This window comes from Sphingomonas phyllosphaerae FA2 (genome assembly GCF_000427645.1).
GTDB classification, from domain to species: domain Bacteria; phylum Pseudomonadota; class Alphaproteobacteria; order Sphingomonadales; family Sphingomonadaceae; genus Sphingomonas; species Sphingomonas phyllosphaerae.
Map to the genome: position 1 here is coordinate 515,528 of NZ_KE386571.1, position 106,662 is coordinate 622,189.

Sequence of the window (106,662 nt, forward strand, 5' to 3'; positions counted from 1 at the left end):
TAAGCGAAAAGAGAGTTTCCATGCACAATCCGTTCGAGACCGGCGACTTCGCGGGCAAGCTGGCGAGCGCCGGGATCGGCCTGCAACCGACCTCGGCCGGACTGGTCCCGATCGTGATCGAGCAGTCGAACCGTGGCGAACGCTCGTTCGACATCTTCTCGCGGCTGCTGCGCGAGCGGATCATCTTCGTCACCGGCGGGGTGGAGGATGGCATGGCCAGCCTGATCTGCGCGCAGTTGCTGTTCCTCGAATCGGAAAACCCGAAGAAGGACATCTACATGTACATCAACTCGCCGGGCGGTGTCGTCACGGCGGGCATGGCGATCCATGACACGATGCAGTACATCCGGCCGCGCGTCGGTACGCTCTGCATCGGTCAGGCGGCGTCGATGGGCAGCTTCCTGCTTGCGTCGGGTGAGCCGGGGATGCGCGTGGCGACCACCAACAGCCGCATCATGATCCACCAGCCGTCGGGCGGGGCGCAGGGCATGGCCGCGGACATCGAGATCCAGGCGCGCGAAATCCTGCGGATGCGCCACTTCCTCAACACGCTCTATGCCAAGTACACCGGCAAGCCGCTTGAGGAGATCGAGCGCGCAATGGACCGCGACAAGTTCATGAGCGCCGAAGAGGCCAAGGAGTTCGGCCTGATCGATCAGGTGTTCGACAAGCGTCCGCAGCCGACCGAGGACGTCAGCGCGGCGGCCTGATCTCGTACAACCGCGACCGGTCGCTCCGCCAGACCAGGCGGGCGCCGGCCGGGAGCGGCACTGCGGTATCGCCGGCGTCGATCAACCACAGGTAATCGACCCCGCGCCACGGCAGCCCCGCCAGCGTCTCGTGCAGCGGAGTGGACGGGAAGAACCGGTCGCAGCGCTCGACCGTGCCGGTGCTCAACAATTCGGCCAGCACCGGATCGATGCGCGATGTCAGCCCCATCGCCTGCCCCGCCACCGCCGAAAACTGTCCGTTGGCGAACGCATCGCGACGGGTGGTCGCGTAGGACTGGATGTGGCTCAGCCGCGGCGGCGCCCATTCGCGCGCGCACGGCACGATCGACATCGCCGCCACCCGCGCCCCCGATGGGATCATCGGCAGCACCGCCAGTTCGCGTTCCGCCTGCGCCGATGCGGTGGCGAGCGACGCCGTCGTCAGCGCCAGCCGCAGTCCCAGGAACCCCAGCGCCACCGCCATCAGCGTCCGCGCGTCACCGCGCCGCTCGCGCACCGCCAGCAACGAGATCGACAGCGCTACCGGGATCAGCCGGACCGATGCAAATTCGGACCCGAACATGCGCCCGGGCAACAGGATGACCGCCATCCACAGGATCGCAGCGGGTACCGCGCCGCGCCATTCGATCACGAATCGCGGTCGCCCGATAATCGCCAGCGCCACCGCCAGCGCCACGGCCGCGTACAGGAGCAACGCCGAGGCAATGTCGATCGGCATCCAGCGGTCGCGCAGCACGCCGACCAGCCAGCGCGCGATCTGCGCCCACGCGAACCACTCGCTGCTGGGCGGCGCTTCGCCGGTCTGCCACAGCAGCAGGAAGGCCAGCGGCCATGCGAACGGCAGCATCGGCCGCACAACGCCGATCGTGAATCGCACCGGATGCCGCCAATCCTCGCGCCGTTCGGCCATCGCGGCACCCCCCGCCAGCAACCCGAGCACGCCGAAGCCGATGATATGTGCGGTCAGGATCACCGGCGCCGAAACCGCCGCCAGCACCAATCGCGCCCGTACACGTCCCATGTTGCCGAAATGCAGCCACAGACCGAACACCACCAGCGCCAGCGACACGGCGAGGCAGGCGTTCACGAACCCGAATGTCAGCGGGTAAGCGTAATTCAGCGTCAGCGCGAGCAACGCACCCGCGGTCAGCCGCCCGTGCAGCGCCGCGCCGATCAGCAACATTCCGAGACCGCCCAGCGCCGGAATGGTCGCCACCGCGATCCGCGCCGCGTTCTCGACCCCGATCAGGCCGGCCAGCGGCGCGACGATCAGGTCGATCCCCAGGTTCGGGATGAACCGCCACTGATAGGTGAAATTGGCCGCCAGCGCCGGGTTGTGCGCGATCGTCTCTTCGACGTGAAACCGCGCGATGTGCGAGGGCAGGTCGATCAGCAGCGGGATCGGGGTCAGCAGGATCGGCAGCGCCAGCGCCAGCATCGTCAGCACGATGACCGACAGCGACGGCAGCCCGGATGTGCCCCGACCCGGATCGATCGCGTGCCGCAAGGGCGCCGCCGGCGCAGTCGTCATGTCCTGAATTCCCCCGGAAGACGGGCGTCCCCCGCGACGCGTCTCGATGTTACGGTCGACGGCATGGCGGGCGGAGTCAAGTGGCGCGCCGCCGCCCTTGAAGGTCGCGCATGCAACAGCGATATACGCCGATGCGGACGGCGGAGCGCCGATCCGGAACGGTCTGCGGAAAAACGGCGCTTTGTACGTTGTTGCTTAAGGAGCGGTGCGTTAGCCTGCGCCGCGCACTGGCGGGTCGACGATCCGCGACGAAGGATGGACTGAATGACGAAACTTAGTGGCGGCGATAGCAAGAGCACCCTCTATTGCTCGTTCTGCGGCAAGTCGCAGCACGAGGTGCGCAAGCTGATCGCCGGACCCACCGTCTTCATCTGCGATGAATGTGTCGAGCTGTGCAACGACATCATCCGCGAGGAGACGAAGTCCGCGCTGGTCGCCAAGAAGGATGGTGGCGTGCCGACGCCGCAGGAAATCTGCGATGTGCTCGACGATTATGTCATCGGGCAGAAGCAGGCGAAGCGCGTGCTGTCGGTGGCCGTCCACAATCACTACAAGCGGCTGAATCACGGCGCCAAGGGCGCCGATGTCGAGCTGGCGAAGAGCAACATCCTGCTCGTCGGTCCCACCGGCTGCGGCAAGACGTTGCTGGCGCAGACGCTCGCGCGCATCCTCGACGTGCCGTTCACGATGGCCGATGCCACCACGCTGACCGAGGCCGGCTATGTCGGCGAGGATGTCGAGAACATCATCCTGAAGCTGCTTCAGGCATCGGATTACAACGTCGAGCGCGCGCAGCGCGGCATCGTCTATATCGACGAGATCGACAAGATCAGCCGCAAGGCCGAGAATCCTTCGATCACCCGCGACGTGTCAGGCGAGGGCGTCCAGCAGGCGCTCCTCAAGCTGATGGAAGGCACCACCGCCAGCGTGCCGCCGCAGGGCGGGCGCAAGCATCCGCAGCAGGAGTTCCTGCAGGTCGACACGACGAACATCCTGTTCATCTGTGGCGGCGCCTTCTCAGGCCTCGAGAAGATCATCGGCGACCGCTTGCAGGGCAAGTCGATCGGCTTCGGCGCCTATGTCGCGACCCCGGAGGAGCGTCGCACCGGCGAGGTGCTGCGCCAGACCGAGCCGGAGGATCTGCTCAAGTTCGGACTGATCCCCGAGTTCGTCGGCCGTCTGCCGGTGATCGCCACGCTGGAGGACCTCGACATCCCGGCGCTGGTCAAGATTCTCGCCGAGCCGAAGAACGCGTTGGTCAAACAGTATCAGAAGCTGTTCGAGATGGAGGAGGTCAAGCTCGGCTTCACCGACGACGCGCTGACCACGGTCGCCAAGAAGGCGATCGAGCGCAAGACCGGTGCGCGCGGCCTGCGCTCGATCCTCGAGGGCATCCTGCTCGATACGATGTTCGATCTGCCGGGGATGGACTCGGTCGATGAGGTCATGATCGACAAGGATGTGGTCGAGGGCCGCAAGGACCCGGTCCGCGTCTACGCCGAAAAGAGCAAGAAGGCCGGCGAGGTCGCATAACGCGGCCCGCCTCCTAACCATCGTCGTCCCGGGCTTGACCCGGGACCCCGCTTCCCCGCGACGTTGGTGAAAGCGCGGAACGTCGGATCAAGCCGGTGATCACGGGAATAGGGACGGCTTCTCTTCTCGATTTTACGTCACTCCGGACTTGATCCGGGGGCGCCGCTTCTTCGGCAACCGGGGTAGAAGCGGGATCCCGGATCAAGTCCGGGATGACGGAAGAGCGGGGTTGTTCGGCGGAAATCGTTCGGCAGAAATCGATCGCGCTTGGAAACAGCGCTTCCGCCCGGCGCAGACGCCGGGACCTACCCATCGTTACACCTGCGGATCATGTCCGCGCGTCATGCATTGGTCGGGGGAAGGGAGCCCGCCAGATCGCATGACCACCGAAGACGACGCTTTGCCACCGGCCGATGTCCGCCGTTCGCTGCTCCACCGGCTCGATCTGCCGTTGTGGACGCTGGCAATGCCGCCGCTCGGTTTGCTGACCGTGTTGCTGTCTCTCTACAAGATGGGAGCCGCGGGGACGATCGGCGCGACGATCGTGCTGTTCGGCTGCGTGCTCGCCGCGGTTCACCATGCCGAGGTCGTCGCGCACCGCGTCGGCGAGCCGTTCGGCACGTTGGTGCTCGCGATTGCAGTGACGGTGATCGAGGTGTCGCTGATCGTCTCGCTGATGCTCTCCGACGCCGGCGACGCTTCGGCGCTCGCGCGCGACACGGTTTTCGCGGCGATCATGATTATCCTCAACGGGATCATCGGGTTGTGCCTGCTGGTCGGCGGCGTCCGGCACGGCGAGCAGCGCTTCACGCTGCGCGGGGTCAGCGCCGCGCTGTGCACGCTGGCTGCGCTGGCGGTGCTGACGCTGGTGCTGCCCAATTATACCCTGACCACACCGGGGCCCTATTATGCGACCTCGCAGCTGGTGCTGGTCGCGGTGGTCAGCCTGCTGCTGTATGGCGTGTTCGTGATGGTGCAGACCTTGCGCCACCGCGAATATTTCCTTCCGGAACATGGCGATGAAGACGGTCATGCCGCGATGCCGACGCGCGCCACCACGACGGTTGCGTTCGGCACCTTGCTGGTCGCGCTGGTCGCGGTGGTGCTGCTCGCGAAGGCGCTGTCGCAGACCGTCGAGGAAGCGGTGCTCGGCGCCGGACTGCCGCTCGCGGTGGTCGGCGTCGTGATCGCGGCGCTGGTGCTCGCGCCCGAAAGCCTCGCCGCCTATCGTGCCGCGGCGCGCAATCGCATCCAGACCAGCCTCAATCTCGCGCTCGGCTCGGCGCTGGCGACGATCGGCTTGACGATCCCGGCGGTCGCGATCGTCAGCCTCGTCCTCGACCTGCCGCTCGCGCTCGGGCTCAGCGCGATGAAGATCATCCTGCTCGCGCTGTCGCTGTTCATCGCGACGATCTCGCTCGGCACCGGGCGGACCACCGTGCTGCAAGGCGCGGTGCATCTGGTGATCTTCGCGGTGTATCTGTTCACGACGGTTGTGCCCTGATCCGTCACTGCGAGCGCAGCGAAGCAATCCAGAGCCGGACCAAGACGCCCTGGATTGCTTCGCGGCGCTCGCAATGACGAGCGTTGCGGCGCTACCCCCGCTGCCGCGCCGCCAATGCTAGCCCTGCTGCGATCTGCACCACCGCATACAGCCGCCGCCGCCCCGGCCGACCGACGAACGGCCGCACCGTCCGCTCCGCGCCCAGCGCGTTCTCCTTCCACAAGTCGGTATGCCGCGCGGTCTGCGTTAGCCCGAGCAACCCGTCGCCGATCATGAACACCGCCGTCATCTCAAGCACGCGCGCGGTCAGCGGGGCTTCTGCTGCTGTTGACGCCATTGCTGGTACTCCTCCACCGCCACCGATCGCCGCAGGATGCGCGCCGCCGGATCGATCACCACATGCGCGCCGGCCGGTACGGCGACGGTCGCCGTGCCGTCCGGCATCTCGACGCGCCGCGCCACGCCATCGACGGTCAGTTCGACCGGCATCGCAAAGACACGCGCGCGCTCCGTCCGCCATGCGAGCCGCAGCGTATCGCCGTCACGTGTCGTCACCAGCTCGGGCAACGCACGATCACGCAGATAGGTGTCGAAGAACCACGACAGATCGCGCCCGCTCTCCTCGCGGACGATTGCCTCGAACTCGCGGGTCGAGCCATAGCGCGGGCTGAAATTGCCCGGCTTCGGGTCGCGCCGCCCATAAACGACGCGTCGCACCGAATCGGAGAACGCGTGGTCGCCGATCAGCCAGCGCAACGTGTGGAGCGTCCACGATCCCTTGTAATAGATGTCGGTGCCCGCGCCGCCCTTGGTGGGCTCGTACACCTCTTCCTCGGTCAGCACGCGGTCGCGGACGATCGGGGCGCGATTGGTGATCTGGTTGCGCTGCGCCTCCAGCATCACCGCATAGCGCGCGTCGCCCTCGCGCCACTGGCCATAGAGCGGCTGCATGTAGCTGCCGAAGCCTTCGTGCAGCCAGTAATCGTCCCAGTTCGTGGCGGTCAGCTGGTTGGCGAACCATTCGTGACTGAATTCGTGGTGGAACAGCCAGTCGAACCCTTCGGGCGCCTTGGCATAGCCATTGCCATAGGCGTTGATCGTCTGGTGCTCCATGCCCTTGTGCGGCGTCTCGACCACGCCCAGCTTTTCGTCGCCGAAGGGGTAGGGGCCGATCACGCTCTCGAAGAAATCGAGCGTCGGCGCAAATTCGTCGAACAGCTTGCGCGCCTGCGCGCCCTCACCGGGCAAATGCCAATAGAACAACGGGATCGTGTTGCCGAAGCGGCTCTTGTAGCTGCCCTCGATCACCTCATACGGCCCGATGTTGATCGCGATCGCATAGGTGTTCGGCTGGCGCGCGCGCCAGTGCCAGACGGTGCGTCCGTCGGCGAGCGTGTCCACGCCGAGCAGCCGACCATTCGACGGCGCCTTCAACCCCTTGGGCGCGGTGATGTGGAGCGTCGCCACCTCGGGCTCGCCGGTCGGGAAGTCGAGGCACGGCCACAGCAGGTCGCAGCCATAGCCCTCGGTCGTGCTCGCGATCCACGGGCGGCCATCGGGCGTCCGGGACCAGACCATTCCGTCGTCCCACGGCGCGTTGACCGCGACGTGCGGCGTGCCGTCATAGGCGATCGCGATCGTCACCTGCTTACCCGCCGCCAGCGCACGCGCCACGACGATCCGCCCGTCCGGCCGCTCCGCGCGCACCGGCTTGCCGTCGAGCGTCACCGATCGCACCTGATAGTTCGAATCAAGATCGAGCGTGATCGCCGCCACGTCGCGCTTCGCCGCCACTACCAGGGTCGCGCGCGCCGTCATCCGTCGCGTCGCCGGGTCGGGCGCGAACGACAGATCGGCGGACCGCAGCGTCAGATCGGCCTGCCCGGCCGGCCGCACGCCCCCTGAAAGCTGCGTCTGCTCGCTGATCGGCGGCTCGCCCTTTTCCGGCAGTTGCGCGGCAGCGACCGACGTCGGGACGGCCAGCGCGAGCAGAAGATTGATGCCGCGCGCGAACGCACCATATAAACGGTGTTGGCCGCCCCACACGGGCGGTACCGGAGTATACATGACGTCTGCTTTCCCCGTTCTGCCGCTTCGCGACATCGTCGTCTTCCCGCATATGATCGTGCCGCTGTTCGTCGGTCGCGACAAGTCGGTCGCCGCGCTGGAAGCCGCAATGGCCGCCGACAAGGAGATTTTCCTCGTCGCGCAGCTCGACCCGGCCGAGGATGATCCCGCACGTGACGATCTCTATTCGATGGGCGTCACCGCCACGGTGCTGCAATTGCTCAAGCTGCCAGACGGTACGGTGCGCGTTCTGGTTGAGGGCAAGGCGCGCGCAACGCTGGAGACGCTGGAGGAAGGCGGCGAGTTCCTGACCGCCACGGTCGCGCCGGTCGCCGATGCCGAGGCTGAGGGGCCGGAGGCGGCGGCGCTGATGCGCTCAGTCGTCGACCAGTTCGAGAATTATGCGAAGCTCAACCGCAAGCTGCCCGCTGAACTCGCCGCGCAACTCGCCGAGATCGACGCCGCCGGCCGGCTGTCGGATACGGTCGCGGGCAATATCCAGGTGAAGGTCGCGGAGAAGCAGGCGCTGCTGATGGAGGCCGATCCGCTCAAGCGGCTGGAGATGGCCTATGCGCTGATGGAAGGCGAACTAGGCGTCCTGCAGGTCGAGAAGAAGATCAAGAGCCGCGTCAAGCGTCAGATGGAGAAGACGCAGCGCGAATATTACCTCAACGAGCAGCTGAAGGCGATCCAGCGCGAGCTGGGTAACGAGGGCGAGGAAGGCGAGGGCGACGAGATCGCCGAGCTGACCCAGAAGATCGCCACGCTCAAGCTGTCGAAGGAGGCCCGCACCAAGGCGACCGCCGAGCTGAAGAAGCTGAAGACGATGGCGCCGATGAGCGCCGAGGCGACCGTCGTGCGCAACTATCTCGACGTGCTGCTCGGGCTGCCTTGGGGCAAGAAGAGCAAGATCAAGAAGGACATTCCCGCCGCCGAGGCGATCCTCAACGAGGATCATTACGCGCTGGAGAAGGTCAAGGACCGCATCGTCGAGTACCTCGCGGTGCAGGCGCGCACCAACAAGCTGAAGGGACCGATCCTGTGCCTCGTCGGCCCGCCGGGCGTCGGCAAGACCTCGCTGGGCAAGTCGATCGCCAAGGCGACCGGGCGCGAGTTCATCCGCCAGTCGCTGGGCGGCGTGCGCGACGAGGCCGAGATCCGCGGCCATCGCCGGACGTACATCGGCTCGCTGCCCGGCAAGGTGGTGACCAATCTCAAGAAGGCCGGTGCTAGCAACCCGCTGTTCCTGCTCGACGAGATCGACAAGCTCGGCCAGGATTTCCGCGGCGACCCCGCCTCGGCGCTGCTCGAGGTGCTCGACCCGGAGCAGAACGCGAAGTTCAACGACCATTACCTCGAGATCGACATCGACCTCTCGGACGTGATGTTCGTGTGCACCGCCAACTCGCTCAATCTGCCGCAGCCGTTGCTCGACCGCATGGAGATCATCCGGCTGGAGGGCTACACCGAGGACGAGAAGGTCGAGATCGCCGAGCGCCATCTGGTCGCCAAGCAGATCGAGGCGCACGGGCTCAAGCCGGGTGAGTTCACGCTCACCAACGAGGGTCTGCGCGCGCTGATCCAGCGCTACACCCGCGAGGCGGGGGTGCGTACGCTGGAGCGCGAGCTGGCGAAGCTGTGCCGCAAGGCGCTGCGCCAGATCCTCGAAGGTAAGGCGGAAAGCGTCACGATCACGCCCGACAATCTGTCCGACTTCGCAGGCGTACAGAAATTCCGTCATGGCCTGTCGGAAACCGAGGACCAGATCGGCGGCGTCACCGGACTCGCCTGGACCGAGGTCGGCGGCGAATTGTTGACGATCGAAAGCGTTACGGTTCCCGGAAAGGGACAGGCAAAGGTCACTGGCAAGCTCGGCGACGTGATGAAGGAATCGGTGCAGGCCGCCTTCTCGTTCGTTCAGGCGCGCTCGCCGTCGTTCGGGATCAAGCCCAGCCTGTTCCACCGCAAGGACATCCACATCCACTTGCCCGAGGGAGCGGTGCCCAAGGATGGTCCGTCGGCGGGCATCGGGCTGGTCACCTCGATCGTCTCGACGCTGACCGGCACGCCGGTCCGCAAGGAAGTGGCGATGACCGGCGAGGTGACGTTGCGCGGGCGCGTGCTGCCGATCGGCGGGCTCAAGGAAAAGCTGCTCGCCGCGCTGCGCGGCGGGATCGAGACGGTGCTGATCCCCAAGGAGAATGAGAAGGACCTCGCCGAGATCCCGCAGAACATTCGCGACGGGCTGAAGATCGTGCCGGTGTCGCATGTCGATGAGGTTTTGCGGCTCGCGCTCGTGCGTCCGCTGGAGGCCATCGATTGGACGGAGGCCGACGAACTGGCCGCGCTGCCACCGGCGCCGATCACGCCGGTTGGTGGCGAACTACATCACTAAATTACATAGTTTGTCAGTTTATTGTGACCGCCGTACCGATATTTCGGTGCGGCGGTTTCGTTTGACTCCGCCATGGGCACCCGCGTTAATGGGCGGATGCGGGTTTCGATCCGCGAATCCATTCCAATTACGTAATGACTTTTGAAAGTGGGGTTTTGCGGGATGAACAAGCAGGAACTGATCGCGCAGGTCGCGACGGCCGCCGGACTGGGGAAGAACGAGGCGAGCCGCGCGGTCGAGGCGGTGTTCGACACCATCTCGGCATGCCTGAAGAAGGGGGACGAAGTCCGTCTGGTCGGCTTCGGCACCTTCGCGGTCAGCAAGCGCAAGGCCTCGACGGGCCGCAACCCGCGCACCGGCGAACCGATGACGATCAAGGCGTCGAGCCAGCCGAAGTTCAAGGCCGGCAAGGTGCTGAAGGATTCGCTCAACTGACGCGGATTTGCTCTGGACAGGGCGGGGGGGCTTGCGTAATTGCGCCGCTCCGCCAACGGATGGGCGCGTAGCTCAGCGGTAGAGCACACCCTTCACACGGGTGGGGTCACAGGTTCAATCCCTGTCGCGCCCACCATCCGGTTCACGAAAAGCCCCGCCGGTCGCTCCGACCGGCGGGGCTTTTCGCGTTTGGGACGATGAAGTCGATCCGCGGTTTCTGCCACCCCAGTTCATCGTCATTCCCGCGCAGGCAGGAATCCAGACGAGCAGGTTTCCGGGTGAGCCGCCACGTCAGAGGTTCCGGGTTCCCGCTCCTATTCACAATCTTGCCGCGTAAATTTCATGCAACCGGACCCGTACGATCTTCGCAAGACGTGATCTCCCGCTTCCCGCGGATGCTCGAAAAGCCTAAGTAGTTGAAAGGACGCGGCACCGCGCACGTCTCAACTTTGCACATGTCACGCAACCGTAACGCTTGCGTCACGCAAACGTCGCTGAAATCGCATTCAGCTGTCATCCTCACCGACTAGCGGCGCTTTCGACGATCGAGCGGACAGTCAGGTCCGACTCGGATCGGGGCCTTGGCAAAGGGTCCGAATCTCGAAGGGAGTGAGTTCATGGTCAGCTTCAGCCGCCGCAGCCACATGCTGCTGGCATCCAGTGCCGCCCTGTTCCTGGCATCGTGCGGTGCGGACGATGTGGCGTCGCCAGGCGCTGGCAGCATTCCGATCACGATCAACCAGCCGGCGCCGACTCCCACGCCGACCGGTACCGCGACGCCGACCCCGCTGACCGCCGCGCAGTTCGCGCTCGCCACGACCCAGTCGGGCGTCACGATCACCGCCGACGAGCAGGTTGCGCTGGTCAACGCCGGACAGAACAACAATCTGAACGGCTTCGGCACGACGCTGAACGGCGTCTATCCGGTCAGCGGCACCTCGCTGGCCATCGCCAGCAACCCGCAGACGGTGCTGGGCAACACCGCCTTCCTTCAGAACACCAGCTTCGTCGGCGCGCTCAGCGGTCCGAACGACAACAGCTTCTCGGGCTGGACCTGCAATTCGTCGAGCGCGACCTTCCTGAACAGCGGATCGTGCACCGCGGTGCCGTCGATCGGCACCGGCACCCCGGCGGCGTCCTGCCCGACCGGTCTGACCGACGATGGCACCAACGAAATTCGCAACAGCGCGGGCACGGTCACGACCGCCGGCACGTTCCGCTATTGCCGCCTGCCGCAGCTCATCACCGCCGACCTGACGCTCGCGAAGATCCCTGGTCTGGTCTATCGTTTCCGCGGGCAGACCGAAGTGGGCGTAGACGGCACGTCGGCCACCACGCTGACGATCCAGCCCGGCGTCGTGCTGGCGGCGGATTCGACCGAGACGTCGAACGATCTGATCCTCGTCAACCGCGGCAGCAAGCTGAACGCGGTCGGCACCGCCGACGCGCCGATCATCTTCACCGCGCAGCAGAACCTCGTGAATAACGGCGTGTCGGACTCGTCGCAGGGCCTGTGGGGCGGCGTCGTGCTGCTCGGCCGCGCGCCGACCGCGGTCTGCGCCACCGGCACGGGCCCGAACGACGCTAACGGTTCGTCGACGACCTGCCAGCAGGCGATCGAGGGCGTGACCGGCCGCTTCTACGGTGGTTCGAACCAGGCCGACAGCTCGGGCACGTTGCAGTACGTGCAGATCCGCTACACCGGCATCGCGATCAGCGAAGGCAACGAACTGCAGGGCCTCACGCTCGGCGGCACCGGTTCGGGCACAACGATCGATCACGTCCAGAGCCACAATTCGGCGGATGACGGCATCGAGATCTTCGGTGGCGCGACCAACCTGAAGTATTTCGTGGTCACCGGCGCCGACGACGACGGCTTCGACGTCGACAACGGCTGGCGCGGGTTCATGCAGTTCATCATCGCGGCGCAGAAGGCCGGCGGCTCGACCGCCGACTCCTTCGCGACCGAGATCGACTCGAACGGCCAGGAAGACGCGCTGCCGCGCACCTACGGCCGCTACGCCAATTTCACCTTCGTCCAGACGAACTCGGCCCCGGCCGCGATCCGCCTGCGCGGCGGTGCGGACTTCGCCTTCGTCAACGGCATCGTGAAGACCCAGTCGGGCGCGGCCTGCCTCAACGTCATCGCGGGCAACGCGGTGAACGGGGCTGCTGCGACCGGCAACGACCGCTCCACGATCCGCTCGGCGGACAGTGCGCTGCAGGACGTCGGCCCGCCGACCTTCAACTCGATCTACTTCCAGTGCCAGGGCCGCTGAGGCGCTCTTAGCCCCTCGTGATGCTCAGCGGAGCCCGGGGAGCGCCTGATCGCGCCACCCGGGCCCGCTTTTTAGAACCAGACTGGAATTCGACATGCGCCAGCGCACCCTTGCTTCGCTTCTTCTCCTGACGACCACGCTGGTCGCCCCCGCGGCGCTTGCGCAGGTCGCTCCGGCTCCGTCGGCGCCCGCCGGTCCGCCGCAAACCAGCACGACGTCACCCGGCCAGGCCCCCGCGCCGGAGCAGCAGGCGCAGGCGACGCAGGACGCAGTGCCGGGTGCCGCTGATGATCAGGCCGAGATTTCCGCCCCCGGCGTCGACGCCAGCACCGCCGGCGACATCGTCGTCGTCGGGCGCAACATTCCGAATGCGGTTCGCGCCACCGCGCAGGTCGTCAACGTGCTGTCGACCGCCGACATCGCGCGGACGGGCGAGGGCGACATCGCCGGCGCGCTGACGCGCGTCACCGGCCTGTCGGTGGTCGGCAACGGCTATGTCTTCGTCCGTGGTCTGGGCGATCGCTATTCGTCGGCGCTGCTCAACGGCTCGCCGCTGCCCAGCCCCGAGCCGCTGCGCCGCACCGTTCCGCTCGACATCTTCCCGACGACGGTCGTCGGCTCGGCGCTCGTCCAGAAGACCTATTCGGTGAACTATCCCGGCGAGTTCGGCGGCGGCGTCATCAACCTGACGACCAAGGCGATCCCGGACGAGAATTTCTTCACCGTCGGCGCCTCGGGCGGGATCGATACCGAGACGACCGGCCGGCTCGGCTACACCTATTTCGGCTCGAAGACCGACTGGCTCGGCTATGACGGCGGCGAGCGCAACGTCCCCGATTTCATCAAGCAGGCGCCGGCCGGCAACGGCGTGATCCCGGGCGCGCAGGTGCTTCAGTTGTCGAACGCGCGCACGACGCTCCTTCAGCGCAACAGCGACATTCCGGCGAATTATTCGGGCAGCCTCGATCTCGGCGTCACCGGCGATATCGGTGGCGCGCGCGTCGGCCTGATCGGCAGCGTCGGCGTGTCGAACAACTGGCGCACCCGCGACGCGGTGCAGCAGGATACCGTCAGTGACGACGGCACGATCCGCAACGATTTCGACACCGTCATCACCGACAATCGCGCGGTGGTGAACGGCCTGCTCGGCTTCGGGCTGGAATTCGGCGAGAACAAGGTCCGCTGGACCAACGTCTACATCCACGACACGCTCAAGCAGGGGCGTGCGTCGGCGGCGACCGTCTACAACAATTCCAGCGGCAACCCGCTGTTCCAGCAGAACACGAGCTGGTTCGAGCGCAAGCTGATCGAAACGCAGCTGGTCGGCGAGTTCAAGCCGCTTGAGGATCTGTCGATCGACGTGCGCGGCGCCTATGCCAATTCGCAGCGCAACTCGCCGTACGAGCGGCAGTTCATCTATCTCTGCAACACCTCGCTCAACACCAACCTGAGCAACGCGCCGGTATCCGACACCGGGGTGAGCTGCCCGGGCGTGTGGCAGGCGACCAACGCCTTCGACCGGTTCGCGACGGTGGTGTTCAGCGAGCTGAACGAGAACCTGTATTCGGGGCAGGCGGACGTCGCCTACAAGTTCGCGGGCGATCGCCCGATGACGCTGTCCGCGGGCTATTATTATTCGGAGAACGAGCGCACCTCGACGCGTCTTCCCTTCGTCTATCAAACCGCGGTGGGCGGGGCGATCCCGTTCCCGTGCAACCTGTTCCGCCCCGATTACCTGTTGTCGCCCGATGTGGTGAACGGCTGCCCGGTGCCCGGCGCGGGCAACGCGTCCGACACCGCGGTGCAGATGCGCTTCGACGCCGGCCAGAACGGCTCCTACGCCTATGACGCGCTGCTGCGCGTCCACGCCGGCTATGTGCAGGCCGAGGCCGAGGCGTTCGATGGCGTCCGCGCGATCGTCGGCGTCCGCTACGAAACCGCGACGCAGCGCGTCACCCCGATCAACGCCACCGGCACGCGCCTGAAGAACGATTATTTCCTGCCCGGCGCGACGCTGACGTGGAACTTCGCGCAGGACATGCAGTTGCGCCTCGCCGCATCGAAGACGATTGCGCGCCCGCAGTTCCGCGAATTGGCCCCGCAGGCGTTCCGCGACTTCGAATCCGACCGCCTGTTCTTCGGCAACCCGCGCCTCAAGGACTCGGAACTCTACAATCTCGAGGCGCGCTACGAATGGTTCTTCGCGCGTGACCAGCGGATCACGCTGGCGGGCTTCTACAAGCGGATCGACAATCCGATCGAGCAGGTCGGCTTCTTCCCGACCCCCGACGCGCGGCTCCAGACCGGCTTCACCAACCTGCCGCGCGCCAGGCTGTACGGCGCGGAGATCGAGGCGCAGAAGTACATCCCGCTCGACTTCATCTCCGAGGGCATGGCGGGCAAGCGCGCGGTCGTGATCGCCAACTACACCTGGACGCATTCGGCGCTAAGCGCGGACAAGACCTGCGTTCCCGGCGTGCTGGAAGGAACGACGCTCGGCGGCTGTCAGCCGAATTTCGCCCCCGCCGCCAGCCTGTTCCGCGACGGCGCACCGCTCACCGGCCAGTCCGACCACCTCGTCAACCTTCAGCTCGGCTATGAGGACAAGGACAACGGCACGCAGGCGACATTGCTGTTCAACTACGCCAGCGAGCGCGTGACCAACCGCGGCCCGTCGCTGCTGGGCGGTGCCGGCTTCCAGCCCGACATCATCGAACGGCCCGGCATCCGCCTCGACTTCGTCGCGCGCCAGACGGTCGATTTCATGAGCAAGAAGGTCGAGATCAAGGCCGAGATGCGCAACCTGACCGGCACGCGCTATCAGGAATTCCAGACCTTCGACGGCGGCAATCGCGTCGACATCAACCGCTATCGCCTCGGCCGCCTGTTCACGCTGGGGGCGAGCGTGACGTTCTGACCGGTAGGACTGGTGCCTGCCATGCCGTCATCCCGGACTTGATCCGGGATCCCGCTTCTCCCCTCGCGAAGAAGCGTCGCCCCGGATCAGGTCCGGGGCGACGAACGGAGCGGGGGACCGCGCCGGTTCACCAGCCCCACGGACGCTCGCGATACCACTTGGTGACGATATATTTGGTGCCGGCGCGCACCTTCATCCCGTGGTGGATCGTCGCCGGGTTGAGCGTCCCGTCGGGGCGACAATTGTTCCAGCAGACCAGCTTGCCCAGTTCGGGCTGGATCGTCTTGTCGACCGCCTTGAAGCGGGTCGCGCCGCCTGCCTCGGGTTCGTTGAGATAGATCATCGCGGTCCAGGTGCGATTGCCCGCCACGCTGCAATAGCGGTCGAAGTCGGCGCCGTTCGGCTCGAAGTAATCGGTATGCGCCTTGAATTCCTGCCCGACCGCATAGCGTTGCCCCTGGATCGGCTCGCCATGCAGCGGATCAAGCCCGGTCGCCGCCGCCAGCGCCGCGTCCACCTGCGCCACCACCGGGTCGGTCGCGGGCAGGTCGCAGGTTTCGCTGGTGCGGAACGCGGTGTCGCCGTTCGCGTCGGCGATCGTCGACGGTCGCCGGCCGATATCGATCAGCTCGACCAGATAGGCGCACGTCTCGGGCGAGAGAAACGCGCGTTTGGTGAACAACGTCAGCTTGGGGCTGGGCAGGCGCTGGAAGCCGGACTGGGCGGAAAGCCGGGCGGCGATCGGATCGGTGGCCATTGCGGGTTAGTGCCACAGGTAAAGGCGCGAGCCCAAGCACAGAAATATTACACAAACTCGCAATACCCACGTAATATGGTTTACCTAGCGGCCGTTCGCGGGGAGTTGGCCAGGCCGATGCGTTTGAAGTTCGATGCCCGTGCACGGGCGATCCTGCGGCGGCTGCCCGTGGTAAATGTCTATTCCGCGGCGGAATTGGTATTGCTTGCGGCGCTGGCGGTGCAATGCGCGCGGCTGGCGTGGGTGTTGTTGACCCCGGTCGCGCCGCTCGGGGCATGGACCCCCGCCGGGCCGACCGTCCCCGCCGATGCCGCGGGCGTGCTGGCAGGCTTCGATCCTTTCTACCGTGTCAGCGGCGCGGCGCAGGCGCAGGGGCCGACCGCGGTTACCTCGCTCCAGCTCACGCTCTACGGCACGCGCATGGACAGCGCGCAGGCGCGCGGCGCGGCGATCATCGCCGGGCCGGACGGCGTCCAGAAGAGCGTCGCGGTGGGTGAGGAGGTCGCCCCCGGCGTCACGCTCAAGTCGGTCGCCTTCGATCATGTCACGCTCGATCGCGGCGGCCGCAGCGAGGATCTGTTCCTCGACCAGTCGGGCAGCAGTGGCGGCACCGTCACCGCCCCCGGCAACGATCCGGCGCAGAACCCGCCGCCCGAGGCGCCGCCCGGCGCACGCGGGCTCGCCGCCCGGCTTGAGATACCCAGCGGCGGGACGATCCCGGCCGGCACCCCGACCGTCTCGCCACAGCAATTGCGTCAGGAGATCAACGCGATCCCACGGATCGACGGCGGCAAGGTCACTGGCGTCACCGTGCGTGGGCAGGGGGGCGCGGCGTTCCGCGCCGCCGGGCTGCGCGACGGCGACGTCATCACCACGGTCGCGGGCCGCCCGATCACCGGCCCGTCCGATCTCGAAATGCTCACCCGCGCGCGCGCGTCGGGCGGCACCCTGTCCCTCACGGTGGAGCGCGCCGGACAGCCGCTGCCGCTCACCATTCCGGTAGCTCGATGAACCGCACCGCCACTTTCCTGTCGCCGCTCGTCCTCCTCGCCGCGGCGCAGCCCGCGCTCGCGCAGACCACGCTCAACGTCCGCGATGCGGACATTCGCGCGTTCATCGCCGATGCCGCTAAGGTCACCGGGCGCACCTTCATCATCGACAATCGCGTGCAGGGCAAAGTGACCGTCGTCACCGATCGCCCGCTGTCGCGCAGCGAATATCTGGAGGTGTTCCTCTCCACGCTGCGCGCCAACGCGCTCATCGCGGTGCCGACCGCCAATGGCGCGTTCCGCGTCCAGCCGATCGACAATGCCGCCAGTCAGCCGGGGCGGATCGGGCTCGCCGGGTCACAGCGCAACCAGCTCGTCACCGAGATCATCCGGTTGCGCTCGGTCGACGCCGCGCAGGCGGTCGACACCGTCCGCCCGCTGGTCAGCGCGCAAGGGTCCGTCACCGCCAATCGCGGCGGCAACAGCCTCGTCGTCGTCGATTTCGCCGACAACGTCCGCCGTGTCCGCGAAGTGGTGCGACGGATCGACGCCGACACGTCGGCGACGCGGATCATCGCGCTCAAGAACGCGCGCGCCAGCGAGGTCGCGACCGCGCTGACCGGTTTGCTCGGCGGCGGCGCACAGGGCGGCGCAGCGGCGGCGACCGGCGGCGCCTCGGCGGTCGCGATCGAGAGCAGCAACGCGGTGGCGCTGCGCGGCGACCCGCAGACCGTCGCGAGGCTCGCCGGGCTGGCGCGCGAACTCGACCAGAGCGCACGCAACGCCACCGAAATTCGCGTCGTGTTCCTCGAAAACGCCGACGCCAATCAATTGCTGCCGGTCCTCCAGCAGCTCGTCGGTCAGGCCCCCGATGCGGTGCAGGAACAGGGACTCAGCCGCACCGGGCTAAGCACGTCGAGCACCGGTTCGACCGGCGTCGGCGCGACTCCGCAGCCTGCGACGCGCAGCCAGTCGCAGCAGACCGCCACGCAAGCGTCGGGCAGCCAGCCCCAACAGGCCGCGATCCGCGGCGAGGGCGCGCGCACCGCAGCGGTCGTCACCCGCTATGCCGGCGCGAACGCGATCGTCGTCGCCGCCCCGGCCGACGTTCAGCGCCAGCTGGCGGAGGTGATCCGCAAGCTCGACCAGCGCCGCCAGCAGGTGCTGGTCGAGGCGATCGTCGCCGAAGTGTCGGACAGCACCGTCAACCGGCTCGGCGCGCAATTCCTGCTCGGCAACATCGACGGCGGCGCGTTCGCCGCCTCGACGTTCAGCAATTCCGCGCCGAACATCCTCCAGATCGCGGGCGCGGTCGGCGCGCAGTCGCTGGGGTCGACGCGCACCGTCGTCACCGCCGCTGATGGCACCCGCACCGAAACCACGACCAACAACACCGCGTCGAACACGCTGACCCAGTCGGCGATCAATTCGATCATCGGCTCGCAGGGCGGGTTCGGTGGCTTCGGCGGCAAGATCGGCAGCACGATCTTCGGCGCGATCATCAATGCGGTGAAGAGCGATACGCAGTCCAACCTGCTGCAAGTCCCGCAGATCATGACGCTCGACAATCAGGAGGCGCATACCCTGGTCGGGCAGGAAATCCCGATCACCACTGGCGAGGCGCTGTCGAACAATTTCGACAATGCCTTCCGCACCACGCAGCGCCAGAACGTCGGCATCGGGCTCGACGTCCGCCCGCAGGTCAATTCGTCGGGCACGATCAAGATGAACCTCCATCTGGAGGTCAGCTCGATCGCCGGCCCGGTCAGCAGCAACAATTCCGACCTGATCCTCAACAAGCGTGAGGTCGAGACGGTGCTGACCGTCGACGATGGCGCGATCGGCGTTATAGGCGGGCTGCTTTCCGACGAAGAGCGGCGCACGATCGAGAAGATCCCGTTCCTCGGCGACATTCCGGTGCTCGGCAATCTGTTCAAAAGCCGTGCGAAGACCCGCGCCAAGTCGAACCTGATGATCTTCATCCGCCCGACCGTGATCCGCTCGGCGGAGGAGAACCGCCGCGTCACCGAGCGTCGCTACGGCTATCTGCGGCTCCAGCAGGGGTTGCAGGACCCCGCCGCCGAGCCCTCGATCGACGAACTGGTCCGCGACTATATGGGCGCGACCCCGCCGCTCCCGCCGGCCGGCGAGCCGGGTAGCATCGAGGATCCGCGCATCGGCGTGCCGGTGCAACGCAACTCCACCACCGTCATCAGCGGAGCCAGGCGCAAATGATCCTGCGCACCGGAGCGGAGATCGACGCAGCCGCCGCGCCGCTGCCGCCCGCACCGGACGGCGCGACGGTGCTGGGCGAGGCGGTGCCGGTCGTCCCGCCGCTCGCCTTGCCCTATGCGTTCGCGCGTAAATTCGGCGTCGTCCTCGATGGGGACGGCGTCGCGCTGCGCGAGGGCAGCGACCCGCGCGCGTTGATCGAGGTGCGGCGCGTGCTCGGCCGCGCGTTCGATGTCGCGGTGGTCGCGCCCGCTGCGTTCGACCGGCTGCTCGGCGAGAATTACGCGATGGACGGGCAGGCGACCGCCGCCGCCGCCGTCGGCATGGGCGACGAACTCGACCTGCTCGCGGAGGGCTTGCCGACCGCCGAGGATCTGCTCGACACCGCCGACGACGCGCCCGCGATCCGGCTCATCAACGGCATCATCGCCGATGCCGCGCGCAACGGCGTGTCGGATATTCATATCGAGCCCTATGAAACCGGGCTGGTCGTGCGGATGCGTATCGACGGCGTGCTGCGCGAGACGCTGCGGATGCCGCCGCACGTCGCCCCGGTCGTGGTCAGCCGTATCAAGGTGATGGCGCGGCTCGACATCGCCGAGCGGCGCGTGCCGCAGGACGGGCGCATGGGGCTGACGCTCGGCGGCAAGCTGCTCGACGTCCGCGTCTCGACCTTGCCAAGCCGCGCGGGCGAGCGTGTCGTCCTGCGTATTCTCGACAAGGAGAATGCCGGCATCGACCTCGACGCGCTCGGGATGAGCGCGCCGATGTATGCGCTGCTGCGCGATGCGATCGCGGAGCCGAACGGCATCGTGCTGGTGACCGGGCCGACCGGTAGCGGCAAGACGACCACGCTCTACGCCGCGCTGCGGTTGTTGAACGACGGCAGCCGCAACATCCTGACCGTCGAGGACCCGGTCGAATATGCGGTTGAGGGTGTCGGCCAGACGCAGGTCAACGCCAAGGTCGGACTGACCTTCGCCGCGGGGCTCCGCGCCATTCTGCGGCAGGACCCCGACGTGGTGATGATCGGCGAAATCCGCGACCGTGAGACCGCCGAGATCGCGGTGCAGGCGTCGCTGACCGGCCACCTCGTGCTGTCGACCGTCCACACCAACGACGCGGTCGGCGCAATCACGCGGATGCGCGACATGAAGGTCGAATCGTTCCTGCTCGCCTCGACGCTGCGCGCGGTCATCGCCCAGCGGTTGGTGCGCCGCCTGTGCAAACATTGCGCGCGCCCGGTGCCAGCATCGGAGACGGTCGCGCCGCTGCTCGGGATCGATCCGGCGACGACCGTCTACGAGGCGGTAGGGTGCGAGAATTGCAACCGAACCGGCTTCCGCGGCCGGATCGGCGTCTACGAGGCGGTCCGCGTCGACGCGACCGTCCGCCGCCTGATCAACGAGGGCGGCGACGAAGATGCCATCGCGCGCCACACCTTCGCCAACAACGACACGCTCGCCACCGCCGCGCGGCGGCTGGTGGAAAGCGGCCAGACCACGGCGGAAGAAGCGATTCGCGTCTCCCGCAGCGAAAACGCCGACACCGCCGAAGCCGCGATCGCCGATGCGCACTGAACGCCATTTTCCGTTCGTTTCGAGCAGCATCGAGCGCAGTCGAGATGCGTCTGTCGAGAAGTGTGGGGCCACAGTCTTCTCGACCCCGGGTCTCGACTTCGCTCGACCCTCGGCTCGAAGCGAACGGCTTATTTCCAATGGCTGACTTCGACTATATCGCGATCGACACCCGCGGCAACGAGACGCGCGGCCATGTGAGCGCCACCGACATGGACGCCGCGCGCGCCGCGCTCGATCGCAAGCGTCTGTACGTCGTCCGCATCGAGCCCGGCAGCACCCCGCAGGCGCGCAGCCGCCCGCTGTTCGGCCTCGAACTCGGCCGCGCGAAGATGTCGGGCAAGCAATTGACCTTGTTTACCCGCCAGTTGGCGACGCTCAATCGCGTTTCGCCGCTGGAGGAATCGCTCCGCACGATCACCCGCCAGACCGAGCAGGAAAGCGTCCGCGCGATCGTCCAGACCGTCCATACCGCGGTCGTCGAGGGGCGCCGGCTCGCCGATGCGATGGCGCGCGAGCCGAAGAGCTTTCCGCCGCTCTACCGCGCGATGGTCGCGGCGGGCGAGAGCTCCGGCACGCTGCCGCAGATCATGGAGCGGCTGTCGACCCTGCTCGAACGACAGGCAGAAATCCGCGGCAAGTTGCTGACCGCGATGGCCTATCCCTCGGTGCTCGCCGCGGTCGCGCTCGGCGTGGTGCTCGCGCTGATGACCTTCGTCGTCCCGCAGGTGGTCGAGCAATTCGATACCGTCGGTCAGGAACTTCCGCTGCTCACCCGGCTCGTGATCGGCCTGTCGGCGGTGCTGGTCGGCTGGTGGTGGCTGATGCTGCTGGTGCTCGTCGCGCTGGGGTTCGGGGCATGGGCCGCGCTGCGTCAGCCGCCGATCCGGCTGGCTTTCGATAGCTGGCTGCTGCGCGTGCCGCTGCTTGGGCGGCTGCTCCGCGACCTCCACGCCGCGCGGATGGCGCGGACGCTGTCGACGATGGTCGCCAGCCGTCTCCCGCTTCTGGAAGGGCTTAGCCTCACTGCCGGCACGATCCACAACCGCCGGCTGAAGGCGGCATCGGACGAGATCACCGAATCGATTCGCGGCGGCGGCAGCCTTTCGGCGGCAATGCGTCGCGCCGGAGTCTTCCCGCCATTGCTCGTCTATCTCGCCGCCAGCGGCGAGGCGGCGGGGCGGCTCGACGAGATGCTGGAGCGCGCCGCCGACTATCTGGAGCGCGAGTTCGACCGCTTCACCGCCACCGCGATGTCGCTGCTCGAACCGCTCATCATCGTCATCATGGGCGCGATCGTCGCGACGATCGTGCTATCGATCCTGCTCCCCATCCTTCAGCTCAACACGCTGGCCGGACAATGAGAATGCCTATGTCGACTGAGAAGAAGCCCCGGAAGAAGCGCAACGGGTTCACGCTGGTGGAACTGATGGTGGTGATCGTCATCATCGGCCTGCTGGCGACGATCGTCGCGCTCAACGTGCTGCCCTCGGGCGACACCGCGCGGATCCAGAAGGCGAAGGCTGATATCGCGACGATCGAGCAGGGCCTCGAACTCTACCGGCTGCAGATGGGCAACTACCCGACAACGACGCAAGGGTTGCAGGCGTTGGTCACCCCGCCGGCCGGGGCGGACGCCGCGCGCTATCAGGCCGGCGGCTATATCAAGCGCTTGCCGCAGGACCCGTGGAGCCGTCCGTACCTCTACGCCTCGCCCGGTCAGCATGGCGCGGCGGATGTCTGGACGCTGGGCGCCGACGGCAAGGACGGCGGGCAGGGGATCGATGCCGATATCGGGTCCTGGCAGTAACGCGGCCCGGGGCCACCAGCGCGGTTTCACGCTGATCGAGCTGATGGTGGTCATCACCGTCATCGGGCTCGCCTCGGCGGCGGCGGTGCTGATGATGCCCGACACGCGCGGCCGGCTGATGGACGAGGCGACGCGCTTCGCGGTGCGCACTCGCGCCGCGCACGACGCCGCGATCGTCGAGGCGCGCCCGGTCAGCCTGTGGGTGACGCCCGGGGGCTATGGCTTCGACCAATGGCGCGGCGGCGCGTGGACGCCGCTCGACGGCGCATTGAAGGTCGAGCGCTGGAAACCGGGCACCGCGACCACCGGCCCGGCGCGCGACCGGCTGACCTTCGACACCACCGGGCTCGCCGATCGCGCGATGACCGTGACGCTGACGCGCGAGGGGATGCGCACCGATGTGGTGATCGACGCCGACGGGACCGTCCGTGTCGCCGGCTGACCCGCCCGCGCGCGGGTTCACCCTCGTCGAGATCATGGTCGCGCTGGTCGTGTTCAGCCTCGCCGCGCTCGCGCTGATCCGGCTGGAGGGGCAGACGATCCGCTCGACCGGCTTCGTGTCGTCGGCGCTGCTCGCGCAGATCGTGGCGCGCAACGTCGCGATCGAGGCGGTCACCGATGCACAGCCGCCGACGCGCGGGCGCGCCAGCGGCGTCGAGCAGGCCGGCGGACGCACCTGGACGTGGGTGCGCGATACGCAGCCGCTCGGCGACGGCGATGTTCAGCGGATCGACGTCGCGGTCAGCGATGCGGGCGGCGCGGTGATGGGCCGCGCGACGATGGTCCGCCCGCCGCCTGCGCCGATCGCACAGACGCGGGTCGGGCCGTGACGCGCCGGACGACGCACGACGCGGGCTTCACGCTCGTCGAGGTGATGATCGCGTTGATGATCTTCGGGATGATCGCCGCCGCGGGGGTCGCGTTGCTGGCGTTCAGCGTCCGCGCGCAGGGGGCGACCGGCGCCGCGCTCGACGACAATGCCGCGCTCAACCGGCTCGTGTCGATCATGACCGCCGACATGGCGCAGGCGCAGGATCGTCCAACCCGCGACGCCGCGGGCACGCTGTTCCCCGCCTTCTCGGGCGACCGCAGCGCGCAGCCGATCCTGCGCTTCGTCCGCGGCGGCTGGGCCAACCCCGATCAGGCCCCGCGCGCGACCGTGCAGAAGGTCGAATATCGCCTGACCGCCGATGGGATCGAGCGCGTCGCCTATCCCGCGCTCGACGGCGCCGCGCCGCTGCCCGCGGCGTTGCTGGTCGACCGCGTGCAGGAAGTGCGCGTCCGCTTCCGCTACGCCGGGGCGTGGAGCGACACATGGCAGGGCGACGAGCGCGCGTCCTTGCCGCAGGCGATGGAACTGACGCTGGTGCGCGCGGGCGGGCAGTCGTACCGGCTGCTGTTCCTCGTCGGCACCGGCGCACCGCGCACGCTCGACGACGTCAACAACGGGCAGCTGGGCCCCGGCTCGGGCGGTGCCCCGGCCGCTACTCCGACAGGCACGGCGAATGCGGCGCGCTAGGCCGGGCGAGCGCGGGGCCGCGCTGCTGACCGTGCTGCTGCTCGTAGCCGTCATCGCGGTCATGGCCGCCACCGCGCTGGAGCGCTTGCGGCTGTCGACGCGACTCGCCGCCAATGCTGTCGCGCTTGATGCTGCGCGCGGTTACGCCTATGCCGCCGAGACGCTGGCGACGCGCCGCGTCTCGACGCTTCTGCAACAGAGCCGCGACCGCGTCGCGCTGACCGGCGGGTGGAGCGGACGGCCGTTCGGCCTGCCGATCCCCGGCGGCACCGCGACCGCGCGGGTCACCGATGGCGGCAATTGCTTCAACCTCAACGGGCTGGTCACCTTCGGCTTCGGCGACGCCTATCTCGTCAACCCGCAGGCGCTGACGCGTTTCCAGCGGCTGTTGCGACTGCTGCGCGTGCCGGACGGCGATGCGATCGCGGTGGCGACCGCCGACTGGCTCGACAGCGACGACGATCCGCTGCCCGGCGGCGCGGAGAACAGCGCCTATCGCGGCTATCGCACCGCCGGCACGTTGATGGCCGATGTCAGCGAGTTGCGTGCGGTAAAGGGCGTCACGCCCGAGGCGTACAAGCTGATCCAGCCGTGGGTGTGCACCCTGCCCATCGCGCGGCAATCGGTGCTCAACGTCAATACCTTGCTCCCCGAGCAGGCGCCGCTGCTCGCGATGCTGCTGCCCGACACGATGGGGGTCGCGCAGGCGCAGGGTCTGCTGCTGCGCCGCCCGCCCGGCGGTTATGCGCAGGCCGGACAATTCTGGGCGCAACTGGCCAGCGCGGGCGGCGCGACCGACATCGGCGCGCAATCGCAGACCGGCGTGACGACCAAATGGTTCGCGCTGCGCATCGATGTGGTCAATGGCGGCGCGGAATTGCATGAGGAAGGGCTGATCGACGCGCGGACTCTTCCCGTCCGGCTCGTGACGCGGCAATGGGGGGATGTACCATGACCGCTGCGACGCTCCTCTTCCTGCCTCCCGACGATTCGCAGCCGTGGCGCTGGTGGCGGATCCGCGACGACGCGGTCGAGCGCGAGGGCGAGGGGATGCCCGAGGTGACGGCGGAGGACCGCGTCGTCGCGGTCGCGCCGGCCGATGCGGTGACGCTGCACTGGGCGACGCTGCCCGCGCGTTCACCGGCGCAGGCATTGGCGGCGGCGCGCGTCGTGGTCAGCGACGCCACCGCCGAGCCGGCGCATGACCTGCATGTCGCGGTCGGGCGCGAACGCGACGGCGAGCGCGCGATCGCGGTCGTCGCGCCGGCGCGGATGGCGGCGTGGCTCGCGGCACTGGCGCGCGGCGGGGTTGATCCGGCCGCGGTCGTCCCCGCGCCGTTGCTGCTGCCTGAGCCCGAGGAAGGCTATGTCCGCGCCGACCTGGGCGGGCAGGTGGTGGCGCGCGGTCGCACGACCGGCTGGGCCGACGAGCCGGTGCTCACCGGGCTGGTGACCCGCGGCGAAACTCCGCGGCTGCTCGACCGCGCCGCACTGCGTGCCGCCGCGATCGAGGCGGTCGCCGAGCCGGTCATCGACCTGCGGCAAGGCGCGTTCGCGCGTCGCCGCCGGCGTACCGCGATCGACTGGGCGCTGGTGCGGCGGCTGGCGGTGCTCGCCGGGCTGATCCTGCTGGCGACGCTCGCGATCGATGTCGTGCGGATCATGCGCTATTCGTTCGGCGCGGACGCGATCGAGCAGCGCGCCGCGACGATCGCGCGGCAGGGTTTGCCGCGCGGCACCGGCGAAGGTGACGAAACGCGAATGCTCGGCGAGCGGCTGTCGGCGCTGCGCGGGCCGGGGCAGGGCTTCACCCGCACCGCGGCGGCGGTCTACGCGATCGTGGAGGCGGTGCCCGATACGGAGATCACCGCGTTGCAGTTCGAGCCGAACGGCGCGTTGCGCATTTCGCTGTCGCTGGCGGGCGAGGCGCAGGCGAATACGGTCAAGTCGCGGCTCGCCGACGCGGGTTTCACGGTCGAATCAAGCGTCTTCCAGCAATCGGCCGGTCGCCTGACCGGCGACATGACGGTGCGGCCATGACGGCGTTGAAGACATGGTTCGACGGACGCTCGCTGCGCGAACGGCGTTTGTTGCTGGTGATGGTCGCGCTGGCAGCGGTGACGCTGGTGTGGGGCGCGGTGATCCGCCCGGTCCGCGACGGGCTGTCGTCATCGCGTGAGCGCTATACCGACGCCGTGATCCGCCTCGGCACCGCGCAGGCCGGGCTGCGGCAGGTCAAGGCGTTGCAGCGCCGCGCGACCCCGCTGTCCGCGCCGCTCGCCGATGTCGTCCGCGCGCGCGCCGACGCCGCGGGGTTCACGCTCGCCAGCCTCGATGTCGAGGCGCCCGACCGCGTCCGCACCGCGATCGCCACCGCGCGCGCCGGCGCGTTGATGCCATGGATCAGCGGGCTGGAATCGGAGGGGATTCTGGTCGACTCGCTCAGCGTCTCCGGCAATGGCGCGGGCAGCGTCACCGCGACCATGACGCTCCGCGCGCGAGGGGTCTGATGCGTATCCCGCTCACCACCGGGCGTCGCACGCTGTTCCTCGCGCTGTTCGCGGCGGCGATGCTTGCCTTCCTCCCGCTGCGGCTCGCGCTCGGTTGGAGCGGGCTCGACGGACAGGGATTCGCCGCGCGCGAAGTAACCGGCAGCCTGTGGTCGGGGCGGCTGGTCGAGGCGCGGTTCGGTGAAATCGCATTGGGTGATCTCGACGCCGGCCTGTCGCCGTTCGCGCTGCTGATCGGCCGCGCGCGAATTGCGCTGTCGAGCGAGTCGAACGACCCGGCGCAGCGGCTGGCCGGCGCGGTCGAGATCGGGCGCAATCGCGCGGCGATCATCGACGCCAGCGGCCCGCTCTCGCCCGGCAACGCCTTCGCGCCGTTGCCGGTTTCGGCGCTCAACCTCGACGGGGTTACGGTGCGCTTCGTCGACGGCACCTGTCAGGCGGCCGAAGGTCGCGTCCGCGCGACGCTCGCCGGGGCGTTCCTCGGTCAGCCGCTGCCCGGCGCGCTCAGCGGCAGTGCGCGTTGCGATGCGGGGGCGCTGCTGTTGCCGCTCACCAGTGGTGCGGGGGAGGGCGTCAACCTGCGGCTCTGGCCGGATGGCCGCTATCGCGCCGACCTGACGCTGATCCCGACCGACCCGACGATCGCGGCGCGGCTCGACGGCGCGGGCTTCGCGGCCAATGGCGCGGCGCGCACTTTCTCGGTCGACGGACGCTTCTGAACCGCTTGACGAACGGCCCGCGGTGCCGCTAGGGGCACGGCCTTCGCGGCGATCGTAGCTCAGTTGGTTAGAGCATCGGTTTGTGGTACCGAGGGTCGCGGGTTCAAGTCCCGTCGATCGCCCCATCCCTCCATTTCTGTTTCTTGCTGGCGTTTTTCGCGCGACAAGATTATTGCGCTTGGACGTAATTTAACGTCGTGCGCACTGGAGAGACGATGACCTCGGTCTGGGACTATCCCGATTTCGACAGCCATGAAGGGCTGCATCTGTTCACTGACCCGGCGTCGGGGCTGAAGGCGGTCATCGCGGTGCACTCGACGACGCTCGGGCCGGCGGCGGGCGGGGTACGCTTCTGGCACTATGCCGATGATTCCCGGGCGATCACCGATGCGCTGCGGCTCTCGCGCGGCATGAGCTACAAGAATGCAATGGCCGGGCTCGATCTGGGCGGCGGCAAGGGCGTCGTGCTGGCCGACCAGCCGGGCGCGACGATCAGCGAGGCGCAACTGGTGGCGTTCGGCCGCGCGGTCGAGTCGCTGGGTGGCCGCTATGTCACCGCCGAGGACGTCGGCATGTCCGAAGCGCGGATGAAGGTGATCGCGGGCGAGACGCGCTACGTCTCGGGCCTGCCGGTCGCACAGGGCGCGGCGGGCGGCGATCCCGGCCCGTACACCGCGCACGGCGTCTATCTCGGCGTGCGCGCCGCGGCGAAGCGCGGGCTCGGCAGCGATGACATGAAGGGCGTGCGTGTCGCGATCCAGGGGCTCGGCTCGGTCGGCGGCGGGCTCGCCCGCTTGCTGGCGAAGGACGGCGCGGTGCTGACGCTCGCCGACGTCGATCAGGCGCGTGCCGAGCGGATGGCCGCGGAGCTGGGCGCGACGACCGTCGCACCGGACGCGATCCTGTCGGCGGATGTCGATATCGTCAGCCCCAATGCGCTGGGGGCGATCCTCACCGAACGTTCGATCCCGACGCTCAAGGCGAAGATCGTTGCGGGCGGCGCGAACAACCAGCTCGAAACGCGCGCCGACGGGCAGCGGCTGCACGATGCCGGAATCGTCTACGCGCCCGACTATGTCATCAACGCCGGTGGCATCATCAACGTCGGGCTCGAATATCTCGGCCACGGCGATGAGGCCGAGGTGATGGCGCGGATCGCGCAGATCCCCGGCCGGCTCGATCAGGTGTGGGACGAAGCCGCCGCCTCGGGCGATCCGACTGCCGAGGTCGCCGACCGGATCGCGCGCCGTTTGATCGGCAGGGCGGCGTAACCGCGGTTTTTTGACACACTGTCGCCGCGTTCGGCGGTGACAGTACGTGAGACGAAGCAGACATGGGCCCCTGCCTCCGCAGGGGCGACGGTTGGTTGATCCCCGTCGCCCCTGCGAAGGCAGGGGCCCATGTCTGTAAATTCCGGCGCTGCGCGTGCTGCACGAGACGTTGCCATTGTGTCCCTATGCCGCCGACCCAACGCCGGGGGTGACGACCGCCCCCGGTTCGCCTATCCGGGCCGGGTGCCTGCGCTCCATGCCTTTGCCAATCCGGCGCGTTTCCTGAAGATCGCGCGTCCGCTCACCCCCATCATGTTTTGGGCGGGGGTCGTGTTGATCGCAGTCGGCTGCTGGGCGGGGCTGACCCAGACCCCGGCCGATTACCTGCAGGGCGAGACGGTCCGTATCCTCTACATCCACGTCCCCGCCGCATGGCTGGGGATGGGCGGCTGGAGCAGCATCGCCATCTCGAGCATCGTCTTCCTCGTCTGGCGGCATCCGCTCGCGATGATCGCCGCGCGCGCGATCGCCGCGCCCGGCGCGATCTTCGCCGCGCTCTGCCTCATCACCGGCGCGATTTGGGGACGGCCGACCTGGGGGACGTGGTGGCAATGGGATGGGCGGCTGACGTCGATGCTGCTGTTGTTCTTCGTCTATCTCGGCTTCATCGCGCTGGCGCAGGCCGATCGCGAGCGCGACGGCGACGGGCGTATTCCTGCGCTGTACGGCATCGCCGGAACGGTGCTGCTTCCCGTCATCCGCTATTCGGTCGTATGGTGGAACACGTTGCATCAGGGGCCGAGCATCGGGCTGACCGGGTCCAGCATCGATCGCTCGTTGCTCTGGCCGCTGCCGATCGTGCTGGCGGGCTTTTCATTTTTCTTCGGTGCGGTGGTGCTGATGCGGATGCGTACGATGCTGGCGCGCGAAAAGGCCGAGGCGCGGCTGCGGCGGCGCGCGCGCGCATGAATCCGTGGCCGTTCGTCACCGGCGCCTATGCGCTCACCCTGCTCGCTGCCGCTGCGCTCGCGTGGTGGAGCTGGCGACAGATGCGGGACGCCGAGAAGTGACGCGAAAGAACCAGCGATTGATGCTCGTGCTGCTCGGGCTCGGCGCAATCGCCGCGGCGGCGTTGCTGGCGCTGTCGGGGCTGCGCGATCAGGCGGCGTTCTTCTACGCGCCCGCCGACGTGGCGGGTAACGTGCCCCCGCCCGACAAGGCGGTGCGGCTGGGCGGGATGGTCGAACGCGGCTCGCTCAAGCGCGCGGCGGATGGCGTGTCGATCGACTTCGTCGTCACCGACGGCAAGGCGACCACGCCGGTGCGGTTCAGCGGGATCGCGCCCGACCTGTTCCGCGAAGGCTCGGGAGTCGTGGCCGAAGGGCATTTCCGTCGTGACGCCTCGTTCGTCGCCACCAACCTGCTCGCCAAGCACGACGAGAAATACATGCCGCCGCAAATGGCCGGCAAGATGCACGAAACCCGCACGCTTGAGGAGCAGCGCTGATGGGCTTCGTTGCGCTTCTGGTGCTGGCGGCGGCGGCGTTCGCGGCGATGGCGTTGTGGCTGCGCGTCGACCGGCTGTTGTGGTCGATGCTGGGCGCGGCGCTATGCCTCGGCGGGGTGGGCTATGCGTGGCAAGGCCGACCGATGCTTGGTGCCGCGGCACCGCAGCGGACGACCACGACTCCGCCGGTCGATATCGAAGAGACGCAGTTGCGCGACAGCCTGTTCGGACGCTTCAATGCCGACACCGCCTATCTGATCGCCGCGGACGCGATGACGCGCAGCGGCAATGACGATGCGGCGGCGCGGGTCGTGCTCGGCGGGCTGTCCAAACTGCCGCAGAGCTTCATTCTGTGGACCTGGGCGGGCGTCACGCTTTCCGCCGAAGCAGGGCACCGCGTGTCACCGCCCGCGCTGATTGCGTTCCGACAGGCCGCGCGACTGGCACCGGAGCATCCGGCACCGCCTTATTATCTCGGCTTTGCGTATCTAGAGGCGGGCGATATCGCCAAAACACGCGCCCTATGGGCACGCGCCGTCCAGCTTTCGCCGGACGGCACGCCCTACCGCATCGAGATCGCGCGCCGACTGGCGCTGCTCGACCGGCTGATCGCGGCCAACGACGCGCGCTGACCGGAGCGGGTTATTTGCCGCGCCCGGTCTGCTCCTGAAGCGCGTCGATCCGCTTGGAGGCATCGGCCTTGGTCAGCGATTCGTCGAAAGCTTCGCCCGCCTCTTCGCTCAGCGTTTTCAGGTAACTGGCCTGCGCGCCGGTCATCGGCTCGTCGCCGGTGGTCCAGTCGTCGGGATCCTTCTCGGCGTTCGAGAAGGGCTCGCTCTTCGGATTTTGGGTATCGCTCATGGTGGCAAGGTCCTTTCGCTGAACAGAACAATTATGTTCGCCACCTGTTCCGCGTTGCGGGCGCTTCGGCTGCGTGCTAGTCGCGCCCCAATATGGCCACGATCACGCACGTCCTTTCGATAGCGGTGGCCAGCGCATGAGCGTCAGCACCGTCGACCCTGCCGTCCGTGCACAGGCGGCCGCGGGGCATCACCAGCACAGCGGCAGCCTCGCCAAGCTCGCGCTCGGCGCGATCGGCGTCGTCTACGGCGACATCGGCACCAGCCCGCTCTACGCGATGAAGGAGGTGTTCGTCGGGCATCACCCGCTAGCGGTCGATTCGTTGCACGTGTTCGGGGTCATTAGCCTCGTCTTCTGGTCGCTGATGCTGATCGTCACGCTGAAATACGTGCTGATCGTGTTGCGCGCCGACAACAACGGCGAAGGCGGCAGCCTCGCGCTGCTCGCGCTGATCCAGCGCCGCTCCGGGGCGGGCAAGAAATGGGGATCGAGCCTCGTCATCCTCGGCGTGCTCGCTACCGCCTTGTTCTTTGGCGATTGTATGATCACCCCGGCGATCTCGGTGCTGTCGGCGGTCGAGGGGCTGGCGACGGTCGAGCAAGGGTTCGACTCGTTCGTGCTGCCGATCGCGGTGACGATCCTGATCGCGCTTTTCTATATGCAGTCGATCGGGACCGAGAAGGTCGGGCGGCTGTTCGGCCCGATCATGGCGATTTATTTCGTCGTGTTGGCGGTGATGGGCGTTTCGCACATCATCCAGCGCCCCGATATTCTGTTCGCGCTCAACCCGCTCTACGCGGTACGCTTCGCGATGAACGACGGCGGGCTGGCGTTCCTCGCGCTCGGCTCGGTGGTGCTGGCGGTGACCGGGGCCGAGGCGCTCTACGCGGATATGGGCCACTTTGGTCGTCGCCCGATCGAGCTGGCATGGCTGGCGTTCGTGCTGCCGGCGCTGATGCTCAATTATCTGGGGCAGGGGGCGCTATTGCTGCAAACCCCATCGGCCGCCGAAAACCCCTTCTTCCTGATGGCGCCCGAGAACTGGCGCCTGCCGCTCGTCATCCTCGCAACGATGGCGACCGTGATTGCCAGCCAGGCGGTCATTACCGGCGCCTATTCGGTCGTTCAGCAGGCGGTGCAGCTCGGGCTGATGCCGCGCATCCGCATCACCCACACGAGCGCGTCGGAGGCGGGGCAGATCTATATCCCGGCCGCAAACTGGGCGCTGATGGTGATGGTACTGCTGCTCGTCTTCGGCTTCGGCGAATCGTCGAACCTCGCTGCGGCCTATGGCATCGCAGTGACGGGGACGATGTTCATCTCCACCTGCATGATCGGCGTGTTGATCCGCCGCGTGTGGCACTGGCCGCTATGGGCGACCGCGTTGTTCGAGATCGTCTTTCTGTCAATCGACGGCCTGTATTTCGCGTCGAACCTCACCAAGGTGCCCGATGGCGGCTGGTTCCCGCTGCTGGTCGCGGTGATCGTCTTCGTGTTGCTCACCACCTGGTCGCAGGGGCGCAAGCTGATGATCGAGCGGATGCGTGAGGCGGCAATGCCGATCAAGATCTTCATCGATTCGGCCGCGAGCTCGGCAACGCGCGTTTCGGGCACCGCGGTGTTCATGACCTCGACACCGGAGGGCGTTCCGCATGCCTTGCTTCACAACCTCAAGCACAACCGCGTCCTGCACGAACGCGTGATCCTGCTGACGGTGCGCGTCACCGATATGCCGTATTTTCCCGAGGAGGATCGCTTCCTTCACGAGGATCTCGGACAGGGCTTCCACCGCGTTATCCTGCGCTACGGCTTCATGGAGGAGCCTGACGTCCCCGCGCATCTCAAAACCTTCGACGGGTGCGGCGCGGCGTTCCGGATGATGGACACCAGCTTCTTCCTCAGCCGTCAGACGTTGCTCGCTTCGGAGCGTCCCGGCATGGCGATCTGGCGCGAAAAGCTGTTCAGCTGGATGTTGCGCAACGCCGAAAGCGCGATGGAATTCTTCCGCCTGCCTACCAACCGCGTGGTGGAGCTGGGCAGCCAGATCGAGATTTGACCCCATCGTTCGAGCCCGCCCCGATCATCGTCACCGCGCTATTCGGGCGCGAGGATCAAGCGTTCTTTGATGCCGAACGCAGCGCGTACTTCCCACCCGAGCGCAATCAGCTCGCGGCGCATCTTACGATGTTCCACCATCTCCCGCCGTCGCTGGCGCCGGAGCTGAAGCAGCGGCTGGTATCGGAAACTCGCGGCATTCCGGCACTGCATGCGCGGATTGCAGACGTGATCTCGCTCGGGCGCGGCGTGGCCTACCGCATCGACTGTGAGGAACTGTCCACAGTCCGCGCGCGGTTGGCCGCAGCCTTCGCCGGACTGCTGACACCACAGGATGCCGGCGGCTGGCGCGCGCATGTCACGGTACAGAACAAGGTCGAACCGGCGGTCGCCAAGGCGTTGCTGACCGAACTGCGTGCCGGATTTCGCCCGCGCCCGGTCACGATCTCCGGACTGGCCGCCTATTGGTATCGGGGCGGGCCCTGGGAAATGTTGTCGAAGCATTCGTTCGCGGGTTGACCGCGTCGAACCGGCTGTTATAGCCCGCGCCTCACGAGCGCTGGTTCCCTCGGAAACGGGGCGGAGTAGCTCAGCTGGTTAGAGCAGCGGAATCATAATCCGCGTGTCGGGGGTTCAAGTCCCTCCTCCGCTACCAAGCGTTCGTGTTTCCAAGCCCCTGATTTAGCGTCTAATTTTCGGTTCTGTCGGTTGCTTGAGACTGACGCCGCTTGTTCGTTTGGGCGTTTATTTGGGAAAACCGCTATTCTGGCGGCTTGTCCTCGCCCTCCAGCTTGCGGATCGCGGCCTCGCCCAGCGCCGGGTCGCGGTTGAGGTAGTGCGCGTCCAGAATCTCGTTCACGTCCTTCAGGGAGTGACCGGTCACCGTCGCGATCTCGGGTGGCGTCGCGCCGGCGAGTGCCAGCCGGGTGACGGCGGTTCCGCGCAGGTCATGAAAGGTGACGCCCTCGACGCCGGCAAGCGCGCACGCCTTTCGCCATGAGGCGCGGAAGCCGCCTTCGGTCCAGGCGGTGCCGCGCTCCGTCAGCAGGATCGTCTCGCTGGTTGCGCGGCCTACGCGGATGGCGTCGAGTCGCGCCTTGAGGGGCGCGCCGACGCGGATGACCACGCGCTTGCCGACCGATCGCCGGACCTTGCTGACGGTCTTGCCTTGGATCAGACGCAGGTGGGTGCCGTCGTATTGCGCCCATGTCAGTGCGATCAGGTCGCCCTGTCGCTGACCGGTCCAGAGCGCCAGCGCCAGCGCAAGATGAAGGTGATCGGGCGCGCGGGCGTAGAATGCCGCTTCGTCGATCGACGTCCAGATGCGGTCGGATCGCGCCGCGCGATAGACCCGCCCGCCTGCAAGGCAGGGATTGACGGTGACAAGGCCGCGATCGAGCGACCACGACATGACCCGCGCCAGCACCGCGAAGGCGTAATCCGCCTGTCGCCGCGAGGTGCCAGCGAGCCGGTCGCGCCATGCCATGAATTCGCCGCGCGTCCGCCGGTCGGACAGCGCCGCCAAGGGGAAGTCGCCGAACTCAGCATCAATCACGCGCAGGTGCTTGCGATAGTCGGCGCGAGTCCGCTTCGCGAGATCGGTGAAGTCGGACGAATCCTGATATTGGTCGAGCACGCTGCGCAGCAGGTGCGAGGCGTCGGCGCGACGGGAGCGCACAGCGTCGGCATAGCTGGCGTGGAATTCGGGGCTTCCGAATGCACCGGACAGGCGTGGCCCGCCCTTCCATGCGTAATAATAGGTGACCTTCTCGCCGGATCTCAGGCGAGTCGTCACCTTGTTCAGCCCTTTCAGCTTAACGCGCATCGCGGCGGGCCTTCCACTCATCGAACGGTGAGGCAGGGGCGGTGCTTTCCTGTCCGTGGAACAGGATGATTCGGCCGTCCGGCGCGATCTCCGTCCGGGTCACAAGGACGTGCGCCTTCGCCGCGGCCTTCAACGCGCGTGCCAGATCATCCTGACGAAAGGTGACCCTTGCACGGTTCACGCGACCGCTCCGATCGCATCCTCAAGGTCGAGCTGGCGATCGTCGGCGACCGGGCGACCATAAGCGATCGACAGCGCAATCTCGCACCACGTCGCGTGGCCGGTCGCGTCGTGGTGACGTGCCGCGACCCCTTGTGCGTTCGGGCCGGACCAGCGAACGGCATCGCCGCACACATGACATCCCGCGCGCACGTCACGTGTGCTGGACGTATTGCGCGGCGGGCGGTGATCGGTGTTGATCCTGTGGAGCATCGGGACAGGCGGGGGCATCAGAGCATCCCCAGCGCTTGCATGTACACTTCGAGGATCGACTGCTCCTCCTGATAATCCTCGCGCTTTTTCTTGCGGATGGTCAGGATCGTGCGGATCGCCTTGGCATCGTAGCCACGGCTTTTCGCCTCGGCCATGACATCCTTGATGTCGTCGGTGATGCCTTTCTTCTCTTCCTCGAGGCGCTCGGCGCGCTCAATCAGCAGGCGCAGCTCGTCGACGGCAACAGTGCCGCCGGTGAACGGCTGATCGGTATCGTTCGACGGTGTGATCATAGGGCGGAGATCCTGATGAATGACGGGACGGTGCGGAGGGAAACGGGCCTGCCTGTGGAATGACGGTTCCACAGGTCAAAGCGGTCACCACATCGGAGGAGGGCGCCGCGGGATCGGGTGACAGTCGCGGGCAAGGCACAGGAGCGCGAGCCCGTCATCGAAGCGGACGTTGGCGAAGCCGCGGCGTGCCGCGATGACAGTGCCGTGCTTGCCGTGCCGCCGACCACGACCGAGATAGACGAAGCGGTCGCCATGACCGATCGCCGTCGAGGATACAGCCGGCATCTCACAGGCCGAACAGCACGAAGGGGCCGGGGCCACCGGTTGCCGCATCCAGCGCGATGACGATCAACTGACCCAGCGCGAGACCAGCAAGCGCGCGAGTCGCGACGCCATTGGCGGTCAGGCCGCGCGCCGCCTTCATCGCTCGCCGCCGAGGCGCACGACCAGCAGCATCAGCATGAAGGGCACGGCGACGATCACGCCCACGATGGTGACGATCATCACCGCCGATCGGCGCCAGCGGGGCGCGCGCGACGCGGGTGCGGTAGTCATGCCACATCGCCTTCGCTTTCCGTGCCGGCGCAGCGCGTGCAGGCGTTGTCATTCGCCCAGCGCAGCGGCCCGGCGCCCTCCAGCGCGGTCCAGTTCGTGGCGGCGCAGCCGCGGCACACGCGCGGATGTCGCTCGGGCGGCTCGCTCGCGAGCTGGCGGTACACATCGGGATCGAAGGGGAGTGCCGCGCGCAGGCGTTCCAGCGTCTCTTCCTTGCGCGCGACGGCGCCGGGCGTCTCCAGCAGCGCGAGCAAATCGCTCGCCGGGCTCACATCAGCGGGGCGTGGCGCGAGCCGCGCGGCCACCGCCGCGCGCGACAGGCTGGCGGAGTGACGACAAAGGCGTAGGTACGTCGCCGGCGTGAGCGGCGGCAACGCAAGGGCAGGCGGCGCGCCGCGAACGGCTCGGCTGGTCGCAAGCGCGAAGGTTCGTGGGAAAGCGTGCATCATGAAGGCGATCCTTTCGGGACAAAGCGGGGGCGTTGCCGAAAGCGGGAGTTGCGATCGGCCGGAGTGGGACGGTGATGGTGAGCGCGCGGGTGAGCGCGCGGCGATCAGGGCATCGGTTCGACGTCAGCGGCCGGCGCGCGTTCATCGTTGGCGGGGATGGGAGCGTCGTCATTCGCCGGGCGCGATCTGACAACGAGCGGAAGGGAGATGGCCGGATGCGGCGCGTAGCTCGGCTGGATCGTGCGCACCGCGACGATCTGCCCCACGAACCGGAAGCCACAGGCGTCGTTGCTGCACAGCAGCAGCAGTTCTCGAACCAGTCGCGTCTGCTGTTCGCTGGTGCGGATCGCGGCCGCGCTTTGGCAGTGCGGGCACAGCACCATCGGCGCCCGCTTCGTATAGTTCCTTCTCACCGTGTAACCCCCGTCGACCCTGCGTCCGGCCCCGCGCCGGACGGAAGGAAGCTGGCGACCCGCTGTTGAAGCGCGTCGATCGCGCCAGCGGCTTGCGTCACCTCGGCGAATGCGCGGTGCGCATCCAGCGGCGAGGCATTGGTGTTGGTGAGCGAGAGGGCGGCAGCGATCGCCTCGCCCGTCTCGCGGGAAACGTTGCCGACATCGGCGACCAGCGCGCGGGCGCAGGCGTCCTGACGCTCGATCACCAGCCCGAGCTGGAAGGCGAAGGCGTCAAGGAACGGGGCACCGACGCCGCCAGCTTCGCGCCAAGCCGCGTCGAAGGCGAGCGCCTGATCAACCGGCGGGACCGTCTTGCTGGTCGGGTGTGCCCAAGAATAGACCGTGCGCTCTGCGCGACCGGCGATCTTGGCCGCAGCTGGATAGCCGATCAGCCCGGCGACCTGCGTCATCGCACCGGGGAAGGTGAGAGGGGCGCGGAAGTGCGTCATGCCTGTGCCTGTTGCGAAACTGAGGGACGATCGCACGCGACATTCTCGTGCCCGATGGGCATCCCGGTAGCGGAGGTAGGGGGATAAATGTCGGGACGCAGATCGTGCTTCGAGATGCCAGTCTCGCGCTCAACTCGCAGAACCAGTTCGGCGGGGAGCGGGGTGTCGTTGCTCAACCACATGAAGATGGTGGACTGGCGACGACCGATCAAACGACCAAATGCAGACTGGCTGCCTGCAGCTCGAACAGCCCTCGCCAACGGCGCATCGGAATGTGTTTCTATGCCCATTCCTATGAACTACCGGTGTACCGGTAAACCGTCGACCGGAAAATGCACGGTGAGATTTACCGCTTTGCCGTTAGTGAGATCACGTGATCTACGGTGACCGCATAACGGCGCAGCTGGGCAGCCTCGGAATGAGCCAGTCGGAATTGGCCCGGCGGGTTGGTGTGAATCAGAGCACGATCAACGGATTAATCAAAGGCGAGCAGCGCTCGTCGTCGCACCTGCATAAAATTGCTCGAGAGCTGTCCACGTCAGTCGAGTACCTGACCGGCGAAACAGACAATCCGGCAAGCACCGCTCCGCCTGCGCCCTCTTCTGCGCAGATTGCGGAGATGTTCGACCTGGTCCCTGTCGCCTCGATCGACATGGCTTATGGTATGGGCGGAACCTTCGCAGACGGGCACGTCAACGTCGAGGTTATGCACTTCCCGCGACCGTGGCTGGAGGCGATGACACGAACGCCGGCTGCTTCGCTGACGTGGGCGCGCGGGCGTGGAAACTCCATGTCGCCGACGATCGAGGATGACGACATTGTCCTGATCGATCGTTCCGATCGCCGCGTGCAGGATCAGGATGCAATCTGGGCTTTCACAATCGGCGACATCGCCATGATGAAGCGCCTGCGGGTGCGAGGCGACAAAGTTACGATCCTGTCTGATAACGATCGTGTCCCTCCGGACGAGGCGCATCCGGATGAAATCAATGTGGTGGGGCGCGTTTCACATATAATCAAGCGACTGTGATACCCCCCGCCTGTGGTTCACATTGATGTGAATGCTTATGACGTTGTATGGGAAGTGGCGTTGCTTGATTAATCAGCGCCGCTAGGCTCCCCATTCCGGCCCATCATCGTCAGGCCAAAATCCATCCCCGGCTTCTGCGAGTTCTTGCGGGTCGCGTGGTTTCTCTGGGGCAAACGCGACAGGTGGCAAAGAGGGGTCCCCGCCTCCTACTCGAACGCGTAGATAGCCAGACGATCCCACAAGCCCTTGGTAGATCGCGCGAACGTCCTCGCCATTGCGTATCCGAGAACCCATCCATGGGGCGCGCTCAGCTGTAATGTAGCCGACTTGGACGCCGGCGGGGCTGAAGACGGCAATTGCTTGAGGATCGTGACGGTTACGGGGCTCGGGGCGCAGCTCCATCGGCACGCCCGGCGGCAGCATCAGCAGCTCGGATCGGCGATTGCTTTTCGCACGATCTTCGTTTGGAAAATCGATCCCAACGATAGACACTGTGAACTCGCGCATAGATTCTTCGACGCTTCCATTTAGCAAGAGCTTCATCTATCAGTTCGCTGCTCCATGGGGATGGAGCAAGCCGCGTCATAGCGCGGGATTAGAGACTAGGGGGAGGCTTATGGAAGAGGCTGGCGCATTCGCGTTTGATCTGGGCAGCGTTGATACGGGGGACGCGACCTTGTTACGGCTGCAAGCGCTCGCGCTGATTGCCGGTGTGTGCCTTCTGCTAATCTGGTAGTCGATTTCACTCGATAGTTAAATTTGTGGAGAGGGTCGGTGCACCGGCGTTGCCGCTGCTCCCGGTCCGATCCAACGATTGCCGCTCACGACGTGGGCAAGCCGGTCTTGGTGGTTCATTCCGTAACACTGCGGTATGAGGCGTGTGCCTGATACGGAGTGGGTATGGTTCTGCGCTCAATGGCGTCGCTGACGCTGGCTTTGCTGCTGTCCTCATGGGCGGGTATGCCGCAACCGGCTGCGTCGACGAAGCCGGCGTCACGATCGGCTCCGCTTATTCTTGGGATCAACACCCACTTCGGGTCCAAGGTCACCGGGTCGAACTACGTCCCCGGCCAATCCGCCACTGCCATCCGACGACTTGGTTTTGAATCTTGGCGTGACGTAGCCTCTATGGGGCGCTTTACCCGGCTGCGGGCCGGCTCGGCGCTCGAGAAATCAGTGCTGGGTCAGTTCGGCGCATTCGCGACCTCGGCCGCCACCCCACAGTCGCCGCTGCTGATCGTCAACACATGGCCGGAAGGTAGCACGCCGGCCAACCGGGTTCAGGCATTTGCGGCCGCCCTGCAGCAGGGTCTTTCGGCCTTTCCGCGCGGCAGCCTGATCGAAATCTGGAACGAGTGGGACAAGAACCCCGACAATCAGACGGGCGGGACCGTTGAGGGCTATGCCAATCTGGTCAACGCCAGCGTACCCGCGATCCGGCGAGCGCTGCCCGCTGCCAAGGTGCTGATCGGCGGAGCGGCTGATGACCAGCAGGATCTGGAGTTTCGCTGGACGAAGGCGCTGCTACGCCGTCCCGAGGCCGCTCTGGCCGATGGCGTTTCGGTACACGTCTACAATCATTGCAGTGCCCCACGTCGCAATCGAGCCGCCGCTGACATGATCGGGCGGCTTGATCGTCTGCGCGCCGACATGGTCGCGATCGGCAAGTCGAGCATGCCGATCTATGTCTCTGAATTCGGCTGGCCGACCGACGGCGGCACCTGCCATATCTCACCGGATGAGGCCGCCGCGGCCGTCGCCCAGTTCACTTTGCTGGCGAACAGCCGGCCGTGGATCGCGGGTATCTGGTATTATGAGCTAAAGGACAGCGGCACCAATCCCGACGATATTGAAAGCCATTTCGGCCTGTACGATTTCAACATGGCGCCCAAGCCGGGAGCATGTGCCGCTACCTTGGCCAACCAGCTCGTCCGGCGTGGCACTGTGCTCCAGACGTATGAGGGCGACGACCTTACCGCCGTCTTGGTTCGAACTGGATCGACCGTGCAAACCATCGCTTGGGCAACGAAGGCGAATACGCCCGCGACGTTGCAGGTAGGAAAAACTGTGATGGCGCGCCCCTTCTGTGCGCCATCACAGTCAGTCAGCGGATCTTACCGGTTGAGCGGTACGCCGGTCGTCCTACCCGGCGACATGCTTCCCCGAGTTGGCGCGGCGGGCGGGACCAGCGCGCTTCGGTAAAGCGTCGATGCCCAAGGCGCGAACTTGTAACCGCAAAACGCCATGAAGGTGACTAGGAACACCATCGACATACCTTGCGTCACGTCCTCGGCGAACATGACGACAAGCAGAAAGCAGATCATTGGCGGCAATGCGTCGATTCGACGCGTCGACGCGATCCGCCAGACAAGGCGTGCGTGCCCGATGACGATCAGGAGCAGCAAGGGCAGGCCCATGATCCGCGCGGTGAACAGATAGCCATTGTGGCTGGCGGTGAGTCCGTCCGCGAGTGTGATCCGCTTCAGGAATTGCGACCAGCCGGTGCCGAGCGGATGGTGCAGCAACAAGTCGATCGTCGCCTCGACCGTGTGCAAACGGCCCGACAGATTCTTGTCCAAACCCTTAGAGGCGATGCGTTCCGCCAAGCGATCCTGCCCGATCTCGAACTGCGATAGCTGGATGGCGAGCAGCACCATGATCCCGGCCAGCACCGCGAAGATCACGCGGAACCAGACGGCACTCTTCTCACTGCGCTTGAAGACCTGAAGCACGCCGATTGCGATCGCGATGAAAGCGCCAAGTGTCGCCGACCGGGTGAGCGTGAAGTAGAAGCCGATGACGAGCAGCACCAGCGACACGCCGACGATCCACAGCCCCTTATCGCGAGGCGCGACGAGTCGGTACGATACGGCTGCCGGAACCGACATTGCGATAAGGATCATCGCATTGTTGGCGTGTTCGGAAAGCGAGGTGATACGCGTTTCGCCGAAATAGGTGGTGTCCTTCACGCGCGGTGAAGCGAATCCGATTTGCAGCAGGAGTGGTTTGCCGCCGATCGAGGCAAACCAGATCGTAAGAACGTGCAGCGCTGCACCGGCGATGATCCCGAGCAGGAACATGCGCTGCAATCGTGGATTGCCGGGCATGATCTGCGCAAGCGGCGCCGCGAGCGCAATGGCAAGTGCCCAGCGCATGTAATAGACGTAGTCGGCGATGACGAAGCTGCCGAACGTCAGATAATGCACAACGGCGGGCACCACGATTGCCGCCTGCCAAGCTAGCATGAACGGCACAGTGCTGCTGTTTCGGATCGTCCGATTATAAAGCGCCCACGCGAACGGAATGCACAGCGCTACTGCCAAATCGGTGTAGCGAGGTGACGACGTTGCGTTAGGTATCAGCAAGCCCGGAAAAGGCAGCGAGAAGCCTAAGAAGAAGGTCAGACGCGCCAATATGGTGCCGCGATCCGCAGCTTTACCTACCACCCGCTGTTGCACGATTTCCCCGCACCTTCTTATTCCCCAGTGCTGCCCTACTCAGGCCAGATGAAATTAGCGACGAAAAAATGTGACTGCTAACGTCCTGTAAAAGCACGCGGGGCGTGGCGACTAGTGCCTTGCACGTAGAACGGATAGGGAACACGGGAGCGAAAAATCGAATCGGAGTGACTATGAGGCAGGTCAACGAAGCCGAGCTGGTTTGGCGCGTCAGATATCAGTTGAGCCGCCTCGGTGCGGGGCTGCGGAAGAATCTTGCATCGTCAAATCCCGATGTCCGACGCCCGGCCGAGCAGCTTGTCGCCGAGCAGTTGGTCCGCGGAGCGTTGGCGCGGCTGGAGATTCTGTCGTCGGCACCGCTACGTGAGGGAACGAACGTTTTCGAGCGAGCTGCCTATGGCGAGGGAGAAATCTCGATCGAGTAGCGCTTCTTGTAAGTCAAAGCTAAGAGGTTTGTGCATCCATCTGCGGATGGCTCTCGTAACTGCCCCAAGTTGCGCCAGAAAGGCGTGAGAATCGGGAAGGTGGTTCTGGATGAGCGCTGCACGGGAGCTGGATACGTTGAACGGTTACCAGCAAATTTCTTCTAATCAAGATCAGGTTGTGGCTCGGGGCACCGAGCGACGAGCTTGTGAGACTGAGGGGACGATGGCTTACGCTCAGCGGAGTGCGCTCGAAGCCGCGCTTCTTGATAATCACGGCAACATCGCATTGGCTGCCATTCAGTTGCGCATAGCTAAAATCACTGTGTACCGCCTAATAAATGCTTATGATATTTGTTATGTAGAGATAAAGGCCCGTAAGTTCGCCAGCTAAGTTCCGGTGCTTTCCAGCGTTACGGCGGTTTCAAAGCCGCGACTTGCGATCAGCTCGTGCGTGACGTCGCTGACGATCCACTTCGTCCCGTCGATCGGCGCCTTGAAGCCGCGGACGGTCACCGGCCGGTCGGGGTAGATCTCCAGCCGGCCAAGCGCGAGTCCGAGGTCCAGCTTGCGGGGCGCGCGGGCGGCGCGGCCGAGTTCTGCCTTTGCAGCGGCGCGCGCGCCGGCCTCGCTGGCGTAGGTGCGTGCCAGCCGCCTCGCCTCTCCCGTTCCGCCGCCGACCTTCACCACCTGTTTCTTCGCGCCCTTACGGTCGTGCCACGCCGCCTCTATCGCGCCGGCTTCCTCGCGCTTCTCGATTTTGAAGGTATGTCGGTCGCCATCACGCCGGGTGATCGTCAGGCCGGGAATAGCCGCGCCGCTGGCGGTCACAGCCTTGCCGATCGGCGCGAAGATCAGCGCGCCGGCTTTCACGGTGGCGGTTGCGTCATGCTCGCGGCCGAGCCGACGTAGCAGCGCCATGTCACTCTCACGGCTCTGCGCCAGCGCGGGCACTGCGATCCCCGCCAGCGCGGCCGACACGCGCGGCTTGAGCTTGTTGCGCGCAGCGACCGCCTTCACGATGGCCCCCAACGTCGTCGATCGCCAGCTATGCTCGCGGCGGGTGCGGATTGCACTGGTCAGGTCGGCGGAGCGCGCGCGGATGACGAGCTGGTCGGTGGGGCCGCTATGTTCTATCTCGTCGACCACGAAGCTGCCCTTGTCGACGAGCCCGACCGCTACGTCGTTGCCGCTCGCCCAGCCGAGCTTGACGGTGATCGTGGCGCCGGCCGGCGGGATCTCCAGCAGCCCGTCGCTGTCGTCGAGCGTCATTTCAAGCTGGTCGGCATCGCCGCCGCGCTTCTCGGACAGGCGCAGCCCGATCAGGCGCGCGCGTGGTGTGCGCCCGGCTGCGCCATCTGTACCCTTCAGACGCGGGGTCAGGTCCTTGCCGTCGACCGTGATGCGGTAATCGGCGACGTTTGCCTCGGTCATACGGCCACCGGCGCGGGCTGCGCGTCGACTTCGAGCAGTGTGAGCGTGAAGTTGATCAGCCGCGGCGTGCCGTCGGCGAAGAAGGCGGTGTGGCGTTCGCTGATCTTGGTGATGACGAAGTTGCCGTAGATCGCCCCGGTGCCGGCGACGAGCGGCCATGCGGCGCCGTCCTTCGCCATGTCGACCAGCTGGTCAATCGAGGCGCGGCCGGCCATCAGCTCGGCCGGCGCATCGCCCGACAGCGTGATCTCGTCATTGTCGCGCCCGGTGAACTGGACGGCATCGAGCGCGCCGACGCGACCCGCGCGCGCGTGGCGCCACGATCGCTCGCGCGCCAGCTCCTGATAGGCCAGTGTCGGCAACGAGAAGACGAACATGCCCAGCGCCATGAGGTTCATACGTCGGCTCCATCGGGATCATCGCGGAAGGTGGAGCGGCGCGCTGCGGCGTTCTGGCGTTCCATGCGCTGCAATTCCGCGCGGATCGCGCGCGCCAGATCCTCGGCCGACTGGCCGGGCGCCTGCGTGATGTGGAAGTGATACTCGGCCGGCCCAGCGGGTGCGGGCGCCGATCGCGACGCGTCGCGGCCTCGCTCGATCGCGCGGAACTGCGCCAGCGCACCGGCACCTCGCGACAGCGCCTGACGCGCACCAGCACCGCGCGCCTCCATGTCAAGCCCCGGTGCGGCAACCGCGGCGCCGGCCGCGAAGGTGCCGGCGAGCGCACCGGCGACGCGGCGGACGTTCGCGATCGGCCGGCGTGCGCCATCGTCCAGGCCGCGGTCGAGCCCGGCCATCATGAAGCCGCCAAGCCCAGCGAACACGCGGCTGGGCGAATGGATGCCCAGCACGCCCTTGAACGCGCCGATCGCGGCGCGGCCGAGCTGGACGATGCGCGCGACTAGTCGGTCGGGGCTCAACATCGTCAGCAGCCCGTCCATGAGGAAGCGGCCGACACGCGGCCCCCAGTCCATGATGAAGGCACCGGCGCTGGCGAACGCGCCCTTTACGCCCACCCAGAGCCTGGTGAAGAAGCCGCTGATCGCGCCCCAATGCTGGTAGATCAGGTAGGCGGCGCCGGCGAGCAGCGTCGCGACCGCGACGACGCCGGCGATCGTCGCGATGATCGGGAACAACCCGATCGAGGCCGCGCCGCCGGTGATCCCCATCGCGACCAGCCCGGCGTTGGCGAGCGCGATCGGACCGAGGATTGCCGCCGCGCCAATCGCCAGCACGCCGAACGTCACCATCAGGACGGCGAGCCCGGCCGCGGCGAGCGCGGCGCCTTTGGCGAGCAGCGGGTGGCGCTCGGCGGCGCTTGCGACCAAGCCGGTCAGCGCCGCCAGCTTTTCGGTCACGCCATTGACCGCAGGCAACAGCAGGGTGCCCATATTCACCGCCAGCACCTTGGCGTTAATCGCCAGCGCCTTGGTCTGCTGGTCGCTGTCCTTCAGGCGTTCGGCGAAGTCGGTGTCGGTGGTGCGGTTCGCCTGTGCAGCGGCAATCGCCTCGGCGCGGATCTTGCGATATTCGCCGATGTTCTGGATCAGCGGGCGCAGCCCCTGCTGCACCTGCGCATCCTCGAACAGATAGCCGAGCTTGCTGAGATCGCCCTTGAGCGCGCGGTTCGTCAGCTCGGCAAGCGCCTCGATCGGCGTTTTGCCTTCCTTATAGGCGCGCTGGAGCGCGGCGGGCAGGTCGACGCCCAGCTTGGAAAACGCCTTGTTGGTCGCTGGCGAGCTGATCTTCTGCAGGATGTTGGCGAGGTTGGTGGCAGCCGTGGCGCTGTCGCCAGCACCCTTGCGCGTGATCTGCGCCGCAGCGGCGAGATCCGCGCCGGCGTTGACACCCGTCTGCCCCAGCCCCTGATAGGCGGCGGTGAGCGTCGGGAAATACTGCGCCATGTCCTTGATCTCGAAGGCGCCCGACTTCCCGGCTTGCGCCATCGCATCGATCATCCGCCCGGTGTCGGCGATCGGCACCTTGAGATTGTCGTGGGCGGCGAACGCGGCCGACGATAGGTCAGCGATCTCGGCCTTGTAGGCGGTCGCTGCGCGCCCGATCGGCTTCATCATCGCCACCGCCTGACGCGGATCGAGGCCGAAGCCTGCCAGCACGTCGACACCGGCTTGCAGATCCTCGGGAAGCTGGTTAGCGGCGCGCGCCGCGCCGAGCAGCTCCTTGCCCATGCGCGCGGCCTGCACCCGGCTCAGATCGGCCTTTTGCGCGATATCGGTCATTACCGATTCGAAGGACTGCGCGGCCTTCACGCCTTCCCAGACGCCCGCACCGACCGCGACGCCGCCGGCAATGGCACCAGCCCCGGCACCGGCGATGTTGCCGGCCATGTCCTGCATGCGGTTGAAGCGCTCGCGCGCCGCCCCCATCCGGCGTTGTCGATCGGCGAGCTGGTCGGTGCGGCGAAGCTGCTCTTCCAGCTCGCGATTGGCGCCGGTCGCAGCGGCTCGCAGCTCGCGATCGTGGCGCGCCAGATCGTTGGTCGCGACGCCAGCCTCGCGCAGCGCGGTGCGCAGCTCGTGGAGCTGGCGTTCCTCGCCCTCGTGCTGACGCGTCAGGCTCGCCACCTCGCGGCGCGCGCGCTCCAGATCCCGCGTCATTGCCCGCGTCGGCGTCTCAGCCTGCGCCATCGCGCGCGACAGCTCGCCGACCTTCGTCTTGGCACCTTCGAGCGCGCGGCCGGTAGCGACCGAGTCGGTCTTGAGCTGGCGGAAGGCGTCGACGTTGCCCTTGGTGCGCTCGATCTCCTTCAACCGGTCGCGCGCGCCCTTCAGTGCCGCGTCGGCATTGCGCCCGCCGCTGGCGAGATCGCGCAGCGGCTTGGAGAAGCGGTCGCCGGCTTCGAGCAGCATGCGGATGCGGAGATTGCGGTCCATGCGGTCAGCGCGCCTTGGCGGGAGTGTTCATCGCCTTGAAGCGGTCGAGCGCGCGGGCGTGCCAGCGCATCAGCTCGGCCAGAGGCATCGGGTCCATGGCGGCGGGCGACCAGTGGAAGACGGTCGCCACGTCCGCCATCGCCTCGTCTACGTCGTCGGCAAGGCTGCCTTCGCCGCCTTCGGCAGCAAAAAATCCATCACCTCGCCGCCGAGCTGAGTCAGGTCGGCCGGGTCCATCGTCGCGCCCTTCGGGATGACGGGGGTGGTGATGCGCGGCGCGATCGTCAGCAGTGCGGCGACGTCGCAATTGAGCAGCGCGTTGATCGTGAGCCCGCGCAGCTCGCCCGACATGGGCTTGCGCACATGGATTTCGGTACCGGCGGCGATCACCTCGGCACCGTTGAGGGTGACGGGGCCGTCGAGCGTGAAGCTGGCGGCGGCAAGCGCGATGGTCGACGCGGCGGCAATGGTGGTCTGTTCGGTCATGGGTCAATCCAGCGAGAGAAAGCGGCCGGCGCTGGTGAGGCGCCGGCCGAGGTGGGAGCAGGCAAGGGGGCAGCCCGCGCCGGGGGTCAGAGGATGGCGGCGCGCTGCTCGGCGAGGCGGTCGACGCCGCCGACCATGAAAACCATGTTGAGGCGGTCGATCTCGATCTCTGTCACGCCGTCCCAGTCGAGCCGGTAATAGGTGAGCGCGGACTTGACCTTGAACTCGCCCGGCTCGCCCGGCTTCTGGTCGCCGAACTCCATTTCCTCGTGCCGGCCGCGCGTGGTGATCTCGATCGTTGCGGTGCGATCGCTGGAGTCGTCCTGATAGAAGCCGACAAAGCGCTGGTAGATGCCAGATGCCGACGTATGGCCGAACTGGCGCAGGATCTCGCGCATCGGTCCACCATAGGTCGCCTCCTGTTCAAGCGCCTCGCCGCCCATGTCGTACTTGATCGGGCCGTCCATCGCCCCGCCGCGATATTCCTCCAGCTTGCGGGTGAGCGTCGGGATGGTGACCGCGGCTACCTCGCCCAGCCAGCTCTGGCCTTCGTTGAAAAGGTTCATGTTCTTCAGCAGCGCGGGCAACGCCATGGTTCAGCTCCGTTGATCGAGGTGGGACGATGGTGCGCGCGTCAGCCCGCCAGCCCCTTCGCGAAATCCGCGAGGTAGCTGTCGGTGATGCGCTGGGTGAGGTTGAGGTTTTCGAGCGGCGGGACGGGCGTGTAATCATAGTCGATCGCCAGCTTGCCGGCCGACAGATAGGCGGTGTCGTTCTTGCCGGCCTTCTGCTCGAACCACGCCCGGCCATCAACGATGCGGCCCTCGGCCTTCATCTGGCGCAGCCCGCCGTTGATCGTCTCGACGATGTCCTTGACCAGCGACGGGCGCAGCGGCTTGTCGATCGCCCACAGCAGGCTGTTGACGATCGTGTCGGTCAGCACGTCGGCGGTGCGCGCCGTCGACTCAAACGCGAACAGGTCGCCGGTCGGCGCGGTGGTGCGGTTGCCCCAGAAGCGGTAGCCCGCCGGCGTGCGGACCAGCGCGGTGACTTCCTTGGCGTTCAGCAGGTTCGCCTCGCACGTTGCGTCCATGACGTCGAAGCCGATATCCTTGGTGAGCCCCAGCACGCCTTCCACCGGTACGTTGCTAAGCGTCTTGTGCCAGCCCGTCTCCTGGTCGATCTTGGCGCGCAGGCCGAGCGCGCGCGCGACCGCGAAGCTGGTGGCGTTTGCCGTCGCAACCGTGTCGAAGGCGACGAAGTCGGGATAGAGCAGCATCAGCCTGCGCGACGAGAAGGTGGCGCGGTTGGCGATGGCCGCTGCGGCGTCGGCACCGCCCGCGCCGGCATAGGCGAAACCGCGCAGCTTGTCCGCGACGGTGACCAGCGCTGCGGTGACCGCGGCGCTGTCGAGGCCGGGGCAGCCGAGGATGCGCGGGCGGACGCCAAGCTGCGCCTCCGCGGCGAGCAGCGCCTGCATCCCGGTCTTCTGGCCGTTGGTGGTGCCACCAATAACATTGGCCGTTGTGCCGGCGGCATCCGCGCCCGGCGCGACGCGCACAACGATGACCGGCGCGCGCACCTGATCGGTGATCGCCTGAAGTGCGAGGCGCAGCGTGCCGCCGTTGCCGGCGACGCCGATCGCGGCATCAAGGTCGGCGACCAGCACCGGGCGGTTGAGCGGGAAGGCGGCGTCCAGCGCGGCGGTCGGTGCGCCGGCCGGTGCGGTCGCGGTCGCGACCATGCCGATAACGGCAGTCGCGACGGTGACGAGCGAGCGGGCGCCCTGATTGAGTTCGGTGTACGTGATGCCGTGCATGGGCAGTTCCTTCAGACGGTGCGGGCGAGGGGGACGAGCAGGCGGGTGCGGGCGTTCGGCGCGGGCACGTCGAGGCGGGTGGCGTCGATCGTCATGGTGGTGACGCCGGTCGCCGCAGGCGCGACGTTGATGGCGGTGACGCGGATGCGCGGTTCCCAGCGGGCGAGCGCCAGCGCTGTCGCCGCGATCAGCCGCATGCGGCCGAGCGCGTTCATCGGCTGATCCAGCAGCTCGGGCAGCAGGGAGCCATAGTCGCGCCGTGCGATGCGGCTGCCGAGCGGGGTGGACAGGATGTCCCGCACCGACTGGCGCAGGTGATCCTCGCCGGCGAGCGGCTTGCCGGTGGTCGCGTCCATGCCGATCATTGCGGTGGACCCGAAACCGCGCCGCCTGCCTGCACCTTGGTGTGGATGTGATCCTTGAGGCTCTTGCCGCCACCAACGACGTCGGTCGCGGCGGTAATGGTGTCGGTACAGTCGAGCTTGCCGTCCACCTTGACCGGGCCGGTGAGGCTGATCCCGGCCGGCGCGACGATCGTCAGTGGGCGTCCGCCGGGAAGCGTGAGCTTCAGGCCGGCGCCGGCGGCGTCATAGGCCAGCTCGGCACCGTCACTGAAGCGGATCAGATCCAGCGCGGTGCTGGCGGGGGCGGGGTTCGCGTCGGAGAACAGGCCGGGCAGGACGATGCCGCCTTCCATGTCGCCTTCCGGGCACAGCAGCAGGCACTGCTCGCCGACGCTCGGCGCCGACCAGATGCGCGTCGTTCCGGCGCGCGCGGTGAGCCATGGCAGGTCGGCGGTCTCGATCTCGCCGACGCGCACGCGGCACGTCGCCGCGGCCAGATCAACATGGTCGATCGTGCCTAGCTGGATCAGGTTGCCGGCCAAGCGGCGGGGATCGGAAATGGCGGTCACGGTGCCGGACCATGCCGCCGAAGGCGCTATCTCGCGCGGGCCTGTTCCTGTGGAAACGGCATTCCACAGGAATGGGTGGCTCCAGACACGCTGCCTCGGGCGAGGCGCATGCGACAATGACCGGTTCCGCCCAATAGCGGACGCTTCGAGGCTGTCTTTGCGCCGCTCGATTGCGGCCGCTTATTCATCCGGCCATACGCTGCCGGTCGTATGACGATAATAGCTTCGCTCCTTCTGCTCGGTGCGACTGTGGCCGGCAATCATCCCTCAATCGATGCCGTCCGAGCCGATTTGCCGGCCTTTGTCGGATATCGGCTCACACTTTGCGGTCATGTTTCAGCGGATCGATCGATCCTCTATTCAGACACCGTGTCGAAAATTCACGGACGTGTAGGTATAAAGCTGCGCGGCTACCGTCCGAAAGGAAGACGCAAGTGCATCGTGGGCTACCTTGTCCACGAAGACGATCAGCAGCCACCACGCCGAGGTGAGCCGCGGACCATGCTTGTAACGGATGCCGCGGTTCAACCCGACTTTGTTTTTATGGCGGCTGGTCGACAAGCTAGAACCTTCCCGGCTCAACCGCTCGATGCCGAAATTCGTAAACTCAAAGCGGACCGGCCGCTGTCCACCAAAGTCGGACATCTAAGCGTCACATCCCGCCGGTGTATACGAAGAGGAAAGGCAGGATTGCGAAGCCAATGACGATCGCTGGAGCCAATGCAACAACTGGCTTTCGCCAAATGTTGCTCGCCAAACTAGCGAGCAGGATCAGTACAAGCGCCAGAAGCGGGTAGATCATGTAATAATCTACTTGCTCAGCGCTTGGAAAATTAACGTGCTCCTGTAAGTAAGCCTCGTGTATGATCCCTCGACCCATGACGAAGAGGGCAAACCACAGCGCCGAGATAAGCCCGCTAACGATATTCGCTACACGCATACGGCGAGCATATCGGCCGTGCCATGTGTCCGCAATTAGGCGTTTCGGACGTCGCGCAGGATGACCGCGGCGGAGGTATATCTTCCGCCGCAGTCACCCGGCGCGATGTCCGAAAACGCCCAGAAGCAGGTAGTCCGCTTACGCCCAATTGCCGACGTTTCGTGTGACCGATACAATCGCGTCCATGGCCGACTACGATCCCGACGACAAATGGCAGAACGAGTGGATGGGGACTGTTGACCGCGTCGGAGAGACTCTCCGCGAGCAGCACTTAAGCAATCCGTGGCCCCACATCCCGGTTCTACCAGAGGCCATGAAATACATGGCGACTGAGCTTTGGGATCGTGGCTTTAGCCAGACGGAGATTCGTGATGCTTTCGAGGCGGCAATCCGAGAACTGCCGCCATACGCAGCTGGTTATGAGACGCGGCCTTAGGTCCGCTAGCGCCCAGTAGCGGACGATCGCGAAGCCCGGTAGGTTCACGTCGTGGAACGTGTTCGGCTCAGCCTGATTGCTACCTGGTTGCTCGCTGCTTACGCTTGCGTCCTCTTGCTTTCCGTACTTGGCTTGGTTTTTCGGAAAGGCGACCTCGTAGCCGGAATCGGCTATAGCGTCTTCCTCGCGTGCTGGCTGAGCTTGCCGGCGGCCGTGGCCGCGTTGCTCGTAAAGTCATCTCAGCATGTTTGGACCTCACGATCCTATTTCGCCGCCCAATTGGTTGTGGTCGTATCATCAGCTTGGCTCTTGCCGCCTGTGTTCTTGGTCGCCGATGCCCAGAATGGAATTGTGCTTGCCTTTTTGCCCGTCCTTCAATGCGGCGCGGTGCTGCTATATGCAGGTCTGATTTGGCTGATGCAGGCATTAACGCGTCGACGTGGGCCTTAACCTCAGACAGTCGGCCATGGTCCGCTCTCCACCACGTCGCGACGTTCAGCGCGGGCATCGTAAGCGGCCCGGCCGCAAACGCCCGATAGCGGACATTTGCTCGTGGGTGTATTGCCCGCTTATGGTTCCTGCCGGCTATCTCTTGAAGCGCCTCGCGCCACCCCCGGAGTGGCTCGCTACTGGTCCCGGCCACATCAAAGACGTTTGCAGCGTGTCCGACTGCGTCAACGACAACGTAGTCGATGTACAAGGAGCATGGCAGCACAACGGCTTCGGCTTGGCAAACAATCCCGATGTTCTCGTGTCTTTGGCCGCCGATGCTGGCGCTGACGTGAGCGATGCAGCCCTGCTCTACTTCACTGCCTACGACCGCGAGCAAGAGTCCGATGGGTGGACGTTTGATCCTGCTAACTGGCGAGCGCGCTTGCCCGCAAGCTCTGCCGCTGTCGTGGACGATGTTCGCGTCCCCACCTCGGGTGCCTCGACACTGCTCGGTTACGACGTTGTGGTGTTCGGAGACTTTCTTGAGCACTCCCCGTTGTCATGCAACTCGATTGCCAAAGAGCTTCATGTAAACGAGCATTGTTTGTTCGCGAGCCTGGACGAAGCCGTTGCAGCCATAGACGCAGGGGCGTTTGGAAACGGCTGCGAGGATGGGATCTATACGATCTTCGGGGTTCACCGTGTGTGATGAACGATGGGGTGCAAAAGTCCGCTTCCCACCAAAACGCGACTTCACCTTGATCGGCTCAAGCTTGCGGTATTGTCTCGGGTTCGGTGATCGCACCGACGAGGATCTTCTGCGCCACGCCGCGGGCGACGTCGTGGACGCGCGCCGCGGTTGCAGCCTCGTCATAGCTACCTTCGGCATCAAGGCAGGCGTTTACCGCGCGCTTGTGCTCGATCGCGCCCTGCTCGAAGGTAACGTGAACGGTGCGCGTGGCGGCATCGTAGGCGCCGATGATGATCTTCATGCTGCTGCTCCTTGGGTCCAGTAGGTGTCGTCGGCGATGTCCGCCTTGGCGAGCTGACGCGCGGTCATGCCGGCGAGCTGCTGTTCCAGGCGGTTGGAGGCGGCGCGGATGGCGTTGATCGCATCGAGCCGTCCTTCGATCGCGGTGCGCTGCTCGCCGGGCGGCATGTGGCAAAGGTCACGCCAATCATTGATCTGGCGCCACAATGGGGCAACAGCGTCGATCCGGCGCGCAGCCTCGCGCTTGGTGGCCTTGATGAGACGGGCGCGCAGCTGCTCGCCATTTTCGGCGGGGCGACGCGCGGTGGGTTCGCCATCGTTGCCGGGCGTGATCACCTTGCCGGCGCTCTGCGCATCGAGCAATCGGGCATGTTCCTCGGCCGTGACCGGACGGGAGTCGTCGGGGAGCGTGGCATGCACACGATCGTCGAAGAAGGTGTTGCGGCTCGGGCTGTAGTGAAGTGACATGGATGCGACTCCCTTATTTTCCGATGGCGAAGAGGCGCGGCCAGCTCGGCTCGCGATCGGCGCCGGACGAGCTGACCAGCTGGCGCATGACGGTCGCACCCTCAGTCGTATAGCTGATGAGCTGATATACGGCGTGCGACTCGATGTTCGGATTGGCCACCTGTGTCGACGTGATGACCTGAAAGCAGGTGTTGAAAGAGATCGGGAACGCCACGTATTGCGTGCCCTCGGAACTGGCTGCCTGCTGCGCGCCGGTGACCCATTGCAGGATCAGGCCGTTGGGTAAGACGGTGTAGCCGTTGCCAGACAGTGAGCCGGTGAATGCGGCGGAAATGTCGGCGGCGACGTGCTTGTGTGAGGACAGAGCGAAGTCGCTGGCGTGATTACCGTCGAGAAGGTCAGCGTCGAGGCCCGAGCCTGCACCGTCATTGTTGGTGCGCCAGACCGTGTCGTCCTTCGTCTCCATGACGAACGATCCGATCGCGCCGGTGTCGACGGTGGCGAGCAGCTTGAAGCCTGACCACCCGATTTTTACGACGTTTGGCTTCTGGTCTACGCCAGTGCCCTGCTGGACGGGGGTAAATCCGAGCCGGGTGGCGACGTCGGTGTACCAGCTGCCATCCTTGCCATCGAGCAGATCGGCATCGAGCCCCGACCCGGCACCGTCGTTGTTGGTGCGCCAGACGGTGTCGTCCTTCGTCTCCATGACGAACGATCCGATCGCGCCGGTGTCGACGGTGGCGAGCAGCTTGAAGCCCGACCACCCGATCTTCACGACGTTGGCCTTCTGGTCGACGCCCGTGCCCTGTTGGATGGGAGTGAAGCCGAGCCGGGCGGGAACGTCGCTGTACCAGCTGCCCTGCTGGCCATCGAGCAGGTCGGCGTCGAGGCCCGAGCCGGCACCGTCATTGTTGGTGCGCCAGACGGCATCATCGCCCGCCTCCATGACAAACGATCCGATCGCGCCGGCGTCGACGGTGGCGAGCAGCTTGAAGCCCGACCAACCGATCTTCACGACGTTCGTCTTCTGATTGACGCCGGTGCCTTGCTGGACAGGGGTGAAGCCGAGCCGCTTTGCGATATCGGTGTACCAGCTGCCGTCCTGACCATCGAGCAGATCGGCGTCGAGGCCGGAGCCGGCGCCGTCATTGCTGACGCGCCATACCGTATCGCTGCCAACCTCCATGACGAAGGCGCCCATCGCGCTGGCGTCGACGGTGGCGAGCAGCTTGAAGCCGGACCACCCAATCTTGACGACATTCGGCTGCTGCCCGACGCCGGTGCCCTGCTGAACCGGCGTGTAGCCGATCCAATCCTTTATCGCTCCGCGGGCGGTCGCCGGCGTGATCGCGCGCTGCGCGTCGGTGCCAGCTTTTGCTTCGTCGATCGTCGCCAGCTCGATGACGCCTGCGCGGTCGGTCGTAGCCGCCGGGTTGGTGAAGTTGGCATTGCCAAAGGTGATGTTGGCCGCGGGGATTTCGGCAAGCGTCACGTCCAGCGCGAGCAGCAGCAGCGCCTGTGACGCCTTCTCAACGATCGGATCAGCCTGTCCGTAGATCGCGAACAATGTGCCGTCCGACAGGTACAGCGCGAAGGAGCGCATCGCGTAGACGTCGTTGCTTTCGTCGGTCACCGTGATGTGCACGACGTCGGTTGCGGTCGCTTCGCCGGCGACACTGGCAATACGTTTCACTTCGCCAAACAGGCTGGTCATGGTTGCCAGCGGAATGAAGGGCGTGGGCGATACGCCGACCGCCGCGATGCGTACGGCGCGAAAGCCGCCGCTTGCCTGATTGATGATCGCAGCGCGACCGGCGTTGGTGATGACAAGTTGCAGGGCCATGGCGGTTCCTCAGGCGGCAAGCATCAGGCGCGCATGAATCGCGGGGCGCGCAGCGGCGACGGTGCCGATCGCGCCGGCTGCGGAGAGCGCCTGGCTGAAGGTGAAGTGCGAGCGGACAGGCTTGGTTCGCGCCACCTCCGAGATCACGGCATCGGCATAGGCGGCGGTCGCCTCGGGGCGCACAATGCCGTCGAGGCTGACGACGAGCGAGAAGGTGTGCGCGGGGCCGGGCGGGTTCATCTGCCACCATTCGCGCACCGCGACCGCGCCGCCGAAGCTGGTGACGACGTCGCGCAGCGAAGCCGCGGTTCCCTTGCGGCGCTGGATGCTGATTGCCGAACGGACGCGGGCGCGCTTGATCGCTTCGGGCCAGCCGCTGTCCCATGTGTCGATCGACAGCGCCCATGCGAGGAACGGGAGCTGGTCGGGCGGGCAGGTGTCGGGATTGACGAGCTGGCGCAGCGGCACCGGCACGTCGGAGATCCGCGCGACGCTCGCCTCGATCGCGCGCTCGAACGGCGTGGCGTTGGCGGGCAGGAGCGTCATTCGCCGACGCCGCCGGGCTTGATGGTGATGCCGGTGCACCACGTTGCGGCCGTCCGGTCGACCACGACGTCCGCAGCGGGCTGGGTCAGGGTGACGTTGTGGACGCCCTCGACATGCAGCGCGCCGAAGATCCCGGAGCGGGTCACATCGAGCCCGATACGATGGCAGCGCGCGACATAGGCGTCGAGCCGCGCGCGCGCTTCCTTCAAGACGATTGCCGGGTCGGGTCCACCGTAGGTCGTGATGGTGGCGGCAATGGCATAGGGAACGATGGTGGCCGAGCGGACCTGCACCATGTCGGTGAGCGGCCGGCGGGCGTCGGCCGACAGATACGTGTCGACCGCGGCGACCAGCGCGGCCGGAGCGGCACCGTCCCCGGCGCGCGACAGGACCGTGACGACCACCTGTCCCGGCGTCGGGCTGGTGGCGCTGGCGTCCAGCACGTCCGGGTGCGCCGACAGCGAGTGGAAGATATAGGCACCCGCCGGGCCGGCGACCGAATAGCCTTCGGGGGCCAGCACCAGCCGCCGGCGGAATTCATCGTCGCTCTCATAGGTCGGCGCGATGCCGCGTGCGGCGTCGCCGGCGTCGATCAGGAGGCGGGCGATGCCGACAAGCGCGGCGAGCTGATCCAAATCCGCGCCGATCGCGAACGCCGGCATGACGGCGCGGGCGGCGTCGTTGACGCGGGCGCGCAGCAGGAACTCGCGGTAGGCGCAGACCTGTAGCAGCTTTACCGCCGGGTCGCTTTCGACCGCGGCGTCGAACGTCGGCATCAGCGCCTTCAGGCGCGCGAGCATGTCCGCATAGATCCGCTCGTAGCTCAGCGCCTCCACGACGCTGGGCGCGGGGAGGCGGGAGAGATCGACAGCGGTGAAGGTGGCAAGGTCAGCCATGGCGTGATCTGGTGACGCTTGAGGGCGTAGATGCCAGAACAGTTACCTGTGGAAATCGCTTTCCACAGGTTGACGTAGGTTCATGAAGCGTTTGGCTCTAGCTCCGCTATTCGATCTCTATTCTATAATAGAGGAAAGATGCCGCTACCTTGGTGTGCTCGTAGCTCGGAATCTAAATCTGGAGAGGAGTAGAGGCAGAAGTCAGAATGAAGCCTTCTGAAGAAATCCTTAACGTCATGATCATCGTAAATCATGCCTATCTGGCCGTTATCAACGAAAGCTCGCAAGAGAATTACAGCATCGTCGGAGGTTATGCCATCGTACACACTGTTCAAAAGTGCGATTTGGTCGTGTGTTTGAGAAAAACTTCCGGAGTTGGCTAGTGCCTTGACCGCGGCTAGCCGCTTGGCGTCAGAAGGCAGTTTGATGTCCGGGAAGTGCTCCTTTGTAAACTCGGCCAATCCTGCGTACAAAGTCATCTCCCCCCCTTTTTTTCGATGCCATTCCTGCTGGAGAAAGGAGGATCTTTGCGCTACTTTCTCACCATCGCCAAAATCGCCATCGCGCGAGATGACGTGAATGTCTTCTCCATTTGGAACGTGCTTCAATAGCATTTCCCAATTGATTTGATCGCCGATCGAGCGTTGAGCTTCCTTTCCGGGGGGATTGCCAAGTTCTTTCCTTAAGCGTGCTGCCGTAAGCACCTCTTGATCGCGAAACAGAATTCCTGATTTATCAAAGATATCGTTGGTGACCGTATCGGCGCGCAGGGTCTGATTGGCTAAATCCTCCCTTACTTTTAGAAGAAGCTTTTTCCGCGCATCTTTTATCGAGCGAGCCGCTTCCTTGTAAGCTTTCAGTTCTTCGTAACCATCCATAAAGCGCGGTGTTTGTTCGTTGATTATTCCGGTTTCAAACGCTCGTATAGAGCCGAGCAACTCGCGATCGCGTTGCCGGTAAAACTCATCCATCACCTGCTCGGTGACGAACACCCGAATCTGCTTTGTCTCAATAAGTGCCGAAAGCTTAGCCGCCTCGTCTAAATTGTCGTTTGTGAACGCAAAAAATCTGACAAGTACGTTCGTGTCAATAAATACATTTAGCAAGGCCACGGCGTAATCCTGCAATGAACCGCTATCGGGGCGTCATTAGCTATTCATAGATGAGGATCCGCGATGTGCAAGTGTCGAACATCGGTAGCGGACTGAGCAAAGCTGACGCTATGTGTCGTGTTCCGCGGTCTATCACCTAGTCAATGCGCACTAGCGGCTGCCAGATGCTCCAGCAACCGATCGACCAGCACGCCATGCTCGGCGGCGTTTAGGCCAAGCAGGACGCGTCGAGCATAGCGCACCGGCTTGCCCTTTTTTGCCGGGCGGTCGCTTCCGCCCTCTTGATGGATGCTCGCGATCGTCGCGGCGCCGCCGCTCCAGCCAACCCAAGTCTCGTCCGTTGTCGCGCCGCTCTTCAGATAGCGGGCGGTGCGCAGCCGACGGAACATCGCCTTCGACTTGATCGTGCCGCGCCGGCGCAGCTTGCCGCTACGCACCCGCTCATTGCCCTCGACAGGCAACCACTGTGCGATCTTGTCCCAGAAGAAGCTGCGGATCGCGCCTGCCTCGCTGTCGAAGCCGGTGAGCAGCGGACCTTGGCGGACCCAGCTCTTCATGATCACCAGCCGCGGCTCGGCTGCACCCTTGGGATAGAGGAACTTGACGGTGTAACCGCCGACCTGCTCGGCCTCGCGCGGCTTGCGGGGGGCGAACGCCCTGCCGTCCGGCTCACGCTGGGCGGCTATGCGATCGGATTGCGACTGGCGGATGTCACGCGCAAACCCGCGCAGGATCTGGCGACGTTCGGGTGCGGCGACGCTGCGCAGGCACGATCGCGCCAGCTGCTCGATCTCGTCGAGCCCGTCGCTCATGCTTGGGGCTGGCTCGCGGACTCGGCCGACAGCTCGTTGTTGAGGTAGAGCTGCCACAGGTTCACGCCGCACAGGCCATCGAACCGGTCGAAGGTGTCCGCGTCGTCGCTGATGTGGGTGATGCTGCGGTCGCCGTTGGGCAGAACCTCGACCTTCACGCGCTCGCTCAGCTCGATCGTCAGCGACAGGTCGCTGGTGTCGGCATCGAGCAGCTCGGCCTCGAAGGCGATCGGCTCGCCGTTTGGCTTGGCCATCAGCTCGGGCTGGTGCCGCGCGATCCACGCCAGCACCGGCACGATGATCTCGTCCGGGCTGCCCGAGAAGTCCTGCGCGACGAGGTTGGCGGTGTATCGGTACTCGAAGGAAAGGGAGGCGCCGGCGCGCGCCGCGACGCGCCCGCGGTCGACGAAGATCGACAGCGTCTCCGGGTTGGCGCGCAGTGAGGGCACGGCGCGCAGCAGGAGGTCGCGCAGGCTATCGATCTTCGTCATGGGCGTATCCTCACGAATTCGGCTGTTCGATCGCCCACGGCCACGCCGTCTGCGCAGCCGCAGCCGGGGCCGTCGTGACGGTGAAAACGCTGGTGGCAGCGTTCCACTCGATCTTCGAGACAGCGGCCATCGGCGCCAGCTTCAGGAAGCTGGCGTCCATCATCGCACCACGTTCGCAGGTGATGCCGCCGATCGAGATGGTGAAGGTCGTGGCACCCGACGCCTGATTCGCTGTGCCCCGGAGACTGTCGCTTTGCCGCGAGATGTTGCCGCGATTGACCGTCGCCGGGCCGGTGGTAGCGGGCAGCTTGAGCAACGCGCGCGCGCTCAGCTTGTCCACGTCGACATTGTCGATGTAGCGGTGCCCGCCGGCGACAGCGCCCGTCGTGCCGGCCTCGTTGATGATCATGTCGATGGGGCTGCGGCGCAGGCGAGTGCCGCGGATCTCCGAGTTCCGCGCGTTGTAGTTGAGGATCGCGCTGCCGAACGACTGATCATACACCTCAAGCCCGCGCACCACCGCGCCGTCGACGAACTTCGTGGTGTCGTTGACCGTGCCGTGCAGCTGGAGCGCGGCACCGCCGATCGGCGACTGCACCTTGGTGTCGATGATACGCGGATCACGGCTGTCCAGGACGACGATGCTGGCACCCCCGTTGCGGACCGCGCGAGCCGTTGCCGTGCCGCCGGTCTCGTCGAGCGCGGCCGACGTCCGCTTGTAGTTGCGGATATCGACATAGTTCGTGCCGACCGCCTCGACGCGGAAGCCGCCGTTATTGTCGGCGTTCGCCGCACCGGTGACCAGCAGCGACTGCGACGGAGGGCCGTCCGCCGACAGCGCAGGCACGTCAGCGGTGAACGTGACGCGCACGGTGTTGCCGGTGCGGTACGCGATCGATGCGACGGCCAGCCCGGCTGCCACCACATTGGGACCGCGCGTATGGATGATATGGCAGTCGTTCACCAAGGCATTGTCGCAGCGCGTCAACAGGATCGCGGTGTAGCCGGGGCATTTGATGGTGTGCCCGTGCAGCTCCAGATCCTGTACGTCGCTGACCACGACGCTGGAATTGCCATAGGAGGCAGACGTGGCGAGCGGGTTGATCGTCTCGCTGACACCGCCGAAGATCTTGATGCGGCGCATGATCGCACCATTCTCGCGCGGGGTCGGCGTGCCGTTCGGCTCGAAATAGATCGCGATCGGCGAACCGAAGCCGCCGACCGGGTCAGCCTCCGTGATCAGATCGCAATTGTGGTACTCGATGTCCTGAATGACCGCCGCACCGGCCTTGTTGTTCATGTACGCCTTGATGCCGGAATGGCCGACGTTGCGGAAAGAGCAGGCGGTGTATTTGATCCGCTCCATGACGATGTCTTTGCAGTCGATCGTCTCATGCGTCTGGCTGGAGCCGTCATCACCCGAGTAGGTGTGCACGCCGAAGACGTGAATGTCCGAGCAGGCGCCGCACAGGTGCACGCCATCCGAGCCGTGGCCCGGATTGAGATGCTCGAAATAGCCGCCGAGGATGACGCCGCGCCGGCTGTGATAAGGCTGGACCGCAAAATAGTCGTTGATGGTCGAGCCGGTGGTGCGGAAGCCCTCGACAAAGAACTTGTCGGTGAAGGTGATCCCGAGACCCTTGCGGCGCTTGCCCGGCGAATCACTGCCCAGCGCCGACGACAGGATGAACGAACCGCCGCGACCATAGAAGACGAAGCCGGTGTTGCGGCCGAGATTCTTGGGATATTCGGTTTCGGCGACCGTCCCCATGAGCTTGTCGCACAGCGCGAAGCCTGCGCCCCAGCCGGTGCCGCAGACGATGTCGCCGGACATTTCGATGATCTGGCCAGAATTGTAGCGCAGCGGCATCTGCTGGCACAGAAAGCGCCGGCCGAGCGGAACGCGCGCAACGACACCGTCAGCGGCTGCGCCATCGAGCCAACGCTGGAGCGCCGGCCCATCGTCCGTGCCAATGTGCATGTTGGAGGCGTTGACCGTCGTCACGGCCGAAGCGTTGAGAGTTACCTCGGTCGAGCTGACATAGGTCTTTACCGTCGAGACGAGATCACTGGCGTTGCCGGCGAACGCGATCATCACGGTCTTTCCGACGTCGTCAGCTCGGAAGTTTGCGTCCGGCGAGGTCAGGCTAGGGCTGCCCGCGGTCATGCTGCCACGGCGATTGTGTCGCACGTCCCCTCTAGCACCGAAGCCGATGCGGAACGGGGTATAGGCACCGACGCTGTCGGCCACCTCGTTGATTGCCGCAGCGGGCGTATCCCTTGCGGCGGTCTTGAGCAGGTCCATGCCCAACGCAGCAGGCAGTTGCTCGCGCACGGCGACCGCGGCGCCGGCGCTTTCGGCCAGCAGCCCGGCGCGGTACGCGGCTGCGCGCTGTTCAATCGTCGAAACGCCCATGGTCAGTCCTTCTTGGGTGCAGTGCAGGTGCCGGGCGCATTCCAGTCGATCAGGCGATCGAGCCGGCCGGCTACGGCGGCAAAGGCGCGCGCGAGGCGGATCACGCCGGCGCGCAGTCGGGTCGGCATCTGGGCGACAAGCTGTGGATCCTCGGGCAGCCCTTCGGGGCGCTCGGCACAGGTCAGCAACTCGGCGGGTGGCGTATCCTTCACCGGCACCGCGACCGGCACCGGCTTCTCGACGATCTCAGCGCGGTGGGCGCAGCCCGGCAACGCCGTTGACAGCAGCAGTCCACTCACGATCGACAAGGTTGCGGCGTTCGGCTTGAGCATCGGCGATCTCCATGCGGTGCGCGGCGTCGCGGGCCGCCGCGGCCGCGCGGCGCGCGGCATTGTTGTCGGTGAGTTGGCGGGCGTCGTGATCGGCCAGCGCCTGCGCCAGCGTCGCGGCCGTGATCTGGTCGGTGCGCGCCTTGAAGTCAGCGAGGCCGGCGATCTTCAGGCGGCATGCCTCGCCGCGCTTCAGCTTGCCCGCGGTGAAATCGCCGCCGGCGCTGGCACAGATCAGCTCGGCGCGGCGCAGCAGATCGTCGCGGTCGGCAACGGCGCTGCGCAGCTGGACGTAGAGCCATGCGCCCGCACCCGCGACGGCGAGCAGGACGATGAACGCCATCTCGGCGCGCAGCTTGGCGGTGATGCCGCCCAGCAAGGTCTTGAGCATCTTCACCCCTCTCAGTCGGGCAGGCCGGCGGCGTAGACCGGGCCGTGCGTGCCGATCGTCATCGTCAGCACCTGCCGGCGGTTGCGGCCGGCCGCGTAGGAGACGTGCACCCAGCCGCTGTTCGGATCGCCGGCGCGGTGCGCCTCGAGGATCAGCTGGTCGAACTCGATATGGGTAGCGATCCACGCGGCCAGATCCGCGTTCGACACGCCGTCGATCTCGATATCCGCCGCCTCGCCGCGGCGGTGCTGGCTGGTCGACGAAGAGCCGACCGCGGCGTTGGTCTTGGCCGAGCGATAGCCGCTGTTGACCCGCACCGGGCGGCCGAAGTGCGCGCGCACCGGCTCCAGCACCTTCAGGCAGACGAGCCGCAGCGCGTCGACGTGCGCGGCGAGCTGCGGCTGATTGCTGTCGCCGATGCGGGCAGCCGTGGCGCTGGCAGTCATCTCGGCGAGGGTAAAGTGAGGCGAGAGCTTCATGCGAAATCCCTTCCGGTGCGCATCATCGTGGCGAGGCGTATCGAGCGGCCGCCGACCTGCGTCGCCCACAGGGAGGCCAGCATTGCGATGGCGGCGCGGCCGAAGTCGCCTTCCTCCATGCGCGCGAGCGCCTGCACGAAGGTGGCGAGGCGCGCCGGCCCCATGTTGAAGCACATGTTGAGCAGCACGCGCTGACGGGGCGCGTTCATCCGGCGCCACCATGGCCAGCGGCGATCCAGCGCGCGCTCGGCCGCATCGATATCGTTGGCGAGCAGCGCGCGCGACTGCGCCGGCGTGATCCCGGTCAGGACGCAGATCCCGACCGTCAGGCCCAGCGTGCGCTGTTCGGCGGGCGTGATGCCGACCGCGTCGAGGTTGCGGCCGACGCCGATCGTGCGCTTGCCCTCGGTGCAGCGGTAGACGCGGAGCTTCTCGCCCTCGTCGCGCACCAGCTCGGCGACGAGCTTGACGCGATCGTAGGTTGCGGGGGGCAGGGCGGCGAGCTGCGCGCCGGTGCGAATGACAGGCGTGGTCACGAGCGATCCCCGCGGGGCAGGAAGCGGTCGATCAGCGCGGCCGGGATTTCGGCGACGCGCTCGACCAGCGCATGGGTCACGCGCGGGGTCGCCTTGTAGGCGATCATGCCGGTGACGAACTGGATCGCCTGAAGCACGAACGCGCTCCAATCGGTGACGCTGTGGATCGCGCCGCCGACGAAGTACGATACGCACACGCCCACCGACAGCTGGACGAAGCGTTGGCGCCACGTCAGGCCGGGTTCGTAGGCGAGGCTGACCGCAGCGCCGAGCGCGGACGGCACCAGCCCGGCGATGAAGGCGCTGGCGGCAAGGGCGGCCTCGTGGATGAGATGCTTCATGGTCAGTCCCAGAGCTGGATGAGGTCGCGGGTGGGTGTCGCCGGCGTGGTCGGCGCGGGCGGCACGATGACGATGGTGCCGGCGGGCAGCACAGGCCCGGCGTCGGCGATGCCGGGGTTGAGCGCGATCACGCCGGGCAGATCGGCCGGACCGAGCGCACAGGTGCGCCAGACCAGCTCGTCGAGCGTGTCGCCGGTGCGGGCGGTGACCGTCTCGGCCATCAGATCAGCTCGACGTCGGTGCGCGTGCGGCCGAGGATCGCGCGGATGGCGTGGATGGCGTCGCGGCGCAGCTCGCCCACGGACGGATCGAGATCCTCGACGCGGCGGTCGCCGGCGCCGGTCAGATCGGTGTCGCGGTAGCGCTCCACCGCCAGCGCCTTCGTCCAGGCGGTGACGGCTTGCCGGTAGAGGATGATCTTGCGGCTTTCGCCCATGATCGTGGTCGCGGGCACCGCGGCGAGCGTCGTGTAACCGGCGGCGATCTGCGCGGCCTGCCAGTCGGCGAGCTGATCGCCGACCCAGATCAATGCCGAGAGCACCGCCTCGCGCAGCCGTTCCGGGGTCACGGATTCGCGCAGCCGCGCCTGCGCGCGGAGTGCGGTCAAGTCGACGCCGGGAAACCAACTGTCATGGTCGACCGGCTCGGCCGCGGCCGGGGCAGGGGTGACGGGGCCGTCGCAGGCTCTGGTCGCAAAGGCCGGGATGATCAGCGGCGCGCTCACGGCAGCTGCGGGATAAAGGCGATCGTCGCCAGCACGAAGATTAGCAAACCGAGCAGGGCGATCACCGCGAAGCCGACGCGCCCCGGAACCTCAATGACAAACGGCCGCTCGGCCGCGACGGCGATCACCGTCCCGACGAAGCCGACAAACGTCAGCGCCGCACCGATCCCGAGAAAGAGAACGGTGGTGAGTAGCAGGGCGATGGCGACGAGGTCGGCGAACATGGCAGGTTCCTGTTAGTTTCGGGGGTGGGAACCGGGTTGAGGGCGGCCCTGCGACCCAAAGGTCTCCCGCCTCACGCGATTCGCCCCCGAGCGCCGGGAGGCGAGGTCAGTCCGCCGGCTTGTCGCCGGCGGTGTCGGTTGCGGACTGAAGCGCATCCACGGCACGCTCCAGCTCCTGAAGGGGGCGGGCCGGCGTCGGCGCGGGCAGGGCGGCAAGCACCTTTTCCAGCCCCCTGATCTGTGTCTTGACGCCGACGCGATCATGCAGCGCCTGCGCGGCGGCGAGGCGCTCGATCGCAGCGGTGGCGAGGCGGCGTGCATCGTCCGTGCTGGCGGCATCGACGCCGCGCGCGACTTCGGTGCCGATCGCCTTCAGGAGCTTGGCGCGCACCTCGTCGTGCATGTCGATGCCGTCGACCAGCGCCTCGACCTGTTCCAGCACGTCGATCGGGAAGGCGTTGCCGGCGGACTGCGCATTCAACGCGGCTTCGGCGATTTGCTCGACGATCAGCGTTGCGGGGTCGCGCTTGTAGCGCGCGGGCAGCGCAACGTCGTGGCGCAGGACGTGTTCGGCCAGCTCCAGCGCGTATGCCCAGAAGCCGATGTCGATCGCCCAGACCATGATGGTGGGCAGCACCTCGTCGGCGCCCGTGGGGGCGAGCGGGCCGCGCTCGGCGTTGCGGCCGGCTTCGAGCAGCCCGTCACACCATGCGCGATATTCGCCGATCATCACCTGCTTGACCGCGATCTTGTTGGCGACCGACTTGATGTCCTTCAGCCGGCGAAGGTCGACCTGCATGCGCAGGTTGATGGTATGCGCGGCGGTGCTAATGCCGCCGGCGGGGATCGGGGCGTGCCCCGCCGCGGCGTCGGACGCCGCGGCGGGAGCCAGTCCGCTTTCCATGGCAGGAGCAGACGCGGCGGTCAGGGACTGGATATATTCCCGGTGTCGACGAGCGAGGCTCATGCGCGTGTCCTGTGGAAAGCGGGCTGTTCGGGGATGGGGTTGGTTGGGCGCGAAGCCGCTTACGGCTTCTTCGTCTGGACGATGTTCTCGACGAGCGCGCAGCAGCCGTAATCCTCGACCACATAGGCTTCGTTCACCGACTGATAGTCGGCGAGCTGGTCGAACTCCGGCTCTTCCTTGAGCTGGCGGCGCTGCGTGCCCTCCTGGACGTAGATCGACAGATTATCGAGCTTGGTGACCAGCAGCGCGTTCTGCGGGAAGAACGGCACCATGATCGCGGTCTTGCCGCCGATCTGCTTGGGCAACGTCAGGATGCGGTTGCGCGCCTCCATCTCGGTCGCCTTGTCGCCGGCGGCGTTGATGACGTTCAGGAAGCGATCCTGCACGAGGTCGCGGCCGACGATCACGACGATGTCGGTATCGTCGCGGTGCCATTCGTCCATGATCTCGATCGCGTCGAAGACGAGCGCGTCGAGGTTCACGTAATCGACGTCGGTGCCGGGCGTGCCGGCGGCGACGTAGATCTTCCCGGGCGCGGTCACCACGCCTTGCGCGTTGCGGGTCGCGGCGGCGAATGCGCCGCCGGCGATGTGGCGCGCCGGCGCGAAGGTGCGGATCTTGTAGAGCCAGCCGTAATTGACGTCCTGCAACAGCGGGAAGGCGACGATGTCGGTGGTGTCGGCCTTGGCGACGCCGTTCCAGCCGATCATGATCCGGTCACGACCGCGCTGCTTGACGATCACCTCGCCGTAGAGCTTCTGGAACTCGGGCATGCCCGCCCACATGTCGAGCTTGGCGTATTTGATCGCGGTGTCCGAGTTGGTCTGCTCGCAGCGATACTTGCCCTTGTCGAGCGTGTCGGTCGGATCGATCGGGCGACGACGTACACCGGTGGCGCTGTTGGTCAGTGTGCGGCTGGCGATCGGGCGCGTGACTCCCAGCCCGACCTTGGCCCCTTCCTGCTCCTTGACCGGGATGACGTTGATCTTGGTCAGGAAGTCGCTCGACGCCTGAATTACCTCTTCCAGCTTCTGCTGGACCACGGGGGCGACGGCGAACTCGTGTTGGCCGGTGAGGACGGACACGTCCACGCCGTTGAGCTGTGCAATGCGCGACAGCATGTTGTTGAAGACGACGCGGGTTTCGTTGCGCATGGGCATGGCTGTCAGGGTTCCTGTGGGGCGGCTGGCGGGGCGGGGTGAGCGGGGCGGCGATCAGAAGTCGGTCAGGACCGCGCCGTTGCCACCGGTGGCCGGCGCGCGGCTGAAGTTGCCATCCGGCTGCTTTTCCAGCTTTGCGGCGAGCGCGTCGAAGTCGCTCCGGAACTTGGCCTGCGCATCGGCGATCGGCTGGATCGCGGCGGCGAGCTGGGTCGCCATCTGGTCGCCGATCGCGGTGGCGAACGCCGCAAAATTGTCGTTCGCGGCCTCCGGCTTCGGCTTGGGCTCTTCCTTTTTCTCGGGCTCGCTGCGCGAGAACAGCGCCGCGACGCTGGCGAAGCCCGTCTTGATCGCGTCGGCGATCCCGGCGGTGTCGGCCGGCGCGGCCTCGAACTCCAGCGCGACCGCGTCGGCGCCGTGCGCGTGGAACGAGCCGGGCGCGTTGCGCGAGAACTGGAGGCGCTGCGTCGCGATCGACGCCGGGCTGTCGGTGAAGGCGAGGCCGATCAGGCCGATCTTGTCGATGCCGGCATAGCTGGGGGTCAGCTCGACCGAGGGGAACGGCTTCTGGTCGGCCTTGGCGAGCTTCACCAGCTGGGCGTTGCCATCGACCTGCGCATAGAGCGCGCGGCGCTTCTCGGTCTTGCCGTCGATCGTGATTTCGTCGTCCTGCGCCTTGACGCCGATCACGCTGCCATAGCCGTTGAACGGCGGCTCCGGGCTGTAGCCCTTCATGTGCTCGACGTTGATGCGCGGGGTGTAGGTTTCGGCGTTGAAGGTTTCGACGATCTGGTCGATCATCTCCGGCGTGATCGTCCGGCCGTCGCTGATCGTGCTACCGGCGACGAAGCAACGGAAATACTGGCTCTTCATGGCGGCTTCCCTCGGTTCGCATGACTGCGCCGGGCGGGCGGCGCGTTCGATGACGGCGAAGAAGCGGAAAGCCGGTGCTGATTGCCAGCGCGCGTGCCTGTGGAATGGCTATTCCACAGGCAACAGGCGTCGGGTTCGGGGAACAGGCGTGGCTACGGTCCCGCGCCATGGACAAGCTGCCACCCGACACCGGAATGCCGCTCCCTGCCTCCGCGTTTCCGATCCCGGTCGACGCGAAGCGGCAGGCGCGCAGCCTGTATTGGCGCGGCTGGGGCGTCACCCAGATCGCCGACGAGCTGGGCTTGAAGCGGCCGACCGTCGAGGCGTGGAAACAGCGCGATAGGTGGGACGAAGCGCCATCGCTGTCGAAGATCGAGGACGCGCTGGAATGCCGCCTCAACACGCTGATCGCCAAGGATCAGAAGACCGGCGGCGACCATAAGGAGATCGACCTGCTGATGAGGCAGGTGGTCTCGGCCGCGCGCGTGCGGCGCTACGAGGCGCCGGGCGGGCATAGCGGCGATCTCAACGACAAGGTCGGTAACCGCAACGCCGGCGAAAAGAAGAAGTCGGGCGCGAAGAACCATTTCAAGACCGAGCAGGTCGAGCAGCTCGAAGCGATCTTCGAAAAGGAGCTGTTCGGCTATCAGGAGGACTGGTGGGCGGCGAAGGATCAGCGCACCCGCATGATCTTGAAGTCGCGCCAGATCGGTGCGACGTGGTATTTCGCACGCGAGGCGCTGCTCGATGCGCTGCGGGGCGGCGGCAACCAGATCTTCCTGTCCGCCTCCAAGGCGCAGGCGCATATCTTCCGCGGCTACATCATCCAGTTCGCCGCGCGGGTCGGGGTCAAGCTGCAGGGCGATCCGATCGTGCTGACCGCTGATACGATCCCGGACGGTGAGCCCGCGGCCGAGCTGATCTTCCTCGGTACCAACGCGCGCACCGCGCAGGGCTATCACGGTAATTTCTACTTCGACGAATTCTTCTGGACATACGGCTTCGAGGAGCTGAACAAGGTCGCCAGCGCCATGGCGATGCACAAGCGCTGGCGCCGCACGTATTTCTCGACGCCGTCGAGCGTCGCGCATCAGGCGCACCCCTATTGGACGGGCGAGCGCCGCAACCGCCGGGTGAAGAAGGCCGACCGCGTTGATATGGACGTCACGCATGCCCGGCTCGCCGCCGGCGTGCTGTGCGAGGATAAGGTGTGGCGCCAGATCGTCACGATCGAGGATGCCGCGGCGCGCGGGTGCGACCTGTTCGACGTCGACGAGCTGCGCGTGGAATATGCGCCCGACGAGTTCGCCAACCTGCTGTTGTGCCAGTTCGTCGACGACAGCCTTTCGGCGTTCAAGTTCAACGAACTGCAACGCGCCACGGTCGACACGGTGGTCGACTGGATCGATGTCGACCTGCTCGCCACCCGGCCGGTCGGCAACCGCGAGGTGTGGGCAGGCTATGATCCGCAGGAAAGCGAGGACGGCGACAATGCCGCGCTGGTGATCGCGTTGCCGCCGGGCGGGCCGGGCGGCAAGTTCCGACTGCTGGAGCGGCATCAGATCAAGGGCGACTTCCAGACGCAGGCGGATTTCGTCCTGGCCCGGCTTGCGCGCTACAATTGCACCTACCTCGGGATCGACAAGAAGGGGGTTGGTGCTGCGGTCTACCAGCTCGTGCGCGACAAGATGCGCGGCGTCGTCGCACTGGAATATTCGCTCGAATCGAAAACACAGATGGTGATGAAGGCGCAGCACACCTTCGCCCGCCAGCGTGTCGAATACGATGCCGGTTGGATCGACCTGCAATCGTCGTTCCTGTCGATCAAGAAGGCGCTGACCGGGTCGGGTCGCGCAGTGACGTTCAAGGCGCGGCGTAGCGAGGATGTCGGCCACGCCGATCTCGCATGGGCAGCGATGCACATTTTCATCAACGAGCCGCTGGACGGACAACGCCGGCCGGGCATGACTGTGGAGATTTTCAGTGGCGAAGGGGAAAGCGCGGCGGATGTCGCGGATGGAGACGGCGCCGGAGATGGCGGTGGCATCGTCTTCGGCGATCGACGCTGGCGCAAGCGTGCCGGCGACAGCCGCGGCGGGTGGCCATGTCGAGAGCTTCGCCTTCGGCGATCCCGAGCCGGTGCTGGATCGCCGCCAGTGGATCGACCTGCTCGAATGCTGGCACAACAACCGCTGGTACGAGCCACCCTTGCCGCTCGACGGGCTGGCGCGCGCGTTCCGGGTGTCGCCGCACCACAGCTCCGCGATCCTGCTCAAGGTCAACCTCGTCGCCGCATCGCTTGATCCGACATCGCTGATCGACCGCGCCACCTTCAAGAAGGCAGTGCAGGACTATGTCGTGTTTGGGAACGGCTATCTGGAGCCGGTGCGCGGGGTGTTGGGCAACACGCTGGCGCTGCGTCATGCTATGGCGCGGTACACGCGGCGCGGGCTGGTGGATGGCGAATACTGGTGGGTGCCGGGTGCGCAGGATGCCACCCAGCTCGCGCCGGGCGTGGTTCACCTTGCGATGCCGGACGTCAATCAAGAGCTGTACGGCGTGCCGGAATACCTCTCGGCGCTACAGGCGGCACTGCTCAACGAGGCTGCGACGCTGTTCCGGCGTCGCTATTACCTGAACGGCAGCCACGCCGGGTACATCCTCTACGCCACCGGCGACATCGACGTGAAGGACACCGACGCCATCAAGGCGGCGATGAAGGCGTCGAAGGGACCGGGCAACTTTCGCAACATGTTCGTGCACGCGCCGAACGGCAAGGATGGCTCGATCAAGATCATCCCGATCGCAGAGGTCGGCGCGAAGGACGAGTTCATGGGCATCAAGAACGCGACGCAGGCCGATGTCATGGCCGCGCATCGCGTGCCGCCGCAGCTGCTCGGGATTGTGCCGGCGCAGGGGTCGGCGTTCGGCAATCCGAAGGATGCCACCGCGATGTTCTTCGAGCTGGAGATCGAGCCGATACAGGCCGCGTTCCTCGAGGTGAATGACCGGCTGGGGCAGGAGGTGATCCGCTTCCGCCAGCGCACCGCGTCGGCAGCCGCATAATTTCGCGGTAGCACCAAGGCGGCCGAGCTGTTGATCTCCGACCTTCCGCTGCCCTAACTCCAATCGCCCCGGCGTCGGACGCGGCGTCGGGGCACTCAGTCGACGCGCATAAGCTGCGACGGAAACGGCTGGGCGAGCAGGATCGCCTGATCGAAGGGGGCGGTCAACCATGCCTCTTCGTCATCTTCGTGCAGCAGCACCGGCATAGCCTTGGGATGAATCGGCGCGACCAGCGGGTTGGGATCGGTGGTGAGGAAGGCGAAGACGGCACCATCTTCCGCCGGGCGCCACACGCCGGCGAAACTGACGACGGGGCGACTGGGCACGTCGAACCATTGGAGCGGTAGCTTGCCGTCGTCGCCGCGCGTCTGACCATATTCACTGAATGCCGTGAACGGCACCAAGCATCGGCGTGCCGGGTTGATCAGCGCCGATCGCCAGAACGGCGAGGTGTAATTACGGACGTTCGTCACGCTCTTGTTGAGCAGCACCGGCTTGCCGGTCGCCTTGTCGATCCGCTTGCCCGGCACCTTGTGCGGGAAGCCCCATGCCATGACGTCCAGCACGCGCGCGCCATCATCGTCGCGCACCACAAAGGCCGGCTTCTCAGGAAACAGCTCAGGCGGCGGGATCGTGTGATCGGGCGGAAAAGGGGCGGCGATGCCGTAGCGCGCGGCGAGCGCGGCCTGCGCCTCGGTCATTCGATACCTGTTGCACATCGCCTGTCTCCCTCGGGCCAATGTGGGGGACGGGTCGGCCGGGCGCCAGCGCCCCGGTGCCCGGCCCCCCGGCCTTGCGACCCCGAAACGCGCGCTTTCCTCCCCGCCGCGCCCGCCCGCTTTCTATCTCGGTTTTGATGCAGCACCGCGACGCCTTGCCCACGAGGGCAGGACAGGGGCCAATCAGTGCACCTTCCGTGATGCGGATTGATGCGCCGTGACGCGCTTTCCGCGCACGCGCGGATGCGGTGGTGCGATGCGATTTTCGCACACTCCCCCCAGGCAGCCTCGGGGCGGCGCAAGCCGCCACGCTCGACAGCCGGTTCTAGGCGATCGAGAGCGTGGGCCGAGACGGTTGAGGTGTGGGGGGATTATCAAATTCAACGTATGGCCTCGCTACAGCGAGGGCATTCCTCCTATTCTTAAACCTTCCTCCGGGTTGCGGGCATTCTATGAACTCGCGCTCGGCACGAGAACGGGGCCACGTTCGAGCCCTTCTCGCATGCGCGCGAGCGTGGCAATCATCTCGGGGTGCGTGACGGCGGCCGGCGCTGCTGCGCGAGCGGCACCCAGCTTCTTCAGGCCGATGGTCAGGAAGTTCAGGAACGTCTCCCTAGCGGCACCCACGAGCTGCTCGGCCCATGCGAAGAAATATGCATTCGAAGTTTGCTCGAGCTGGGGGCCGGCTTGCCCCTCGGCGCCTTCTTTCGTCTTCGAGCGGCGCACCCAGTCGATCAGGCCGAAGGCTCGCAGCCGCGCCATCGACGCCTTGACGAAGCCATGGCTAAGGCCGGTTTCCGCAGCGATCGTGGCGTAGGTCGGGTACAGCTCGCCGGTCATGTGATTATGGCGGTCAAGCATGAAGGTCATTACCGCACGATCATCGCCGTGCAGGCGCTCCTGAGCGGCCGGCAGCTCGACCGAATCGCCGGCTCGCCGGGCAGCGCGAGCGTCACGAAGCGCGGCGAGGTGCTTGTGGCGCATGCTGTCGAAACTCCGAAGGGCGGCGGCCTTGAAGACGTTCCAACGCGCGCGATTGCGGTCCCCGTGGACCCGCCACGGCTTCGCCTTGCGGGTATCCTCGTGGTGGCTCTTCGGGCGAACGCGATCGGTCGGCTTCTCGGTGCTGCCGAGCAGGCGGCGACTGCGCATCAGATCGCCGAATGAGACGGCGCTCACGCAGCAAATCCGTTTGGAAAAGAGCAGCTAACCCATTGAAACTTCACAGCGGGTTTTTCCCTGTATTGGGAAAATTTGTCCGCTAAATCACCGGCTTACTTGGGAATCATAATCCGCGTGTCGGGGGTTCAAGTCCCTCCTCCGCTACCAAGCGTTCGTGTTTCCATTTTGATCAGGCGCTCCACTTGAGCTGATCCGGCCCACCGCCATTGTTGATGACGGCGAGGTATGCGCCGCGAACTGGCGTGTCCGCGGTTTCAATCCTCCGTTGGCAGCTTGCTTTATGCGCTTGTCTCAATTTGAGACAAAGTGATCCGAGGGCTCTGGATCGAAAGGCGAAATTCATCATTACTGACATAGTGGTAGATGCGAAGCAGGCGCGTCAATCGCGGTAATCGAGGAGCCGGGATCGCCAGCTCGGGACAATGTCGAGTAAAGAGGGGCGGTATCGCGTGTCGGTGACTTTCTATTCCCCGGCACCGATTCCACCGAACGAGGCCGTGCGAAACGCCGCCGTTCACGCATCGGGCCTGCTCGACCGAATGAACGATCCGGCCCTGAACGCCATCGCGAAACAGGCCAAGGAACTCTTCCACGCCGACTGGGCAGGCGTTGCGTTGATCGTCGATGATGTGCAGATCGTGATTGCCTCCTCTGGAGGCCAGATCGGTCGATACGAACGGGCGCGATCGATGTCGGCGCATGCGATCATCTCGCCCGAACAGGTTTTCTGTGTGCCGGACGCGCGATCGGCGGAGGCATTCGGCTCGAACCCATTCGTGCGCGTCGGATTGATCCGCTTCTTCGTCGCCGCGCCGCTCATCAACGAGGCGGGTTTGGCGCTCGGCGTCCTGTGCGTCTCGAGCCGAACACCGCGCCCGGCCATCGACGACGGCCAAGCCGATGGCCTACGGTCACTTGCCTCCCGGGTGTTCGATACTCTGCCAAACTCCTGAAACGGGACAGTCCGCCGACTGCTGTGGCGCGATTTGCTTAACAGGTGACGCGCGCGCTGTTAGGTGAGCAAGCACGCACGACGGTGAATGGGGCAGCGACGTGCGACGGGGGATTTCGATGAAATTATGGGCTTTTGCCGCGGCAGCAGCGGCAATCGTGGCACCGGAGACCGCCAGCGCGGCCGTCACGTACACGTTCGCCACGACCGAGCCGTTCGCGGGTGGCCCGCTCGAGTTCACGGTCAACACCGATACGTTCGTCGGAGAAGAGTGGATCCAGCGGGCGGCGCTGAAGAATGCGTCCACCGCTATCCAGCGGGTGCGCTTCGAGTCGACCTGCCCGAATGGTGGCGGCACAAGTGCCTGCGATCAGGTCAGCATCGTCGCGAGCACCGGTTTCGGCTCGACGCTCGTGTATCGCTATTTCAACGACGGTGCCTTTGCGGAGGCCGGCTCCTATCAGTCGAAGAACACCTCGACCGTCGCTGCGTTGACGGTGTCGCGGTCGCTTGCGCTCGCGGTGCCCGAACCCGGCACCTGGGTGACGATGGTGCTGGGCTTCGGCCTCATCGGCTTCGGTCTACGCCGCCGAACGATCCTTCGCTTTACCTGACGGGTTCGGGCGGTGGGTCAGGCGGCCATTGCAGCCACGACGTCGGTTTCCGACGCGACGTGATCCTCGATCACGCACCGGAAGTTGAGCCCGGGAACGCCATGGTCGCTGGGCACCGACGCCTGCGCCACCACCAACTGGTCGAGCGACTGCACCCGGGCGCCGCGCATGTCGGTGGCATGCGGATGGCGCTCGTGGAAGCGCCGTGTTCCCGTGGTCGCGACCACCCGGCCTTCGGTATCGACGATCGAGATCGTCGCGCGCTGTGACGATCGGTTCATGACGTCGATCAATCGGGCGACCTGTCCCTCGAAATCATATTCGAGATAGCAGACGCCGACCGTCACCCCCTCGACAACGACCGGCGCGACGAAAATCAGCACCTTGCGATCGTGCGACCAGGGATTGGACCACACCTCGTCGGTGGCCCAGCCGCTTGGCATCGGTCCATCCATCGCGGCCCGAAACTGACCGTAATTCTCGAAACGAACGGTCCGCACCGCGGCGTTGTCATGCGCGCAAACCCCGACTTGCCCGTCGGCCGCGACGACGAAAGCGTTGAGGAAATAGGGCGAAAAACCCAGCAGCGAGCGCATCCGCTCCAGCGCCCGTGCCTCGGCGCGGGCGTCGCCGGGCAGCAAAAGGCTCTCGCGCACGGCGTGATCGCTCGCCAGCACGCGTACGTCGATCGTGCGGTCGAACAACGTGCGCGACAGCGCGTCAGCGATCGATTGCGCCAGCTCGCCCAGGCGTCCACCTTCCAGCTCGCGCACCAGATCGGCCGCGATTTCGCTACCTTGATGAAGTCGACCGAGCAGATCTTCGCGGAATGCGCGCGAGGAGTTGCTCGCCTGCGCCGCGAGCGTCTTCACCTCCTGCGCCACCACCCCGAAGCCGCGCCCGGCCTCGCCCGAACGCGCGGCTTCGATCGCGGCGTTGAGCGCGAGCAGCCGGGTCTGTCCCGCGATCGCCTCCGACCGGTCGGCGTGCGCGGCGACTTCGGCGCTCAGCATTGACAGCAGGGACCGGATACGGCGCGGCATGACATCTCCATCGATGGTCGTGCCGGCTTAAAAGCGCCGGGTTAACCAACCGTATGGAAGTCGGTTTTCAGGAGAAAACCTGCATTAATCCCGGACTACCGGAACGCCGAACAGATCGTGCTCGTCGGCATCTTCGATCGTGACCGGCAGGATATCGCCGGGGGCGAGATGCCCGGCATCACGCAGATGCACTTCGCCATCGATCTCCGGCGCATCGGCCATCGATCGGCCGGATGCACCGCCGCTCTCGGCATCGACGGCGTCGACGATCACCTCCAGCGTCCGCCCGACCTTGGCGGCGAGCTTCGCGGCGGAAATCGCGGCGGTCTTTTCCATGATCCTCGCATAGCGCTCTTCCTTGACCGCCTCGGGCACCGGATCGGGCAGGGCATTGGCCGACGCACCCTCGACCGGCTCGAAGCGGAACGCACCGACCCGGTCGAGCTGCGCCTCGTCGAGCCAGTCGAGCAGATACTGGAAATCTTCCTCAGTCTCACCCGGGAAGCCGACCACGAAGGTCGAGCGGATCGCAATATCGGGGCAGATGTCGCGCCATGCCTTAATCCGACCGAGCACCTTGGCGTCGTTGGCCGGGCGCTTCATCCGGCGCAGCACCGCGGGCGCGGCGTGCTGGAACGGAATGTCGAGATACGGCAGTACTAGGCCGTCCGCCATCAGCGGGATCACCTGATCGACGTGCGGATAGGGATAGACGTAGTGCAGCCGCACCCACGGCGCGATCCTGCCCAGCTCGCGGGCCAGATCGGTCATGTGCGGGCGGACCTCCGCACCCTTCCACATCCGCGACTGGTCGCGAATGTCGATGCCATACGCCGACGTGTCCTGGCTGATGACCAGCAATTCCCTCGTCCCCGCCGCCACCAGCTTCTCGGCTTCGCGCAGGATCGCATCGGGGCGACGGCTGACCAGATCGCCGCGCAGCGACGGAATGATGCAGAAGGAACAGCGGTGATTGCAGCCTTCCGAGATCTTCAGATAGCTGTAGTGGCGCGGCGTCAGCTTCAGCCCGGCATCGGGGATCAGGTCAACGAACGGGCTCAGCGACGCGGGCGCGGCGGCATGGACCGCCTCCACCACCTGCTCATATTCATGCGCACCGGTGATCGCGAGCACGCCGGGGAAGCGCGTGCGGATCGTCTCGGCTTCCTTGCCCATGCAGCCAGTGACGATGACGCGCCCGTTCTCTGCAATTGCCTCGCCGATCGCCTCCAGCGACTCTTCCTTGGCCGAATCGAGAAAACCGCAGGTGTTGACCAGCACCACGTCCGCACCGGCATAATCGGCGGACATCTGATAGCCGTCGGCGCGGAGCTGGGTCAGGATCCGTTCGCTGTCGACCAGGTTCTTGGGGCAGCCGAGCGAGACCATGCCCACGCGGGGCGGTGAGGGGATTTGCGTTGCCATGGGATCGTTCGCACATAATGCGCGATGACGCGATTTGCCAGTGGCGGCGGCACACGCGATAGCGGCGACTGTTTCGGGACGGGAGGACGCGCGGATGCTGGCGATCGGATTGATGTCGGGCACATCGCTGGACGGGATCGACGCGGCGCTGATCGAAACCGACGGGCAGCAGGCGGTCCGTCACCTTGCGTTCCGCGGCGAGCCGTACTCGGACGCCGCGCGCGCGCAACTCGCGGAGGCGACCGCGACTGCGCTCACTTATCCTCGCCCGCGCTCCAGCCCCCCGCTGGTCGAGGCCGCAGCGCTGATCACGCGAACGCACGCGCTGGCGGTGCAGAAGCTGCTCCGCGATGCCGGTGTCGCGGCGGGTGACGTCGGCGTGATCGGTTTTCATGGGCAGACGGTCGCGCACCGTCCTGACCGGCGCTGGACGTGGCAGATCGGCGACGGTCAGGTGCTGGCCGATGCCACCGGTATTCGGACCGTCGCCGATTTTCGCAGCGCCGATGTCGCAGCGGGCGGGCAGGGGGCGCCGCTGCTTCCGATCTATCACGCGGCGCTCGCCGCCGGGCTCGACGGGCCGGTCGCTATTCTCAACCTCGGCGGGGTGGCGAACATCACGCTGATCGATGGCGGCGCGGCGATCGCCGCGTTCGACACCGGGCCGGCGAATGGCCTGATCGATAGCTGGGTGGAACACGAAAGCGGCGCACGCTTCGACAAGGACGGCGCGCTTGCCGCCGCGGGTCGGGTCGACGAAACGGTCCTGACCGCGATGCTCGACCATCCATTCTTCGACGCACCCTATCCGAAGTCGCTCGATCGCAACGATTTCACGATCCAGCCGGCGCGCGGTCTGTCGGCGGCGGATGGTGCCGCAACGCTAACGGCCTTTACCGCAGCCACGGTCGCCGAGGCGCTGACACTGCTTCCGCTCCAGCCCCGGCGCCTGCTGGTGGCCGGCGGGGGACGCCACAATCCCGCAATGCTACGGATGATTGCCGAGCGAACGGCGCTGCCTCTGGAGCCCGTCGATGCGCTCGGCTGGCACGGCGACGGGCTGGAGGCAGAGGGCTTTGCCTACATGGCGGTGCGGACTCTTGCGGGACTACCGATCAGCTTCCCGGGCACGACCGGCGTGCCTTATGCGATGCCGGGCGGGACGGTATTCGTCCCCTGGGCAGGCTAACGCCCGCCGCGCCTATCGATCCAGCGTCACGGTCGCGGGATGGTGGCGATCCAGATGCTTCTTGATTCGCTTCAGATTGCGCGTGTTCGAACGGTAGAAGAAGTCGGCGGCATCACCGACGAACGGGATCATCCCCAAGGCAGTGTCGAACCCGACCCGTGCCGTCATCCCGAGCAGCGCCAGCCGGCCCATGCCCAGGTTGCGCGCTTCCCACACCAGCCACATGCCCATCGCACCAGCGAAGAGATCGCCAACCACCGGCACCAGCCCCACGATCGCATCAAGCCCCACGCGGCGATTGATCCCGGGGATCACATACAATCCCTCCAGCAACCGTTCGACCGCCTCCACGCGGCGGCGTACCGCCACGGGATCGCGGCCGACCGGCAGCGCGTCGAAAAGACCGGCATTCAGCGGGGTGGGGCGTGCGTTCATGACCCTCAATTGGTGTCGGCGCGCAGGCGGTTCAATGGGTGCCACGCGCGTGGGTTCGGCTGCCACTGCCGCAGCCGTAGCGCGACCAGCGACCAGCGGAACGGGCGTGACAACGGAACGAACGCCACATCCTGCGTCAGCAACCGGTCGGCAAGCGCCGCCGCCTCGGCGCGCTGCGGCAGCGAGTCGGCCAGCCGCGCCGCTTCGATCGCGGCGCGTGCCTCCGGAGAGCAAGCGACGCACGCCTCAGCCAGATACCAGCGGGCATTGTCATAGGGCGCGACCAGATCGACCAGCCGCAGGTCCGCGGCCGGGTCTTCACTGGCGACGCGCAGCGGCTTGATGCCCACCGCGTACAGATCGCGCGCCAGATGCGCCCAAAGGAGCGTGCCGCCCGGCCCGCGGGGCAGCGCGATCCGCAGCACCGGCGCACTGCCTTGCGCCGCGCGCCACGCCATGACCCGCGAACGCGCCGCGGCGGGCCGTTGCTCGGGCGGCAGCGTTGCCCAGACCGGCACCATCGGCGGTGCGCCGGAATCGAGTTGCTCGGGCAGGATCGTCTCGCGCGCCGGCCAGTCGCCCGACACGCTTCCCGTCAGGTCCGCCCGGTCGATCGCCTGCGCAACCGCGCCGCGGTTGGCAGCGTCGGCCAGAAAACCCTCGCGTCGCACGATCGCGAGCCCGAACAGCCCGGCGGCGGGATCGATCCGCACGTTGGCGGGCGCGGGGTTGGCGGCCTGTAGCGTCGGCCAGTCGTCGATCGTCCCCCCGGAGACGAGGTCCGAATGACGTTCGACGAAGCGTAAGATGGCAAGTGCCGCGCGTTCGCCGCGCAGCAGGACATTCTGTTCGGGGGTCGGTCGCTCCTCATCGGGGTCACGATCCGGGTCGAGCGCGGGTGTCAGCAGGATGCTGTCGCGCGTGCCGTCACGCCGTCGGAACGGTCCGGCGCCGCCGGCCTTGCCGGGCCGTACCAGGGCCAATTCGGGCTGCGCGAACAGTTTGAGCAGATCGGGGCGCGGCCGCGCCAGCTCGATCTCGATCACCTCCGGCGTCATCTCGACGATCGAAGCGACCGCGGTCAGATAGGGCGCGATGCGATTGTCGGCGGCACGCGCGATCTGTCGGCGGAGCAGCGGGACGACATCGCGCGCACGAACCGGCGTGCCATCGGCCCATTCGGCATTGCGCAGGCGAAAGATGTAGCTGCGTCCGTCATCGATGACGATCCACCGCTCCGCCACCCCGGCTTCGATTTGTCCGACAGCATCGAAGCGGACCAGGCCTTCGGCGAGCGAGTCGGTGAGCAAGCGGTCACCGGCCTGAAGCGCGCTGCGATCGCGTTCGGCGAGCTTCGGTTCGGCGCCGATCACGCTCACCACGACCGCGCCGACATCGGGGCGCCGCCCGCAAGACGGCGTCGCGAGCGCCAGAAGACAGAGTGCACCCAGACGAACGATGCTGGTGCGGGCGGCGGGACTCGAACCCGCACGCCAATGGCAGAGGATTTTAAGTCCCCAGCGTCTACCGATTCCGCCACGCCCGCGCATCATCGGCCACGAAGCGGTTGCGGGGCGCCACGTCAAGCCGTTGCGGCGCCCATTGACGTCACGCGACGTTGAGGCGGACGCGCATTTCCTTGCCGGGCTTGAAGAACGGCACGCGCTTCGCGTCCACTTCGACCGTCTCGCCAGTGCGCGGATTGCGACCAACGCGTGCATCGCGAGCGCGCGTAGAGAAAGCACCGAAACCGCGCAATTCGACACGACCGTTTGCGGCCAGCCGCTCGGTGATCTCATCGAAGAAGGTCGAGACAATTGCCTCGACATCCCGCTGGGACAGGCTCGGATTGTCTTTCAACAATGCCTGAACCAACTCCGACCTGATCATTGTCCGCGTTTCCTTAGAGCTTGGATTACGTTCACAGCGGTCTGATACAGGTAAGTTTGTACCCTCGGTAGCACCGATCTGGCAGCGATTGTGCAAAGTGGGTCACCCAAAAGTCAGGCAAATAAAAAGGGGACCGGCCAGCGGCCGATCCCCCAGATGCCATAAGGCAAGGTCGCTTACTTCTTGGTGTCGCGCGCCTTGAGCGCCTCGCCCAGGATGTCGCCCAGCGACGCACCCGAGTCGGACGAACCGTACTGCGCCACGGCCTGCTTCTCCTCGGCGATCTGCATCGCCTTGACCGAGAAGGTCGGCTTCTTGGAGCGGTCGAAGCCCGTCACCATCGCGTCGAACTTCTGGCCGACCTGGAAACGCTCCGGACGCTGCTCGTCGCGATCGCGGCCGAGGTCGGTGCGCTTGATGAAGCCGGTCGCGCCATCGTCGCCCGCCTGCACTTCGAGGCCCGCGTCGCGGACTTCGAGGACGGTGACGGTGACGACCTGGTTCTTGCCCAGGCGATCGCCCGCGCCCGCCGCGACCGGACCGCCGCGCTCGAGCTGCTTCATGCCCAGCGAGATGCGCTCCTTCTCGGAGTCGATGTCGAGCACCACGGCCTGAACCATCTCACCCTTACGGTGCAGGTTCAGCGCGTCCTCACCCGACACGCCCCATGCGATGTCGGACATGTGGACCATGCCGTCGACGTCGTTGTCCAGGCCGATGAACAGGCCGAACTCGGTGGCGTTCTTGACTTCGCCCTCGACAGTCGAGCCGATCGGGTGCGCGGCGGCGAACGCCTCCCACGGGTTGTTCTGCGCCTGCTTCAGGCCCAGCGAGATGCGACGCTTGTCCTCGTCGACCTCGAGCACCACCACTTCGACTTCCTGCGAGGTCGAGACGATCTTGCCCGGATGGACGTTCTTCTTGGTCCAGGACATTTCGCTGACGTGGACCAGGCCCTCGATGCCGGCTTCCAGCTCGACGAACGCACCATATTCGGTGATGTTCGTGACGCGGCCCGACAGCTTCGCGCCGACCGGATACTTGGCGGCGGCGCCATCCCACGGATCGCTCTCGAGCTGCTTCATGCCCAGCGAGATGCGCTGCGTGTCCTTGTTGATGCGGATGATCTGGACCTTCACGGTGTCGCCGATGTTGATCATCTCGCTCGGGTGACCGACGCGCTTGTAGCTGAGGTCGGTGACGTGCAGCAGGCCGTCGATCCCGCCCAGGTCGACGAACGCACCGTAATCGGTGATGTTCTTGACGACGCCGTCGATGATCTGGCCTTCATGCAGCGACTGGATCAGGCCCGAACGCTGCTCGGCGCGGGTCTCTTCCAGAACGGCGCGACGGCTGACGACGATGTTGCCGCGCTTGCGGTCCATCTTCAGGATCTGGAACGGCTGCGGGATGTCCATCAGCGGGGTGACGTCGCGCACCGGGCGGATGTCGACCTGCGAACCCGGCAGGAACGCCACGGCGCCGTTCAGGTCGACGGTGAAGCCGCCCTTCACGCGGCCGAAGATCACGCCCTCGACGCGCGCGGTCTTGGCGAATTCCAGTTCCAGCTTGTCCCAGGCGGCTTCGCGGCGTGCGCGGTCGCGCGACAGCATCGCTTCGCCGTGCATGTTCTCGACGCGGTCAACATAGACTTCGACTTCATCACCGACCTTCAGGTCGGCCTTCTGGCCCGGCGCAGGCGCGAATTCGCGCAGCGGCACGCGGCCTTCGCTCTTCAGGCCGACGTCGATGACGACCAGGTCGTTCTCGATGGCGGTAACGGTGCCCAGCACCACGCGGCCCTCGAAGCTGTCGGCGCCGCCGAACATGTCATCGAGCATCGCCGCGAATTCGTCACGCGAGGGAGTTGCCACTGAGGCCATAAAAGAAATTGTCCTATGTCGTTTTCCGGCCAGGCGGTTGGTTCCGCCGGTCTTGGCCATCACTGTCGCACCGGCCCCGTGCCGGGCGCGACATCCGTTCGATCTGGGGAGCGGCGGGGGCTATTCGCGGATGTGCGAAAAGGCGCGAAGGGCAAGCCATCGCGCCGCGCCTCCGCGAGCCACAGCCCGCCGGACCGCCGCGCCCTAGCCGAAAAGCGCTCGGCAAGCAAGGTTGACAATCCTTGCCAATCGATCACATCTTCACGTCATGGCCACGATGAACATCTCGCTCCCCGATGCCATGAAGGACTGGGTCGAGCAGCAGGCCGCGACCGGCCGCTACAGCAACTCCAGCGACGTCGTGCGCGACCTGATCCGCCGCGAACAGGTGCGTGCGGAGAAGATCGCGAACATGCAGCGGCTGGTGGATGAAGCGCGCGCGAGCGGGATTGATCCACGGTCAGTCGATGAGATCATGGCCGACGTGCGCGCCAAGGCAATGGAGGCCAGCTCTGTCGCGGTTCCGGCTAAGGCGTAGGGCATCGCTCGATTTCGAGGCGATCTATCTCAGCGGAGTGGAGCGATTTGGTGCCGAGCAGGCAGACAGCTATGCCGCCGGATTTTGGCGGACGGTCGAGTTTCTGAGTCAGTTTCCGCACGCCGCTCGATTACGGTATGAACTCGAGCCCCCGGTCAGAGCTTACCCATATCGCGCGCATTTGATCGTCTACGACGTTCGTGATGAAGGCATCGAGGTTCTTCGTATCCGCCACGCCCGAGAGGACTGGCAGCACAACGCCTGATCAGCCTCGCGACCGCGCATCCACCAGCGCGATCGCGCGCGATACCGCCGCGTCGATCGACAGAAAGCTGGTATCCAGTTCCATCGCGTCTTCTGCGGCCACCAGCGGCGCGGTCGAGCGGGAGCTGTCGCGATCATCGCGGGTGCGAATGTCGGACAGCACCTGATCGTAACTGATCGCACCGCCGCGCTTGTGGAGTTCGTCATGGCGCCGCCGCGCGCGGATCGTCGGGGTCGCGCGCACGAACAGCTTCGCATCGGCATCGGGCGCGATCACCGTCCCGATGTCGCGACCGTCGAGCACCGCGCCGCCCGGCTGGTGCGCAAAGCGCCGCTGCCGCTGGAGCAGTGCCGCGCGGACCAGCGGATGCGCCGACACGATCGACGCGACCTGTCCGGTGGCATCGTCGCGCAGGATCGGGTCCGACAGCAGTTGATCGTCGAAGTCGCACGCCGCTACCGCATCGGCCTCGATCGCGGGGTCAAGATCGAGCCGCGTCACCTGCGTCGCCACCGCACGGTACAGCAGCCCGGTGTCGAGATGCGGGATGCCGTAATGACGCGCGAGCGCGCGCGCGATCGTGCCCTTGCCCGAGGCCGCGGGGCCGTCGACCGCGATGATCATGCCTCGGCCCCCGACAAGTGCGCGAGCTGTTGATAAAAGGCCGGATAGCTCGTCGCGACCGGCGCGATGTCGTCGATCGTCACCGCATCGCGCGCGTGCAGCCCGGCGACCGTCATGCTCATCGCGATCCGGTGATCGAGTTTGGTCGCAACCGTGCCCCCACCCGCGATCTTCTCCCCGCCCGAGCCATGCACGGTCAGCCCGTCCTCATGTTCGTCGGTCGCCACGCCATTCGCCGACAACGCGGCGCGCATCGCGGCGATCCGGTCGCTCTCCTTGACGCGCAACTCTTCGGCCCCGCGCGCCACCGTTGTGCCCTCGGCAAAGGCGGCGGCGACGAACAGCACCGGATATTCGTCGATCATCGATGGCGCGAGATCGTGCGGCACCACGATCCCGGCGAGCGTCGCATGGCGGACGCGCAGATCGGCGACCGGCTCACCACCGACGACCCGTGCATCGAGTTCGGTGATGTCCGCACCCATCATGCGGAGTGCGGTGAGCAGTCCGGCGCGGGTCGGATTGAGCCCGACATTCTCGATCACGACGTCGCTGCCCGGCACGATCGACGCCGCGACCATCCAGAACGCCGCCGACGACGGATCGCCCGGCACGACGATCGACTGCGGCTTCAGCTCCGCCTCGCCGGTCAGCGAGATCACGCGCCCGCGCGGCCCCTGTTCGACGGTCAGCTGCGCACCGAAGCCGGCGAGCATCCGCTCGCTATGGTCGCGCGTCGGCACGGGCTCGATCACGCGCGTGATGCCGGGCGTATTGAGCGCAGCGAGCAGCACCGCCGACTTCACCTGCGCCGAGGCGACCGGCAGCTCATAGTCGATCGGCACCGCCGGGCAGGCGCCGCGCACCATCAGCGGCAGCCGCGTGCCCGGCGACGCCTCGAACGACGCACCCATCTGCGCCAGCGGCACCGCGACGCGCGCCATCGGGCGCGACGACAGCGAGGCGTCGCCGGTGAAGGTCGCGGTGATCGGATGGCTGGCGACAAGGCCCATCAGCAGCCGCGTAGACGTGCCCGAATTACCCATCTCCAGCGCCTGCGTCGGCTGGAGCAGCCCGCCGACGCCGACACCTTGGATGCGCCAGACGCCATCCTCGCCGCGCTCGATCGTCGCGCCCAACGCGCGCATCGCCGCGGCGGTGGCGAGCACGTCCTCGCCCTCCAGCAGCCCTTCGACGCGGCTTTCGCCGACCGCCAGCGCAGACAGCATCAGCGAACGGTGGCTGATCGACTTGTCGCCGGGAACGCGGATCCGTCCCGCCAGCCGCGCGGGCGAGGGGACGGTGAACGGAGCGGGGGAGGAGGAATGCGCCATGCGCGCCGCGCCTTGCCAGCCGCCTTGCGCTATGGCAAGGCACGCGCCACTTCACAGGGCGACCTGTTTGATCCACCCATCCGAAAGGCTTTTCACGGCATGATCCAGCCGGAATGGGGCACGAAGCGTACGTGCCCGAAATGCGCGACGCGTTTCTACGACCTCCAGAAGGACGAGCCCGTCACCTGCATCAACTGCGGTTATGCATGGCAGCCGGAGCCGATCCTCAAGTCCAAGCAGCCGCTGCCGTTCGAGGCCGCCAAGCCCGACAAGGAGAAGGTCGACGCCGATCTGGCCGGTGACGACGAGGATCTGGACACTGGTGAAGACGAGGAGCCCTCGCCCGACGACGAGGTCGATCTCGGCGGCGATGACGATCTTGGCGTCGAAACCAGCAACGAAGACGACGAAAACAACTGACCTTCCAAAAAGCTTGGCGAGTGGCGAAATTGCCGCTTGCCAAGCCGGCGGCCCCCGGCTAGTGGGCTGCCTCCCGGACGGAATGGGGCCGTAGCTCAGCTGGGAGAGCGTCGCAATGGCATTGCGAAGGTCAGGGGTTCGATCCCCCTCGGCTCCACCATTTCCGTCCCGAACGGCGCTATAGCCGCTCGTTCCCCGAAATAATCTGTGCGCGCAAAAGCTGGCTGTTCTTTTACAGCGATTGCGGAGTGCCGTCTGACAAGCGCGCCCGCCCGCCGATCACTTCGGCATCAGAACGCGTCCCAGTCGTTATCCTGCACCGCCAGTGCGGCATTGCCGACCGTTTGCGGCACCATCCGGCGTCGCATCATCGCGACCGGAGCCGGCGCTGCCCTCACCGCCGTATCGGCCGCGCCGATGCGGAAGCGCGCAATCTGACGCGCCATTTCATCGGCATCGGAGGCGAGGCTGCGCGCGGCGGCGGTCGATTCCTCGACCATCGCGGCATTCTGCTGGGTCACGCCGTCCATTTCCGCGACCGCGGTGTTCACCTGCTGCAGCCCGGTTGCCTGTTGCTCGGCGGACGCAGCGATGTCGCCGACCAGCGAGTCGATCTCCGCAATCCGCTCGATGATCCGCGTGAGCGCCGCGCCGGTTTCGCCGACCAGCCGCACGCCTTCCTGCACCTGATCGCCCGAAGCGGTGATGCGCAGCTTCACGTCCTTCGCCGCGTCGGCCGACCGTTGCGCCAGCGCGCGCACTTCGGACGCCACGACGGCGAAGCCCTTGCCCGCATCGCCCGCCCGCGCTGCCTCGACGCCGGCGTTGAGCGCGAGAAGGTTGGTCTGGAACGCGATGCCGTCGATGACCGAGATGATCTCCGAAATCTCCGCCGAGGTCCGCTCGATCCCGCCCATCGCCTCCACGGCGTTGCGCACCACCACACCCGAGCGGCGCGCCTCGTCGCTGGCGCTGGCGACCGCGGCATTCGCGCGGTCGGCGCGTGCGGCGGTGCTGCGCACCGTGCTTGTGATCTCGTCCATCGCCGCGGCGGTTTCCTCGAGCGAGGCCGCCTGCTGCTCGGTGCGTTGCGACAGGTCGTCCGACGCCTGACGGATGTCGCTGGCGCCGTTGTTGATGCTGCTCGCGGATTGCACGACATGCGTCAGCGTCGATTGCAGCGCCGCGACCGCATTGTTGAAATCGTCCTTGATGCGCGCGAACGGCCCGGTCAGATCCGCCTCGACGCGCGCGACCAGATCGCCCTCCGCCAACCGCGTGAGCGCCGCGCCTAGCCCGTCGACGATCAACGTCGTCTGCGCTTCCTTGGCACGTTCCGCTGCGGTCAGCTGGTCGCGCAATGCCGCGGTCGCCTGCGCCAGTTGCCCCAGTTCGTCGCGACGCCCGGTCGCTGGGATCGCCGCGTCCATCTGCCCCGACGTCATGCGCTTGAGCACGTCGACCAGCGCGAGCAATGGCGCGACGATGAAGCGCCGCATCAGAATGCCCGCGGCGATGACGACCGCGAAGGTCGTGATCGTAGTGATCGCCAGCAGGATGCGCGCGATCGCGGCGGCTTGGTCGGCGCGCGCGTTGACGGTGCGGACGTGCAATTCGATCGCGTCCGACAGGTGGCTCATCCCGCCTTCGAGCTTCTCGAACGCCGCCACGAACGTCGGCAGCAGCGTGGACGCGCGCGCCGGATCGTTCGCCGCCGCGGTCGCGATCTGCTGCGCGGTGGCGATATAGGCGTCGACCTGCGGCTGGATCTCTTGCGCCTGCGCCGAAACCTGCGGGGCGGCGGCGTCGATCCGGATCGTCTTGCGCAGCAGCGCGGTGTCCTCGTTCAGCGCCCTGCGATTTTCGGCGACGCTTAAGTCGCCGACGGTGGTGGCGCGCAGGATCGACAAGATGTCGCCGCGCACCGCATCGTGCATCATGTCCGCCGTCATGTGATTGCGCAGCAATGCGGAGGCGGCGCTGGCATCTGCGCGCGCATCGGACTGACGAGCGTTCGACCAGACGCTGGCGGCGCACGACAACACGACCAACAAGGCGATCGCGGTGATCGTGATCGTCATCATCCGGTTTATCGACTGCACCTGAACCCCCGCGCGGTGAACGAGCCGGGAGAATAGTCTTGCACATCATAATATCGGGTTAGCGCAACCGGGCTTGACAAGCAGGCGCACGACCCTGGCATTGTGGCGTGCCGGAAGACCATTTGCTGATCCCTGAAGCACATACGGGTGTATCACGGGTTTACCACGTCGCTGAACGGAGGCTCCACGATCGCACGTTATATGATGATTGATCGTCAACATCATGGGTCGATCGCTCGTGACACCGAATCGGACGCGCATCGCGCTGGCCGTGCTGGCGCTGGCCGGCTGCCTGTTCGGGCAGCCCGCGCTGGCCCAGGAGGCCGCCCCTACCGATAATCCCTTCTCGCTCGACGTCACCTACAAGGCCGACGTCACGGGCGTCGCGTCGGGCGGGGTGGCGCGGGGCGCGCGCTACCTCGACAATCTCGATGTGGTCGGCGAGGCGGATCTCGAGAAGGCGGCGGGCTGGAAGCAGACCCTCGCACACGTCTCGCTGCTCAACAATTTCGGCGGGCGGCCGAACGATCTGTCGGGGTCGATCCAGGGCATCGACAATATCGAAGTCGCAAAGACGCGGTTCAAACTGTACGAGGCGTGGGTCGAAAAAGGACTTGGCGCGCACCTCACGCTGCGTGCCGGCCTGTATGACGTCAACAGCGAATTCTATCAGAACGATGCGGCCGGCCTGCTGATCTCGCCGATGTTCGGCGTCGGATCGGAACTGGCCGCGACAGGCACGAACGGCCCGGCCATCTTCCCCTCTACCGCGCTGGCGCTTCGCCTGAAAGCTGTGACCGATCGCACCTATGCCTCGGTCGCGGTCATCAACGCGCGCGCCGGTACGCTGGGCGACGAACATGGCATCGACCTGTCCGGGCATGACGGCGCGCTGCTGATCGGCGAGGCGGGATGGACGGGCCGGGGCAAGCTGGCGATCGGTGCCTGGCATTACACGCGCAAGCAGCCGACGATCATCCCGCCGGGACTGACGGCCACCGACGACCATCATTATTCGCAAGGGCTGTATTTGCTCGCCGAGCAAGGACTGGCGGGGAAGGACGAGGACGCGAGCCGCTATCTGGTCGGCTTCCTGCGCCTTGGCCTGTCGGATGGCACCACCACACCGTTCCACGGCGGTTGGCAGGGCGGAATGCTGCTCAAGCGCCCCCTCAAAAGCCGCCCGGCGAGCGCCTTCTCCATCGGCGCGGGCAGCGGGGTGTTGTCGCGCAACTACCGGCTGAGCAATCCCGCCGATCTGCCGCCGCTGCGCGACGCCGAAACGATCATCGAGGCGACCTATAGCGACGAGATCGTCAAGGGCGTGTCGGTGCAGCCCGACGTCCAATATGTCATCCATCCGTCGGCGGACCCGACGATCCGCAACGCGCTGGTGCTGGGCGTGCGGTTGACGATCGGCTGGTCGAACCACTCGTAAGGGAGATCGGCGTCCGGCGTGCCAAAGCGGACAGCCGTCGGCTCCCTATTCGTCGTCCCGGACTTGATCCGGGGCCCCGCTGTTCCTTCGACGGCGCGTCGGCGATCATACATTCGCGGTTGGCTCCGTCCGATCGAGGCCGCGCCACCTGCTTGGACAGGCTAGGCAAGACGAGGTGAGGCGATGCACCCCACATCCGTCATTGCGAGCGTAGCGAAGCAATCCAGCGCGTCCTGATCAACCCCGGATTGATTGCCTCGCAACGCTCGCGATGATCGAGACGATCGCTGCGCTAATCAACCGACACGACACACGAAAAAGGGCGGCCCCGCCGGGGACCGCCCTTTTTCGTGTCCGGTCTCCGGCGGCATCGCTGCCACCGGAGAAATCCGATCAGCGCGAGTAGAACTCGACGACCAGATTCGGCTCCATCTTCACCGGATAGGGCACTTCGTCCAGCGTCGGCACGCGGACCAGCGTCACCTTGGTGTTGCCGTCCTGCGCGACATAATCGGGCACTTCGCGCTCGGCGAGGTTCTGCGCTTCCATCACCAGCGCCATTTCCTGCGCCTTGGTGCCCAGCGAGATCTCGTCGTTGATCGAGCAGCGACGCGACGCGACATTGCACTTCACGCCGTTGACGCGGATGTGGCCGTGGCTGACCAGCTGACGCGCGGCCCAGATCGTCGGCGCGAACTTGGCGCGATACACGATCGCATCGAGGCGGCGCTCGAGCAGGCCGATCAGGTTCTGCGAGGTGTCGCCCTTCATGCGCGACGCTTCGTCATAGGCGTGACGGAACTGCTTCTCGGTCACGTCGCCGTAATAGCCCTTGAGCTTCTGCTTGGCGCGCAGCTGGATGCCGAAGTCCGACACCTTGCCCTTGCGGCGCTGACCGTGCTGGCCGGGGCCGTACTCGCGCTTGTTGACCGGGCTCTTCGGACGGCCCCAGATGTTCTCGCCGAGACGACGGTCGAGCTTGTACTTGGCGCTATGGCGCTTCGACATGTAATTACCTTTGCAATAGGCGAATGACGTTTTCCGCCTTCCTGATCCGAACTCGTTCGGGGAGGGCAGGGTTGTTCCCGGTCTCGCGCCACACCCCGGATCGAGGTGCAGGCCCGCCGCTTCACCGGGATGCGGGGGCGATTGCGAAGCGGCGCGCCTAGCCGGGCAGGGCGCGCAAGTCAAGCTGGACAGACGCCGCGCCGGTCGCCAAGCAGCGCGCATGAGCGAGATCCTGCCCGGCCAGCATTGCACCACGATGAGCGACGTCCGCGCCGGCGTCGACGCGCTCGACCGCGAACTCGTGGCGCTGCTGCGGCGGCGGTTCGACTATATGGACGCCGCCGCGCGCATCAAGCCCGAGCGCGGCGCGGTGCGCGACGAGGCACGCAAGGCGCAGGTAATCGCGCAGGCGCGTGATGAGGCCGAGCGGCTGCGCCTACCCGGCGATGCGATCGCGGCGATGTGGGAAACGCTGGTCGAGGCGTCGATCGCGTATGAACTCGCGGCCTTCGACGCACGCTGAGCAGAAGAGTCGCCGACATAGCGTCGCCCCGGACTTGATCGAGGCCTCTGCGAAAGTCCCCTTCTTGTACCCCGGCGAAGGCCGGGGCCCAGTTGGGGAGGCTTGTAACTGACTGAAACACCTTCCCAACTGGACCCCGGCCTCTGCCGGGGAACGGCTTATGAAGGATATGGTCCGCACTTTCGCAGAGGTCTCGACTTGATCCGGGGCTCCGCTTCTTCCTTGCGGCCCGCAACGTTGAGGCTGGGCCCCGGATCACGTCGGGGGCGACAACATCTGGCTGATGGTCGGGCACTACCGCTACGTGGCGTGGGGCCTCACACCTTCGCGGCGTAGATCATCCGCCCCGGCCCGAGCCGCTCGAACACTTCGGTCAGTTCGTTCTCGCCGACCGCGAAACAACCCTGACTACGCCCCAGCATCCCGCGCTCGCGGATCATGTCCGGGTTGGCGTACCAGGCCGCATGGACGACGATCGCACGATCCAGCGCATTGTTGTTGGTCGCGTCCAGCCCGAGCAGCCGCTGCGAGCGTCCGTGCTTGCCGACATAATAATCGGCGGTCGCGAACGCGCCTTCGCACGACGCATTGGAGCCGTTGGCGTTCGAGAACCGCTGGAGATAGCCGGTGTGCGCCGGGTCGGAGCCGCTGCCGTGCGCGACCAGCTTCGACACGGTGCGCCCGTCCTCCAGATTGATCAGGTGGAAGCGCGGCTCGCTCGACCCGGTCGAGAAATCCGCCACCGCGATCCGGTCGCGCTTGGCGATGCGGCTGCCATGCTGCTCGAGCGCCGCCAGCGCGCGCTTCAGCAGCCGCGGGTTGACGCCCGGTGCATCGATCGCGGGCGGCACCGTCGCGCTCGCCACCGCAGGCTGCGTGACCGGCGTCGCCGACGGATGGAAGAAATCGTCCGGGATCAGCGATTCAGGCGCGCTGCGGCGTGCACGGTCGCGCATGCCGGCCGAGACCGCTCCCGGGATCATCAAGGCGCCGACGAACAACCCGCCGGTCTTCAGCAAAGCACGACGCGACGCGACCGTATCCTGCGAATGCATCATGAGTAACGTAAATCCCCAACCCAATGCCGGCCCCAATCAGGGCGATGTAGCATGGAACGAGTTAATTATCGTCAACGTTAACCGCTGTTTGTACCCGGCAGGAGCGCATTTGCCGCAGATGTCGAACGCTTCGTCGCCCGGCACCGAAACGGTTTCGCTGCGTTGATTGATCGTCGGGCGCCGGATGAGCCGGCCGCCACAACGAAAGTCCGAAGGCCACCGCCATGCGCCGAATCGCTCCGTTTCTTCTCGCCGCGCTGTTGACGACCGGCATCGCCGCGCCGGCACATGCCGATGGCGCGGAGGCGCTGGCGATCACCGAGGCGGCGGCGACCCTGCCGCCCAATCGCTTCGTCTGGACGCCGGCGGCGGACGGGCCGGGGCGGGTCAGCGTGCTGATCTCGATCCCCGATCAGCGCGCCTATGTGTTCCGCGGACAGCAGCTCGTCGCCGCCTCGTCGGTATCGACCGGCTCCGACGATCGCCCGACCCCGACCGGCACTTTCACGATCCTGCAGAAGAAGGCGCAGCATCGCTCGAACCTGTACGACGATGCGCCGATGCCGTTCATGCAGCGGCTGACATGGGACGGCGTCGCGCTGCATGCCGGGCGCAACCCCGGCTTTCCGGCGTCGCACGGCTGTATCCGGTTGCCGACCGCGTTCGCGAAGAAGCTGTTCACCGTGACGCAGGTCGGCGCGACCGTCGAGGTCACCGACGAGGCCTATGTCGCCGGGGCGTTCCTCCCGAGCGGCGATGCGGAGGACACCGCCCGCGCCAACGATTATGCCAGCCGCTAGGCGGTCACCGGCGCAGCCACGTCCATAACGGGTTGGCCGGGTCCGATAGCAATTTGATCGTCAGCGCTATCGACATGACGACCAGCAGCAACCGGACTCCCTTGCCGCCGAAGCGCAGCGCGGCCCACGCGCCGCACTGATTGCCCGCGACGTTCGCCGCGGCCATCGCGCCGCCCAGCAGCCACAGCACCTTGCCGCCCGCGATCATTGCGGCAAGCGCGGCGATGTTCGTCGCGAGGTTGAGGAACTTGGTATTGGCGATGGCGCGCACCAGACCGAGCCCACCCAGCGCGACCAGTGCGGTGGTCAGGAACGATCCGGTCCCGGGCCCGAAAAAGCCGTCATAAAATCCTAGCAACGTGGTCACCCCGGTCAGCCCGGCGCGTCCCAGCCGCGCATGACGATCGGTCTCGCTCATCGGCGGTGAGAGCAGGAAATAGAGCGCCATCGCGATCAACAGCACGGGCACGAAGGCGGCGAGGAAGCGCGGATCGACATGCTGCACCGCCACCGCGCCGGCCACGGAACCCCCAAATGCGCCCACCGCGGGCAAAAAGAAGCGGCGCAAATCGACATGCCCGGCGCGCCAGAAGGTCAGAAACGCGGACCCGGTCCCCACCGCACTCTGCAACTTATTGGTCGCCAACGCAGAAACTGGCGGGACGCCCGCCGCGAGCAGCGCCGGGATCGTCAGCAACCCGCCACCGCCCGCCAGCGCATCGATCGCGCCTGCGACAAACGCGACCAGAACGAGGAAGGCGAAGATGTCGGGGGCCAGGTGCATCGCCGCCGCCTATGCGGCTTTGCCGCGCATCGCCAGCCCGCTAGGCTAGGGTCATGAGGAACATCGTTATTCTCACCGGCGCGGGCATCTCCGCCGAAAGCGGTATCGCTACCTTCCGCGGGCCGGGCGGGCTGTGGGAAGGGCACCGGGTTGAGGATGTGTGCACGCCCGAGGCGCTCACGCGCGACGCGGCGCTGGTCCACCGCTTCTACGATCTGCGGCGCGCGGCGCTGTCCACCGTCACGCCCAATCGCGCGCATGAGGCGCTGGCGCGGCTCGATCGCGAGTGGACGGGTAAATTGTTGATCGTGACGCAGAACGTCGACGATCTGCACGAGCGCGCCGGGGCGCGGCGGATGCTGCACATGCACGGCGAATTGCGCTCGGCGCTCTGCGCGGCGTGTGAAGCGCGCCTTCCTTGGAGCGACGCGCTGCCGCCGGGCACCGTCTGTCCGGCATGCGGGGCTGCAGCGTTGCGCCCGGACATCGTCTTCTTCGGCGAAATGCCGTACCAGATGGAGCGGATCGACGAGGCCTTGTCGTGCGCCGATCTGTTCGTGTCGATCGGGACCTCAGGTGCGGTCTACCCGGCGGCGGGATTCGTTCAGCTGGCGCGGCAGTACGGTGCGGCGACGCTGGAGCTGAACCTCGATCCGTCGGATGGCAGCGCATGGTTCGACGAGACGCGGCTCGGACCGGCCGGCACGCTGGTGCCGGCGTGGGTCGACGAAATGCTGTCAGCAAACCGGACCTGATCCGGCACCCCGTTTCCCGCCGGTGTTCGGCGGGAGGCGGAGCATCGTATTCAATTCGGAGCGATGACAGTTACTTCGCCGCGCCGCGTCCGCGCCGTTCGCCGCGGCGTTCCTTGCGCACCGTCTTGGCATGTGCCCGCGCGCGCGCCTTCTTTTCCTCGCGGGTCGGGGGCAGCTTGACGTCGAGCGGCATCATGTCGCCCGCCATCACCTCGAACCCGAGGCTCGCGAGGCTTTCGCTGAAGTGCGTCGGCAGCTCCGCGGTAACATCGATCTCGCCACCATCGGGGTGATCGACGCGGATGCGACGCGCATGGAGGTGCATTTTACGACTGATATTCCCGGTCAGGAACGCCGCGGGACCACCATATTTGCCATCCCCGACGATCGGGTGCCCGATGGCGGCCATATGGACGCGCAACTGGTGTGTGCGCCCGGTGAACGGCTGCAGCTCGACCCAGCAGGCGCGATTCCCGGCGCGCTCGATCACGCGGTACCGGGTGCGGGCGGGCTGGCCGTTCTCTTCGTCGACGTGCATCTTCTCGCCGCCGGTGCCCGGTTGCTTGGCGATCGGCAGCTCGATCATCCCGTCGTCGATCGACGGCACGTCCACCACCAGCGCCCAATAGACCTTCTTGGCGGTACGGCTGGAGAAGCTCTTGGCGAAGGCCGCGGCGGCACGCGCGCTGCGCGCCACCAGCAGCGCCCCCGACGTGTCCTTGTCGAGCCGGTGGACCAGCTTCGGCCGCCCCTCCGCCTCATACTGAAGCGCGTCGAGCAGCCCGTCGACATGCTGGACGGTCTTGGTGCCGCCCTGCGTCGCGAGGCCCGGCGGCTTGTTGAGCACCAAGGCGGCGGCGTCCTTGTGGATCACCATTTCGCGCGCGAACGCCGCCTCGTCCTCGCTGAGCGGCGGGCGCTCGCGCTTCGGGCGTTCCTCGGCGCGCTCGGGCTCGGGCGGGGGCACGCGCAGCACCTGACCGGCCTGGATGCGGTCGCCAGGGCCGACCCGCGCGCCATCGACGCGCAACTGCCCGGTGCGTGCCCATTTGGCGACGGTGGTGAAGCTGGTGTCGGGCAGGTGCCGCTTGAACCAGCGATCGACGCGAATGCCGTCGTCGTCATAGCCGACGGTGAACTGGCGGATGGCGTCGCTCATGCCGGCACCCGTGCGATGGCAAGGCCCGCGAACAGCGCGACGATCGCACCGGCCACCGACAGCAGGACATAGCCGAGTGCAGCCGCCAGCGCGCCGCGCTCCATCATGCCGACGACATCGAGCGCGAACGAGGAGAAGGTGGTGAAGCCACCGAGCACGCCGATGCCGAGCAGCAGCCGCCACGTCTCACCGCCGGCGCTGGCGTTGCGCGCGAGGACGCCGACGAGCAGCCCCATTAGCAGCCCACCAACGATATTGACGGTCAGCGTGCCCCACGGCCAGCCGGCACCAAGCGCGTGCGTCATCGCGCGCCCGGTCAGATAGCGTGCGCCGGAGCCGATCGCGCCGCCCGCCATGACAAGAAACAGGGAGTTCATCGCTGCGCCCTATCGTGTTTCGGCGCGCAAGGGAAATCAGCCCTGCGCGCTGGTCGAGAACAGGTTCATCACCAGCACCCCCGTGACGATCAGCGCCATCCCGACGATCGCCGCGGTATCGAGCCGCTGTCCTTGCCACAGCCACGCAACGGCGGTGACCAGGATGATCCCGACCCCGGACCAGATCGCATAGGCGATGCCGGTCGGCAGTGTCCGCAGCGTCAGCGACAGAAAGTAGAAGGCGATGCCGTAACCGAGCGCCGTCACCAGCGTCGGTAACGGCCGCGTGAACCCGTCCGACTGTTTCAGCGCCGAGGTGGCGGTGACTTCAGCGACGATCGCGACCAGTAGCAGAAGATAGGCCATGCGCCGCCTTGTCGCTCGTTCGTTGGCGGTCCGCTATGCGTGTCTTGCTCTTGCAAGACACCGTGCGAGGGGCCATGTTGTAGTCATGCTGAACCTGATTTCGATCGCCATAGGCCTGGTCGCGCTCCTGCTCGGGATCGTGCCGTTCCTGCCGTTTCTCGCCTGGGGCTATTGGTTCGTGATCCCGATCGCTGTGGTCGGCGCGGCGGTCGGCGCGCTGTCGTCGCACAATAGCGGGCGCAACCTCAATCTCGTGCTGATCCTGATCTTCGGGCTGCGCCTGATGCTGGGTGGTGGGCTGATCTGATCGGCCGACCCTCGTCGCTACGCTGGCGATGACGATGTCAGGCGAAGCGCCCGGCACGCCGCCGGGCGCTTCGTCCGATCAGCGGCACACCACCTGCCCGCGATCGACCTGCTGGCCGAGCAACGCGCCGCCGCCCGCGCCGATCAGCGTGCCGAGCAGCCGCGAACCGCCGCCCGCGATGATGTTGCCGAGCGCGCCGCCGGCCAGACCGCCGACGATCAGCCCGGTCGTGCCGTCGTTGCGGCGGCAATAATAACGTCCGTCGTTGCCGCGGTAGATGCGGTCGTTGCGGGTCAGTGCGCGCTGCCGATAGTAACGCCCATCGCGATAGTAGCGATCGGCATAATAGCGGCGCTGGCCGGGTTCGATCCGGTTGTGATCGTAGCGCCCCGACTGACGCCAGTCGCGCAGCCGGTCGTTGCGATCGCGCCGCGCGTCGCGAACGTTGTCGCGATATTCGCGGCGGGCATCACGCACCTCGCGACGCGAGTCCGCATCGCGCAGGTCTTCGCGATATTCCTCCCGCGCGTCACGCACGTCCTCGCGATATTCGCGGTTCGCTTCACGCGGGCGCTGCGCCGCTGCCGGGGTGACCGACAGCGACGTCAGCGCTGTGGCGCCGAGCACCGCCGCCATGATGATACGCATCACATCTCTCCTTCGCTTGATCAGAGTTAGGTCTGAACGACGACGGAGTGGGGCGGTTGCGTGAACGCAAGACTACTTCGCGTTCACTTTCAGGACATTATTGCTCGAGCTGGTGCGTCAGGCTGATTTCGGTGTTCAGCAACTTCGATACCGGGCAGTTCGCCTTGGCCTCCTCGGCGATCCGGGCGAACTCATCCTGCGCGATGCCCGGCACCTTCGCCTTAAGGTCGAGCTTCGACGAAGTGATCGTGAAGCCGTCGCCATCCTTGTCGACGGTGACGCGCGCGTTGGTTTCGAGCGTGCCGTCGTTATAGCCGGCCCCCGCCAGTGCGAAGCTGAGCGCCATTGTGAAGCAGCTGGCATGCGCCGCGGCGATCAACTCCTCGGGGTTGGTGCCCGGCCCATCCTCGAACCGCGATCCGAAGCCATAGCGCGTGTCCTTCAGCACCCCCGACTGGGTCGAGGTCCAGCCGTTGCCGTCCTTGCCGAAACCTTCGTAGCGCGCGGATCCGCTGCGTGTGGGCATGTCCTGCTCTCCTTGTCACACGAAAAAGGGCGCGATCCGTGTCCCGGATCGCGCCCCACAAACGTCCATCGGCGCATAAAGGCGCACCGACGGTGCTATTTTCGGGTCATCAACGGCACTGACGCTTGCCGCTGCGCTCGATCTCGCGACCCGCCAGCGCGCCGCCCACGCCGCCCAATACGGTGCCCAGTGTCCGGTCGCCACGGGAGTCGATCGTGCGACCCAGCAGGCCACCCGCGACCGCGCCGACCACCAGGCCGGTGGTGCCATCGGGCTTGCGGCACCGCAGGCGACCGTCGTTACCGCGCCATTCGCGATACTTGTGGCGGCGCTGCGCATCGGCATCGACCGTGGTGGCCATCAGGGTCGGGGCGACCATCGCCGCTGCGCCAAAAGCGAGCATGAGTTTACGCATGAAACATTCTCCCGTTCATTCAATCGTGATGCTGCCGAAACGTCCTTCTTTTAGCGCAGTTGCATGAACCTGTAACAACGTCGCATTCATCTTGGGACAGGCGGCGGGTGGTCGGGAATGAGGCGATATCCGCGTCCGCGATCGGTGAGCAGCATCGGGGCTCCGCCCTCCCGTTCCAGCGCGGCGCGCAGCCGCGACACATGGACCGCCAGCACGTTGGTGCCGGGATCGAAGCGCAGACCGAACAGCGCCTGATGAAGCTGTGCTCGGGCGACGGTCTGATTGCAGTGCCGCGCCAGCAGGTCGAGCAGCGCATATTCGCGCGGGAGCAGCGAAAGGGGGCGCCCGTTGCGCCGCGCGGTGCGCGTGATCCGGTCGATGTGCAGGGAGCCGATCGTGATCGCCGCCGCCGGGGCGAGCAGCCGGCGCGCGCGCAGCGCGATGGTCGTGTCCGACCCGCTGCTGGCGTCGTCGGCCCCGGCCAGCAATGCCGCCCGCTCATCGCTCTCGTTCGTCGCGACTGCAAGGATCCGCGCCGCCGGGCAGGCGCGTGCGTCGGCGAGCGCGCGTGCGGCGACGATGGCCACCGTCGCGGCGGGTGGTGCGACCAGTGTCAACCCGACGGCGCGCAACGCCGCGGGCAGCGTGGGTCGCTCGATCAATACGCACACCGCCACGGTCGGCGGGCTAACGCCACGTCATGCGTCGGGAAGCGCGCTCGCCTCCGATCCGGTGCGGCTTTCGCCAGCCCGGGTCAGCACCCGCCTGGCGATATCGACGACCAGCGGGCTGGGATCGTCGATCGCGCGCTCCGCCAGCGCGACCGCATCGTGTCCCGCGTCGGTCGCGGCGCGCAGCGCGGTGGCGCGCATCCGCGGGTGCGGATGCCGCAGCGAGAGATCGGCGGCCAGCGCAACACCGGCATCACCGCCGAGCCGCGTCGCCAGCGTCACCAATGCCTCCGATCCGGTGACGGTCATCGCCTGCGCCACGACGTTGCGCGCTGTGTCGAAGCGATATTGTGTCCGCCAGCCCTGTGCCGGCGTGGCGCCGAGCACGTTCAGCGATACCGAGAAGAGATCGGGCGGGCGCTGGACATGCACGTCGTGATGCGCGCGGTAGAGGAGTAGACGGCCGGGGCTCAGCCGCTCGCGCGCTTCGAACGCCAGCCGGGCCGGCTCGCCCGGTAGCCCGGCCACGGCGCCGTCGAACCGATAGTAATCGCTCCAGTAACCCGGCCCTAGGTAGCCGACGGTCAGAAACGAGAAATTATGGTCGTGCGGCAGGTCGTAGAAGAACGGCGCGGTGCCGCCCGCCTTCACCACCGCGTCGTCGCGCGCCGGCCAGAAGGCGGCGCGGATCGCATATCGCGCGGAGGGTGCGCCGAGCATCAGTACCTGCGCGCCGTAGCGATTGTCACGCTGCCCGGCGAAGCGCTGTTCCAGTTCGGCGATTGCGAGGTCGGCGAGAAAGGTGCGATTGCGGCCGAGCCGCGCCAGCCAAGGTCCCATCGCGGCGAACGACTCCTCGTCGCGCGGGTCCCAACGCTCGTGCTCCAGCGCCTCGATCAGCTCGTCGAGCGGGATCGCCGCGCCTTCGCCGGGTGCGATTACGCGGGGCACAGGCGCGCCTCGACCAGCGGGAGCGTCGCGCAGGCGACGGCGCTCACCTCGGGATGCGGATCGGTGGCGGCAAGCGAGCGCAGCCGGGGTAATGCCGACGTCGCATCCAGCGCCAGCCATTCGCGCATCGCGGCCCAGCGCAGGTGGAAGGCGGGGGCGTGCGTCGCCGCCTCGAAGCAATCGATGGCGTCGCGTCGTCCTTCGTGGCGCAGCAGCGTCAGCAGCAGCCGGGTGCGCGACTGGTCCTGATCGGTCGCGGCGACGCGCAGCAGGCGACCACTCTCACGCGCATATTCGCGCACCAGCCCGGTGGTGCGCGTCGCGAAGGTCAGCGCGACGACCTCACCGCCCGCGCCCTCGATCAGATGCGCGCGGGTCCGGCCGTCGATCGTCACGACATCACCATCGTGCAGCGTCAGCGGCGGCAGGGCGGTGAGCGTTGGCGCAGTAGCGGCGCAGAATCGCGCATCGGCATCGCCGGCATGCCAGCGATGCAGCAGAGCGCCGTTCGTCACCGCATAGCGCGCGACGACCAGCCGACCCGAGGAGACCAGCGTCGTCTCCGCCGAAGGCCTTGCCAGCGCTGCGCCATTGAACACCGTCGCGCCCAGCACCCCGGCGGGCAGTTCGAGCAACTCGACCGTCGTGCGCAACCGGTCGCGCGTGACGCGCAGCGGCGGCTCGAACCACGGATCGTCCGACAGCGCATCGATCAGCGGCGCCAGCAGCGGCGTGATCCAATCGGCATCGTGCAGGACAGCGCGCGCTGCTTCCGCGACCGCGTCGACATCCTGTGGATCAATATCGGCGAAGGCGGCGCGAAGGCGGGCGACGGGCGCACCGGCGAACCACGCCTGTGCGGTTCGTTCGGAGCGTCGCTCGGCGGCCGCCCATTGCGCTGCGGTCGGCAGCATCAGCGCCGCGGGTTCTGCGTCATGATGACGATCGCGGTGATATACTCGCACGTATGATCGGCCACTTCCTCCAGCGCGCGGATCGCGCCGGTGTTCGCGACGGGCGTGTCGAGTTCGGGAAGGTCGTCGATGTCGATCGGCATGGCGTGAGACTCCGTTGATGAGCCCGGTATGTCGACGCTGGCGCTCGCGCGGCGTTAGTTAAAAGGATGCAACATTGCGCACCGGCAGCGGGCGTGTAGAGGGCGAGCGATGGATTGGGACCCGACCACGATCACGCGCTATCTGCTGGAAACGCCCTCGGTGGCCGGGCACGGCGGTCGGCTGGGCCAGCACTATCACGCGCATGGCGACGATTGGGTGGAGGTGGCGCAGCCGTGGCACGCCGATCTGGTCGGCGACGAGGACAGCGGGCTGATCGCGTCCGGTCCGATCATTGCGCTGATGGACATCGCGACCAGCCTGGCGGTGTGGCACCGCGTCCGCAGCTTCGTCGCGCACGCCACGCTCGACCTGCGCATCGACTATCTACGCCCGGCGCGCCCGCATCAGATTGTGATTGGGCGCGGCGAGTGTCTGCGTATCACCCGCTCGATCGCGTTCACGCGCGGGATCGCGCACGACGGCGACCCGGACGACCCAGTCGCGCATGTCGCGGCGACGTTCATGGCGACCGCCGGCCATTATCCGCGGGTCGGGGCATGAGCTTGCCGCCCTATGCCCGGCTGCTCGGCGTGACGCTGGAGCTGGTCGACGACCTGCCCCAGATCGTGATGCCGTTCGGGCAGCACGTCGTCGGACGACCCGGTTTCCTGCAGGGCGGGGCGATCGCCGGGCTGCTGGAGGTCGCCTCGGTGGCAGCGCTGCGTCATGCGCTAGCCGGTGAGACGGCGCGGATCAAGCCGATCAACGGCACGGTCGATTTCATGCGCGGCGGCCGCGATCACGTCACGCGCGCGGCGGGCGAGATCACGCGGCTCGGCGCGCGGGTCGCCACCGTCACCGCAATCGCGTGGCAGGACGATCGCGCGCGTCCGATCGCCAGCGCGAGGATGAACTATCTGATCGAGCGCGCCGGCAGATGACGCCGCCGCTCGATCCGGTCGTACTGTTGCCGGCATTCGCGCCGTGGCTGGACGTTGCGGGACTCGCGGTCTTCGCCGCATCGGGCGCGCTGGCAGCGGCGCGGCGTGCGCAGACACCGGTGACACTGGCGTTTTTCGCATTGATCACCGGTGTCGGCGGCGGAACGGTGCGAGACCTGTTGATCGGCGCTCCGGTGTTCTGGGTGCATGACTCGCGGGTCGCGGCGGTGTGCCTGTTGATGGCGGGGGTCATCTGGATCACGCCCGAGCGCTGGTGGCGCGGCGCGGCGCTCGACTGGTTCGATGCGGTCGGGCTGGCCGCCTATGCGGTCTACGGCGCGGCCAAGGCGCTCAGCTATGGCGTGCCGCCGCTGCCGGCCGCCTTGATGGGAGTGGTGACCGGCTGCGTCGGCGGGATCATCCGCGACGTGCTGGCGGGAGAGCCGTCGATCCTGATGCGGCCCGAATTGTACGTGACCGCCGCAGCGCTGGCGGCGGGCTGCTACGTCGGGCTGCGCGAGCTGGGGATGGTGCCCTGGCACGCGGCGGTGATCGCGGCGGTCGCGGGGTTCGCGCTGCGGGCGGCGGCGATCCGGTTCAAGCTGGGGCTGCCGGCTTATGGCGAACGATAGCCGGCGCGACCTCATGCGCTCTGTCACGGGAGGGTCGGCGCCGCGGGCGCAGGACGACGCAGTCATGGGCCCCTGCCTGCGCAGGGGCGACGGCAATGGGGGAGCGGGGCTGAAGGCTGCGGTCGTTTGTCAGCCCATCGTCATTCCCGCGCAGGCGGGAATCCAGACGCGCAGGTCTGTCGCTAGAGACGCGCCGGAAGCGTTTCTGGATTCCCGCCTGCGCGGGAATGACGACGGCGTCCGGCCGACGGTTTCGTGGCGCTGACAGGAAGGCTCAGAACGCCGGTTCCTCGCCCGGCTTCTCCGCGACGTGAATGCCGCATTCCACCTTGTCCCAGCCGCGCCAGCGCCCAGCGCGCGGGTCTTCGCCCGGACGGACCTTCGACGTGCACGGCGCGCAGCCGATCGACAGATAGCCCTGCGCCTCCAGCGGATGGCGCGGCAGGTCATGCTCGGCGAAATAGCCGTCGAGCTTTTCCTTCGACCAGTCGGCGAGCGGATTGATCTTCAACCGGCCCTCGTCTTCCTCGAAGCGCGGCAGCGCCTTGCGGGTCTTCGCCTGGAAGCCCTTGCGCCCCGAGATCCACGATTGGAACGGCATCAGCGCGCGGCGCAGCGGCTCGACCTTGCGCAATTCGCAGCAGCCATCGGGATCGTAGGACCAGCGCAGCCCCTTTTCGTCCTTCAGCCGCAACAGCCGCGGGTCGGGACGAAACACGCGCAGGTCGGTCAGCCCCAGCCGCTCGGACAATTCGTCGCGATAGGCCAGCGTCTCGCCGAACATCTTCTGCGTATTGGTGAAGATCACCGGCACGTCGCGGTCGACCGTAGCGATCATGTGCAGCAGCACTGCCGACTCCGCGCCGAACGACGACACCGCCGCGATCCGCCCGGCCAGTTCGCCGGTCAGCAACTCGCGCAGCATGTCGGGCGCGGACACGCCCTCGAACCGCTCCTGCATCGCCGCGGCATCGACGGCGGTAAAGGGGGGGCGGACGTCGATGATGTCCAGATCGTGAGCCGGCTCACCCATGGCGCAATTTCCAGACCGGGACCGCCGCGTCGGCGGCCTTTTGATAGACATGGTCATAGCGCTCCAGCGAGCGCTTGAGCACAACCGGATCGACCGCGGCATGCGGCGCGAAGGCGTCGAAGCCGCAGCGGCGCATCAGCGGGATCTGGTCGACCAGCACATCGCCCTCGGCGCGCAGCTCGCCCGCATAGCCCGCCTCGCGCAAGATCCGCGCCACCGAATAGCCGCGTCCGTCGCGGAAGGTCGGGAACGACACCTCGACCAGCGCGAGCCGGTCGAGGTGCGGGATCAGCGCGCGCGCATCGTCACCTGGCTCGATCCGCACCGCGGTAGCGTTCGACTGGCCGGCGAGGAACGCGTCGAGCGTCACCGCAGGCTCTTCATGCGCCGCGCCGTCGCGAAAGCGCAGATGCGCGCGGTCGTCGATCAGGTCTACCTTGAAGGCGTCGGGGACCTCGAACGCATCAACCATAAATCGCCTCCTTGAACGGCTGCATGCCCACGCGGCGATAGGTGTCGACGAACCGCTCCCCGGTTTCGCGGATGCGGACATAGGTGTCGGTGACGCGCTCGATTGCATCGACCACGCCGTCCTCGTCGAAGCCGGGGCCGGTGATCTTGCCAAGCGACACGTCCTCCGCGCCCGAGCCGCCGAGCAACAACTGGTAATTCTCGGTGCCCTTCCGGTCGACGCCGAGGATGCCGATATGCCCGGCGTGGTGGTGGCCGCAGGCGTTGATGCAACCGCTGATCTTGAGCTTCAATTCGCCCAGATCGCGCTGGCGATCGAGATCGGCGAACCGCTGCCCGATCTTTTGCGCCAGCGGGATCGACCGCGCATTGGCGAGCGCGCAATAATCGAGCCCGGGGCAGGCGATGATGTCGCTGATCAGGTCGAGGTTCGCATCGGCCAGCCCGGCCTCGGTCAGCGCCTCCCACACCACCTTCAGGTCGGCGATGCGGACGTGCGGCAGGACGATGTTCTGTGCATGGGTGACGCGCAGCTCGTCGAAGCTGTAGCGTTCGGCGAGATCGGCCATCACGTCGATCTGCTCGGCGGAGGCGTCACCGGGGATGCCGCCGATCGGCTTGAGCGAGATGGTGACGATCGCATGGCCTGGCTGCTTGTGCGGGCGCACGTTCTGGTCGAGCCACACCGCGAAGTCGGGGTCGCTACGATCCGCGACCGCGCCGTCGTCGGCAGCGAAGGCAGGCGCGGCGAACATCGCGCTGATCCGTGCCAGTTCGGCGGCGGGCGGATCGATACCGAGCTGGCGAACCTGCGCGAATTCCTCCTCGACCTCGGCGCGGTATTTGTCCGCGCCCAGTTCGTGGATCAGGATCTTGATGCGCGCCTTGTAGATATTGTCGCGCCGGCCGTAGCGATTGTAGACGCGCAGGCACGCCTCCAGATAGCTCATCAGCTGGTCGGCGGGGATGAAGTCCTTGATCTCCGGCGCGATCATCGGGGTGCGGCCCATGCCGCCGCCGACGAACACCTTCACGCCGAGCACACCGTCGCGCTCGAGCAATTGCAGCCCGATGTCGTGGAGGCGCATCGCCGCGCGATCTTCCTCGGCGGCGATCACCGCGATCTTGAACTTGCGCGGCAGGTACGTGAATTCGGGGTGGAAGGTGCTCCACTGCCGCAGCAATTCCGCGAACGGTCGCGGATCGGTCACCTCGTCGGCGGCAGCGCCCGCAAACTGGTCCGAGCTGATGTTGCGGATGCAATTGCCGCTGGTCTGGATCGCATGCATCTCGACCGTCGCCAGTTCGGCGAGAATGTCGGCGGCGTCCTCCAGCTTGATCCAATTGTACTGGATGTTCTGGCGCGTGGTGAAATGGCCATAGCCACGATCGTACTTGCGCGCGACATGCGCGAGCATCCGCATCTGCCGCGCGTTGAGCGTGCCATAGGGCACGGCGACGCGCAGCATATAGGCGTGCAGCTGCAGGTAGAGGCCGTTCATCAGCCGCAGCGGCTTGAACTGGTCCTCGCTCAGCTCGCCCGAAAGCCGACGCTGGCACTGGTCGCGAAATTCCTCGACCCGCGCATCGACGATCGACTGATCATATTCGTCGTACTTGTACATCGTTGCTTCCTCGATCCCCGCGCAGGCGGCAGGGAGGGGTTCAGATCACCCAGTCGCCCGCAAGGGCATCGGCGGGCTTGAGCGTCAGATCGGGGCGGACGGTCGGGCCGAGCGCGCGAATCCGGTCCTTTATATGCGCGGGGCGGGGACCGTCGGGGGTCTCGCTCGCCTCGATCACGTAGGGGACGTTGACGCGGCGCGCGGCCTCTTCCTCGCGCGCGATCGCCTCGGCGCGCTCACCGGCGTCGCCGGCGTCGGCGATGTGGCGCGACCAGCCGTGGCCGGTCCACCAGACCACGTCGCCGCTCGCCAGATCGTTGCCGGTCACCAGCCTCATGCCATCGTCTCCGCCACCTTCGCATAGCCCGCCAGCCGGTCCTCGGCGTCGGACAGTTCCACCACCTCGCCAACGACGATGATCGCCGGGCTCGCCACCTGCTCGCGCAACACCATCGCGCCGAGATCGGCGAGCAACGTGCGCAGCGCGCGATGGCCGGGCAGCGTGCCCTTCTCCAGCACCGCGACCGGCATGTCCGGCGCGACGCCATCGGCCATCAATTTGTCGGCGATCGCCTCGGCGGTCGCGACGCCCATATAGATCACCAAGGTGCGGCCCTGTCCGGCGAGCCCCGACCAGTCCTGATCGGTCAGCCCCTTGCACTGGCCGGCGACGAAGGTGACCGCCGAGCTGTGATCGCGGTGGGTGAGCGGCAGCATCGCCTCGGCGGCGCAGCCGAGCGCCGCCGACACGCCCGGGATCACCTCGACCGCCAATCCGGCGGCGCGCACTGCCTCAACCTCCTCGCCGCCGCGTCCGAAGATGAACGGATCGCCGCCCTTCAGCCGCACGACAACGCTGCCGGCCATGACATGCGCGACGATCAGCGCGTTGATCGCTTCCTGCGGCAGCGTGTGGCGCGCGCGGCGTTTGGCCACCGAGATTCGGTGCGCTTCAGGCGGGGCGAGATCGAGGACACGCGGGTCGATCAGCCCGTCGTGGACGACGACGTCGGCCGAACGCAACGCTTCAACCGCACGGACGGTTAGGAGGCCGGGATCGCCGGGGCCGGCACCGACGAGGATGACGCGGCCGCGCGCGTCGGGATCAAGAAGGGTCGCCATGATGGCATCGCACATGGGGCAGGGCGGCGGATGGCGCAATCGAGCGATGCTTGGCGGTGGCGTAGGATTGGTTTTGTGGTGGTTGTTGCTGAGGGTGGGGTGGACACAGCGGCGTTTGGCTTGCCGGGCGCGGCGGTGGCTGATTGGACAGACATGGGCCCCTGCCTGCGCAGGGGCGACGGTTAAAATGGGACGGATCCGATCAACAAAAGCCGTCGCCCCTGCGCAGGCAGGGGCCTATGTCTGTCGAGTTGAAGCGTGACGGCGCCTCGCAGGCGACAGACGTGTGTCGCCCCTCAATGCCGCGCCGCATGACCCTTGTGCATGACCGCCGCGATTACGCCGCCGACGATCAGCCCGAACACCCCGGCTACGCCAGCGCTGACCAGCCAGCCGAGCGCACCGCCGCCCGCGCCCTCGGCGAGATGATGCACGAATTGGGCCGGTGCCGGCACGCCGACATCGGCGGCATTGTGGATCAGCAGGTCGCCGCCGACCCACAGCATCGCCGCGGTGCCGACGACCGTCAGCACCTGCATCAGCACCGGAACGCCCTTCACCAGCCCGCGTCCGATCGCCTGCGCCGCCGCCGACGGTCGCTGCGCCAGATACAGGCCAACGTCGTCCGCCTTCACGATCAGCGCAACGACGCCGTACACGCCCGCGGTGATCAGCACGGCGACGATCGCCAGCGTCACCGCCTGCGTCAGCAGCGGCTGGTCGGACACCTCGCGCAGCGCGATCACCATGATCTCGGCCGACAGGATGAAGTCGGTGCGGATCGCGCCCGACAC

Annotated in this window: 126 protein-coding genes, 5 tRNA genes and 1 pseudogene (1 of these 132 running past the window's edge); 53 read left to right on the plus strand and 79 right to left on the minus strand. The window is 66.5% G+C overall.

Annotated elements, in window-relative coordinates; genetic code table 11:
• Nucleotides 1–20 precede the first annotated feature (20 nt).
• Entirely contained in the window at nucleotides 21–710 is a 690-nt protein-coding gene (gene clpP, locus SPHPH_RS0102775; RefSeq protein ID WP_028965322.1) for an ATP-dependent Clp endopeptidase proteolytic subunit ClpP, read from the plus strand.
• Here clpP and SPHPH_RS0102780 read toward each other — a convergent pair.
• A complete protein-coding gene (locus SPHPH_RS0102780) occupies nucleotides 694–2,262 on the minus strand; it encodes a hypothetical protein (protein ID WP_028965323.1) in 1,569 nt (522 codons plus the stop codon). The two genes, clpP and SPHPH_RS0102780, sit on opposite strands and share 17 nt — an antisense overlap.
• Before the next feature lie 264 nt (nucleotides 2,263–2,526).
• Between SPHPH_RS0102780 and clpX the strand changes: the two genes are divergently transcribed.
• Both clpX and SPHPH_RS0102790 read left to right on the plus strand, forming a co-directional pair.
• Nucleotides 2,527–3,795 (plus strand): ATP-dependent Clp protease ATP-binding subunit ClpX, encoded by a 1,269-nt coding sequence (gene clpX / locus SPHPH_RS0102785; RefSeq protein ID WP_028965324.1) that lies wholly within the window; start codon nucleotides 2,527–2,529, stop codon nucleotides 3,793–3,795.
• A gap of 379 nt (nucleotides 3,796–4,174) precedes the next feature.
• Nucleotides 4,175–5,299, plus strand: coding sequence for a calcium:cation antiporter (locus SPHPH_RS0102790; RefSeq protein WP_051272800.1), 1,125 nt, complete (start codon nucleotides 4,175–4,177; stop codon nucleotides 5,297–5,299).
• A gap of 91 nt (nucleotides 5,300–5,390) precedes the next feature.
• On the opposite strand, the gene SPHPH_RS0102795 is transcribed toward SPHPH_RS0102790, so the two are convergent.
• Both SPHPH_RS0102795 and SPHPH_RS0102800 read right to left on the minus strand, forming a co-directional pair.
• On the minus strand, nucleotides 5,391–5,636 hold the full coding sequence (locus SPHPH_RS0102795; protein ID WP_028965326.1) for a hypothetical protein: 246 nt from the start codon (nucleotides 5,634–5,636) through the stop codon (nucleotides 5,391–5,393).
• Nucleotides 5,606–7,366 (minus strand): M1 family metallopeptidase, encoded by a 1,761-nt coding sequence (locus SPHPH_RS0102800; RefSeq protein WP_081668461.1) that lies wholly within the window; start codon nucleotides 7,364–7,366, stop codon nucleotides 5,606–5,608. The genes SPHPH_RS0102795 and SPHPH_RS0102800 overlap by 31 nt, the downstream gene beginning before the upstream one ends.
• Here SPHPH_RS0102800 and lon point away from each other — a divergent pair.
• The 5 genes from lon to SPHPH_RS0102825 all read left to right on the plus strand — a co-directional run bounded on the left by lon (nucleotide 7,365) and on the right by SPHPH_RS0102825 (nucleotide 15,392).
• Complete coding sequence (lon, locus tag SPHPH_RS0102805) at nucleotides 7,365–9,761, plus strand: endopeptidase La (RefSeq protein ID WP_028965328.1); 2,397 nt, start codon at nucleotides 7,365–7,367, stop codon at nucleotides 9,759–9,761. The genes SPHPH_RS0102800 and lon overlap by 2 nt on opposite strands.
• A gap of 162 nt (nucleotides 9,762–9,923) precedes the next feature.
• Nucleotides 9,924–10,196, plus strand: coding sequence for an HU family DNA-binding protein (locus tag SPHPH_RS0102810; RefSeq protein WP_028965329.1), 273 nt, complete (start codon nucleotides 9,924–9,926; stop codon nucleotides 10,194–10,196).
• Nucleotides 10,197–10,257: 61 nt separating this feature from the next.
• Nucleotides 10,258–10,332: transfer RNA gene (locus SPHPH_RS0102815), tRNA-Val, on the plus strand.
• Between the two features lie 481 nt (nucleotides 10,333–10,813).
• Entirely contained in the window at nucleotides 10,814–12,475 is a 1,662-nt protein-coding gene (locus tag SPHPH_RS0102820; RefSeq protein ID WP_028965330.1) for a hypothetical protein, read from the plus strand.
• 94 nt (nucleotides 12,476–12,569) lie between these two features.
• Nucleotides 12,570–15,392: a TonB-dependent receptor domain-containing protein gene (locus SPHPH_RS0102825; RefSeq protein ID WP_028965331.1), complete on the plus strand. Its 2,823-nt coding sequence runs from the start codon at nucleotides 12,570–12,572 to the stop codon at nucleotides 15,390–15,392.
• A 127-nt stretch (nucleotides 15,393–15,519) separates the two neighbouring features.
• Here SPHPH_RS0102825 and SPHPH_RS0102830 read toward each other — a convergent pair whose 3' ends face one another.
• Nucleotides 15,520–16,149, minus strand: coding sequence for a prolyl hydroxylase family protein (locus SPHPH_RS0102830; RefSeq protein WP_028965332.1), 630 nt, complete (start codon nucleotides 16,147–16,149; stop codon nucleotides 15,520–15,522).
• 117 nt (nucleotides 16,150–16,266) lie between these two features.
• Between SPHPH_RS0102830 and SPHPH_RS0102835 the strand changes: the two genes are divergently transcribed.
• The 18 genes from SPHPH_RS0102835 to SPHPH_RS0102920 all read left to right on the plus strand — a co-directional run bounded on the left by SPHPH_RS0102835 (nucleotide 16,267) and on the right by SPHPH_RS0102920 (nucleotide 30,915).
• Entirely contained in the window at nucleotides 16,267–17,160 is an 894-nt protein-coding gene (locus tag SPHPH_RS0102835) for a type II secretion system protein N (protein WP_028965333.1), read from the plus strand.
• On the plus strand, nucleotides 17,157–19,373 hold the full coding sequence (gene gspD / locus SPHPH_RS0102840; RefSeq protein WP_028965334.1) for a type II secretion system secretin GspD: 2,217 nt from the start codon (nucleotides 17,157–17,159) through the stop codon (nucleotides 19,371–19,373). The genes SPHPH_RS0102835 and gspD overlap by 4 nt, the downstream gene beginning before the upstream one ends.
• On the plus strand, nucleotides 19,370–20,950 hold the full coding sequence (locus tag SPHPH_RS18745; RefSeq protein ID WP_037487947.1) for a GspE/PulE family protein: 1,581 nt from the start codon (nucleotides 19,370–19,372) through the stop codon (nucleotides 20,948–20,950). The genes gspD and SPHPH_RS18745 overlap by 4 nt, the downstream gene beginning before the upstream one ends.
• A gap of 137 nt (nucleotides 20,951–21,087) precedes the next feature.
• Nucleotides 21,088–22,311 carry a type II secretion system inner membrane protein GspF gene (gspF, locus tag SPHPH_RS0102850; protein WP_028965335.1) on the plus strand — a complete coding sequence of 408 codons (1,224 nt, stop codon included), beginning with the start codon at nucleotides 21,088–21,090 and terminating at the stop codon, nucleotides 22,309–22,311.
• Nucleotides 22,312–22,319: 8 nt separating this feature from the next.
• Nucleotides 22,320–22,757, plus strand: a complete 438-nt coding sequence (gene gspG / locus SPHPH_RS0102855) for a type II secretion system major pseudopilin GspG (protein ID WP_156025776.1) — start codon at nucleotides 22,320–22,322, stop codon at nucleotides 22,755–22,757.
• Nucleotides 22,732–23,199 (plus strand): GspH/FimT family pseudopilin, encoded by a 468-nt coding sequence (locus SPHPH_RS0102860; protein ID WP_081668463.1) that lies wholly within the window; start codon nucleotides 22,732–22,734, stop codon nucleotides 23,197–23,199. The genes gspG and SPHPH_RS0102860 overlap by 26 nt, the downstream gene beginning before the upstream one ends.
• Nucleotides 23,186–23,587 (plus strand): type II secretion system minor pseudopilin GspI, encoded by a 402-nt coding sequence (gene gspI / locus SPHPH_RS18750; protein WP_037487949.1) that lies wholly within the window; start codon nucleotides 23,186–23,188, stop codon nucleotides 23,585–23,587. The genes SPHPH_RS0102860 and gspI overlap by 14 nt, the downstream gene beginning before the upstream one ends.
• Entirely contained in the window at nucleotides 23,584–24,276 is a 693-nt protein-coding gene (gene gspJ, locus SPHPH_RS18755) for a type II secretion system minor pseudopilin GspJ (protein WP_156025778.1), read from the plus strand. The genes gspI and gspJ overlap by 4 nt, the downstream gene beginning before the upstream one ends.
• Nucleotides 24,263–25,231 carry a type II secretion system minor pseudopilin GspK gene (gene gspK / locus SPHPH_RS0102875; protein ID WP_028965338.1) on the plus strand — a complete coding sequence of 323 codons (969 nt, stop codon included), beginning with the start codon at nucleotides 24,263–24,265 and terminating at the stop codon, nucleotides 25,229–25,231. The genes gspJ and gspK overlap by 14 nt, the downstream gene beginning before the upstream one ends.
• Complete coding sequence (gspL, locus tag SPHPH_RS0102880; RefSeq protein ID WP_028965339.1) at nucleotides 25,228–26,316, plus strand: type II secretion system protein GspL; 1,089 nt, start codon at nucleotides 25,228–25,230, stop codon at nucleotides 26,314–26,316. Before gspK ends, gspL begins: the two co-directional genes overlap by 4 nt.
• Nucleotides 26,313–26,786, plus strand: coding sequence for a type II secretion system protein GspM (gene gspM, locus SPHPH_RS0102885; RefSeq protein WP_028965340.1), 474 nt, complete (start codon nucleotides 26,313–26,315; stop codon nucleotides 26,784–26,786). The genes gspL and gspM overlap by 4 nt, the downstream gene beginning before the upstream one ends.
• The gene (gspN, locus tag SPHPH_RS0102890) at nucleotides 26,786–27,505 is read left to right on the plus strand and encodes a type II secretion system protein N (protein ID WP_156025780.1); all 720 of its coding nucleotides are present in this window, start codon (nucleotides 26,786–26,788) and stop codon (nucleotides 27,503–27,505) included. Before gspM ends, gspN begins: the two co-directional genes overlap by 1 nt.
• A 48-nt stretch (nucleotides 27,506–27,553) precedes the next feature.
• Nucleotides 27,554–27,630 (plus strand) — tRNA-His (locus SPHPH_RS0102895).
• A gap of 90 nt (nucleotides 27,631–27,720) precedes the next feature.
• Complete coding sequence (locus SPHPH_RS0102900; RefSeq protein ID WP_028965342.1) at nucleotides 27,721–28,776, plus strand: Glu/Leu/Phe/Val family dehydrogenase; 1,056 nt, start codon at nucleotides 27,721–27,723, stop codon at nucleotides 28,774–28,776.
• A gap of 243 nt (nucleotides 28,777–29,019) precedes the next feature.
• On the plus strand, nucleotides 29,020–29,745 hold the full coding sequence (gene ccmC, locus SPHPH_RS0102905) for a heme ABC transporter permease CcmC (protein ID WP_028965343.1): 726 nt from the start codon (nucleotides 29,020–29,022) through the stop codon (nucleotides 29,743–29,745).
• Nucleotides 29,742–29,846 (plus strand): heme exporter protein CcmD, encoded by a 105-nt coding sequence (gene ccmD, locus SPHPH_RS20995; RefSeq protein ID WP_156025782.1) that lies wholly within the window; start codon nucleotides 29,742–29,744, stop codon nucleotides 29,844–29,846. The genes ccmC and ccmD overlap by 4 nt, the downstream gene beginning before the upstream one ends.
• Nucleotides 29,843–30,283, plus strand: coding sequence for a cytochrome c maturation protein CcmE (gene ccmE, locus SPHPH_RS0102915; protein WP_028965344.1), 441 nt, complete (start codon nucleotides 29,843–29,845; stop codon nucleotides 30,281–30,283). The genes ccmD and ccmE overlap by 4 nt, the downstream gene beginning before the upstream one ends.
• On the plus strand, nucleotides 30,283–30,915 hold the full coding sequence (locus SPHPH_RS0102920) for a tetratricopeptide repeat protein (RefSeq protein WP_028965345.1): 633 nt from the start codon (nucleotides 30,283–30,285) through the stop codon (nucleotides 30,913–30,915). Before ccmE ends, SPHPH_RS0102920 begins: the two co-directional genes overlap by 1 nt.
• 10 nt (nucleotides 30,916–30,925) lie before the next feature.
• Here SPHPH_RS0102920 and SPHPH_RS0102925 read toward each other — a convergent pair whose 3' ends face one another.
• Entirely contained in the window at nucleotides 30,926–31,144 is a 219-nt protein-coding gene (locus SPHPH_RS0102925; protein ID WP_028965346.1) for a DUF3072 domain-containing protein, read from the minus strand.
• 136 nt (nucleotides 31,145–31,280) lie between these two features.
• Here SPHPH_RS0102925 and SPHPH_RS0102930 point away from each other — a divergent pair, with 136 nt between their 5' ends.
• From SPHPH_RS0102930 to SPHPH_RS0102940, 3 genes are all read left to right on the plus strand, one after another.
• Nucleotides 31,281–33,200 carry a potassium transporter Kup gene (locus SPHPH_RS0102930; protein WP_028965347.1) on the plus strand — a complete coding sequence of 640 codons (1,920 nt, stop codon included), beginning with the start codon at nucleotides 31,281–31,283 and terminating at the stop codon, nucleotides 33,198–33,200.
• A complete protein-coding gene (locus SPHPH_RS0102935; RefSeq protein ID WP_028965348.1) occupies nucleotides 33,197–33,718 on the plus strand; it encodes a 2'-5' RNA ligase family protein in 522 nt (173 codons plus the stop codon). The genes SPHPH_RS0102930 and SPHPH_RS0102935 overlap by 4 nt, the downstream gene beginning before the upstream one ends.
• A 59-nt stretch (nucleotides 33,719–33,777) precedes the next feature.
• Nucleotides 33,778–33,854, plus strand: a tRNA-Met gene (locus tag SPHPH_RS0102940).
• Between the two features lie 105 nt (nucleotides 33,855–33,959).
• Here the strand turns inward: SPHPH_RS0102940 and SPHPH_RS0102945 are convergent.
• The 10 genes from SPHPH_RS0102945 to SPHPH_RS20655 all read right to left on the minus strand — a co-directional run bounded on the left by SPHPH_RS0102945 (nucleotide 33,960) and on the right by SPHPH_RS20655 (nucleotide 37,947).
• Nucleotides 33,960–34,994, minus strand: a complete 1,035-nt coding sequence (locus SPHPH_RS0102945) for a tyrosine-type recombinase/integrase (protein WP_238302827.1) — start codon at nucleotides 34,992–34,994, stop codon at nucleotides 33,960–33,962.
• Between the two features lie 207 nt (nucleotides 34,995–35,201).
• Nucleotides 35,202–35,474 (minus strand): hypothetical protein, encoded by a 273-nt coding sequence (locus tag SPHPH_RS0102955; protein ID WP_238302829.1) that lies wholly within the window; start codon nucleotides 35,472–35,474, stop codon nucleotides 35,202–35,204.
• The gene (locus SPHPH_RS0102960; protein WP_028965352.1) at nucleotides 35,474–35,749 is read right to left on the minus strand and encodes a DUF2312 domain-containing protein; all 276 of its coding nucleotides are present in this window, start codon (nucleotides 35,747–35,749) and stop codon (nucleotides 35,474–35,476) included. Before SPHPH_RS0102960 ends, SPHPH_RS0102955 begins: the two co-directional genes overlap by 1 nt.
• 84 nt (nucleotides 35,750–35,833) lie before the next feature.
• Entirely contained in the window at nucleotides 35,834–36,034 is a 201-nt protein-coding gene (locus SPHPH_RS0102965; RefSeq protein ID WP_028965353.1) for a hypothetical protein, read from the minus strand.
• A gap of 1 nt (nucleotide 36,035) precedes the next feature.
• Entirely contained in the window at nucleotides 36,036–36,173 is a 138-nt protein-coding gene (locus SPHPH_RS21000; RefSeq protein WP_156025784.1) for a hypothetical protein, read from the minus strand.
• Nucleotides 36,170–36,304 carry a hypothetical protein gene (locus SPHPH_RS21650; protein WP_272944234.1) on the minus strand — a complete coding sequence of 45 codons (135 nt, stop codon included), beginning with the start codon at nucleotides 36,302–36,304 and terminating at the stop codon, nucleotides 36,170–36,172. The genes SPHPH_RS21000 and SPHPH_RS21650 overlap by 4 nt, the downstream gene beginning before the upstream one ends.
• On the minus strand, nucleotides 36,301–36,753 hold the full coding sequence (locus SPHPH_RS18760; RefSeq protein WP_238302831.1) for a hypothetical protein: 453 nt from the start codon (nucleotides 36,751–36,753) through the stop codon (nucleotides 36,301–36,303). The genes SPHPH_RS21650 and SPHPH_RS18760 overlap by 4 nt, the downstream gene beginning before the upstream one ends.
• A 104-nt stretch (nucleotides 36,754–36,857) precedes the next feature.
• Nucleotides 36,858–37,136, minus strand: a complete 279-nt coding sequence (locus SPHPH_RS0102985) for an Ogr/Delta-like zinc finger protein (RefSeq protein ID WP_037487954.1) — start codon at nucleotides 37,134–37,136, stop codon at nucleotides 36,858–36,860.
• Nucleotides 37,137–37,162: 26 nt separating this feature from the next.
• Entirely contained in the window at nucleotides 37,163–37,657 is a 495-nt protein-coding gene (locus SPHPH_RS0102990; RefSeq protein ID WP_028965355.1) for a hypothetical protein, read from the minus strand.
• Nucleotides 37,654–37,947, minus strand: coding sequence for a transcriptional regulator (locus SPHPH_RS20655; RefSeq protein WP_081668465.1), 294 nt, complete (start codon nucleotides 37,945–37,947; stop codon nucleotides 37,654–37,656). The genes SPHPH_RS0102990 and SPHPH_RS20655 overlap by 4 nt, the downstream gene beginning before the upstream one ends.
• An 83-nt stretch (nucleotides 37,948–38,030) precedes the next feature.
• Between SPHPH_RS20655 and SPHPH_RS20660 the strand changes: the two genes are divergently transcribed.
• Complete coding sequence (locus tag SPHPH_RS20660; RefSeq protein WP_081668467.1) at nucleotides 38,031–38,687, plus strand: XRE family transcriptional regulator; 657 nt, start codon at nucleotides 38,031–38,033, stop codon at nucleotides 38,685–38,687.
• Between the two features lie 81 nt (nucleotides 38,688–38,768).
• On the opposite strand, the gene SPHPH_RS20665 is transcribed toward SPHPH_RS20660, so the two are convergent.
• Nucleotides 38,769–39,230 (minus strand): HIRAN domain-containing protein, encoded by a 462-nt coding sequence (locus SPHPH_RS20665; RefSeq protein WP_337587815.1) that lies wholly within the window; start codon nucleotides 39,228–39,230, stop codon nucleotides 38,769–38,771.
• Between the two features lie 357 nt (nucleotides 39,231–39,587).
• On the opposite strand from SPHPH_RS20665, the gene SPHPH_RS0103005 reads away from it, so the two are divergent.
• Nucleotides 39,588–40,889, plus strand: coding sequence for a glycoside hydrolase 5 family protein (locus tag SPHPH_RS0103005; RefSeq protein WP_156025786.1), 1,302 nt, complete (start codon nucleotides 39,588–39,590; stop codon nucleotides 40,887–40,889).
• On the opposite strand, the gene SPHPH_RS0103010 is transcribed toward SPHPH_RS0103005, so the two are convergent.
• Nucleotides 40,802–42,145 carry an O-antigen ligase family protein gene (locus SPHPH_RS0103010; protein ID WP_156025788.1) on the minus strand — a complete coding sequence of 448 codons (1,344 nt, stop codon included), beginning with the start codon at nucleotides 42,143–42,145 and terminating at the stop codon, nucleotides 40,802–40,804. The two genes, SPHPH_RS0103005 and SPHPH_RS0103010, sit on opposite strands and share 88 nt — an antisense overlap.
• A 173-nt stretch (nucleotides 42,146–42,318) precedes the next feature.
• Here SPHPH_RS0103010 and SPHPH_RS0103015 point away from each other — a divergent pair, with 173 nt between their 5' ends.
• Both SPHPH_RS0103015 and SPHPH_RS21005 read left to right on the plus strand, forming a co-directional pair.
• A complete protein-coding gene (locus SPHPH_RS0103015) occupies nucleotides 42,319–42,570 on the plus strand; it encodes a hypothetical protein (RefSeq protein ID WP_028965359.1) in 252 nt (83 codons plus the stop codon).
• Between the two features lie 109 nt (nucleotides 42,571–42,679).
• On the plus strand, nucleotides 42,680–42,961 hold the full coding sequence (locus tag SPHPH_RS21005) for a hypothetical protein (RefSeq protein ID WP_156025790.1): 282 nt from the start codon (nucleotides 42,680–42,682) through the stop codon (nucleotides 42,959–42,961).
• On the opposite strand, the gene SPHPH_RS0103020 is transcribed toward SPHPH_RS21005, so the two are convergent.
• The 11 genes from SPHPH_RS0103020 to SPHPH_RS21010 form a co-directional block, all read right to left on the minus strand.
• Nucleotides 42,958–44,001: a contractile injection system protein, VgrG/Pvc8 family gene (locus tag SPHPH_RS0103020; protein ID WP_028965360.1), complete on the minus strand. Its 1,044-nt coding sequence runs from the start codon at nucleotides 43,999–44,001 to the stop codon at nucleotides 42,958–42,960. The genes SPHPH_RS21005 and SPHPH_RS0103020 overlap by 4 nt on opposite strands.
• Nucleotides 43,998–44,399 (minus strand): phage tail protein, encoded by a 402-nt coding sequence (locus SPHPH_RS0103025; RefSeq protein WP_037487961.1) that lies wholly within the window; start codon nucleotides 44,397–44,399, stop codon nucleotides 43,998–44,000. The genes SPHPH_RS0103020 and SPHPH_RS0103025 overlap by 4 nt, the downstream gene beginning before the upstream one ends.
• Nucleotides 44,396–46,894, minus strand: coding sequence for a phage tail tape measure protein (locus tag SPHPH_RS0103030; protein ID WP_238302840.1), 2,499 nt, complete (start codon nucleotides 46,892–46,894; stop codon nucleotides 44,396–44,398). The genes SPHPH_RS0103025 and SPHPH_RS0103030 overlap by 4 nt, the downstream gene beginning before the upstream one ends.
• A gap of 4 nt (nucleotides 46,895–46,898) precedes the next feature.
• A complete protein-coding gene (locus SPHPH_RS20350) occupies nucleotides 46,899–47,033 on the minus strand; it encodes a GpE family phage tail protein (protein ID WP_051272802.1) in 135 nt (44 codons plus the stop codon).
• An 8-nt stretch (nucleotides 47,034–47,041) separates the two neighbouring features.
• The gene (locus SPHPH_RS0103040) at nucleotides 47,042–47,380 is read right to left on the minus strand and encodes a phage tail assembly protein (protein WP_051272803.1); all 339 of its coding nucleotides are present in this window, start codon (nucleotides 47,378–47,380) and stop codon (nucleotides 47,042–47,044) included.
• Between the two features lie 86 nt (nucleotides 47,381–47,466).
• Nucleotides 47,467–47,973: a phage major tail tube protein gene (locus SPHPH_RS0103045; RefSeq protein ID WP_028965364.1), complete on the minus strand. Its 507-nt coding sequence runs from the start codon at nucleotides 47,971–47,973 to the stop codon at nucleotides 47,467–47,469.
• Nucleotides 47,974–48,014: 41 nt separating this feature from the next.
• The gene (locus SPHPH_RS0103050; RefSeq protein WP_037487964.1) at nucleotides 48,015–49,199 is read right to left on the minus strand and encodes a phage tail sheath subtilisin-like domain-containing protein; all 1,185 of its coding nucleotides are present in this window, start codon (nucleotides 49,197–49,199) and stop codon (nucleotides 48,015–48,017) included.
• A gap of 11 nt (nucleotides 49,200–49,210) precedes the next feature.
• Nucleotides 49,211–49,564, minus strand: coding sequence for a GPW/gp25 family protein (locus SPHPH_RS0103055; protein WP_028967997.1), 354 nt, complete (start codon nucleotides 49,562–49,564; stop codon nucleotides 49,211–49,213).
• Entirely contained in the window at nucleotides 49,561–50,085 is a 525-nt protein-coding gene (locus SPHPH_RS0103060) for a phage baseplate assembly protein V (RefSeq protein ID WP_238302843.1), read from the minus strand. Before SPHPH_RS0103060 ends, SPHPH_RS0103055 begins: the two co-directional genes overlap by 4 nt.
• Before the next feature lie 387 nt (nucleotides 50,086–50,472).
• Nucleotides 50,473–50,757: a hypothetical protein gene (locus SPHPH_RS18765; RefSeq protein WP_028965367.1), complete on the minus strand. Its 285-nt coding sequence runs from the start codon at nucleotides 50,755–50,757 to the stop codon at nucleotides 50,473–50,475.
• A gap of 7 nt (nucleotides 50,758–50,764) precedes the next feature.
• Nucleotides 50,765–50,914 carry a hypothetical protein gene (locus tag SPHPH_RS21010; protein ID WP_156025791.1) on the minus strand — a complete coding sequence of 50 codons (150 nt, stop codon included), beginning with the start codon at nucleotides 50,912–50,914 and terminating at the stop codon, nucleotides 50,765–50,767.
• Between the two features lie 322 nt (nucleotides 50,915–51,236).
• On the opposite strand from SPHPH_RS21010, the gene SPHPH_RS0103080 reads away from it, so the two are divergent.
• Nucleotides 51,237–51,488, plus strand: coding sequence for a hypothetical protein (locus SPHPH_RS0103080; protein WP_028965369.1), 252 nt, complete (start codon nucleotides 51,237–51,239; stop codon nucleotides 51,486–51,488).
• Between the two features lie 661 nt (nucleotides 51,489–52,149).
• Nucleotides 52,150–52,629, plus strand: a complete 480-nt coding sequence (locus SPHPH_RS0103085; RefSeq protein ID WP_156025792.1) for a hypothetical protein — start codon at nucleotides 52,150–52,152, stop codon at nucleotides 52,627–52,629.
• Nucleotides 52,630–52,687: 58 nt separating this feature from the next.
• Here the strand turns inward: SPHPH_RS0103085 and SPHPH_RS0103090 are convergent, their stop codons facing one another.
• The 20 genes from SPHPH_RS0103090 to SPHPH_RS0103185 form a co-directional block, all read right to left on the minus strand.
• Nucleotides 52,688–52,912 (minus strand): hypothetical protein, encoded by a 225-nt coding sequence (locus SPHPH_RS0103090; RefSeq protein ID WP_028965371.1) that lies wholly within the window; start codon nucleotides 52,910–52,912, stop codon nucleotides 52,688–52,690.
• Nucleotides 52,909–53,274 carry a hypothetical protein gene (locus SPHPH_RS20355; RefSeq protein ID WP_156025794.1) on the minus strand — a complete coding sequence of 122 codons (366 nt, stop codon included), beginning with the start codon at nucleotides 53,272–53,274 and terminating at the stop codon, nucleotides 52,909–52,911. Before SPHPH_RS20355 ends, SPHPH_RS0103090 begins: the two co-directional genes overlap by 4 nt.
• Before the next feature lie 118 nt (nucleotides 53,275–53,392).
• On the minus strand, nucleotides 53,393–55,222 hold the full coding sequence (locus tag SPHPH_RS20360; protein ID WP_051272805.1) for a gp53-like domain-containing protein: 1,830 nt from the start codon (nucleotides 55,220–55,222) through the stop codon (nucleotides 53,393–53,395).
• 9 nt (nucleotides 55,223–55,231) lie between these two features.
• Nucleotides 55,232–55,768: a phage tail protein I gene (locus tag SPHPH_RS0103105; RefSeq protein ID WP_028965372.1), complete on the minus strand. Its 537-nt coding sequence runs from the start codon at nucleotides 55,766–55,768 to the stop codon at nucleotides 55,232–55,234.
• Complete coding sequence (locus tag SPHPH_RS0103110; RefSeq protein WP_028965373.1) at nucleotides 55,765–56,664, minus strand: baseplate assembly protein; 900 nt, start codon at nucleotides 56,662–56,664, stop codon at nucleotides 55,765–55,767. The genes SPHPH_RS0103105 and SPHPH_RS0103110 overlap by 4 nt, the downstream gene beginning before the upstream one ends.
• 122 nt (nucleotides 56,665–56,786) lie before the next feature.
• Nucleotides 56,787–57,776, minus strand: coding sequence for a PIN domain-containing protein (locus tag SPHPH_RS0103115; protein ID WP_156025796.1), 990 nt, complete (start codon nucleotides 57,774–57,776; stop codon nucleotides 56,787–56,789).
• A gap of 140 nt (nucleotides 57,777–57,916) precedes the next feature.
• Entirely contained in the window at nucleotides 57,917–58,588 is a 672-nt protein-coding gene (locus SPHPH_RS0103120; protein WP_028965375.1) for a phage virion morphogenesis family protein, read from the minus strand.
• Entirely contained in the window at nucleotides 58,585–59,079 is a 495-nt protein-coding gene (locus SPHPH_RS18780) for a phage tail protein (protein WP_051272806.1), read from the minus strand. The genes SPHPH_RS0103120 and SPHPH_RS18780 overlap by 4 nt, the downstream gene beginning before the upstream one ends.
• Nucleotides 59,080–59,089: 10 nt before the next feature.
• Nucleotides 59,090–61,495: a hypothetical protein gene (locus SPHPH_RS20365; protein ID WP_028965376.1), complete on the minus strand. Its 2,406-nt coding sequence runs from the start codon at nucleotides 61,493–61,495 to the stop codon at nucleotides 59,090–59,092.
• A 2-nt stretch (nucleotides 61,496–61,497) separates the two neighbouring features.
• Nucleotides 61,498–61,767 carry a hypothetical protein gene (locus SPHPH_RS0103135; RefSeq protein WP_028965377.1) on the minus strand — a complete coding sequence of 90 codons (270 nt, stop codon included), beginning with the start codon at nucleotides 61,765–61,767 and terminating at the stop codon, nucleotides 61,498–61,500.
• Complete coding sequence (locus SPHPH_RS0103140) at nucleotides 61,742–62,215, minus strand: hypothetical protein (RefSeq protein ID WP_156025798.1); 474 nt, start codon at nucleotides 62,213–62,215, stop codon at nucleotides 61,742–61,744. The genes SPHPH_RS0103135 and SPHPH_RS0103140 overlap by 26 nt, the downstream gene beginning before the upstream one ends.
• An 11-nt stretch (nucleotides 62,216–62,226) precedes the next feature.
• Entirely contained in the window at nucleotides 62,227–62,694 is a 468-nt protein-coding gene (locus SPHPH_RS0103145; protein ID WP_028965379.1) for a D-Ala-D-Ala carboxypeptidase family metallohydrolase, read from the minus strand.
• Nucleotides 62,691–63,230, minus strand: a complete 540-nt coding sequence (locus SPHPH_RS0103150) for a glycoside hydrolase family protein (RefSeq protein WP_238302852.1) — start codon at nucleotides 63,228–63,230, stop codon at nucleotides 62,691–62,693. Before SPHPH_RS0103150 ends, SPHPH_RS0103145 begins: the two co-directional genes overlap by 4 nt.
• The gene (locus SPHPH_RS0103155) at nucleotides 63,227–63,571 is read right to left on the minus strand and encodes a hypothetical protein (RefSeq protein WP_037487977.1); all 345 of its coding nucleotides are present in this window, start codon (nucleotides 63,569–63,571) and stop codon (nucleotides 63,227–63,229) included. Before SPHPH_RS0103155 ends, SPHPH_RS0103150 begins: the two co-directional genes overlap by 4 nt.
• A gap of 2 nt (nucleotides 63,572–63,573) precedes the next feature.
• Nucleotides 63,574–63,792 (minus strand): tail protein X, encoded by a 219-nt coding sequence (locus tag SPHPH_RS0103160; protein ID WP_028965382.1) that lies wholly within the window; start codon nucleotides 63,790–63,792, stop codon nucleotides 63,574–63,576.
• The gene (locus tag SPHPH_RS0103165) at nucleotides 63,792–64,295 is read right to left on the minus strand and encodes a head completion/stabilization protein (protein ID WP_238302854.1); all 504 of its coding nucleotides are present in this window, start codon (nucleotides 64,293–64,295) and stop codon (nucleotides 63,792–63,794) included. Before SPHPH_RS0103165 ends, SPHPH_RS0103160 begins: the two co-directional genes overlap by 1 nt.
• Nucleotides 64,292–64,519 (minus strand): hypothetical protein, encoded by a 228-nt coding sequence (locus tag SPHPH_RS18790; protein WP_037487980.1) that lies wholly within the window; start codon nucleotides 64,517–64,519, stop codon nucleotides 64,292–64,294. The genes SPHPH_RS0103165 and SPHPH_RS18790 overlap by 4 nt, the downstream gene beginning before the upstream one ends.
• 106 nt (nucleotides 64,520–64,625) lie before the next feature.
• Nucleotides 64,626–65,486: a phage terminase small subunit gene (gene gpM, locus SPHPH_RS18795; protein ID WP_081668473.1), complete on the minus strand. Its 861-nt coding sequence runs from the start codon at nucleotides 65,484–65,486 to the stop codon at nucleotides 64,626–64,628.
• A gap of 59 nt (nucleotides 65,487–65,545) precedes the next feature.
• Nucleotides 65,546–66,640, minus strand: a complete 1,095-nt coding sequence (locus tag SPHPH_RS0103180; protein ID WP_028965384.1) for a phage major capsid protein, P2 family — start codon at nucleotides 66,638–66,640, stop codon at nucleotides 65,546–65,548.
• A gap of 60 nt (nucleotides 66,641–66,700) precedes the next feature.
• The gene (locus SPHPH_RS0103185; protein ID WP_028965385.1) at nucleotides 66,701–67,519 is read right to left on the minus strand and encodes a GPO family capsid scaffolding protein; all 819 of its coding nucleotides are present in this window, start codon (nucleotides 67,517–67,519) and stop codon (nucleotides 66,701–66,703) included.
• 167 nt (nucleotides 67,520–67,686) lie between these two features.
• Here SPHPH_RS0103185 and SPHPH_RS18800 point away from each other — a divergent pair, with 167 nt between their 5' ends.
• The gene (locus tag SPHPH_RS18800) at nucleotides 67,687–69,822 is read left to right on the plus strand and encodes a terminase large subunit domain-containing protein (protein ID WP_420329284.1); all 2,136 of its coding nucleotides are present in this window, start codon (nucleotides 67,687–67,689) and stop codon (nucleotides 69,820–69,822) included.
• Entirely contained in the window at nucleotides 69,728–70,585 is an 858-nt protein-coding gene (locus SPHPH_RS18805) for a phage portal protein (protein ID WP_337587816.1), read from the plus strand. The genes SPHPH_RS18800 and SPHPH_RS18805 overlap by 95 nt, the downstream gene beginning before the upstream one ends.
• A gap of 95 nt (nucleotides 70,586–70,680) precedes the next feature.
• Here the strand turns inward: SPHPH_RS18805 and SPHPH_RS0103205 are convergent, their stop codons facing one another.
• Together SPHPH_RS0103205 and SPHPH_RS21015 are read right to left on the minus strand one after the other, a co-directional pair.
• Nucleotides 70,681–71,304 (minus strand): SOS response-associated peptidase, encoded by a 624-nt coding sequence (locus SPHPH_RS0103205; protein ID WP_028965387.1) that lies wholly within the window; start codon nucleotides 71,302–71,304, stop codon nucleotides 70,681–70,683.
• 450 nt (nucleotides 71,305–71,754) lie between these two features.
• Nucleotides 71,755–72,483: a helix-turn-helix domain-containing protein gene (locus tag SPHPH_RS21015; protein ID WP_156025802.1), complete on the minus strand. Its 729-nt coding sequence runs from the start codon at nucleotides 72,481–72,483 to the stop codon at nucleotides 71,755–71,757.
• Nucleotides 72,484–72,935: 452 nt separating this feature from the next.
• Between SPHPH_RS21015 and SPHPH_RS0103220 the strand changes: the two genes are divergently transcribed.
• Together SPHPH_RS0103220 and SPHPH_RS0103225 are read left to right on the plus strand one after the other, a co-directional pair.
• Nucleotides 72,936–73,439: a GAF domain-containing protein gene (locus SPHPH_RS0103220; RefSeq protein ID WP_162143911.1), complete on the plus strand. Its 504-nt coding sequence runs from the start codon at nucleotides 72,936–72,938 to the stop codon at nucleotides 73,437–73,439.
• A 118-nt stretch (nucleotides 73,440–73,557) separates the two neighbouring features.
• Complete coding sequence (locus SPHPH_RS0103225) at nucleotides 73,558–74,052, plus strand: PEPxxWA-CTERM sorting domain-containing protein (protein ID WP_081668476.1); 495 nt, start codon at nucleotides 73,558–73,560, stop codon at nucleotides 74,050–74,052.
• A 17-nt stretch (nucleotides 74,053–74,069) separates the two neighbouring features.
• Here SPHPH_RS0103225 and SPHPH_RS21655 read toward each other — a convergent pair.
• Both SPHPH_RS21655 and rimO read right to left on the minus strand, forming a co-directional pair.
• Nucleotides 74,070–75,020: pseudogene (locus tag SPHPH_RS21655) on the minus strand (cache domain-containing protein); the annotation flags it as partial.
• Nucleotides 75,021–75,179: 159 nt separating this feature from the next.
• On the minus strand, nucleotides 75,180–76,520 hold the full coding sequence (gene rimO / locus SPHPH_RS0103235) for a 30S ribosomal protein S12 methylthiotransferase RimO (RefSeq protein WP_037487983.1): 1,341 nt from the start codon (nucleotides 76,518–76,520) through the stop codon (nucleotides 75,180–75,182).
• Between the two features lie 94 nt (nucleotides 76,521–76,614).
• On the opposite strand from rimO, the gene SPHPH_RS0103240 reads away from it, so the two are divergent.
• Nucleotides 76,615–77,709, plus strand: coding sequence for an anhydro-N-acetylmuramic acid kinase (locus SPHPH_RS0103240; protein WP_028965394.1), 1,095 nt, complete (start codon nucleotides 76,615–76,617; stop codon nucleotides 77,707–77,709).
• A gap of 12 nt (nucleotides 77,710–77,721) precedes the next feature.
• Here SPHPH_RS0103240 and SPHPH_RS0103245 read toward each other — a convergent pair whose 3' ends face one another.
• From SPHPH_RS0103245 to rpsA, 5 genes are all read right to left on the minus strand, one after another.
• On the minus strand, nucleotides 77,722–78,144 hold the full coding sequence (locus SPHPH_RS0103245; RefSeq protein WP_037487986.1) for a DUF4112 domain-containing protein: 423 nt from the start codon (nucleotides 78,142–78,144) through the stop codon (nucleotides 77,722–77,724).
• Nucleotides 78,145–78,149: 5 nt separating this feature from the next.
• Nucleotides 78,150–79,523: an ABC transporter substrate-binding protein gene (locus tag SPHPH_RS0103250; protein WP_028965396.1), complete on the minus strand. Its 1,374-nt coding sequence runs from the start codon at nucleotides 79,521–79,523 to the stop codon at nucleotides 78,150–78,152.
• An 83-nt stretch (nucleotides 79,524–79,606) separates the two neighbouring features.
• Nucleotides 79,607–79,690, minus strand: a tRNA-Leu gene (locus SPHPH_RS0103255).
• 62 nt (nucleotides 79,691–79,752) lie between these two features.
• Entirely contained in the window at nucleotides 79,753–80,034 is a 282-nt protein-coding gene (locus tag SPHPH_RS0103260; protein WP_028965397.1) for an integration host factor subunit beta, read from the minus strand.
• Between the two features lie 176 nt (nucleotides 80,035–80,210).
• Nucleotides 80,211–81,917 carry a 30S ribosomal protein S1 gene (rpsA, locus tag SPHPH_RS0103265; RefSeq protein ID WP_028965398.1) on the minus strand — a complete coding sequence of 569 codons (1,707 nt, stop codon included), beginning with the start codon at nucleotides 81,915–81,917 and terminating at the stop codon, nucleotides 80,211–80,213.
• Nucleotides 81,918–82,194: 277 nt separating this feature from the next.
• Between rpsA and SPHPH_RS0103270 the strand changes: the two genes are divergently transcribed.
• The gene (locus tag SPHPH_RS0103270; RefSeq protein ID WP_337587817.1) at nucleotides 82,195–82,455 is read left to right on the plus strand and encodes a type II toxin-antitoxin system ParD family antitoxin; all 261 of its coding nucleotides are present in this window, start codon (nucleotides 82,195–82,197) and stop codon (nucleotides 82,453–82,455) included.
• Nucleotides 82,385–82,720: a type II toxin-antitoxin system RelE/ParE family toxin gene (locus SPHPH_RS20670; RefSeq protein ID WP_238302865.1), complete on the plus strand. Its 336-nt coding sequence runs from the start codon at nucleotides 82,385–82,387 to the stop codon at nucleotides 82,718–82,720. Before SPHPH_RS0103270 ends, SPHPH_RS20670 begins: the two co-directional genes overlap by 71 nt.
• Here SPHPH_RS20670 and cmk read toward each other — a convergent pair whose 3' ends face one another.
• On the minus strand, nucleotides 82,721–83,344 hold the full coding sequence (gene cmk / locus SPHPH_RS0103280; protein ID WP_028965400.1) for a (d)CMP kinase: 624 nt from the start codon (nucleotides 83,342–83,344) through the stop codon (nucleotides 82,721–82,723).
• Nucleotides 83,341–84,678 (minus strand): 3-phosphoshikimate 1-carboxyvinyltransferase, encoded by a 1,338-nt coding sequence (gene aroA / locus SPHPH_RS0103285; protein WP_028965401.1) that lies wholly within the window; start codon nucleotides 84,676–84,678, stop codon nucleotides 83,341–83,343. Before aroA ends, cmk begins: the two co-directional genes overlap by 4 nt.
• 99 nt (nucleotides 84,679–84,777) lie before the next feature.
• Between aroA and SPHPH_RS0103290 the strand changes: the two genes are divergently transcribed.
• Both SPHPH_RS0103290 and SPHPH_RS0103295 read left to right on the plus strand, forming a co-directional pair.
• Nucleotides 84,778–85,098, plus strand: coding sequence for an FYDLN acid domain-containing protein (locus SPHPH_RS0103290; protein WP_028965402.1), 321 nt, complete (start codon nucleotides 84,778–84,780; stop codon nucleotides 85,096–85,098).
• Between the two features lie 84 nt (nucleotides 85,099–85,182).
• Nucleotides 85,183–85,258: transfer RNA gene (locus SPHPH_RS0103295), tRNA-Ala, on the plus strand.
• Between the two features lie 130 nt (nucleotides 85,259–85,388).
• On the opposite strand, the gene SPHPH_RS0103300 is transcribed toward SPHPH_RS0103295, so the two are convergent.
• Complete coding sequence (locus SPHPH_RS0103300) at nucleotides 85,389–87,179, minus strand: methyl-accepting chemotaxis protein (protein ID WP_156025804.1); 1,791 nt, start codon at nucleotides 87,177–87,179, stop codon at nucleotides 85,389–85,391.
• 259 nt (nucleotides 87,180–87,438) lie between these two features.
• Between SPHPH_RS0103300 and SPHPH_RS0103305 the strand changes: the two genes are divergently transcribed.
• Nucleotides 87,439–88,638 carry a carbohydrate porin gene (locus SPHPH_RS0103305; RefSeq protein ID WP_028965404.1) on the plus strand — a complete coding sequence of 400 codons (1,200 nt, stop codon included), beginning with the start codon at nucleotides 87,439–87,441 and terminating at the stop codon, nucleotides 88,636–88,638.
• A 393-nt stretch (nucleotides 88,639–89,031) separates the two neighbouring features.
• On the opposite strand, the gene rpsD is transcribed toward SPHPH_RS0103305, so the two are convergent.
• The gene (gene rpsD / locus SPHPH_RS0103310) at nucleotides 89,032–89,646 is read right to left on the minus strand and encodes a 30S ribosomal protein S4 (protein ID WP_028965405.1); all 615 of its coding nucleotides are present in this window, start codon (nucleotides 89,644–89,646) and stop codon (nucleotides 89,032–89,034) included.
• Nucleotides 89,647–89,866: 220 nt separating this feature from the next.
• On the opposite strand from rpsD, the gene SPHPH_RS0103315 reads away from it, so the two are divergent.
• Nucleotides 89,867–90,169, plus strand: a complete 303-nt coding sequence (locus SPHPH_RS0103315; protein WP_028965406.1) for a chorismate mutase — start codon at nucleotides 89,867–89,869, stop codon at nucleotides 90,167–90,169.
• A 317-nt stretch (nucleotides 90,170–90,486) separates the two neighbouring features.
• Here the strand turns inward: SPHPH_RS0103315 and SPHPH_RS0103320 are convergent, their stop codons facing one another.
• Nucleotides 90,487–91,224: a murein L,D-transpeptidase catalytic domain family protein gene (locus SPHPH_RS0103320; RefSeq protein WP_420329297.1), complete on the minus strand. Its 738-nt coding sequence runs from the start codon at nucleotides 91,222–91,224 to the stop codon at nucleotides 90,487–90,489.
• Between SPHPH_RS0103320 and SPHPH_RS21300 the strand changes: the two genes are divergently transcribed.
• Entirely contained in the window at nucleotides 91,124–91,393 is a 270-nt protein-coding gene (locus tag SPHPH_RS21300; RefSeq protein WP_162143905.1) for a hypothetical protein, read from the plus strand. The genes SPHPH_RS0103320 and SPHPH_RS21300 overlap by 101 nt on opposite strands.
• A gap of 58 nt (nucleotides 91,394–91,451) precedes the next feature.
• Nucleotides 91,452–92,027, plus strand: coding sequence for a L,D-transpeptidase family protein (locus SPHPH_RS0103325; RefSeq protein ID WP_028965408.1), 576 nt, complete (start codon nucleotides 91,452–91,454; stop codon nucleotides 92,025–92,027).
• Between the two features lie 4 nt (nucleotides 92,028–92,031).
• Here the strand turns inward: SPHPH_RS0103325 and SPHPH_RS0103330 are convergent, their stop codons facing one another.
• Nucleotides 92,032–92,811, minus strand: coding sequence for a TSUP family transporter (locus SPHPH_RS0103330; RefSeq protein WP_028965409.1), 780 nt, complete (start codon nucleotides 92,809–92,811; stop codon nucleotides 92,032–92,034).
• A 53-nt stretch (nucleotides 92,812–92,864) separates the two neighbouring features.
• On the opposite strand from SPHPH_RS0103330, the gene SPHPH_RS0103335 reads away from it, so the two are divergent.
• Nucleotides 92,865–93,566 (plus strand): NAD-dependent deacylase, encoded by a 702-nt coding sequence (locus SPHPH_RS0103335; RefSeq protein ID WP_028965410.1) that lies wholly within the window; start codon nucleotides 92,865–92,867, stop codon nucleotides 93,564–93,566.
• Nucleotides 93,567–93,636: 70 nt separating this feature from the next.
• On the opposite strand, the gene SPHPH_RS0103340 is transcribed toward SPHPH_RS0103335, so the two are convergent.
• The 3 genes from SPHPH_RS0103340 to SPHPH_RS0103350 are packed head-to-tail and all read right to left on the minus strand — an operon-like array spanning nucleotide 93,637 to nucleotide 95,468.
• A complete protein-coding gene (locus SPHPH_RS0103340) occupies nucleotides 93,637–94,725 on the minus strand; it encodes an RluA family pseudouridine synthase (protein WP_028965411.1) in 1,089 nt (362 codons plus the stop codon).
• Nucleotides 94,722–95,102 (minus strand): fluoride efflux transporter CrcB, encoded by a 381-nt coding sequence (gene crcB, locus SPHPH_RS0103345; protein ID WP_028965412.1) that lies wholly within the window; start codon nucleotides 95,100–95,102, stop codon nucleotides 94,722–94,724. Before crcB ends, SPHPH_RS0103340 begins: the two co-directional genes overlap by 4 nt.
• Before the next feature lie 36 nt (nucleotides 95,103–95,138).
• Nucleotides 95,139–95,468, minus strand: coding sequence for a DMT family transporter (locus SPHPH_RS0103350; protein ID WP_028965413.1), 330 nt, complete (start codon nucleotides 95,466–95,468; stop codon nucleotides 95,139–95,141).
• A gap of 85 nt (nucleotides 95,469–95,553) precedes the next feature.
• On the opposite strand from SPHPH_RS0103350, the gene SPHPH_RS0103355 reads away from it, so the two are divergent.
• The gene (locus SPHPH_RS0103355; protein ID WP_028965414.1) at nucleotides 95,554–95,775 is read left to right on the plus strand and encodes a hypothetical protein; all 222 of its coding nucleotides are present in this window, start codon (nucleotides 95,554–95,556) and stop codon (nucleotides 95,773–95,775) included.
• A gap of 78 nt (nucleotides 95,776–95,853) precedes the next feature.
• Here the strand turns inward: SPHPH_RS0103355 and SPHPH_RS0103360 are convergent, their stop codons facing one another.
• From SPHPH_RS0103360 to SPHPH_RS21020, 7 genes are all read right to left on the minus strand, one after another.
• On the minus strand, nucleotides 95,854–96,423 hold the full coding sequence (locus SPHPH_RS0103360; protein WP_028965415.1) for a glycine zipper 2TM domain-containing protein: 570 nt from the start codon (nucleotides 96,421–96,423) through the stop codon (nucleotides 95,854–95,856).
• A gap of 97 nt (nucleotides 96,424–96,520) precedes the next feature.
• Entirely contained in the window at nucleotides 96,521–96,949 is a 429-nt protein-coding gene (locus tag SPHPH_RS0103365; protein ID WP_028965416.1) for an OsmC family protein, read from the minus strand.
• Between the two features lie 109 nt (nucleotides 96,950–97,058).
• Nucleotides 97,059–97,364, minus strand: coding sequence for a glycine zipper 2TM domain-containing protein (locus SPHPH_RS0103370; RefSeq protein ID WP_081668478.1), 306 nt, complete (start codon nucleotides 97,362–97,364; stop codon nucleotides 97,059–97,061).
• Nucleotides 97,365–97,450: 86 nt separating this feature from the next.
• On the minus strand, nucleotides 97,451–98,026 hold the full coding sequence (locus SPHPH_RS20380) for a winged helix-turn-helix domain-containing protein (RefSeq protein WP_051272807.1): 576 nt from the start codon (nucleotides 98,024–98,026) through the stop codon (nucleotides 97,451–97,453).
• 36 nt (nucleotides 98,027–98,062) lie between these two features.
• Nucleotides 98,063–98,986 carry a hypothetical protein gene (locus SPHPH_RS18820; RefSeq protein ID WP_051272808.1) on the minus strand — a complete coding sequence of 308 codons (924 nt, stop codon included), beginning with the start codon at nucleotides 98,984–98,986 and terminating at the stop codon, nucleotides 98,063–98,065.
• Nucleotides 98,974–99,900, minus strand: a complete 927-nt coding sequence (locus SPHPH_RS20385) for a hypothetical protein (protein WP_028965418.1) — start codon at nucleotides 99,898–99,900, stop codon at nucleotides 98,974–98,976. Before SPHPH_RS20385 ends, SPHPH_RS18820 begins: the two co-directional genes overlap by 13 nt.
• Entirely contained in the window at nucleotides 99,900–100,043 is a 144-nt protein-coding gene (locus SPHPH_RS21020) for a hypothetical protein (protein WP_156025806.1), read from the minus strand. Before SPHPH_RS21020 ends, SPHPH_RS20385 begins: the two co-directional genes overlap by 1 nt.
• 109 nt (nucleotides 100,044–100,152) lie before the next feature.
• Between SPHPH_RS21020 and SPHPH_RS0103395 the strand changes: the two genes are divergently transcribed.
• Genes SPHPH_RS0103395 through SPHPH_RS0103405 form a run of 3 tightly spaced genes read left to right on the plus strand, consistent with a single transcriptional unit; the run spans nucleotide 100,153 to nucleotide 101,617 of the window.
• Nucleotides 100,153–100,605 carry a PaaI family thioesterase gene (locus SPHPH_RS0103395; RefSeq protein WP_051272809.1) on the plus strand — a complete coding sequence of 151 codons (453 nt, stop codon included), beginning with the start codon at nucleotides 100,153–100,155 and terminating at the stop codon, nucleotides 100,603–100,605.
• The gene (locus SPHPH_RS0103400; protein WP_028965420.1) at nucleotides 100,602–100,985 is read left to right on the plus strand and encodes a PaaI family thioesterase; all 384 of its coding nucleotides are present in this window, start codon (nucleotides 100,602–100,604) and stop codon (nucleotides 100,983–100,985) included. The genes SPHPH_RS0103395 and SPHPH_RS0103400 overlap by 4 nt, the downstream gene beginning before the upstream one ends.
• Nucleotides 100,982–101,617 (plus strand): trimeric intracellular cation channel family protein, encoded by a 636-nt coding sequence (locus SPHPH_RS0103405; RefSeq protein WP_037487994.1) that lies wholly within the window; start codon nucleotides 100,982–100,984, stop codon nucleotides 101,615–101,617. The genes SPHPH_RS0103400 and SPHPH_RS0103405 overlap by 4 nt, the downstream gene beginning before the upstream one ends.
• 274 nt (nucleotides 101,618–101,891) lie before the next feature.
• Here the strand turns inward: SPHPH_RS0103405 and SPHPH_RS0103415 are convergent, their stop codons facing one another.
• The 6 genes from SPHPH_RS0103415 to SPHPH_RS0103440 all read right to left on the minus strand — a co-directional run.
• On the minus strand, nucleotides 101,892–102,650 hold the full coding sequence (locus SPHPH_RS0103415; RefSeq protein ID WP_028965423.1) for a phosphoadenylyl-sulfate reductase: 759 nt from the start codon (nucleotides 102,648–102,650) through the stop codon (nucleotides 101,892–101,894).
• Nucleotides 102,643–103,122, minus strand: a complete 480-nt coding sequence (locus SPHPH_RS0103420; RefSeq protein WP_081668483.1) for a DUF934 domain-containing protein — start codon at nucleotides 103,120–103,122, stop codon at nucleotides 102,643–102,645. Before SPHPH_RS0103420 ends, SPHPH_RS0103415 begins: the two co-directional genes overlap by 8 nt.
• Entirely contained in the window at nucleotides 103,115–104,746 is a 1,632-nt protein-coding gene (locus SPHPH_RS0103425) for a nitrite/sulfite reductase (protein WP_028965425.1), read from the minus strand. The genes SPHPH_RS0103420 and SPHPH_RS0103425 overlap by 8 nt, the downstream gene beginning before the upstream one ends.
• 40 nt (nucleotides 104,747–104,786) lie before the next feature.
• Nucleotides 104,787–105,083, minus strand: coding sequence for a DUF2849 domain-containing protein (locus SPHPH_RS0103430; RefSeq protein WP_028965426.1), 297 nt, complete (start codon nucleotides 105,081–105,083; stop codon nucleotides 104,787–104,789).
• Entirely contained in the window at nucleotides 105,080–105,868 is a 789-nt protein-coding gene (gene cobA, locus SPHPH_RS0103435) for a uroporphyrinogen-III C-methyltransferase (RefSeq protein WP_028965427.1), read from the minus strand. The genes SPHPH_RS0103430 and cobA overlap by 4 nt, the downstream gene beginning before the upstream one ends.
• 296 nt (nucleotides 105,869–106,164) lie before the next feature.
• A protein-coding gene (locus SPHPH_RS0103440) for a DUF808 domain-containing protein (RefSeq protein WP_028965428.1) crosses the window boundary here: on the minus strand, nucleotides 106,165–106,662 show its 3' portion. The gene runs 417 nt beyond the window's last position; only the last 498 of its 915 coding nucleotides appear in the window; the start codon falls outside the window, past its right edge; the stop codon is at nucleotides 106,165–106,167.

Bases quoted from the DNA above. Each gene is read 5' to 3' on its own strand.
- gspL (WP_028965339.1), top strand. From the start codon at position 25,228: ATGACCGCTGCGACGCTCCTCTTCCTGCCTCCCGACGATTCGCAGCCG.
- rpsD (WP_028965405.1), bottom strand. From the start codon at position 89,646: ATGTCGAAGCGCCATAGCGCCAAGTACAAGCTCGACCGTCGTCTCGGC.
- SPHPH_RS0102990 (WP_028965355.1), bottom strand. From the start codon at position 37,657: ATGACGCACTTCCGCGCCCCTCTCACCTTCCCCGGTGCGATGACGCAG.
- SPHPH_RS0102825 (WP_028965331.1), top strand. From the start codon at position 12,570: ATGCGCCAGCGCACCCTTGCTTCGCTTCTTCTCCTGACGACCACGCTG.
- SPHPH_RS20365 (WP_028965376.1), bottom strand. From the start codon at position 61,495: ATGGGCGTTTCGACGATTGAACAGCGCGCAGCCGCGTACCGCGCCGGG.
- SPHPH_RS0103350 (WP_028965413.1), bottom strand. From the start codon at position 95,468: ATGGCCTATCTTCTGCTACTGGTCGCGATCGTCGCTGAAGTCACCGCC.
- SPHPH_RS0103050 (WP_037487964.1), bottom strand. From the start codon at position 49,199: ATGCACGGCATCACGTACACCGAACTCAATCAGGGCGCCCGCTCGCTC.
- SPHPH_RS0103425 (WP_028965425.1), bottom strand. From the start codon at position 104,746: ATGTACAAGTACGACGAATATGATCAGTCGATCGTCGATGCGCGGGTC.
- SPHPH_RS0102860 (WP_081668463.1), top strand. From the start codon at position 22,732: ATGCCGATATCGGGTCCTGGCAGTAACGCGGCCCGGGGCCACCAGCGC.
- SPHPH_RS21300 (WP_162143905.1), top strand. From the start codon at position 91,124: ATGCCGGCCGAGACCGCTCCCGGGATCATCAAGGCGCCGACGAACAAC.
- SPHPH_RS20350 (WP_051272802.1), bottom strand. From the start codon at position 47,033: ATGGCGGACGTGGCGACCGTCTTCCACTGGTCGCCCGCCGCCATGGAC.
- gspD (WP_028965334.1), top strand. From the start codon at position 17,157: ATGAACCGCACCGCCACTTTCCTGTCGCCGCTCGTCCTCCTCGCCGCG.
- SPHPH_RS0103365 (WP_028965416.1), bottom strand. From the start codon at position 96,949: ATGCCCACACGCAGCGGATCCGCGCGCTACGAAGGTTTCGGCAAGGAC.
- SPHPH_RS0103240 (WP_028965394.1), top strand. From the start codon at position 76,615: ATGCTGGCGATCGGATTGATGTCGGGCACATCGCTGGACGGGATCGAC.
- SPHPH_RS0102790 (WP_051272800.1), top strand. From the start codon at position 4,175: ATGACCACCGAAGACGACGCTTTGCCACCGGCCGATGTCCGCCGTTCG.
- SPHPH_RS20665 (WP_337587815.1), bottom strand. From the start codon at position 39,230: ATGAAGCTCTTGCTAAATGGAAGCGTCGAAGAATCTATGCGCGAGTTC.
- SPHPH_RS0103355 (WP_028965414.1), top strand. From the start codon at position 95,554: ATGCTGAACCTGATTTCGATCGCCATAGGCCTGGTCGCGCTCCTGCTC.
- gspG (WP_156025776.1), top strand. From the start codon at position 22,320: ATGTCGACTGAGAAGAAGCCCCGGAAGAAGCGCAACGGGTTCACGCTG.
- SPHPH_RS0103320 (WP_420329297.1), bottom strand. From the start codon at position 91,224: ATGCATTCGCAGGATACGGTCGCGTCGCGTCGTGCTTTGCTGAAGACC.
- rimO (WP_037487983.1), bottom strand. From the start codon at position 76,520: ATGGCAACGCAAATCCCCTCACCGCCCCGCGTGGGCATGGTCTCGCTC.
- SPHPH_RS0103155 (WP_037487977.1), bottom strand. From the start codon at position 63,571: ATGAAGCATCTCATCCACGAGGCCGCCCTTGCCGCCAGCGCCTTCATC.
- SPHPH_RS0103360 (WP_028965415.1), bottom strand. From the start codon at position 96,423: ATGCGTATCATCATGGCGGCGGTGCTCGGCGCCACAGCGCTGACGTCG.
- SPHPH_RS0102920 (WP_028965345.1), top strand. From the start codon at position 30,283: ATGGGCTTCGTTGCGCTTCTGGTGCTGGCGGCGGCGGCGTTCGCGGCG.
- SPHPH_RS0102800 (WP_081668461.1), bottom strand. From the start codon at position 7,366: ATGTATACTCCGGTACCGCCCGTGTGGGGCGGCCAACACCGTTTATAT.
- SPHPH_RS0102985 (WP_037487954.1), bottom strand. From the start codon at position 37,136: ATGGTGCTGTGCCCGCACTGCCAAAGCGCGGCCGCGATCCGCACCAGC.
- cmk (WP_028965400.1), bottom strand. From the start codon at position 83,344: ATGATCATCGCGGTCGACGGCCCCGCGGCCTCGGGCAAGGGCACGATC.
- SPHPH_RS0103330 (WP_028965409.1), bottom strand. From the start codon at position 92,811: ATGCACCTGGCCCCCGACATCTTCGCCTTCCTCGTTCTGGTCGCGTTT.
- SPHPH_RS18765 (WP_028965367.1), bottom strand. From the start codon at position 50,757: ATGTCCGACTTTGGTGGACAGCGGCCGGTCCGCTTTGAGTTTACGAAT.
- aroA (WP_028965401.1), bottom strand. From the start codon at position 84,678: ATGGCGCATTCCTCCTCCCCCGCTCCGTTCACCGTCCCCTCGCCCGCG.
- gspM (WP_028965340.1), top strand. From the start codon at position 26,313: ATGACGGCGTTGAAGACATGGTTCGACGGACGCTCGCTGCGCGAACGG.
- SPHPH_RS20360 (WP_051272805.1), bottom strand. From the start codon at position 55,222: ATGGCCCTGCAACTTGTCATCACCAACGCCGGTCGCGCTGCGATCATC.
- SPHPH_RS20670 (WP_238302865.1), top strand. From the start codon at position 82,385: ATGAGATCATGGCCGACGTGCGCGCCAAGGCAATGGAGGCCAGCTCTG.
- SPHPH_RS0103140 (WP_156025798.1), bottom strand. From the start codon at position 62,215: ATGCTCAAGACCTTGCTGGGCGGCATCACCGCCAAGCTGCGCGCCGAG.
- SPHPH_RS0102925 (WP_028965346.1), bottom strand. From the start codon at position 31,144: ATGAGCGATACCCAAAATCCGAAGAGCGAGCCCTTCTCGAACGCCGAG.
- SPHPH_RS0103340 (WP_028965411.1), bottom strand. From the start codon at position 94,725: ATGAGCGACGCCATCCGCCAGTTCACCGTCGGCTATGACGACGACGGC.
- SPHPH_RS0103045 (WP_028965364.1), bottom strand. From the start codon at position 47,973: ATGGCGTTGCCCGCGCTGCTGAAGAACATGAACCTTTTCAACGAAGGC.
- SPHPH_RS20655 (WP_081668465.1), bottom strand. From the start codon at position 37,947: ATGGGCATAGAAACACATTCCGATGCGCCGTTGGCGAGGGCTGTTCGA.
- cobA (WP_028965427.1), bottom strand. From the start codon at position 105,868: ATGGCGACCCTTCTTGATCCCGACGCGCGCGGCCGCGTCATCCTCGTC.
- SPHPH_RS0103260 (WP_028965397.1), bottom strand. From the start codon at position 80,034: ATGATCAGGTCGGAGTTGGTTCAGGCATTGTTGAAAGACAATCCGAGC.
- SPHPH_RS18780 (WP_051272806.1), bottom strand. From the start codon at position 59,079: ATGACGAAGATCGATAGCCTGCGCGACCTCCTGCTGCGCGCCGTGCCC.
- SPHPH_RS0103430 (WP_028965426.1), bottom strand. From the start codon at position 105,083: ATGAGGCTGGTGACCGGCAACGATCTGGCGAGCGGCGACGTGGTCTGG.
- SPHPH_RS18760 (WP_238302831.1), bottom strand. From the start codon at position 36,753: ATGATGCACGCTTTCCCACGAACCTTCGCGCTTGCGACCAGCCGAGCC.
- SPHPH_RS21010 (WP_156025791.1), bottom strand. From the start codon at position 50,914: ATGATCTACCCGCTTCTGGCGCTTGTACTGATCCTGCTCGCTAGTTTG.
- SPHPH_RS0102795 (WP_028965326.1), bottom strand. From the start codon at position 5,636: ATGGCGTCAACAGCAGCAGAAGCCCCGCTGACCGCGCGCGTGCTTGAG.
- SPHPH_RS20385 (WP_028965418.1), bottom strand. From the start codon at position 99,900: ATGCTGCCGACCGCAGCGCAATGGGCGGCCGCCGAGCGACGCTCCGAA.
- gspN (WP_156025780.1), top strand. From the start codon at position 26,786: ATGCGTATCCCGCTCACCACCGGGCGTCGCACGCTGTTCCTCGCGCTG.
- SPHPH_RS0103300 (WP_156025804.1), bottom strand. From the start codon at position 87,179: ATGACGATCACGATCACCGCGATCGCCTTGTTGGTCGTGTTGTCGTGC.
- SPHPH_RS0103315 (WP_028965406.1), top strand. From the start codon at position 89,867: ATGAGCGAGATCCTGCCCGGCCAGCATTGCACCACGATGAGCGACGTC.
- SPHPH_RS0103325 (WP_028965408.1), top strand. From the start codon at position 91,452: ATGCGCCGAATCGCTCCGTTTCTTCTCGCCGCGCTGTTGACGACCGGC.
- SPHPH_RS0103420 (WP_081668483.1), bottom strand. From the start codon at position 103,122: ATGGTTGATGCGTTCGAGGTCCCCGACGCCTTCAAGGTAGACCTGATC.
- SPHPH_RS0103110 (WP_028965373.1), bottom strand. From the start codon at position 56,664: ATGGCTGACCTTGCCACCTTCACCGCTGTCGATCTCTCCCGCCTCCCC.
- SPHPH_RS0102780 (WP_028965323.1), bottom strand. From the start codon at position 2,262: ATGACGACTGCGCCGGCGGCGCCCTTGCGGCACGCGATCGATCCGGGT.
- ccmD (WP_156025782.1), top strand. From the start codon at position 29,742: ATGAATCCGTGGCCGTTCGTCACCGGCGCCTATGCGCTCACCCTGCTC.
- SPHPH_RS0103370 (WP_081668478.1), bottom strand. From the start codon at position 97,364: ATGCGTAAACTCATGCTCGCTTTTGGCGCAGCGGCGATGGTCGCCCCG.
- SPHPH_RS0102835 (WP_028965333.1), top strand. From the start codon at position 16,267: ATGCGTTTGAAGTTCGATGCCCGTGCACGGGCGATCCTGCGGCGGCTG.
- SPHPH_RS0103335 (WP_028965410.1), top strand. From the start codon at position 92,865: ATGAGGAACATCGTTATTCTCACCGGCGCGGGCATCTCCGCCGAAAGC.
- crcB (WP_028965412.1), bottom strand. From the start codon at position 95,102: ATGAACTCCCTGTTTCTTGTCATGGCGGGCGGCGCGATCGGCTCCGGC.
- SPHPH_RS0102900 (WP_028965342.1), top strand. From the start codon at position 27,721: ATGACCTCGGTCTGGGACTATCCCGATTTCGACAGCCATGAAGGGCTG.
- SPHPH_RS0102820 (WP_028965330.1), top strand. From the start codon at position 10,814: ATGGTCAGCTTCAGCCGCCGCAGCCACATGCTGCTGGCATCCAGTGCC.
- clpX (WP_028965324.1), top strand. From the start codon at position 2,527: ATGACGAAACTTAGTGGCGGCGATAGCAAGAGCACCCTCTATTGCTCG.
- SPHPH_RS0103120 (WP_028965375.1), bottom strand. From the start codon at position 58,588: ATGAGCGACGGGCTCGACGAGATCGAGCAGCTGGCGCGATCGTGCCTG.
- SPHPH_RS0102955 (WP_238302829.1), bottom strand. From the start codon at position 35,474: ATGCCCCCGCCTGTCCCGATGCTCCACAGGATCAACACCGATCACCGC.
- SPHPH_RS0103040 (WP_051272803.1), bottom strand. From the start codon at position 47,380: ATGACCGAACAGACCACCATTGCCGCCGCGTCGACCATCGCGCTTGCC.
- SPHPH_RS0103005 (WP_156025786.1), top strand. From the start codon at position 39,588: ATGGTTCTGCGCTCAATGGCGTCGCTGACGCTGGCTTTGCTGCTGTCC.
- SPHPH_RS0103025 (WP_037487961.1), bottom strand. From the start codon at position 44,399: ATGAACCTCATGGCGCTGGGCATGTTCGTCTTCTCGTTGCCGACACTG.
- SPHPH_RS0103080 (WP_028965369.1), top strand. From the start codon at position 51,237: ATGGCCGACTACGATCCCGACGACAAATGGCAGAACGAGTGGATGGGG.
- SPHPH_RS21000 (WP_156025784.1), bottom strand. From the start codon at position 36,173: ATGAAGGCGGCGCGCGGCCTGACCGCCAATGGCGTCGCGACTCGCGCG.
- SPHPH_RS0103055 (WP_028967997.1), bottom strand. From the start codon at position 49,564: ATGATCGGCATGGACGCGACCACCGGCAAGCCGCTCGCCGGCGAGGAT.
- SPHPH_RS0103205 (WP_028965387.1), bottom strand. From the start codon at position 71,304: ATGTGCAACAGGTATCGAATGACCGAGGCGCAGGCCGCGCTCGCCGCG.
- SPHPH_RS18800 (WP_420329284.1), top strand. From the start codon at position 67,687: ATGGACAAGCTGCCACCCGACACCGGAATGCCGCTCCCTGCCTCCGCG.
- SPHPH_RS0102965 (WP_028965353.1), bottom strand. From the start codon at position 36,034: ATGCCGGCTGTATCCTCGACGGCGATCGGTCATGGCGACCGCTTCGTC.
- SPHPH_RS0103400 (WP_028965420.1), top strand. From the start codon at position 100,602: ATGAGCTTGCCGCCCTATGCCCGGCTGCTCGGCGTGACGCTGGAGCTG.
- SPHPH_RS0103015 (WP_028965359.1), top strand. From the start codon at position 42,319: ATGAGGCAGGTCAACGAAGCCGAGCTGGTTTGGCGCGTCAGATATCAG.
- SPHPH_RS0103395 (WP_051272809.1), top strand. From the start codon at position 100,153: ATGGATTGGGACCCGACCACGATCACGCGCTATCTGCTGGAAACGCCC.
- SPHPH_RS0103090 (WP_028965371.1), bottom strand. From the start codon at position 52,912: ATGAAGATCATCATCGGCGCCTACGATGCCGCCACGCGCACCGTTCAC.
- clpP (WP_028965322.1), top strand. From the start codon at position 21: ATGCACAATCCGTTCGAGACCGGCGACTTCGCGGGCAAGCTGGCGAGC.
- SPHPH_RS21650 (WP_272944234.1), bottom strand. From the start codon at position 36,304: ATGACTACCGCACCCGCGTCGCGCGCGCCCCGCTGGCGCCGATCGGCG.
- SPHPH_RS0102960 (WP_028965352.1), bottom strand. From the start codon at position 35,749: ATGATCACACCGTCGAACGATACCGATCAGCCGTTCACCGGCGGCACT.
- SPHPH_RS0102810 (WP_028965329.1), top strand. From the start codon at position 9,924: ATGAACAAGCAGGAACTGATCGCGCAGGTCGCGACGGCCGCCGGACTG.
- SPHPH_RS0103415 (WP_028965423.1), bottom strand. From the start codon at position 102,650: ATGGGTGAGCCGGCTCACGATCTGGACATCATCGACGTCCGCCCCCCC.
- SPHPH_RS0102930 (WP_028965347.1), top strand. From the start codon at position 31,281: ATGAGCGTCAGCACCGTCGACCCTGCCGTCCGTGCACAGGCGGCCGCG.
- SPHPH_RS0103185 (WP_028965385.1), bottom strand. From the start codon at position 67,519: ATGAAGAGCCAGTATTTCCGTTGCTTCGTCGCCGGTAGCACGATCAGC.
- SPHPH_RS0103180 (WP_028965384.1), bottom strand. From the start codon at position 66,640: ATGCGCAACGAAACCCGCGTCGTCTTCAACAACATGCTGTCGCGCATT.
- SPHPH_RS0103245 (WP_037487986.1), bottom strand. From the start codon at position 78,144: ATGAACGCACGCCCCACCCCGCTGAATGCCGGTCTTTTCGACGCGCTG.
- rpsA (WP_028965398.1), bottom strand. From the start codon at position 81,917: ATGGCCTCAGTGGCAACTCCCTCGCGTGACGAATTCGCGGCGATGCTC.
- SPHPH_RS0103160 (WP_028965382.1), bottom strand. From the start codon at position 63,792: ATGGCCGAGACGGTCACCGCCCGCACCGGCGACACGCTCGACGAGCTG.
- SPHPH_RS0103225 (WP_081668476.1), top strand. From the start codon at position 73,558: ATGAAATTATGGGCTTTTGCCGCGGCAGCAGCGGCAATCGTGGCACCG.
- SPHPH_RS0103405 (WP_037487994.1), top strand. From the start codon at position 100,982: ATGACGCCGCCGCTCGATCCGGTCGTACTGTTGCCGGCATTCGCGCCG.
- SPHPH_RS0103020 (WP_028965360.1), bottom strand. From the start codon at position 44,001: ATGACCGAGGCAAACGTCGCCGATTACCGCATCACGGTCGACGGCAAG.
- SPHPH_RS0103270 (WP_337587817.1), top strand. From the start codon at position 82,195: ATGAACATCTCGCTCCCCGATGCCATGAAGGACTGGGTCGAGCAGCAG.
- lon (WP_028965328.1), top strand. From the start codon at position 7,365: ATGACGTCTGCTTTCCCCGTTCTGCCGCTTCGCGACATCGTCGTCTTC.
- SPHPH_RS0103105 (WP_028965372.1), bottom strand. From the start codon at position 55,768: ATGACGCTCCTGCCCGCCAACGCCACGCCGTTCGAGCGCGCGATCGAG.
- gspF (WP_028965335.1), top strand. From the start codon at position 21,088: ATGGCTGACTTCGACTATATCGCGATCGACACCCGCGGCAACGAGACG.
- SPHPH_RS0103290 (WP_028965402.1), top strand. From the start codon at position 84,778: ATGATCCAGCCGGAATGGGGCACGAAGCGTACGTGCCCGAAATGCGCG.
- gpM (WP_081668473.1), bottom strand. From the start codon at position 65,486: ATGAGCCTCGCTCGTCGACACCGGGAATATATCCAGTCCCTGACCGCC.
- SPHPH_RS21020 (WP_156025806.1), bottom strand. From the start codon at position 100,043: ATGCCGATCGACATCGACGACCTTCCCGAACTCGACACGCCCGTCGCG.
- SPHPH_RS0103145 (WP_028965379.1), bottom strand. From the start codon at position 62,694: ATGAAGCTCTCGCCTCACTTTACCCTCGCCGAGATGACTGCCAGCGCC.
- SPHPH_RS18790 (WP_037487980.1), bottom strand. From the start codon at position 64,519: ATGTTCGCCGACCTCGTCGCCATCGCCCTGCTACTCACCACCGTTCTC.
- SPHPH_RS21005 (WP_156025790.1), top strand. From the start codon at position 42,680: ATGAGCGCTGCACGGGAGCTGGATACGTTGAACGGTTACCAGCAAATT.
- SPHPH_RS0102830 (WP_028965332.1), bottom strand. From the start codon at position 16,149: ATGGCCACCGATCCGATCGCCGCCCGGCTTTCCGCCCAGTCCGGCTTC.
- SPHPH_RS18745 (WP_037487947.1), top strand. From the start codon at position 19,370: ATGATCCTGCGCACCGGAGCGGAGATCGACGCAGCCGCCGCGCCGCTG.
- SPHPH_RS0103030 (WP_238302840.1), bottom strand. From the start codon at position 46,894: ATGGACCGCAATCTCCGCATCCGCATGCTGCTCGAAGCCGGCGACCGC.
- gspK (WP_028965338.1), top strand. From the start codon at position 24,263: ATGCGGCGCGCTAGGCCGGGCGAGCGCGGGGCCGCGCTGCTGACCGTG.